The following is a 93,641-nucleotide window of genomic DNA, read 5'->3' as shown; positions in this document are numbered from 1 at the left end:
TGGTGGACAGGGTGGGGTTTGAACCCACGGCCTCCCGCGTGTGAGGCGGGCGTTCTCCCACTGAACTACCTGTCCACTCAAAGAACGAAGGCGAATTCTACCTAAAACGCGACCCCGAATCAAGCATTTTCAGCAGGGTTCCACCGTGAGGCGGCAGGTTTCGCCGTGAAGAGGCAGGTTTCGCAGTGAAGAGGAATGCCGGAAGAGAAGTAAAAACAACCAGGGGAGGTCTCCCGAGGCCGACTCCGGAGGCACGGAGAAGAACCATAACGAATGACAGCACCGTAAAAAGTCCTATTTTGCCCGCGAATCACGCGAATGAACGCGAATCATAATTCAATATACAATAAATATTATTCATGCTATAAATTCGCGTACATTCGTGTTATTCGCGGGAAATCCCCCTTTCGCGACTTTTTGCGGGGCCGTCAAGAATGTTTTGCCTATGAAATACAATTGCCTTTCTCCGTGCCTGTGCCTCTTGCGAGAGAAAAAGACTTTTTGCGGGGATTTCATCGTTTTGCGGGGTCGTCTGATTCGGGGGGACGGACCGCCTGCTTGCGCGCGCGGCTCTGTAAATTCAGGGGGGGGCGGGGCCGGGGACGGCGAGGCGGGAAGGGAAGCCTCACCTCGGCCGGCAGCGAAGGGTGGCGAAGACGCCCCGCCCGGGCATGGCCACGCCGGACAGTTCCTCGTAGACCGTGTCGGTGGCGTTGTCGATTCGGACCTCCAGTTCCCAGGGGCCCCGCGTGTACGCCAGGGCCGCCGAGAGAACGACGTAGCCCCCGCCCGTCAGGGCGCGGTGCTTGTAGCGCACGGTGACGCCGGGCCGCAGGGAGCGTTCCGGGAAGAAGTCCGCCCCCACGGTGAGAACGTGCCGGGCGAAGTCGGCGGCGTAACGGGTCTGGAGGGGGGACGGGGCGAGGTCGAAGTCGGTCCAGGCATACCCGGCCAGGGCCCGGACCCACGCGGCGGGCCGGACGTTGAGCTGGAGCGAGACCCCGTCCACCAGCGCCCGGCGGATGTTGGCGGCCACCCAGGGGTCCGTGTCCGACGCCCGGACGTAGTCGATCAGGTCCCGCTCCCAGCGGCGGAAGACCGTGGCGGAGAGGGTGCAGGTTTCGGAGGCGTACCAGTCCAGGCCGCCGTCCACGTTCCACGCGGACTCCGGGCGCAGCGCCGGGTTCCCCCGGAGAGTCGGGCTCCAGTAGTACAACTCGGTGAAGGAGGGGACCCGGAAGGCTTTCCCGGCGGAGGCGCGGAACTTGAGCCGCGGGACTGCAAAGACGGCCGCCCCGGCGCCGGGGGACCAGGCGGACCCGTAGGACGAGTAGGCGTCCCACCGCAGGCCCGCCTGAAGGGAAAGGCGGGGGGTGGGCCCCCAGTGGGAATCGACGGCCAGCGCGGCGCGCTGCCGGGCGTGGTCGCCCAGGCGGGAGGAGCGGATCCACTCCCCCGACACCTCGCCCAGGGCCGCCAGCGAGGCCCTGCGACCCTTCGCCAGGAAGGTGGAGAGCTTTCCCAGGAGCACGTCGGTGGCGTGGGTGTTCCGGTAGCGTTCCGGGTGGTCCCGGAAGAGGACGAAGTCGTCGTCGTGACGGCGCCAGGCCAGGTCCACCGTGGTCCGGTGCGCTCCGCACCACCCCCGCTTCAGGCGGGCGCCCAATGCCAGGGCGCCGGTCCGGGTGGCCTCGAAGGAGGGGTAGGGCCCGTAGAAGCCCGCGGCGCCGAAGCGATGGTCGAGCCAGCCCCCGGTGAGGCGGAGGTCCGCCGTGGCCGTGTCGAGGTCGGCCCGGCCCCAGAGGCGGCCGTACCGGTCGTCCCGATCGTCGGTGAAGCCGTCCGAACGGTTGAAGTCCGCGAAGACCTCCCCCGAGACCTCCCCCGATCGCCCCCCGGCAAGGCCCGACGCCCCCGCTGTCCCGAAGCTGCCGCCCACGGCCGCGGCGGCGATTTCCGTTCCCGCGGGCTTGCGGGTGACGAGGTTGACGACGCCGCCCACGGCCTCGGAGCCGAAGAAGACGGACTGGCTCCCCGTCAGGACCTCCACCCGCTCCACCCTCTCCCAGGGCACGGGGAGTTCCAGGTTGAAGTGGGCCGTCTGGGGGTCGCTCCAGCGGACGCCGTCCACGCAGACCAGCACCCCGGAGAAACTGGAGCCGCGGATGCGGATGTCGGCCTGGAGCCCGTTCGGGGTGCGCGGCTGGAGGTCCACCGGGGCCGCCAGGGCCAGGACGTCGCCCAGGGTGCGGACGGGCAGGCCCTTCAGCCGGTCCCCCTCCAGGACGACGCACTCCCGCGCCGTCTCCCCCAGCGCCTCGGGTGACACGCTGGCGCTCACGATCACCGAGCCGTGAACGGTCGGTTTCGCCGGTTCCTCCTCCGCCTGGGCGGGGGTGAGGAGAACGACGAGGACGGCCATCCCCGCCAGGAGTCGGGAAGCCGTGCCGGGAAGAGGGGAAAAGCGGGCGACCACGGGTCCCCGGGAACACGCGGGGGTGGCCGGGGGAAAGCGGTCGGGGCCACGCGAACCCGCTGAGGGGCCGGACCCGTCACCGGGAGCGTTGCCCCCCGTTCCCGGGGTCTCACCGGGGTTCGCGGCGGACAGGCCGCGATCCCGGCAGGGGAGGGGTGCGTCGGTTTTCATGATGCCTTCGTGTCCTTGCGCTGAACCATTTCTTCCGTCATCCTCGTGCGTCTCGCCGTCGTTCGAGCCCGTGGCCCCGCACGGCGGCCCCGGGGCCCCCGGGGAAGTCCCGCGACCGGTTTTCAGGGGGCGGGTGGCGTCACGGTGACGAGGACGCCGCGCCAGTCCTCCAGGAAAGCCCGGCGGGACAGGGTGCGCAACCCCCGGAGGGGGTCCCCCACCGTCACGGCGTCGGGCCCGACGGCCAGCACCACCACCCAGTGGTCGATCCGCCAGCTCAGGCGGACGGTGGCCAGGGCGGGCAGGGGGGTTTGGCGCAGTTCCTCCCACCCGGCCCGGACCAGGCCCACCCGCAGCCCTTTTCCGGCCAGCGCACGCCGGAGGCCGCGACAGACGAGGAAGAGGTCCGTCCCCGTCATGGCGTTGGTCTGGCACAGCTCGGCCATCCGCCGCTCGTCGCAGGGGACGCCGATCCGGTTGAGGAAGGTGGCCGCGGCCGCCGCCCCGCAACTGTAGGGGGAGGACTGCAGAACGACGCCGTCGGTCCCGGGGCGGCCGGTGAGGCGGGCGTGGTCCATCCGCAGCGTGACCACCACCAGGAGCCCCTCGAAAAGCGGGATGAACAGGGCCAGGGCGAGGGCCAGCAGGCGCACGGCCCGCGTCTGGACGAGGGGGATCGCCGTCCCCAGGAACAGCGAGGCCACCGGGAAGGCCAGGATCAGGCGGACGTCCGCGTACCAGTCGTAGGGGAGAAGGCGGTACTCGATGTCGGGAAAGAAGAGACAGAAGCCGCGGGCGAGAATCACCGCGACACACAGGCCGATGGAAACGCCAAGCGCCCGGCGGCCCCACCGCCTTGCGGCCAGGTAACCGCAAACCGTGGCCGCGACGATGACGAGCCAACTCCCGACAAACCAAAGCGCCTGCATCGCCCCTCCTTGCCCCGGCCGCGGCCGGACCGTGAGGATAGCGTTTCGACCCCGTTCTGTCAAGGGGAGGCGAACCCGCGACAGAAGCGCGACAGCGTGTTCTCCCGCGGATAACGCGAATTGGAATCCGATCAACCGGACGCTGAAACTACGGCTTCCAGGGGTTCAGCACGACAACACCCGCCCCCTCGAGATCCCCGACGTTTCGGGTAACCAGGGTCAGATCATGGACTTTGGCCGAAGCCGCGATCCAGCCGTCCTGAACGGGGATTCGGCGACCGTCCCGGGTCGCGCGGCCTTGCAGGGTCCCGAAAGCCCGGGCAACCTCCAGGTCGATGTCGAGGATCAACTGACGCCGGGTTCGAACCAGTTCTTCCAGCCAGTCCGACAGGCGGTCCCGCTTTACGCCCGGCTCCATCCGCTCGATGCCCTGGACGATTTCGGCCACGCTGACCACGCTGATGTACAGACGATCGTCGGCCTGCCCTCCCACCCATGCCTTGACGCGGGTGTCCGGCTCCTGCTTGACGAGTTCCGACAGGACACAGGCGTCAAGGAGGAAGGCGTTCACCAGGTGAACTCTCTCCCCTTGTCCCTGTCTCGTTCGATGACCAGGGTATCCCCGGCGCCGGCGAAACGGCGGCAGAGCCCGTACAGTCCCTCACCCGCGGCTTGAGACCGCTGGAATTCCTCCACGGACACCACCACGACCACTTCCTTCCCGTGGCGGGTGATGACCTGGGGACCTTCCGACCCCGCCCGGCTGATCAGCTCGCTCAGACGGGCCTTTGCTTCCTGAACCTGCCAAGCCTTCTTCATGTGTTTCTCCCCGAACCAACCTGGACAGTCTGACCAGAATGATCATAACGCAGGGAGTCCCCGGCTTCGATTTGCTTTTCGGATCTGAATTACTCCCGGGAAACTCTTTATCCCCCATGTTATAATTGCGTCCGGAGGCAGCGGAAAAATGCGTGTCGTCCTCTTCGATCCCCCGCCCAAGCTCGACTGGACGCCCGGGTGCGGCCTGACCAAGGCCGGGCGCCGCTGGCCCAGCTACAGCGTCACCGGGGAGCGCACCTTCAACTACTTCTACCTCTCGGCGGGGGCCGTCCTGCGGCAGGGCGGCCACGAGCCGGTCTACCTGGACTGCCAGGTGGCGGGCCTCGGCGTCGAGGCCGCCGTCGATCGCCTCGTAGCGCTCGCCCCCGACCTGGTGGTGTGGTACGTGGACCAGATCAACATCGACGTCGGGGCCGCCATCCTGGGGCGCGCCCGGGAGCGGACCCGCTTCCTCTGCGCGGGCTGCGGCCCCTTCGTGACGCCCCTGGACGAGGAGTTCCTGAAGGCCTGGCCGGTGACCGACCTGGTCATCCGCGGCGAGTTCGACCTCGGGGTGCGCGACCTGGCGGACGGCCTCGTCGTGCGGGCGGACTGGCGGGAGGTCCCGGGGGCCTCCTTCCTCCAGGGGGAAACGGTGTACCGCACGGGGCCGGTCCAGCACGTGGCCGACGTGGACGCGCTCCCCATCCCGGCCTACGACCTCATCAACCTCCACGACTACACCGAGAGCGTGAACACCAAGCTCCCCGTGGCCACCATGACCACCTCCCGGGGCTGCCCCTACCGCTGCGTCTACTGCTGGTGGCCGCAGACCCTCTACAGCCACAAGTGGCGCCCCATGAGCCCGGAGCGGGTGCTGGCCGAGGTGAAGCACCTGGTGCGCGAGCACGGGGTGCGGGAGATCGAGTTCGACGACGACATCTTCGAGTTCGACCGGGACCGCGTGGTGGCCATCTGCGAGGGCTTCCGGAAGGAGGGGATCAAGGTCTTCTGGTCGCCCCAGTGCCGCCCCGACAAGGTGGACCGCGACCTGCTGCGGCTAATGCGGAAGGTGGGCTGCAAGCGCATCCTCTACGGCTGCGAAAGCGGCGTCCAGGAGGTCCTGGACCGGATGAAGAAGGACTTCACCGTGGAGGACATCGCCCGGGCCACCCGGGAGACGAAGGCGGCGGGGATCGACGTCCTGAACTGCTTCATGCTGGGCTTCCCCTGGGACACCGAGGAGACCCTCGAGCGGACCGTGGACTTCGCCTGCCGCATCAACGCCCACTTCACCCAGTTCGGGATCCCGACGCCGCTTCCCGGCACCGAGTTCATGCGCTTCGTCCGGGAGGAGGGTTACCTCCTGACCGACGACTGGAGCCGGTTCTCGGGCTTTTCCCAAGCGGTGGTGAGCTACCCGCACCTCCCCCGCGAGCGCCTGGAGTTCTGGGAGAAGGAAGCCTACCGCCAATACTACCTCCGGGCCCGGTACATGGGGATGATGGCCGTTCGGTCCCTGCGGTCCTTCGACCATCTCCACCAGACCGTCAAGCTTTTCCGGGCCTTCCTGAAGCGCCGCCGGGCGGGGTGGATGTGATGGGCGGACATCAAGCGACGAGAGGAGAAAAACCATGAGTTCCCCGATGAAGGTCGTCGTCCTCTGCGGCGGGATCGGCACCCGCCTGCGCGAAGAAACGGAGTTCCGCCCCAAACCCATGGTCAACATTGGTTCCCGCCCGATCCTTTGGCACATCATGAAGTACTACGCGCAGTTCGGTTTCCGGGAGTTCGTCCTGGCCCTCGGGTACAAGGGCGAGATGATCAAGAACTATTTCTGCCATTACGAGGTGATGAACAACGACGTCACGGTGGAACTGGGGCGCCCCGAGAACCTCCGCATCGAGCAATTGCACGGCGAGGCCGGGTGGAAGATCACCCTGGCCGACACCGGGGAAAAAACCCTGAAGGGGGCCCGGCTGAAAAAACTCCAGAAGTACCTGGATGCGGACACGTTCATGCTGACCTACGGCGACGGCATCACGGACGTGGACCTCCACGCGCTGCTGGCGTTCCACCACGCCCACGGGAAAATCGCCACCGTCACGGGGATCAACCCGACCTCCCGCTTCGGCGAACTGAAGACGGACGGCGACCGGGTGGTGTCCTTCTGCGAGAAACCCCAGAACCGGGACGGCCTGATCAACGGCGGGTACTTCGTCTTCAACCGGGCGATTTTCAACCACCTGACGACCGACGAGTCCTGCGACCTCGAAACCGGCGCCCTGGAGCAGATCGCGATGGAAGGGCAGTTGATGGTCTATTACCACCAGGGCTTCTGGGCCTGCATGGACACGTACCGAGACATGGAGTATCTCAATCGGCTCTGGGACGAGGGCCAGGCCCGGTGGAAAATCTGGTAAGCGAGCGGCAACGTCTATGTTCGAAGAAATATACCGTAACCGAAAAGTGCTCGTCACGGGACACACCGGCTTCAAGGGGTCCTGGTTGGCCCTGTGGCTCCGCCGCCTGGGCGCGGAGGTTGTCGGCTACGCCCTTCCCCCGCCGACGGAGCCGAATCATTTCCGGTTGATCGCCCCGGACATCGACTCCATCGTCGGCGATGTCCGGGATCCGGCACACCTGGTCGAGGTTTTTCGGAAACACCAGCCGGAAATCGTCTTTCACCTGGCGGCCCAGGCCATCGTCCGGCAGTCGTACCGGGACCCGGCCGAAACCTTCGCCGTCAACGTCATGGGGACCGTCCACGTGCTCGAGGCCGTCCGCGCCTGCGGCACCGTCCGCGCCGTCGTCAACGTGACCAGCGACAAGTGCTACGAAAACAGGGAATGGCCCTGGGGGTACCGGGAAAATGACCCCGTGGGGGGCCGCGACCCTTACAGCGCCTCGAAGGGGTGCTCCGAACTGCTCACCCGCGGCTGGCGAAGCTCCTTCTTCAACAACGACGACTATGGCAAGACTCACCACACGCTCCTGGCCAGCGCCCGGGCGGGGAACGTCATCGGGGGCGGCGACTGGGCCGCCGATCGGCTGACCCCGGACATCGTGCGCGCAACGGCCATCAAGCAGAAAGCGCAGATCAGGAACCCGCGGGCCGTCCGCCCCTGGCAGCACGTCCTGGAACCCCTGAGCGGCTACCTCCTGTTGGGGCAGCGGTTGCTGGAGGGGCGGAAGGATTTCGCCGACGCGTGGAACTTCGGCCCGGGTGAAACCGGACACGCGACCGTGGAAACGATGGTCGGGCTCATGAAAGCGGCTTGGCCGGACATCGAGCCCGAGACCCCGTCAACCGCCGGAGAACCGCACGAGGCCGTCACCCTGAAGCTGGACTGCTCGAAAGCGCGGGAGCAGCTTCGGTGGGAACCGGTCTGGGATGCCCGTCAAGCCGTCGAGAGCACCGTCCGGTGGTACCGGGCTTATTACGCTTCCCGGGAGGTGAAGAGCCCCGAGGATCTCGACCAGTACCAGGAGGACGCTCGCTCCCGGAAAGCGGTCTGGACACAGTCATGATCTTCAACGCGACACCGCTTCCGGGCGCTTACGTCGTCGAGGTCGAACCCCTCCGGGACGCGAGGGGGTTTTTCGCCCGGACCTTCTGCCTGAGGGAATTCGCTTCGGTCGGCTTCCGGGGATCGATCGTGCAGGTCAACCATTCACGGACCCGGCGCAAGGGGACGATCCGGGGAATGCACTACCAGGCTCCCCCGGCGTGCGAGGCCAAGATCATCCGGTGCATCCGGGGGACGGTCTTCGACGTCATGCTCGATCTTCGTCGGGGATCGCCGACGTTCCTGCGGTGGCACGGCGTGGAACTGTCCGCGGCCAGCCTGCGCACGGTGTTTATCCCGGAAGGTTTCGCGCACGGTTTCCAGGCGCTGACCGCCGGCGCCGAGATGCTCTATCTCCACTCGGCTTATTACAGCCCCGACCACGAGCGCGGGCTGAGGTTCGACGACCCGGCGGCAGCCATCCGCTGGCCCCTGCCCCCGGGTCCGATTTCCCCCCGGGATCGCGGTTTCCCGCCGGTGGGACGGGATTTCGAGGGGGTGCAGCCGTGAAGTGCCGATTCTGCGGGGAACCCTTGGCCCACGTGTTCATCGACCTGCTTCACGCGCCCCCGTCCAACGCCTTCCTGACCCGGGAGCAGCTCGACGAGCCGGAGACCTACTACCCTCTGAAGCTGTACGTGTGCCACGCCTGCTTCCTGGTGCAGATCGAAGAGTACAAGAAGGCCGGGGAGATCTTCGACGCGGGTTATGTCTACCACTCCTCCTTCTCGAGCACCTGGCTGGATCATGCCCGGCGTTACGCGCTCATGATGATCGGAAGGTTCGGATACGGGCCCAACAGCCGGGTCGTGGAGATCGCCTCCAACGACGGCTACCTGTTGCAGTATTTCAAGGAGAAATGCATACCTGTCCTGGGCATCGAACCTTCGGCGGGTACGGCGGCCGAGGCCGAGAAGAAGGGCATCGAGACCCGGATCGACTTCTTCGGTCGAAGGCTGGCCCTCGAGTTGGCCCGACAGGGTTGGCAGGCGGACCTGCTGATCGGGAACAACGTCCTGGCCCATGTGCCCGACCTGAACGACTTTGTGGCCGGGCTCAAGATCGCCCTGAAGCCGGACGGGGTCATCACCCTGGAGTTCCCCCACCTGATGCAGTTGATCGACCATTGCCAGTTCGACTCCATCTACCACGAGCACTTCTCCTACCTGTCCTTCCTGACGGTCCGCGACGTTTTCAGGCGGCACGGCCTGGCGCTGTTCGACGTGGAGGAAATCCCGACCCACGGGGGATCCTTGAGGATCTTCGCCCACCACGCGGAGGACCGCGCCCGGGAGACGTCCGCACACGTCCAGGCGCTGGAGGAGAAGGAGCGCTCGAGAGGAATGCGAGACCCGGCGTTTTATCTGGGTTTTCAGCAGAATGCCGAGAGAGTCCGGTACCAACTCCTCCGTTTCCTCCTCCGCCAGAAGGCCGGCGCCAAGAAGGTCGCGGCCTACGGGGCAGCCGCGAAGGGCAACACCCTGTTCAACTTCTGCGGGGTCCGTACGGACCTCGTGGCTTTTGTCGTCGACGCCTCGCCCTTCAAGCAGGGGAAATTCCTCCCCGGCAGTCACATCCCCGTCGTGACGGAAGCCGAGTTGCGGGCGTACCGGCCGGACTACGTCCTGGTCCTCCCCTGGAATCTCCGGGACGAGATCATGGCCCAACTGGATTACATCCGGGCCTGGGGAGGCCGTTTCGTGATCCCCATCCCGCAGGTCGAAGTCTTGGCATGAGTCCGGCTCCACCGGCAAAGGCGGCGAAATGAACGGAAACAGCGCCCGGAAAGTCCTGGTGACGGGAGCGGGCGGGTTCATCGGCAGGCATTGTCTCCCGAAACTGGCGGCGGACGGTTTCACCGTTTTCGCCACCGACATCCGGTCAGCCGGCGGCCCCTCCCCGAAGTGGTCGTGGCAAGCGGCCGACCTGATGGATTTTCGGCAGACCCGGGACCTGCTGGCGTCAACCAGGCCCACTCACCTGTTGCACCTGGCATGGTGCACCCGGCCGAACGACTACCGGGACACGCCGGACAACCTCCGGTGGGTCTCGGCCAGCCTGAACCTGATCCACGAGTTTCGGGCGGGCGGCGGAGAGCGTGCCGTGTTGGCCGGGACCTGCGCGGAATACGACTGGTCGAACGGTTTTTGCGTGGAAGGGTTCACTCCCCTGTCTTCCGCCTCACTCTACGGCATCAGCAAGGACGCTCTCCGGCGGGTTCTGGAAGCGTTCTCCCGGGTTTCCGGGCTCAGCAGCGCATGGGGGAGGGTGTTCTTTCTGTACGGGCCCGGCGAGGACCCCGACCGCCTGATCCCCTCCGTGATCCTGAACCTGCTGCGGGACAAGGCGGCCCCCTGCTCCCACGGCGGCCAGGTTCGCGATTTCCTTTACGTGGAGGACGTCGCCTCGGCGTTTGTCTCCCTGTTGGGGAGCCCGGTCGAAGGCCCGGTGAACATCTCGTCCGGCTGCGGGGTGGCGCTGCGGGAACTGGTCCTGGCCGCTGCCGCTGCCCTGGGCAGGTGCGAAAACGTGAGGTTCGGCGCCTTGCAGGCCCCGCCGGGGGAGCCATCCCGGATCATCGGGGAAAACCGCCGCCTGGTCGAGGAGGTGGGTTGGAGACCGGCCTTCGACCTGACGACCGGAATCGCTCGGACCGTGCGGTACTGGAAGGAGAAGGTTCACCCATGAAGACAGCACCGCCCTGCCCGGTCTGCGGGAGTGAGAGGACCCGTTCGTTTTTACGGCGGACCTCGGTGCCGGTGCACCAGAACCTGGTGTGCCCGACCCGGCAGGACGCGCTCCAGGTCGCCCGGGGAGACCTCTCGATGAGGGCGTGTCACACCTGCGGTTTTGTCTTCAACGCCGCTTTCGAGGAAAGTCGCTTGTCCTATGGCGTGAGCTACGACAACACCCAGTCCCACTCCGCGTTTTTCAGGCAGCACCTGCTCGAACGGGCGACACACCTGGTCGGCTCACGCGATGTGACCGGCTGCCGCATCGTGGAGGTCGGGTGCGGCAAGGGGGAGTTCCTGCGGCTGCTGGTCGAGGACCCGGCTCACGGGAACACGGGGGTCGGATTCGACCCCAGCCACGACGGGCCCTTGTCCGACTGCGGAGGGCGCATGCGCTTCGAGCACCGCTTCTTCGACGAGACCTGCACCGGGCAGGCGGACGTCGTCATCTGCCGACACGTGATCGAACATGTTCCCCGGCCGGTGGGCCTTCTGTCGGCGGTCCGGCGGGCGGTCGGGGGCGGGGGCCCGACCAGGGTCTTCCTGGAGACGCCTTGCGTGGAGTGGATCCTGCGCCACCGGGTTTTCTGGGATTTCTTTTACGAGCATTGCTCCCTGTTCTCCGCCGGCTCGCTGAAGATAGCCTTCGAGCGTTCCGGGTTTTCCGTCCGCAGTGTCGGGCACGTCTTCGGCGGGCAATACCTGTGGATCGAGGCCACCCCCGCGGGCTCCCCGGAAGAGACCCCCCCGGATGCCCGGGACATCCCCCGACTGACCCGCGGATTCGCCGTCGCGGAAAGCTGTCTTCGAGCCGCGTGGTCATCGCGGATCGGGCAGTACGCGGACGCGGGGAAGGTCGCACTCTGGGGCGCGGGAGCGAAGGGATGCACCTTTGCCTGCCTGGTCGACCCGGAGAATCGGCTCATCGATTGCCTGGTCGATCTCAACCGCAACAAGCAGGGGAGATTCGTGCCGGGAACCGGGCACCCGATCCTCGGGGAGGAGCGGCTGCCCGATCGGGGCGTGCGGACCGCCATCCTGATGAACCCCAACTATCGCGAGGAGAACACGGCGATGCTCGAACGCATCGACCGGACAATCCGACTGGTGGAATGACAACCATGAGAATGATCCTGGACACCGACACCCAAACGCTGACCGAGGATGACGGCGGGGGGTCCCGTCAATTCGATCTCTACACCCGGGAGGCGTTCGAGTGCCTCTCCCGCCACTGGGTGCGCCTGGGCTGGAACCAGAAGTACCAGTACACCTTCTCCTGGATGGGGCGACCGGTCATTCAGCTACCCGAGGACATGATCCGCGCCCAGGAGGCGATCTACAGCGTTCGGCCGGACGTCATCGTAGAGACCGGCGTAGCGCACGGCGGCTCCCTGGTTTTCTACGCCAGCCTCTGCAAGGCCATCGGCAACGGGCGGGTGATCGGTGTGGACATCGAGATCCGCCCGCACAACCGGGCCGCCATCGAAGATCACGACCTGTTCCCTCACATCACGCTCCTGGAGGGGAGTTCCACGGATCCCCGGATCGTCGGGCAGGTCAGGGACCAGGTCCGGCCGGGAGAATCCGTCATGGTCTTCCTGGATTCGAATCACACCCGGAGCCATGTCCGAGCGGAACTGGACGCCTACGGTGAGCTTGTCACCCCGGGGTCCTACCTGGTCGCCACCGACGGGATCATGAAGGACCTCCACGACGTGCCCCGGGGCAACCCCTCCTGGGAGTGGGACAATCCCCAGGACGCCGTCCGTGAATTCCTCGAAAGCCACCCAGAGTTCGTCCCGGCAACCCCGACGTGGCCTTTCAACGAAAGTGCTCTGTGTAAAAACGTGACGCATTGGACCAACGCCTGGCTGAGACGGTTGTGAAACCGATGAGACGGAACATCGCCGCCAACATTATCGGCAGCGGATGGCAGGCCCTGATGGGGCTGGTCTTCGTCCCCTTCTACATCCTGTTCATGGGCGTGGAATCCTACGGGTTGGTCGGGATTTTTACCATCCTCCAGGCCCTGTCCGGTTTTCTGGACCTGGGGCTCAGCGCCACCCTGACCCGGGAGATCGCGCGCCTCTCCGTTCTCCCGGGAAAGGACCAGGAAATGCGTGACCTGGTCCGGTCGATGGAGATCATCTACTGGAGCCTGGCCGGTGTCATCGGGGTGATCATCGTGGGCTTGTCCCCCGTCATCGCCCACGACTGGGTTCAGACCGGCCGCCTTTCTTCCGGGTCCGTCGAGCAGGCAATCCGGATCATGGGCTGCTCCGTGGCCCTCCAGTGGCCGGCGGCCCTGTACTCCGGGGGACTCCAGGGGCTCCAGCGTCAGGTCTTGCTCAATGTCGTCGTCGTCGTCGTGAGCACCCTGCGCGGGGCCGGCTCCCTGTTGGTCCTCTGGGCGATCTCCCCCACCGTCCAGGCGTTCTTCTTGTGGCAGATCGTCGTCAGCCTGCTCAACTCCAGCCTGCTGGCTCACTTTCTGTGGGATCAACTCCCCCGGACCGAACGACACGCCGTTTTCAGAAAGAACCTCCTCCTGGGCGTTTGGCGATTCGCCGCCGGGATGAGCGGGATCTCGATCCTGGCCATCGCCCTGACCCAGATGGATAAGATCATCCTGAGTAAGATGTTGAGCCTGGAGGCCTTCGGCTATTACATGCTGGCCGGTGTCGTCGCCGCGTCGCTCGGCTTTCTGACCCTCCCGGTTTTCTCGGCCATTTACCCCAGGTTCACGCAACTGGTATCCATCGAGGACTGGCAAGGCCTGAAGCGTCTGTATCACCGAAGCTGCCAGTTCGTATCCATCCTCATCCTTCCGGTCACGGTGGTCATCGCCCTGTTCTCCTACGAGATCCTGCTGCTGTGGACGCAGAGCGAGGCCACCGCCGGGAAGGCCTCGACCCTCGTGAGCATCCTGATTTCGGGCACGTCCCTCAACGGCATCATGAGCATCCCCTTCGCCCTGCAACTGGCTTACGGGTGGACGCGATTGACCCTGACGACCAACCTGGCCGCGATCCTCCTGGTGATCCCCCTGATCATCCTCATGACCCGCGAGTATGGGGCATCGGGGGGTGCCTCCGTCTGGCTCATGCTCAACGTGGGTTACGTTCTCCTCACCGTCCATTGGATGCACCGCCGTCTCCTGCCGGGTGAGAAGTGGCGCTGGTACCGGCAGGACGTCGCCCTTCCCCTGCTGGCGAGCTTGGCGGTGGCGGGAACCGGGCGGCTCGTGGTCCACGCGGGACAGTCCCCCGCGATCCTGGCCGTCGGCCTGGCCGGGATCCTGTTCCTCTCGGCGGCGGCGGCATCCTTCGCAGCCCCCGCGTCCAGAGAATGGATTTCGAGCAGGGTGCCGGCCCTGGCCCGGCTCAAGGGTAGGCGGTGATGCCCTCCTCCCCCCGGATCACCTGTGTCGTACCGACATACCGGCGCCCCCGCATGCTGGCCAGGGCGATCCGCAGCGTGCTCAACCAGTCCGTCGAAGACCTTCGGGTGCTCGTTTCGGACAACGCCTCGGGAGACGGGACGGCCGAGGTCGTCCGTTCCCTTTGCGAGTCGGACTTCCGGGTGAGCTACCGCTGCCAACCGGCAAATGTCGGCATGCACGCCAACTTCCGCGATGCGATGTCCCGGGTCGACACCCCGTTCTACAGCCTTCTGAGCGATGACGATGTTCTCCTGCCCGACTTCTACCGCACCGCCCTCGACGCGTTCGAGACGTACCCCGGGGCCGTTCTGGTGGCCTTGGAGGTCCCCTGCGTAACCCAGGACGGGAGGGTCCACGACGAACCCCTGTCGGCCTGGGACCGCTCCGGCCTGTTCGCCCCCCCCGAGGGCGCCCACCGCGTGGCCGGCATCTCGCACCCCACCGTCACGGGGATTCTCTTCCGCTCGGAGTTCCTGGGCACTTCCTGTGCCCTGATGAAACCCGAGATCCACGCCGCGGATTACGAGATCATTCTGGAGGCCGCGCTGAACCACCCGATCGTGACCGTGAAGCGTCCTGGGGCGCTCTTCGTCTGGCACCGGGGGCCCAGGGCGTTACCCCCCGACCCCTTTCACCCGGTGGACTACTTCCTGGGGCATATCCACCGGGCAGAGGAGGACGAACGTTTTCCGGAGGAGGTCAGGGCGAACGTCCGGAAACGGTGGTCGCGATTCCTTTCCGGGTACCTGGGGGATCTGGCCATCCGCCTGAGCCTGCTCGGCAACCGTGCCGACGCGCAAAAGGCCCTGTCCCTGCTGGCCCGGGAGATCGGACGTCCCGGCAGGGCCCGGGCCCTCGGGGCCTTCCGCCGCTTCTCGCGATGCCTGCCCGCGCCGCCCCGCCGGCTTCTCCTGGCGGGGTACGACGCCCTGACCCGCTGGGTGTACTGGGGCAGTTTTCACGCACCCCGCGTGAACCGGGGCTACCGGGAAGCCCTCCGTTTGGATTGAACCGCTTCGGGAGAAAACCCCGGCACGGGTCGTGTTACAATCCACCCTCTGGAGGCGACGCGTGGACAACGAGCATACCCCGGCCGCACCGGCCCCCGCGCAACCCGGCCCCGCCCGCTCCCCGGGCGGCGGGCGGGGGGTGGTCGGCGAACGCCCGCGGCGGCCCCCGCGCCCCCGCAGGGAGGCGACCGGATGACCCCCCGCATCGTGGTGAACACGCGGGCGCTGTTGCGGCCCTTCCTGGGGGTCCAGCGGTACCTGACGGAACTGCTGGCCCGGATGGGCGACCGGGTGGACACGGTCTGCCCCCCGGGCCGGCCGGGGATGGTGGGGGGCTTCCTCTGGGAGCAGGTGCGCCTGCCCGCCCTCCTCCGGGGCCGGCTGCTGTGGAGCCCCAGCCAGGGCGGGCCGCTGGCCGTCCGTCACCAGGTGCTCACAGTCCACGACCTGCTGCACTTCGACTGCCCGGAAGGCTTCACCGCCCGGACCCTCCTCCTCACCCGCCTGACCCTCCCGCGGCTGGCACGCCGGGCCCGCCGGGTGATCTGCGACTCCGGGTTCACCCGGGGCCGCCTGATCGCCATCGCCCGGGTGCCGCCGGAGAAAGTGGAGGTGGTGTACCTGGGGGCGGACCCCCGCTTCCGGCCCTGCCCCCCGGACGCGGTGGAGCGGGCGCGGGCCGCCCTGGCCATCCCCACCCCGTCCTACGTGCTGAGCCTTTCCGCCCTGGAGCCCCGGAAGAACCTGCCCCGGCTGCTCGCGGCGTGGGGCTCGGCCCAGGCCTCCCTGCCGGAGGACGTCTGGCTGGTCCTCGCCGGGGAGAAGGGGGAGCGCCAGATCTTCCGCTCCGTGGCGTACGGCGGCGTCCCGCCCCGTGTCCACTGGACGGGCCGGGTGGACGACGCCCTCCTGCCGGCCCTCTACAGCGGGGCCCGGGCACTGGTCTACCCCTCCCTCTACGAGGGCTTCGGGCTCCCGCCGCTCGAGGCCATGGCCTGCGGGACACCCTGCGTCGTCTCCGGGGCGGCCTCGCTGCCGGAAGTGACCGGGGACGCGGGGATCCGGGTGGACCCGCTTCAAACCGGGGAAATCGCCGCGGCGATCCAGTCCGTCGTGCTGGACGCCGGTCTCCGGGAGCGCCTGTCGGAGGCCGGCCGGGCCCAGGCTTCCCGCTTCTCGTGGGACAGGGCGGCGGAGGAGACCCTGGGGATCCTGGCCCGGGAACTCCCGGGGGGTCAATCCTCCTCGTAGATCGGTTTCTCCAGGTCCAGCCGCCGGACCAGGCGCCGGGAGTGGAGGACCGCGATCATGACGGCCGCGGGGAGGACCCAGCCCAGCAGCACCGCGCCCGGCGACGCGGCGAAGGCCCGCTGGGGCGCGCCCTGCACCCCGCCGGCGGAAATCAGGAGGAAGTGGGCCAGGACGGTGACCGCCGCCGTCAGGACCATCTTCCGGGCCCGGACGTGGAAGGCGTAGGCCACCAGGAGTGCGGGGACCACCAGCAGGGAAAACCCGGCGGCGGCGGCCAGGGCCTCCGGGAAGACGTCCCCGGGGCCCGTTGCGCCGCCCGCGAGACGGACGGAGGGGAAGACCCCGGGGAAAATCAGCCAGTAGGAGACCGCACACGCGTAGTAGGCGAGGGTCCCCAGGAGGCCCAGGAACTGGGAACGCCCCCCGATCCGGCGGATGTAGCCCACCCGCGTCCGGGTCCGGGGCCGGCCGTCCTCCAGCACGGTCTCTGGCCGGGGTGGGTCCTCGATGACCGGGATTCCCGTGAAACGCTCGACAAAACCGGGTTCCCCCCCCTCCTCCGCGGCGGCGCCCGTTTCCGCTTCGCCCGGGAGGCGGTCCCGCCCGGCGTCCGGCCGCCCGGAAACGGTTGCGCCCGTCCGTCGGCGACCCCGGCGGTGCAGGACGTACATGACCGAGAGAAAGGCCAGGACGGCGACCAGCAGGGCCTGCATCCGGAACATCCCGGCCAGGATGGCCCGGACGCGCGGGGACGTGACCACCACGGGCAGGTGCAGGCTGGGGTCGAGGGGGTCGTAGGTGACCGTGACCGTCTGGCCGGGGACCGGCGTCGTCCCGAAATCCCTCACCGACATCCGGCCGCGGGCCGTGCTGATGCCGCCCGATGCCATGATCTGACCCGTCCGGAGGGTGCCGGACCCGTCGGTGAACGCGTATTCGTAGTGGGTCAGCTCATCCCGCTGCGTTTTCTCGACCCAGGACCGGGTGACGCGGCCGGTCACGGTCCGCCCCTCGTCCCGGAGCCGCCGGTAGTCCTCCCAGACCCGCAGGTGGAGCACCGTCACCGCCACCAGGAAAAACCCGATGACGGCGAAGAACAGGATGAAGCCGAAACGGGCCCCGGTGTCCCCCGACGGCCGGGTCGGCTTGAGGACGACGTCCCGGTGGCCCCCTTTTTCGAGAAACCGGAGGGCCTGTTCCTCGCCGGCGGCCTCCACGTGCCCCGACGCCCGGCGTCCGCCCGCATCGCGGGATCGATAACGGAAGATGCTCACGGTCCCCTCGCGACGAAAGTCGCCCTATTCTGCCGTGAACCGCCCCGTTTGCCAACCCTAAAATGCAGGCTCGTCAACGAAGGGTGCAGCGCGGGGCTCCGTCCCGCACCGGTGCAGCGCGGGGCTCCGTCCCGCGCCGGCGCAGCGCGGGGCCCCGTGAAAACTCGTTGCCAAATCGCGCTAGGTTTTGGGGACCCCCATCCGAGACGTCGGCGGGGAGCGGTTGGAGGGAGATCTCCCGATCGAGGGTCCTCTGCCCGGATTGCGTCTTCTCCGTGCCTTTGTGAGAGACATTCCGGGAACTTTCCCCCGGAGGCGGGGCGGCCCGGTAGAGGCAAACTTTCGTGCCCCATGGCCGCAACCCCGGCGATCCGTTTCCGTTGCTGTCTTTGCGCCTGCGAGATCAAGAACCGGATCGGCTCTCGCCAAGGCGCAAAGCTCGCGAAGGAAGACCACCCTGGCCGTAAAACCTTGCAAAGAAAATTCTTATCGCGGAGGGTGTCAATATCCCGAAGGGATATGGGATTTTAGCCGGCGGGTGTTCCCCATAGGGGGTGCTCCCGCCGGTTGCAGGCGGTTTCGTGACCGTGCGCCCCGGAGGCGGCGCCGGAAAACCGCGGGCCGCCGGGTCACGGTCGTCCCCGAAATCCTGCATGGTCTGACGACGATTTATTACGTTGCGTACTACTCGGTCACAGCAGCGGGATGTTGTGGGCGCGGCAGCGCCCCGCCATGTCGGGCGGCCAGAGCCCCACCTGGATCTCCCCGATGTGGGCCTTCCGCAGGAAGTACATGCACAGCCGCGACTGGCCGATCCCGCCGCCGATGGACAGGGGCAGCTCCCCGCCCAGCAGCCGCCGGTGAAAGAGGAGTTCCCGGCGGGACTCCGCCCCCGCCAGGGCCAGCTGCCGGACCAGCGCCGCGGTATCGACCCGGATCCCCATGGACGAGATCTCGAAGGCGCACCCCAGCACGGGATTCCAGAGGAGGATGTCGCCGTTGAGGCCCCGCCGGCCGCCCTCGGTCTCCGTGGACCAGTCGTCGTAGTCCGGCGCCCGCCCGTCGTGGGGCCGCCCGTCCGCGAGCGGGGCCCCGATCCCGATGATGAAGAGGGCCCCGCACTCCCGGGCGGCGCGGTCCTCCCGTGCCTTCGGCGCCAGGCCCGGGTAGAGGGCCCGCAGGTCCTCCGCGTGGACGAAGGCGATGTCTTCCGGCAGCTGGAGGGGGATCTCGGGGTAGTGGTCGTGCACGTAGAACTCCAGGCGCTTGATCACCGCGTAGATCTTCCGGACGATCTGCCGGAGGAAATCCAGGTTCCGGTCCCCCGCGGTGATCACCCGTTCCCAGTCCCACTGGTCCACGTAGAGGGAGTGGAGGTTGTCCAGTTCCTCGTCGGCACGGATGGCGTTCATGTCGGTGTAGATCCCGAAGCCCGGTTCGAAGCCGTAATCGGCGAGCGCCAGGCGCTTCCACTTCGCCAGGGAGTGCACGATCTCCGCCTCCATCTCCCCCAGGTCCTTCACCCGGAAGCAGACCGGCCGCTCCACGCCGTTGAGATCGTCGTTGATCCCCGTCCCCCGGGGGACGAAGAGCGGGGCCGTGACCCGGGTCAGGTTCAGCTCCGTGGCCAGGTTGACCTGGAAGAAATCCTTGATGGCCTTGATGGCCTTTTCCGTCTGCCACAGGCCCAGCGCCGGGCGGTAACCCTCCGGCAGGATCAGTCGTGCCATGTCTCACCTCCTGGATTCGCGACGCCCCGGGGCGCCCGTTGTCGAAAATCATACTTTTCCCAATATATTTTGTCAACACAATGATTTGTATTGACAGAACATAATTGTTTATGCAAAATATCCCCATAGATATTGTCGTTTTGTCATTTCAGAGCGAGGGGAGGACACCATGCACTGCGAAATCGACAATCTGGACCGGGAGATCCTTCGCCGGCTCCAGGCGGACGCCCGGAGGCCGTTTTTGGAAATCGCCCGGGAGCTGGACGTGGCGGGGGGCACCATCCACGCCCGGGTGAACCGGCTGAAGGCGGAGGGGGTGATCCGCGGGACGCGAATCGACCTCGACCACGCGAGGCTGGGTTATGCCGTTTCGGCGTTCATCGGGGTGAAGCTGGTGAAGGCGCGGGACTGCCGGGAAGTTCAGTCGCGGCTCCAGGCGATCCCGGAGGTGGTGGAGGTGCACTACACCACCGGCGCCTACAGCCTCTTCGTCAAGGTGGGGGTGCGGTCCATGGCCGAGCTGCACGCCCTCCTCTTCGACCACCTCCAGGCCATCGAGGAGATCCAGTCCACCGAGACTTTCGTCATCCTGGACTCCACGGTGGACCGGGAGCTGCCCGTCTGAAAACCCGGCCGGGCGTTCCCGCGGACGGCGGGCCCGCCCTACCTCGCGAGGGCGGCGAGGGCCTGGCGGAGTTCCTCCGCCTTGCGCAGCAGGACCTGCCCGGTCTTCTCCGCCTTCTGCCGCAGATCGGGGGTCGGGCAGCCGGGCAGGTCGATGGTCATCTCCGGTGTTTCCACGGACGGGATGTTGCCCAGGACCAGGCGCACCAGCTTCCCCTGGCGGAAGTAAGCCCGCATTTCCGAGGGCGGCGCCAGGTCGAAGGCGACGCCCCCGCAGAGGTCGGTCCCCGTGGTGTGGACGAAGGCCACCGACCCGTCCTCCGCGAAGTAGAAGCGCGCGACGGCGTCCCCCACGGCGGGAAGCACCTTGCGGAGGACCAACCGCCGCAGGTGGAAGGGCGCGGCGTAGGGGTCCTTCTCGAAATCCGCCTCGGTCCCCCCAAGGTAGTGGACGACGTACCCCGCGGGGTTCTGGCCGCCCCCCAGCTCGAACCGGGCCTCGCGGAAGGCGCCCTGGGCGACGCCGTCCTCGACGGCGCGGTAGAGGGCGCGGACGCCCTGGATGGCGTTCGTGTTCGCGGGGGCCGTCGTCCCGTCCGGTGGCGTCCCCGCCCGGAGCCCCGGCAGCGCCAGGGCGAGCAGGGCCGCCAGGGCGAGCACCCCTCCGGCACGTCCCGACGTCGCAGACCGGATCAGTGAATCCTTCATGACTGTTCCTCCCGTTCAAGATCCGCGCTTCCATTTTACCCGGCGGTCCCGGATTATTCACGACATTTTCACCGGGAACCGGCATTTCCCCTCCCACGCGACGGAAACCGGGGGAGACGTCCTGCTTCGGCCCCGGAAACCGACTTTCGCGGGGCCGCCTCTTCCCCGTCCGAGTTCCGTGGTTTCCGACCGGAGCTGCGTCTTCCTCACCAAGTTGCCAGTTCGTCCCTCTCACGAACGCAGAGCGGAGGTCGGGGGCCGCCCCCGTCGGCTTTGACTGTCCTTTTGGTCCTTTTGCCCCTTACAGCCCCTGGGTTTCAGGTTTCGGAGGATGCATGGGCCTTGTTGGGGCCGCGCCGCTCCGGCGGCCTGCGCGGCGCGGTCAAAGCGGCGCTCCGGCCGCCTTCGCGCCGCACTCCGCAAGGCAGGCGACGCCTTTGCCGAAGCCGAAGGCGATACTGGCAACGATAGCGATGCCGATGGCGATACCGATGGCGATATCGATAGCGATACCGATAGCGATACCGATAGCGATACCGATACCGATAGCGATGCCGATGCAGGCATGGATAACGGCAGGGATGGAGCCGGGCATACAGCCCTGCGGCCTTCTGCCATAAATCTCGAACCCGGGCCCCGGTTGAAACGTAAACAGGTTTTTTGCGGGAGGAAACCATGCGAAACACCCTCGGGACCTTTCTGTTGACCCTGGCCGGCATCCTCGCGGCGGCCGCGCCCTGCCCCGCCGCGGACGTGCGGGACACCGTCCTGCTGTCTCAGCCGGCGGTGAGCGTCCGGCACCTCGCCTTCGTCTACGCGGGCGACCTGTGGGTCGCCGACCGCGACGGCGGCAACGTCCGGCGCCTGACTTCGGGCCTCGGCGACGAGTCCCACCCCCGGTTCTCCCCCGACGGCGCCCTCCTCGCTTTCTCCGGGCGATACGAGGGGAACACCGACGTCTACACGGTCCCGGTGGAGGGCGGCGAACCCCGCCGGCTGACCTGGCACCCCGCCGAGGACATCGTCCAGGGCTTCTCGCCCGACGGGAAGGCCGTGCTCTTCACCTCGTCGCGGGACGTGTTCACCCGCCGGCACATGCACCTGCTGACGGTTTCCCTGGACGGCGGCATGCCGCAGCGTGTGCCCGTCCCCCACGCCTTCAAGGCCACCTTTTCCCCCGACGGGGGCCGCATCGCCTACCTCCCGCTCTACGAGGCCTTCCGCCAGTGGAAGAACTACCGGGGCGGGACTACCTCCCGCATCTGGCTCTACGACCTGAAGACCCGCGGCGTCGTCCAGGTGCCCCAACCCGAGGGGCGCTGCAACGACACGGACCCCATGTGGGCGGGCGACCGGGTCTACTTCCTCTCCGACCGGAACGGCGAGTTCAACCTCTTCGTCTACGACACCCGCTCGAAGAACGTCGAGCAGCTCACCGCCCACGCGGACTTCCCGGTCGTCTCGGCGTCGGCCGGGGGCGGCGTCATCCTCTACGAGCAGGCCGGTTACCTGCACCTTTATGACCCCGCCGCCCGCACGGCGCGGCGGCTGAAGGTCGGGGTGCCGGCGGACCTCCCCGAAACGCGGCCGCGCTGGGCGAAGGGGGCCAAGTGGGTCCGGGACTGGGACGTCTCCCCCTCGGGCGCACGGGCCGTCTTCGAGTTCCGGGGGGAGATCGTCACGGTCCCCGCCGAGAAGGGGGACCCGCGGAACCTGACCCAGACCCCCGGCGTGAACGAGCGCGGACCCGCCTGGTCGCCGGACGGGAACCGGATCGCCTGGTTTTCGGACGCCGGCGGGGAGTATGCCCTCCATGTCGCCCCCCAGGACGGGAAGGGCGGGACCGTGGTCTACAAACCCGGCGGCGCCGGGTTCTACGACAACCTGAAGTGGGCGCCGGACGGGCGAAAACTCGCCTGGACCGACAACGCGCTGTCCCTGTACTGGCTGGACCTGGACAAGGGCGCCGTCCGAAAGATCTCCTCCGAGGTCCTCTACGGGCCGGCCCCCACCCTCAGCTTCAACTGGTCGCCCGACTCCGCGTGGATCGCCTACACCCGCAACGCCGTCTCGAACTTCCAGCAGGTTTACCTCTACTCCCTGTCCGGGGACACGTCCACCCCGCTCACCGACAGCCTGGCGGACGTGGGCGAGCCGGTGTTCGACGCCTCGGGCAAGTACCTCTACATGCTGGCGTCCACCGACGCCGGGCCCATCCGCGACTGGTTCGCCCTGTCCAACACCGACACGCGGATGACCAACGCCGTCTACCTCGCGGTGCTGCCCCGGGATGTCCCCTCGCCCCTGGCCCGTCAGAGCGACGAGGAAAAAGGCAAGCCCGGGCCGGTCAAAAAAGACGAGGAGGCCCGAAAGGCGGATGCCCCCCCGGCGGACGGGGCCCCGGGCGGTCCCGACCGGCCCGCCGCCCCCGCCGACGCCGCGGCGGCCGGGAAGCCGAAGGGCGCGGAGAAGACCGCCGAGTCGCCGGCGGCCGTCACGGTGGATTTCGAGGGCCTCGACCAGCGCATCCTCCCGCTCCCCGTCCGGGGTGCGCTCTTCGCCCGCCCCACCGCCGGCGAACCCGGGAAGCTGTTTTACCTGAAGCAGGCGGAAGGGACCGGGCGGGGCGCCGGCCCGCGGGAGATGACCCTGTGCCGCTACGACCTGGACAAGCGGGAGGAGGAGACCCTCCTGGAACGGGTCATCGACTTCCGGGCCACGCCGGACGGCAAGAAGCTCCTGATCCGCCAGCCACAGGGCTGGATCGTCGCCGACGCCCGGGGCCGGATCGACCCCGGCAAGGGCGGGATGAGCCTCGACGGCGTGCAGGTCAAGGTGGAGCCCCGGGCCGAGTGGCGGCAGATTTTCGACGAGGCCTGGCGCATCAACCGGGACTACTTCTACGCTCCCAACTTCCACGGCGCCGACTGGCCGGCCATCCGGGAGAAGTACGCCCCCTTCCTCCCGCACCTGTCCACCCGGGAGGACCTCAACCGCGTCCTCCAGTGGATGTGCTCCGAGCTGGCCGTCGGCCACCACCGCGTCGGCGGCGGCGACATCCCCGGCAGTGTCGAGACCGTCCCCGGCGGGCTGCTCGGGGCGGATTACGAGGTCTCCGACGGGCGCTACCGTTTCCGGAAGGTCTACGGCGGCCTCAACTGGAACCCGGACCTTCGCTCCCCCCTCACCGAGCCGGGCGTGGACGTGAAGGCGGGCGAGTACCTCCTGGCCGTCAACGGGAAGGACCTCGTCCCCCCCGACAACCTCTTCGCCCGCTTCGAAAACACCGCCGGCAAGACCGTGGAGATCACCGTCGGCCCGGACCCCTCGGGCCAGGGCTCGCGAACGGTGAAGGTGGCGCCCGTCTCCACCGACGCCGCCCTCCGCAACCGTGACTGGGTGGAGGGGAACGTCCGCAAGGTGCACCAGGCCACCGACGGCCGGGTCGCCTACGTCTACGTCCCGGACACCTCCACCCTGGGACACACCTTCTTCAAGCGCTACTTCTTCCCCCAGGCCCAGAAGGAGGCCATCATCCTGGACGACCGGTTCAACGGGGGGGGGAGCTTCGCCGACTACTACATCGACCACCTCCGGCGCCCGCCCCTGGCCTGGTGGGCCATGCGGTACGGCGCCGACCTGCCGACCCCCCAGGCGGCCATCCAGGGGCCCAAGGCCATGATCATCGACGAGACGGCCGGCTCGGGGGGGGACTTCCTCCCCTGGATGTTCCACAAGCTCAAGATGGGCCCCCTGTTCGGCCGCCGCACCTGGGGCGGGTTGGTGGGCATCCTGGGCTTTCCCGTCCTCATGGACGGCGGCTACGTCACCGCCCCCAACCTGGCCATCTGGACACCCGAACAGGGCTGGGTGGTGGAGAACGAGGGCGTCCCGCCCGACATCGAGGTGGAGCAGCTTCCCGCGGCCGTCGAGCAGGGGCGCGATCCCCAGCTGGAGGCGGCCATCGAGTGGGTGAAGAAGCAGCTCCCGCCCGCCCCGCCCGCCCCGCCCAAGCGCCCGGCCTACCCGGTGAGGGTGAGGCGCTAGACGGGGCTGATGGGTCAGACGAGTCAGACCTGTCAGACAAGTCAGACCTGTCAGACGAGTCAGACGGGTCAGCGCTTTCCGATGCTTTGCGGTTCCGCCCGGTCTGTGCTACTCTTGGGCCCGGCTATTGTCGAACGACGGGCTGCCCCCCGGTCGCCGTTCCCCACTCTTACGTCTCCCCTGGAGGATCGTCATGCGAAACGTCCGCTGCATTCTTCGCCCGCTCATCCTTTCCCTGCTCCCGCTCGCCTTCCTGCCCGTCCTCCGGGCCGAGACGGCGGCCCTCGGGCCGGCCCCCTTCCTCTGGACCGTCGAGGCCGAGGGCCTCAAACCCTCCTGGGTTTTCGGGACGATCCACGTGACGGACGAGAAGGTGACCCGCCTCTGCCCCCAGGTCCAGGCGGCCCTCGACAAGGCGGACGCGGTCTACATCGAGATCCCCGCCGACGCCGACCTGCAGGCGAAAATCCTCGAGAAGAGCTTTCTGCCGGACGGGAAAACCCTCAAGGACCTGCTGCCGGCCGACCTCTACCAGAAAGTGGAGGGGATGTTCAATTCCAAGGGCGTTCCTTTCTCCGCCATGGGCCGCTTCAAGATCTGGGTGATCGCGACCCAGCTGGTGATGCTGGACCACCTCATGGATTTCGTCGCCAAGAAACCGCTGGACATGGTCCTCTTCGACCAGGCGGGCAAGGCCGGCAAGGAACGCGGCGGCATCGAGACCCTCGAGGAGCAGATCGGGATTTTCGAGTCCCTCTCCACGGAAGAGCAGATCGCCATGCTGCGAAGTTCGGCCGAGGTGACGGAAAAGTACTGGAAGGAGGGGAAATCCCCCCTGGACATCATCCTGGAAGCCTACCTCACCGGGGAGGAGGCCAAGCTCTTCGCGGTGCTCAACGAGTCCTACGACCTGAAGGACCCCCTCAACCGGAAGCTCTGGAAGCTGCTCATCGACGACCGCAACGAGCGGATGGCCGACCGGATCGCGAAGATGCTGAAGGACAAGCCGGGACAGTCGTTCTTCGTCGGGGTCGGGGGCGCGCACCTGCTCGGGGAGAAGGGCGTGGCCGAGCTGTTGCGCCGGAAAGGGTTCAAGGTGACGCGGGCGGCCGCGCCCGTTCAGCAGGAAACCGCGGCCAAACCCTGAAGGTCCGCCGCCCGCTGCCGGACGACGAGGCCCTTGCCGACAAGGGCCATCTGGCGCCGGCACGCGGTGAGCAGGTCCCGGGCTTCCGGGGGGAGCCCCTCCGGCGATTCCAGGAAAACCGTCAGGTGCTCACACCGGGTGACGGCGTGAAGGAGGACCCGGCGGAACTCCTCCAGGTCGTCCGGGATCACCGGGGCGGGGATGATCAGGGTCCCGCGGGTTGAAGTCTGTTCGAAGTCGAAGCTCAGCATCCTCCCTCCGGTCTTTGCAGCAGTTGCCCAGGTAATGCAATCGCGCTGCCACAAATCCGGGGGCCGATTCACCGGTAAACCCAGGTTTACGCGTGAGCGCCCGTTCCCGGGGCGAAGGGGGTCTCCCTTTTGTCGATCTCCGTTTTATTCACCCCTCGAGGCCGTACTTTTTCATCTTCCGCTTGAACCGGGGGTACTCGATGCCCAGCATCGCCGCCGCCTTCATCTGCCTCCCCCCGGTCTCGCGCAGGGCCTGCCGGATCGCCAGGTTCTCCAGTTCCGCGAGCCTGACCGTGGGAAGGTCCCCGGCCGCCCCCGCGGGCGCCCCGCCCGGGCGGAGGTGTTCCGGCTTCCCCCCCGCCGCCGGGGGGAGGTCGGCCTGATCGATCAGGGGGCCCCGGGCCGAAAGGACCGCGCGGCGCACCACGTTCCGGAGTTCCCGGATGTTGCCCGGCCACGTGTGGGCCGCCAGCCGGGCCATGGCCTCCGGGGTGAAGCCCGTCACCCCCAGGCCCAGCTCGTCCCCGGCCTCCGCCGCGAAGCGTTCGGCAAAGAACGGGATGTCCCCGGGCCGGTCCCGCAGGGCCGGGACGTGGATCTCGAACTCGCAGAGCCGGTAGTAGAGGTCCTCCCGCAGGCGGCCGGACGCCAGCTCGCCGCGGATGTCGCGGTTGGTGGCCGCCATGACCCGGACGTCGATCTCCACGGGCTTCTCGGCCCCCAGGGGCTGGATCCTCCGGTTCTCGACACAGGCGAGCAGCTTCCCCTGGACGGCGGGGGTCAGGTTCTCCAGCTCGTCGAGGAGCAGGGTCCCTCCCCGGGCCTGCTCGAAGAAGCCCGTGTGGTTCCGCTCCGCCCCGGTGAAAGCCCCGCGCCGGTGCCCGAAGAGTTCGCTCTCCACCAGCGTCTCGGGGATGCTCCCGAGGTCGACGCGGTGAAACGGGCCTCCCCGCCGGGGGCTGAGGTCGTGAAGGGTCCGGGCCAAGCGGGTCTTCCCGCTCCCCGTCTCCCCCGACAACACCACGGAGAAGTCGGTGGCCGCGACGCGCACCACGGCGTCGAGCATCTCGGCGGTGGCGGGAGAACTGCCGTAGGACTCCTGGAGGGAGGCCATCAGGTTCCGGTTGGCGGCCTGGAGTTCCTTCTGCCGGAGGAGCGGCCGCGCGCAGCGTTCCAGCGTCTCCTGGAACCGGCCGGAGTCCGGTGGTTTCGAGATGAAGCCGTCCACCCCGATGTCGATGGCCTCGATCAGGTAACGGGGCTCCGAGAAGGCGGTCATGATGATGATGGGCGTGTCCGGCGACTCCTTCTTCACCGCCCGAGACAGCGCCAGCCCGTCCATGCCGGGCATTCGGATGTCGGTGACCACGAGGTCCGGCCGGTGGTTTTGGAAGAGGGCGAAGGCGTCCCGACCGTTCGAGGCGGTCCAGACCGTGTCGAAGGTGAACCCCAGGAACTCGGCCGTGACGGTGCGGAGGTTCGGTTCGTCCTCAGCGTAGAGGACCGTCACGTCACGATAGGGGTTGCTCCCGGTTTTCCGGGTCATCGTATACCTCGCTTTCCCGCTGTGCGGGCAGGGTGATGGTGAAAACGGCCCCCTTTTCCCCGTTGACGGCCGTCAGGCTCCCGCCCAGGCCGATCTCCACGATGGTCCGGGCCAGGTACAGGCCGATGCCGGTCCCGCTGTGCTCGTCCTTGGTGGAAAAGTAGGGCTGGAACAGCCCCTCGAGGACCTCGGGCGTCATCCCGGTCCCCGTGTCCGTCACCGCGATGGATACCGACTCCGGGCCGCTGACGAGGGTCACGGCGATCGTTCCCTCGGCGTCGGGCCCTTCGACGACCCGCCGGAGGTTGACGGAATCCCGGGCGTTCATCAGCAGGGTGAGCAGGGCCTGCTTGAGCTCGTTGGGCTCTCCGAGGACCCGGGGGGGCCGCGTCTCGTCGACCGACACGACCACCCCGATGTGGTGCGCGCTCAGCTGGGGCTCCAGCATGGAGAGGGCATCCCGGGCGACGGCCGCGGCGTCGAAGACGCGCTTGTCCTTCGCCGGCTTGAGGAAATTCCGGAAGTCCTCGATGGTTCGCGACATGAAGTTGCACTGCGTCATGGCCTCGCTGACGGAGCGATCGACGAAGGCGTCGCTCAAGCGGCCTGTCTCGCTGGCCTTGCGGATGTTCTGCACGATCATCGCCAGGGTGGACAGGGGCTGGCGCCACTGGTGGGCAATGGCCCCGAGCATCTCCCCCATGGCGGCGAGCTTGGACTGCTTGAGCAGAATCCGTTCCTGCTGGGTCCGCCGGGAGATCTCCTCCTGGACCCGCTGCTCCAGGTACACGGTGAGTTCCTCCAGCTGGCGGGTCTTGTCGGCCAGGGCCGTTTCCGAGAGCCGGCGCTCGGTGATGTCGATCAGCGAACCGAGGACCGCCGGTTCGCCGTGGAAGACGATGCCCGCCATGTAGGCCTCGAAATAGCCCTGCCGGTCGAGGGCCCGTTTCGCCCCGAACTGGAAGTGCGCGGCGCGGAGTTCCCCGCTCGCCAGGCGGGCCAGTTTCTCCGTCAGCCGCTCCCGGTCCGCCGCATCGACGTTCTCCAGCAGGGGGTCGCGGCCCACCAGCTCCGCGCGGTCCCGGCCGATGATCTGGGCCATCTGGGTGTTCAGGTAGACGACCTTGCCCTTCTGGTGGATGAACACCCCCACCAGGGACTCCTCGGCCAGGCTGCGGAACATCGCCTCGCTTTCCCGAAGAGCGGCTTCCGCGGTCTTTCGCTCCTCCACCTCGCGCCGGAGGTCCGCCGTCCGGAGGTCCACCATGCGGGACAGGCCCCGGGCCCGCCGCCGGATGGCGAGGGTCCGCCAGCGGAATACCCCGAAGACGGCCAACGCCAGCACCACCACGGCCAGGACGATGAACCAGGGCGTCCGGTAGAAGTGGGGGGCGATGGAAACCCGCACCGAGACGCCGCCGGGGTTCCACACCCCGTCGCTGTTGCAGGCGGTCACCCGGAAGGTGTACTCCCCGGGCGGTATGCCGGTGTACTGGACGCTGCGATGAGGGTCGGGCCGCGACCAGCCGGTGTCGTACCCTTCCAGGCGATAACGGTAACGGACCTTGTCCCCCCCGACGAGGCAGACCGCGCCGAATTCGAAGGCGAGGTTGTGGGAACCGGCCCCCAGCTGGATCGGGGCGTTCGTCGGCACGGGACGGTCGTTCACCCGGACCTTCCGGATCCGGACCGCCGGGGGGTTCAGGTCGGGCTCGAAATCCCCCGGGTTGATTTCGGCGATCCCCCGGATGGTGGGGAACAGGAGCCGACCGTCAGGGAGCCGGAGGGCGGCCGGCTGGCTTCCGCCGTTGGTCTCCTCCGGGACGAGCCCCTCCTCGCGATCGATCCGGACCGCCCACAGTTCACGGCCGGGGTCGAGGGCGAACGCAAGCAGGTCCGGCTCCCGAACGGCGTAGATGCCCCGGTTGGTCCCCATCCAGAGCCACCCGCCGCCCGAGAGGAGCGAGGACACGATGTCGGTGGGGAAGCCCTCCCGGCTGGACAGGCGGACGGTCCGTCCGCCCGAGATCACGAAGAGGCCCCGGCCGTAGGTCCCCACCAGCAGGGTCCCGTCGGGGTACTCCCGGAACACGCGGACGTCGGCGCCCGCCAGGGCGGGGTGATCGCCTGCGGCCCGGATCCGGCCGTCTTTGATCCGGTAGGCCCCCCGGTCGATGGTGCCCACCCAGATCGTGCCGTCGCGTCCTTCCAGGAGGCTGATGACGGCGGTCCCCGGCAGGCCGTCGGCGGGGCCGAACGTCCGGGCGGCATCCCGGGGGTCGAAACGGGTCAGGGTCCCCGATTGGTCGCCCGCCCACACGTTCCCGGCCCGGTCCTCCATCAGGCAGCGGACCGTCAACGGGTGCCGGTCCGGCCCGCCCCGGAGCGAAATGAACCCCTCGCCCTCCTTCCGCCAGAGACCGTAGCGTTCCGTCCCCATCCACATCCGGCCCCGGCGGTCGCACAGGACGGCCCAGACGTACTGCAAGGGGATGGTACCGGGGGGGCGGGCCCCGTGCGCCCCCTCGACCGGTTCCCTTTCCCACGACGCCTGGGGGACCTCGGCCGTGATCCGGGCGAACCGCCCGTCTTGCCAGCGGACCGGGCCGCCGCCGTTGGTCCCCACGTAAACCCCGCCCTGGTGGTCGTCCGCCAGGGACAGGATGATCTCGCCGTCCCCGCCGAGCCCCGTGGCGTGCATCCGGACCAGGGGGCGCCCCACCCGCAGCAGCCCGACTCGCTCGAAACCGACCCAGAGGTTGTGGTCCGCGTCGGCCAGCAGCGAGAGGAACCGGCCGTCACCGCCGGTGGTGAGGATTTTCTCGGCCGCCCCCTCCGCCGTGACCCGGTAGAGTTCCGGGTCGCTTCCGACCCACACGACCCCGTCCGGGTCACAGGCCAGGGACCGGACGTTCTTCTTCTCGATGACGTGAACCGGCTTCTCCAGTCCTCGGGCGTCCAGCTTCCAGAGCCCGTCGGTCCAGCAGCCCAGCCACAGGTACCCCCGGGCGTCGGCCTGGACGATGCAGGCGTCGTAACCCGACAACTGGGCCGACGGCCCCCTCAGGACCCGTCCCTCCATGTCCACGGCCACGGGGTCCACCCCGTTCAGGAAGCTGACCCAGAGCCACCCGCGCGGGTCCGGGCTCAACCGGAGCACCTCCTGGCGGCCCCACGGGGCCGGGAGGGCGACAGGCCGGAAGCCGGCGGTCCCGCCCCGGGCCAGTCCGCGGTCGGTGGCGACCCAGAGGGTCCCCCGCGCGTCCTCGCAGAGGTCCCGGATACGGTTCCCGGGGAGCCCCGTCCGATGGTCGTACCGGGTCCACCGCCCCCCCCGGAGGTGCAGCAGCCCGGACGCCTCGCTCCCCGCCCAGAGATCGCCGTTGCGGCTCTCCACCACACTCAGGAGGCGGCTCGTGTTCATCCCGGGGGACGTGGTCTCGTTGAACACCTCGAACTCGCTGCCGTCGAACCGCGCCAGGCCCTCGAGGGTGGCGAGCCACAGAGACCCGTCCCGGGAGAGGCAGAGGTCGATGACGGAGTTGTTGGGCAGCCCCTGCTCGGTGGACCACAACCGGACCAGGGGGGAACCGGAGACGATGTCGATGCCGGGGATGTGTGCCGCGATGCCCCGGGGCAACACCCCCAGCGAGAACAGCATCACGAGCGTCCATCGAAAACGGCAGAGCATGCGTTGGTTCCATCCTCCTCGGAATTCCCGGGTCCTGACGACCATCATAGGAAGCTGCCGGTCAATTGGCAAGCGCTTTTTCGGCTGCCCCGCGGACTGCGGCGCGGCCCCGCGCAAACCACTCGGTTTCGGCATGCGGGAACACGGGGGTGCGAAGGGACGAAAGGACCAAAAGGACCAAAGGGACAGACGAAACCGGCGAGGCCGACGGGGCCTGCGCGGCCGACGAAGCCGAAGGGTCGAAGGGTGCGTGGGCCGACGGGGAGCTTGGGCCGATGGGGGCTTCGGCAGATGGGGTGCGTGGGCCGACGGGGGCTTGGGCCGACAGGGGCTTAGGCAGACGGGGTGCTTCGGCAGGCGGGGTGCTTCGGCAGGCGGGGTGCTTCGGCAACGGGGGCTTGGGGTGACGGGAAGCGCAAAGCCAGGCAGGTCTGCCTGCGACGCGCGGCGCCCCCCCCGCCGATGCTCCCTTTGTCCCCTGTTTGTCTCCGCCTTGTCTCCCCCGGCCGTCCCTTTGGTCCTTTTGGTCCTTCTGGTCCTTTCGTCCTTTCCGGCCACCGCCCGAGGGAGCCCCGGCGGGGGGAAAGCCGCCACCGGGCCTTCAACCCGCAGCCTTCCTCACCCAGCCCCCCGGTTTCCGCCAGGCCAGGGTAAGATAAAAAAACGCGGGGGTGGGAGCCCCCGCGTTGTCGTTGGAAAAAGTCCGGGCAGCCCTATTTTCCGGCCTGCATCCAGGTGAGGACGGGCTTGCGCGCCGCCTGGGTCTCGTCGAAACGGGTGTTGCGGACGTCCCGGGGGGCCGCGTGCAGGCCCTCGGGGTCCTCCTCCGCTTCCCGGGCGACGGCCTTCACGGCGGCGATGAAGGCGTCCAGTTCCTCCCGCGGCTCGGTCTCGGTGGGCTCCACCATGAACGCCCCGTGGACGATCAGGGGGAAGTAGACCGTGGGCGGGTGGAAACCTTTATCCAGCAGCCGCTTGGCGATGTCCATGGTGGTGACGCCCTTCGCCGACTGCTTCTGGTCGTTGAAGATCACCTCGTGGAGGGTCGGCTGGTCGTAAGGGAGGCTGAGCACGTCCCGGAGGCGGTGCCGGAGGTAGTTGGCGTTGAGCACCGCGTTCTCGGCCACGCCTCGGAGACCGTCCGAACCCAGGCGCAGGATGTAGGCCAGGGCCCGGATCAGCACGCCGTAGTTCCCGTAGAACGCGGACACCTTCCCGATGGTGTCGGGGCGCTGATAGTCGAGGAAGAGGCTTCCGTCGCCGTGAGCCGAGATCACGGGCACCGGCAGGAAGGGCACCAGCTCCCGGACCACCACCACGGGCCCGGCGCCCGGGCCGCCGCCGCCGTGGGGCGTGGAGAAGGTCTTGTGGAGGTTGATGTGCATCACGTCCACGCCCATGTCCCCCGGCCGGGCGACGCCCAGGAAGGCGTTGAAGTTGGCGCCGTCCATGTAGAGGAAGGACCCGTTGTCGTGGAGGAGCCGGGCGATCTCCCGGATGTTCTCTTCGAAAACCCCCAGGGTGTTGGGGTTGGTGACCATCAGGCAGGCGACGTCGGCGTCCAGGTGGGCCTTGAGTTCCTCGAGGTCCACGCACCCCTTGGCGTTGGACTTGAGGGTGACGGTCTCGTAGGCGCACAGCACCGCGCTGGCAGGGTTGGTGCCGTGGGCCGAGTCGGGGATCAGGACCTTCTTCCGGGGGTTGCCGCGGCGGGTCAGGGCGGCCCGGATGAGCATCATCCCCGTCAGTTCGCCGTGGGCGCCCGCGGACGGCTGCAGCGTCACGCCGTCCATGCCGGTGGCGGCCAGCAGGGCCTCCTCCAGCTCCTTCATGAGCTGCAGGCTCCCCTGGGTGTTCTCGTGAAGCTGGAGGGGGTGCGCCTCCGCCAGGCTGGCGATGCGGGCCACCTTCTCGTTCAGCTTCGGGTTGTACTTCATGGTGCAGGACCCCAGCGGGTAGAGGCCGAGGTCCACGTGGTAGTTCCAGGTGGAGAGGCGGGTGAAGTGACGGACCACGTCCACCTCGCCCAGTTCGGGGAAGTGGGGGATGTCGCCCCGGCGGAGGCCCTCCGGAACGGCGCTGGCCGGCGGAACGTCCAGGGCGGGAAGGCGGAGGCTGCTCTCGCGCGCGCCCGGCTTCTCGAACAGCAACGGTTCGTCGATGGAAATGGTTTTTCGTACGCGTTGGGTCATGGCCGCTTCCTCCCGCTACCGGCAGAATTCGGCGAGGGCCGACGCCAGCGCGTCGATCTCCTGCCGGGTGTTCATCTCGGTGACGCTCACCAGGATCTCCCGGGTCATCTCCGGGTAGAACCACTTCAGGGGCACGCCCGGGACGATCCTCCGCGTTTTGCAGTAGCGGGCGAAGGCCTGGGGGTCTCGCGGCAGCGTCAGGACGAACTCGTTGAAGAAGGGGCCGGTGAAACGTCGCTGCACGCCGGGCACGCGGGCGAGAACCTCCGACGCGTAGGCGGCCTTGGCGGCATTCTGTTCGGCCACGGCCTTCAGACCGGACCGGCCGGCATACGAGAGGTACACCGACGCCATGAGGGCGCAAAGCCCCTCGTTGGTGCAGATGTTGGAGGTGGCCTTCTCCCGCCGGATGTGCTGCTCGCGCGTGGAGAGGGTCAGCACGAAGCCGCGGCGCCCCTGGGTGTCGTTCGTCAGGCCCACCACGCGCCCCGGCATGCGCCGGACGTGGGCGTTGGTGGTGGAGAAGATCCCCAGGTAGGGCCCGCCGAACGAGAGCGGGATCCCGAAGGACTGCCCCTCGCCGGCTGCCACGTCGGCGCCGCACTCCCCCGGCGGCCGGAGGTAGGCCAGGGAGAGCGCCTCGGTGAAGGCGGCCACCAGGAGGGCCTTCTTCCCGTGCGCCGCGTCGGCGGCCGCCGGGAGGTCCTCCACCACGCCGAAGACGTTGGGCGACTGCACCACCACGGCGGCCACGTCATCCCCCAGCTTCGACTGGAGGGACGCCGCATCGAGGCGACCGTCGGGGCCCCAGGGCAGGGTCTCCAGCACGATCTCGAAGTTGCGGACGTAGGTGGACATCACCTCGCGGTAGAAGGGGTGGAGGCTGCCGGCCACCAGGACCCGCTTGCGGTTGTTGGCGCGGTTGGCCATGAGGACGGCCTCGGTTACGGCGGTGGCGCCGTCGTACATGGAGGCGTTGGTCACGTCGAGCCCGGTGAGCATCGAGACCATGCTCTGGTACTCGAAGACGGCCTGGAGCGTCCCCTGGCTGATCTCGGGCTGGTAGGGCGTGTAGGCCGTGAAGAACTCCGACCGTGAGATCAGGGCATCGATCACCGAGGGGACGAAATGCCGGTAGGCCCCCGCGCCCAGGAAGGTGGCGAACTCCAGGACGCCCGTGTTCAGGCGGCCCAGGTTCTGGAAGTGGCGGTCCACCTCGAGTTCCGATTTCCCTTCCGGCATGGGGAGCGGCCCCTCGAGCCGGACCGCCCCGGGGATGGACGCAAAGAGGGCGTTGACATCCGGCAGCCCCAGCTCCGCGAGCATGGCGGCCACCTCGCGCTGCGCATTGGGTATGTAGGCCATCAGGACTTCTCCACCTCCGCCAGGTACGTCTCGTACTCGTCGGCGGACATCAGGCCTTCCAGGTCCTTCCGGTCGGCCAGGCGAAGCTTGGCGATCCACCCTTCCCCGTGCGGGTCCTGGTTGACCAGCTCGGGCTTCTCGGTGAGGACGTCGTTCACCTGGAGCACTTCCCCGCCCACGGGCGAGTACACGTCGGACACGGCCTTCACGGACTCCACCGTGGCCAGTTTCTCGCCGACCTCCAGGGTTTTCCCGATGTCGGGCAGCTCGACGAAGACGATGTCCCCCAGCTCGTGCTGGGCGTGGTTGGTGATCCCCACCGTGGCGTCGCCGTTTTCAACCCGAACCCACTCGTGGTCCTTGGTGTAGAGAAAATCATCGGAATACATGGGGTTAACCTCCTCTAAAGTACGCCCGCCGAGCCGAGGCGGGCGGCATCTTTCCACCCGTACGCCCGCCGAGCCGAGGCGGGCGCTTTCGTTTTCAATCCGGGCGCGGCCCTCGGCTCGGGCCGCGTACTCAGTAGTTCCGTTTGTAGAACGGCGTGGGCACGACGACGGCGTCGTAGAGCCTGCCGCGGATCTCGACCTGGATGGGGGTCCCCGGCTGGGCGAGCGCCACGGGGAGGTACACCAGGCCGATGTTCTTCTCGAGATAGGGGGCGTACGACCCGCTGGTCACGTCCGACACCTTCACGCCGTCGGCGTAGACCGGGTAGTGGTCCCGGGCCGGGGCCTTGCCCGTCATCTCGAAGCCGGCGAGCTTGCGTTTGACCCCGGCGTCGGCCTGCTTCTGGAGCGCTTCCCGGCCGTTGAACTCGCCCTTCTTCAGCTTGCAGATCCAGCCGAGGTCGGCCTCGAGGACCGTGGTGGTGTCGTCGATGTCGTTGCCGTAGAGGGCCATCTTGGCCTCCAGGCGCAACGTGTTCCGGCAGGCCAGGCCGCAGGGGATGACCCCGAACGGCTTCCCGGTCTCCAGCAGCTTGCGCCAGATGCGGTCGGCGGGGCCCGGGGCGAAGTAGATCTCGAACCCGTCCTCGCCGGTGTAGCCGGTGCGGGCGATGATGGCCTCCTCGCCGTCCACCCTGCCCTCCCGGAACCAGTAGTACTTGATCGCGGAGAGGTCCACGTCCGTCAGCGGCTGGAGGGTCTCCAGCGCCTTCGGGCCCTGGATGGCGATCTGGGTGTAGGCATCGCTGCGATCCTCCACCCGGGCGTCGCCTTCCTTATGTTCCAGGATCCAGGCCACGTCCTTGCCCCGGTTGGAGGCGTTGACGCAGAGCATGAACTTGCGGTCGCTGAACCGGTGGACCAGGAGATCGTCCACGAAGGTCCCCTCCAGGGTCATGAGCCCGGAGTACTGGATCTGCCCGTCAGCCAGCTTCTCGGCGTTGTTGCAGGTGAGCTTCTGGACCAGCGCGAGGGCGTCCGGCCCCTCGATGAAGACCTCGCCCATGTGGGACACGTCGAAGAGACCGACGCGCTTGCGGACGGCCAGGTGCTCCTCCATGGTGGAGGAGAACTGCACGGGCATCTCGTACCCGGCGAAGGGAACCATCTTCCCGCCCAGGGAACGGTGCGTTTCCGTCAGGGGCGTTTTCTTGAGATTATCGATGTTCACGGGGACCTCCGGCTTGGGGATTCGAGTGTCGGGACAAGGGTGAAGCCTAGCACTCGGGGGTGTGCCTGTCAAGCGATTCGGCGGGGAAATCCGGGGGAGAAGCCGATGGGGGAGGTTGATAGGCTGTGGGCTGTAGTCCCTACGAAGTAAGATCTTTGGCAAAATGAGCAAGATTTGAGATCATCGGTGGGCTCCCACCGCTTTCAGAGCGGGGAAACCCGATGCGGGGACGGAGGAGGGAATCCCGGCAGCGTCGTCCGCATGCCACGGGGCTAAAATGCCCCACTGGTGCTGATCCGGTTCCGGAATCGACGTATCAGGTCTCTCGCAAAGACGCCAGGACGCAAAGCCTCGCAAAGGAATCCCCCTTTTCCGGTTCCGGTTTTGCGAGGCTTTGCGTCTTTGCGCCTTTGCGAGAGGTAAAGACCGCCTGTTATTTTTCTGGAGCGTCCGGATGATCCGTGTCCATCCGTGTTCATCCGTGGTTTCTTCCCGGTTTGTCCGGGTTGGGCTGCAGGTTCGGAGAGTGACCTATCGGCATCGGTATCGCTATCGGTATCGCGACGGGATCCGCGACGGTACAGGAAAAACTCCTGCCCGCCATGCGGCGTGCGACGCGCAGGCCCGGATCGCCGTTTTGACCGCGCCGCGCGGGCCGCCGGAGCGGCACGGCACTGACACGGCCTCGACGTCGAGCCTTGACAAAGGGCCCGCTTGCGGGTATGCTGGGGTCGTGTTCACGGCCACGGTTCCACCGCCCGCCGACCAGGGCGGGCACGGTTTTTCACGATGAGACCATGAGCGAAAAAGACCATCCGACCGATCCGGACGCCTCGGGCCCGGGGGGCAAACCCCGCCGGAGACCCCGTTCCGCGGCCGGGCCGGGCGAAACGCACCGCCACCCGCACACCGCCTGCCCCCTCTGCCGGGAGATCGCCGACCGATCATGGGCCCGGTGGAAGGCGGGGCAGATGCTGACCGACACCCTTCCCCGGAACCTCAAGTGCCTCCGGGTCCTGGGCGCCCCCTACTTCGACACCGACACCAGCCACCCCAACCACTGCCTGCTCGAGTGCCCCGACTGCGGGACCCTGTACGCGTGGCGTTTCGACTACGAGCACCGCGTCGACGGCTCCGAGGACGAGATCACCCTGACCCGCCTGAGCCGCCAGGAAGGCGCCCGGCGAACCGCCGTCGCCCTCAGCTACATCCGGAAGCTGGCGGCCGACTTCACCGAGAAGGCCCCCGCCCACCTCGAGGCCCTGCTCGACGCCCCCCGCCACCCGGTGAAGGTGGACCGCGCGGCCCGCTTCTTTGCGGAAAACCGGCGGAAGGGATGCGACATCACCCCGGCCATCCCGGCCCTGACCCAGGCGCTGGGGGTGATCAACCGGAACAGCGACGCCTTCGTCACCATCATGTCCACGCTCTCCGCCCTGGGCGCCCAAGACCGGCAACGGCTGGACGCGGTCCGGGAGGCCCTCGGGGCCCGGGGCCTCGACAAGGACCCCCACCTCCAGGCCATGCTGAGCGGCTGCGAGAACACCCTCCGGTCCAACTGCCCCGTCTGCCGGGCCCTCCCGGACTCCATCACCTTCCGGGCCCTCTCCGCCGAGTTCCCCGAGGCGGCCCGCCGGATCGAGGCCATCGGCCCGCACATGCGGCGCTGCCCACAGTGCTGGACCTACTTCTACATGGAGTGGGACGACGCCCCCTTCGTGGACGAGGCCAACAGCGACAAGATGCTCTTCCGGCTCCACCCGGAGCAGTCGGACATCGTGACCCCCTTCTTCGAGTCCCCTTCCCCGGAAGTCCTGGACGGCCTCGCGTTCTACCTCGAGCAGATGCAGCTCACGGGCGAGGACATCTCGGGCCGGGTCCAGGCCGTCCTGCTGGCCCTCCTGTGCACCTTCACCACCACGGTGGCCGACCTCCGGAAGCTCGCCTACCGTTCCCTGGAGCGGTTCGTCAAGGGCGGGCCCGAACGCGCCGGCCGCGTCCTCGACCTGCTCGACCGTTACGACGAGGTGACGTGGCGGGCGCGGATCGACAAGACCGCCCCGGAGATCCAGGGCCTGGTCTGGCGCTGCGAGGCGGTCCTGCAGCGTCGCACCGCCGCCGGGGGCGACAAGCGGAAATCCCGCGCGCCCCTCAAGGACAAAACCCCCGAAAAGTGCCTCTTCTGCGGGGCCCCCCTCAAGCCGGGGGACACCATCTGCCGCGCCTGCCTCCCCGAAACCCCCGACCGCTGACCCCTTCGTCTGTCCCAACCTGGACAAACCGGGGAAGGCACCACGAAATACACGGAATACACGAAGGGCTTCCGGGCCTTTGCGAGAGAGCTTCCGAAAGGCGGGGCGATCCGGTTTTCTTTGCGAGCTTTGCGCCTTTGCGAGATCAGGATCCGGGCCGGCGCTCACCCGGCGCAAAGCGTGCGAAGGGTCACCACGGGGATGTCAAGATTCATCGGGGATTACGGAAGCGGGCGGGGAGGAAACGGCGGGTTTCCGGGAAGCCGAAGACGACGGCCAGGGCGCCGAAGACAACCCCGAAAGCCGCCAGGGGGGCGAGGGACCCCGGCAGGGGGTGCCAGCCGGCGCACAGCGGCCGCAGCAGCCAGCCGGCGGCGGCCCCCGCGGCGGCGCAGGCCAGCAACTCGCCCAGGAACGCCCAGGGGACCGGCACACGGCCGATCTGTCTTCCCAGGGCGCGCTTCAAGCACAGGAACTCGACCCACCCCACGATTCCCGCCGCCGTGGTCAGGCCCGCCACGCCCCACCGGGGGTCCAGGCCCAGCCGGCCGGGCACCCAGAGGGCGAGGGGGACCCCGAGGGCGACGGACAGGCCGACGCGCAGGACCGAGAAGCGCAGCGGGGTCCGCGTGTTCTTGAAGGCGTAGAACACCGAGGCCAGGAGTCGCCCGAAGGTGGTGGCCGGGAGCCCCACGGCCGCACCTGCCAGGATGCCCCAGACGTAGACGGCGTCGGCGCGGGTGAAGCGGCCGGTCTGGTAGATGGCGCCCGAAACGAGGTCACCCAGGGCGAGCAGGGCCACCGAGGCCGGGACGATGAAGAATCCGATGCGCCGCAGGGCGGTGCCGATGCGCCGTCTCAGCGCCTCCCGGTCCAGGGAGTCCGCCCCCGCCTCCTCGGACAGGACCGGCAGTTCCGCCGCGGAGACCGACATCCCGAAGAGGCTGACGGGCAGGAGGTAGAGGGTCTGGGCGTAGGCCATGGCCGCCACCGCGCCCGTCGGGAGGAGGCTGGCGAGGAGGGAGTCCACGTAGGCGCTGATCTGGACGGCCCCCCGGCCCAGGAAGACCGGGACGAAGTTGCGGATCACCGTCCGCACGTCGGCGATCCGGGCGTTCAGCGTGACGCGGAGCCCCCTCAGGCAGCGCACCACCCCGGGGACCTGCACCAGGAACTGGAGGAGGCTCCCCGCCACCGAACCCCAGGCGACGAGAACGGCCAGCCGGTTCTGCGGGTTGCCGCCCCCCGCCACGAGCACGGCGATGATGGCCGCGTTCCAGATAACGGGGGCCGAGTAGGAGAGGAAGAATTTCCGGTGGCTGTTGAGGATCCCCAGGCACCAGGCCGACACCACGAAGAGGCCGGCCCCGGGGAAGAGGACCCGGACCAGGAGGATCGCCAGTTCCCGCTTCTCGCCGGTGAAGCCGGGCGCGATGGCATCGATGAGCCAGGGCGTCGCCAGGACCCCGACCGCCACCAGGAGCGCGGTGAGCAGCGAGAGCAGCCCGAGCACGGCCCCGGCCACCCGCTTCGCCTCTTCCCGCCTCCCCTGGCCGACGAGCCCCGCGTAGACCGGGATGAAGGACGCCGAGAGGACCCCTTCCCCGAAGAGGTTCTGCAGGAAGTTGGGGATCCGGAAGGCCGCCCGGAAGGCGTCGGCGGCATCGGAATTCCCGAAGTAGTGGGCGAAGACCCGGTCCCGGATCAACCCGGCCACCCGGCTGAGGAGAATGCCCGCGGCCACCCAGAACGCAAAACGGCCCGTCCCGCCCTGGGACGGGTTCCGCGGGGGGTCCGCCTTTTCCGGGTCCGCCGCCATCGGGGCCACCTCTCCTTGAATCTGACAATAAGCCCATAATATAGAAAGGCTTATATTGACACCGACGCCGGATTATACTATGATGGGATTTGCGTTTCCAGTTCTTTCACCCCCGAGGGCCACAATCGCTGGAAACCGTTCAACATTCGTCGTCAGGGAGGAGCATGGAATGAGACTGGGCGATATCGCCGCCGCCATCGACGGGACCCTGACCTCGGGGGCCGAGGTCGAGATTCGGGGGATGCGGAGCCTGGAGCGGGCCGGCGAGGGAGAGCTGGCGTTTTTGACGGACGACCGGCACCTGACCGAGGCCCACCGGTCCGGGGCCTCCGCCTTCATCGTCGGCCTGCGCACGGAGGAATGGGGGAAACCCCTCATCCGCTCGAAAAACCCCTACCTTGCCTTCGCCCGGTCCCTGGGCCTTTTCTACCGCCAACCGCTTCCCGAGGGGCCCTTCGTGCACCCCACCGCCGTGGTGGACGCGAGCGTGACCCTGGGGGACGGTTGCTACATCGGGGCCCACGTGGTGATCGACGCGGACGTCAGGCTGGGTTGTCGTGTCCGGGTCCTGCCCAACTCCACCGTGTACACGGGGGCGGTCCTCGGGGACGACGTCCTGGTACACTCCAACTGCGTGATCCGGGAACACTGCGTTCTCGGAAACCGCGTCGTCCTCCAGAACGGCTGCGTCATCGGGGGGGACGGTTTCGGCTTCGCCCCGGACGAGAAGGGCGTCTACCACAAGATCGTCCAGGCCGGGAAGGTCGTCCTGGGCGACGACGTGGAGGTCCAGGCCAACACCTGCGTGGACCGGGGGACCCTCGAGGACACGGTGATCGGGCCAGGCACCAAGCTGGACAACCTCATCCAGGTGGGCCACGGCTGCGAGGTCGGGCGGAACGTCGTGATGGCCTCGCAGTCCGGCCTGGCGGGGAGCACGATTCTGGGCGACCGCGTGATGGTCGGGGGGCAGTCGGGGGTGGCGGGCCACTGCCGGATCGGCAACGGCGTGATGATCTTCGCCGGGAGCGGTGTCGCCGGGGACGTGGAGGACGGGAAGAAGCTCTGGGGGTGGCTGGCCACCGATCAGAGGGTCTACCGTCGTGCCGTGCTCCTCTTCCCGAAACTCCCGGAGATCAACAACCGCCTCCGCCGCCTCGAGGCGAAACTGGATGGCCAGGAAGGTGACCATGAACAATGAGATCACGGGCAAGGACGTCCTCGAGACGCTGACCCTCGTCCACCAGGGAGGCCGGACGGGGCACCTGTCGGTTCCCGAGGGCAACGGCATGCTCTGCCTCGGCCTTCGCGAGGGGAAGTTCGTCTCCATCAGCGCCAAGTTCCTGGACGCCCTCCATCTCCCGGTCAACCCCGCCGGGGACGCCGGCAGCGCCCCGTGCGGCGACCCCCTCGCCCCGCTCTGCCCCAGCAAGTCCCTGGCCCCGATCCTCACCGACTTCCTGGGGAAGCTGGTGGGGGACCTGAGCCGGCTCGGGGTCAACCCCATGATCCGTTTCACCGAGGGCACGGTGGTCCTCCCGGCCGAGTGCTTCCCCATCCCCGTCTCCGCCATCCTTTCCCACGTGTTCGCCCGGACCATCCCCCTCGCCGAGGTGGAGCGGAAGATCGGCGACCAGAACAAGCGGGTCGGGCTGCTGCCCGACTACATGGGCCGGGCCTCGAAGATCATGCTCTCCTCCCAGCAGGCCTTCCTCCTCACCCGGCTCCAGGAGGGCCTGTCCTTCCGCGACCTCGTCCTCTCCTCCGGCCTTCCCGAGGAACAGGTGATCCGGGCCCTCCTCCTGTTCCTCTCCTTCGGGATCATCCGGGAACTGGCCCCCGCGCCCCGCGAGAAGACCGGCCCGCTCCGGGGCCCCGCCCCCGGCCCTCCCCCGTCGCCCGCGCCGGCGGCGCCTGCCCGTTCCCGGGAGACGGTCTCCACCGAGCCGCCCCGCCCGGCGCCCACGCTGTCAAGCCCGACGCCCGCCCACTCCCCGGTGGCGCCCTCCGCGGCCGCATCGACGACCGCCAAGTTCATCATCGTCCCCCCCGAACTGCTCGAGGAGATCGAGGACCTGTCCCTCTTCGCCGGCCAGTCGGATTATTATGCCCTCCTGGACGTTTCGCCCCACGCCGAGACCGGCGAGATCAAGAAACGCTTCGTGGAGCTGACCAAGAAATTCCACCCCGACGTTTTCCAGCGCTACGGCAACCCCGAACTGACGAAGAAGGTGGACACCATCTTCGCGGCCATCACCGAGGCCCACGAGACGCTGAAGGACACCTCAAAGCGCGCGTCCTACCACGAGCGCTTCCCCGAGTTCTGCAAGCCGGGCCGTGTGCGCTCGGCCGTGAAATCGCCGGCCCCGCCCGCCGCGCCCTCCGCAGCGGGCCCCGCCGCCGGGGCTTCTCCCGGGACTTCTCCCGGTTCTGCCGCCCCCCCCGGGGCCCCGCACAAGGAGAAGGCCTACGAGAGCCTCGAGCACAAGGCCCAGCAGCACTTCCTCCACGGGAAGGACGCCTTCAAGCGGAAGCAGTTCCACGAGGCCCTGGAGCATTTCCGGGAGGCGGTCCGCGTTTCGCCGGAGAAAGCGGAGATCCAGTACATGCTGGGCAAGACCCTCGCGATGAACCCCCAGAAACTCAAGGAAGCCGAGGAACGGCTCCTGAAGGCGGCCGAACTCAGCCCGAAACGCGCGGAGTTCCTCATCGAGATCGCCATGTTCTACGACAAGGTCAACCTGAAGAACCGCGCCCGGCGCTACTACGAGCTGACCCTGGAGGCCGACCCCAAGAACGCCATGGCCAAAAACGCCCTGGGTATCAAGGACAAGAAGCCCTTCGAACTCAAGAACCTGATGAAGATCGATCTGAAGAGCCTGTTCAAGAAGAAGTGAGCGGCGCGTAGAAAGCGAGCACCGAGTCGCCCTGCCGGACCTCCCGGACCCTCCCCAGGGGGCCGACCCGCTCCGGGAGCACTACCTTCTTGAAGTGGTTGGCCGCCAGCAGGCCGTCCGCCGCCAGCAGGCCGTGCGCCCCGACCAGGGCCAGCGCATGCTCGTAGATGCCGCGGAAATAGGGCGGGTCGAAGTAGACCAGGTCGAAGGGGACCTTCTCCAGCCCAAGTCGTGGAAGTTCGCGGAATAAATCCCCGGTGATCAGCCGGGCCCCTTCCGGGACCCCGCAGATTTGAAGGTTCCTGCGGATCAAGGCTTCCGCCTGCCGTCCCGAATCCAGGAATACCGCTTCCCGGGCGCCGCGGCTGAGGGCCTCGATCCCCATGGACCCGGTCCCGGCGCAGAGATCGAGAAAACGCGCCCCGGGGACCCGCTCCTGCACGATGTTGAAGTAACACTCCTTCAGGCGGGAGATGGTGGGTCGGATCTCCAGGTCGGCGGGGGCGTGGAGCCGGCGGCCCTTGAACCGGCCGCCGATCACCCTCACCGTTCGCTCCCGTCCGAGAGGTCCGTCTCGGCCGGGGTCGTCGGCTCCGTCTCCGTCGCCTCCGGAAGGCGGTCCGCGGGGAGCGGGGTGTCGGGCGGAGCGGGGTCGCTGAAGCCCTGCAGTTTTTCAAACCAGGTCTTCACGTCGGCGTACTGGGGCAGCGAACACGGCCGGTAGTCCCACTCCTGGAAGGTGAACGTGAAAAATCCGTTCCACCGCATGATCTCGGAGTAGCCGCTCCCCTTGCACCGCCAAGGGACGCTGACCTCGTTGGGCAGGGTGCGGAAGTCGAGTTCGCATTTGAACTCGAAAAGTTTCTTCAGTTTCGAGTCCAGGGCCTCGAAGTTGTGGAGCCGGGTCACGGTGAGGCGGACCGGACGGCCGGTGTCCGGCTCGACATGGAAAACACCTTCCACCAGCGGCTTTTTCTCGGCGCCGGGCAGGGGCAGAAGACGCAGCATCCGCGTTTCCCGGCCGCTCACGCTGGAGGCGCCGAGGTCCATGATCTCGTAACTGGACACCAGTTCGGGGTAGAGCGGGAAGAAAACCAGCTCCAGAAACCCGGGCGCGCCGAAGACGTTCCTGCTGCTGGGGCGGACTTCCTTGGGTTTCATGTTGCCGTCGGTGTCGTACACCAGGCGGGCGATGACCTCGCCCTTCGGGGTGGGGCTGACCAGGGCCACGGACAGGCGCCGGTAGAAGGGGACGTTCCCCGCGGCCTCGGCGCTGCGCCCCTTGAAGCGCTCCATGTAGAAGCGCTGGTAGTAGTCGGAACGGTCCCGGAACCAGCTTCCCCGGTGGAGACACTGGGACAGGTTCCGGACGAGGTCGCTCAGCGGGAGCGCCTCGGCGGCGTCCACCCAGGAAACCCCCGTCGCGACGGCGATCAGGAGGACGGCTTTTCTCAGAATTCCCTTTTGCATGTTGACCCTCGCAGCAAACGTAAAAGCGGCATTATAGCACCCGGCGCCGATTCTGCAACGCCTTTGCCGTAGATGGGCAGCCGCGATCGGATCTTCGCGCTCCCGTGTGCCGGCATCGCCACCTCCGCTGTTCCGTCACACTTGCGTTCTCTGCGTTCTTTGTAGTTGAATCGACTTTCTCGAAACCGCCCGCATGGCATCCTTGCGGGACGCTCGCCAGAAGGGTCACCCGCCCAATTCGCCTTTGCATTCGGCGTCCCGCGCAACGGCGCCTTCCGGCAGAAGGCGCGTACACCCGGAGGCGCTCAGGCCCGAGCCAGGACCCGGCGGGCCAGTTCCGGCATGGTCCGGCCGAAGGGGCCCTGGATGAAGATATCGGTCAGAGAGTGGGTAAGGGAGGTCTCCTCCAGGTTCATCTCGATGTTGTCGATGTTCTGCGTGACGACGGTTTGGAGCCTCCCGGCCTCCTCCAGCGCGGCCATGGCGCGGTGGCCCTCGTTGGGCGCCGCATCCCCGAAGGAAACGATCAGTTCCCTCACGAAGGTCCAGATCTTCTCGGGGTGACGGTGAAAGCCCCCGATGTGGGCGTAGACCGTCGGGTCGTAGCGGGTCCAGAGCCCGTCGGCGGAGCGGAAGTCGGGGAGCCCCGACTCCACCGAGACGCCGGCGCCCGTCAGGGCCGCCGTGTACGGGGAGGCGAGGAGCGCCTCCGCCGCCCGGTCCAGCGCGTCCGATCGCGTCGTGCTTGCAGCGGTGCTCATGGGCTCGCTCATCCTCCATGGGCGGGGCCGGCAAAAAAAAACCCCGCCGCGGGGCGGGGTTCGGAAGTATCACGTCCGCGTCAGCGGACGGGCACAGCGGACATGAAGACGGAGGCCACGTCGCCGAAGAGCATGAAGGAGTACACTTCGACGTCCGAGGTGATCTTCACGAAACCGCCGAACTGGGTCACGTTGAAGGTCGGGTCGATGGCCGACACCATGTTGATGAAGCGGTTGCCGGGGGCAATGTTCACCGTCGCCTGGCCGACCTCGGCGAAGGTGGTGGCGTTGTAGAGGGTCACGGTGACGTGGGCCGTCCGGTCCTTGCTGGGGTTGACCATGGCGATGCCGGTGTAGTAGGTGACGTTGTTGATGGTCCCCAGGGCGACGTGGTCGAAGTAGGTCTGCCGCTTGGCACTGGCAGTGGACATGAGCGGGAGGCTCGACAGGATCGTCCCGTTCTGGGCGTCGCCGAAGGTCACGTTGCCGACCAGGCCCTTGTCGCTCTCCACCTTGAGGTAGCCGGTGACGGCGTTGGTGGCGGTCAGGGGGTCGGGCAGGCCGAACAGGGTGTGGGCCTGGATCCGGAGCTGGGCGCCCGGCTGGATGGTCCGCGTGGCGGCGGTCACCTGCTCGGCGCCGGTGTTGTTGTAGAGGCGGAAGGTTACGTTGGCCGCCTCGGTGCCCGGGTTGACCACGTTGATGTCGGTGAACCAGCGGATGCCGAGGAGACCCGTCTCGATCTGGGGGGCGAACAGGATGTTGGACATCAGGTTCCCGTCCATGGCGGCCAGGACGGCCATGGCGTTGGTGTTGCCGAAGGTTTCCAGGCCGGTGGCCGCGCCGGAGGTCAGCGTCACGTCGAAGTAACCGTCACCGGCCAGGGTGTTGGCGGGGAAGGTCGCCTCGTACATGCCGTGGGCGGGGACGTTGATCGGGGTGGTGCTGAACACGGACGCGTCGGCGTTCATCACCTCGAGGGTCCCGGCGGCCGGCGTGGCGGACGGGTTGACCACCGTGACCTTGGTGTCACGGGTGGCTTCCTTCCAGAGCAGCGGGAAGATCAGGCGGGAGGTGGAGATGTGGCTGACGTCCACGCCGTCCATCTGGGTCACGGAGGCCCCGACGAGGTGGCCGAGGAGGAAGAAGCCGCTGATGTTGTGGACCGGCGACTCCACGTCGATCCAGCCCTGCTCGATGTTGAGGGCGGCGGAGGCGCCGAAGAGGTTCTCCGCCATTCGGACGTACTGGTTGTTGGCGGGCAGCGGGGTGGCCAGGGTGTTGGGGTTGACCATCCCGGCGGCGGTGATCAGCGCCCCGGTGGCGTCGTACGCCCGGAAGGTCATCGCCGCGGCCGCCGCGGACTCGTTGACGAGGGTCACGCCCTGGAAGTCCAACACCGAACCCGAGGACTTGGAGACGAACGCCGGGAAGATCAGGTGGTAGTTGTTGGTCCCCGCGCCCACGTTCAGGGTCGTGTTCTGGTCGTTGTAGGTGATCAGGGCGGGCCCGCCGCCGTGGCCCGGGTCGTAAGTGGACGCCAGGGAACCCTCGTGGTCCGTCCGGGCGGAGTTCACGTTGAACAGCATGCTCCCCGCCTCGGTCAGGCCGAAGGTGAGGGTGGCCACGTGGACGTTCCCCGTCGGCACCCCGGCGGAGGTCTGGGCGTTCACCACCGTGACGAACCCGCGGGCGTTGGCGCGCGGCAGGTCGGTGTAGGTGATGTTCCCGGTGAACTGGGAAGCGGCGCCCTTGACCACGGTTTTCAGCTGCATGCGCGTGTTGTCGAAGGCGACGGGGACGCAGAAACCGCCCAGGGCGGCCGCCGTGGAACCGGAATTGGTGACGCCGGTCAGGTTCACGTAAACCTCGACCGTGATGTCCTCCCCCATGGTCGGGGAACTCGGGGTGATGTTCAGGGTCACCGCGGCAGCGGGTGTGAACGGCCCCGATTGTGCGGGCACGAGGGCGGCACAGAACAGGAGCAGGAACAAAACGGCCAGGTTCTTTTTCATACGATCACCTCGCAAACGAGATAAAATTCATTATACAAAAAATCCGAACGAAGCAATATCGTTTTTTTACTCGGTGGGGAGTGCGCCCGCGAACGGGCCCCGGGGAACCCGCAGGCCGGTTTCTGAACCGCCGCTTCCGCCCACCACGGGGGGGAGCGGCTTCCGCCCGAAGGTTAAACCCGGCAGCCGTCAAACGGTTTCATCCCCTCCCGATCCTCCGATCACGTCTTCTTCACCTTGGCGGAGAACTTCACCTTGTTCTCCTTCCGGTCGATGACCGCCTGGAACTCCACGGCGGGACTCTTGTACTTTCCACACAATTCCGATGTTTTCACCTGCAGAAGGTCGAAAAATTTCTCGAAGTCCGTCTTGAAGGGTTGCCCGCTCACGGAGAGGTGGGCATCCTGGATGAACTTGAAGAACTCCCTGGCCTGGTCCCGGTGCCGGGCGGGGTCGTCGGTCACGAAGGTGAACTCGTCGCTGGGCTTGTCCGCCTCGGCGGCCTGGGTCAGGCCGCGGTCGATGAGCTGCTGAAGCTCCCTCTCGTCCCGGAGGATGCCCTTCTCCTCCTTCTCCGCCGTCTTCTTCCGCCAGAGTTCCCGGTAGGCGTTGTAACGCGCCACCAGGGTGTTGAAGCGGAACTTCTGGGCAAAGGTGTAATGCTGCTCCTCCAGCATGCGCTGGATGAGGGTCTCCAGGCTCTGCCGCAGGTTGAGGGGCGGCGTTTTCTTGCCCCCGACGAAAAACACGTCGTACTCGATCTTGAGGACCCGGATCCTCTTTTCGAAGTCGTTGAGCATTTCGTCGATGGTGGGCATGGTTTCCGCCGCCGCTGTTTGAATCCAGTCTAACCGAGCACCGCGATTGAAGTCAAGGCCGCACCCAGAGGGTATCAGAATTCCCTCCGGCCGACAATGCCGAAAAATCATCGATTCCATGGGACAAATCGCAGTTGCCGCCCGGTTCGCATCCCGTCCCCGTTTCCGTTCCTCAAACGATTGGACGGCCCGATCCATCTTTCTCCCCCCTCTTGCGGCCGGACCGTATCGCGCGATCAAATCGTGACGACCTCTCGCAGCTGAAGTGCAAGATCCACCGCATCGACGCGGCCGTCCATGTTCAGGTCCGCCTGGGTGGCGAATTCGGTGAGGAAGGCCGTGCTGCCGGACAGAAATGCGTTCAGGAGCATGACATCGGCGGCTTCGACGCAGCCGTTCCCATCCAGGTCCCCCGGGATCAGCGTAAGGGACAGAACACCTCCCCCGGAGGTCCCGGCGAGGAGTCGGGCCGGATTCGCGGGATCCATCCGGATCACATCCACCGAATGGTTGTTCAGACCCCGGTCAAAGACCGTCCACCGGCAGCCTCCGTCGACGCTTTTCCACATGCCCTTGTCGGTCCCGGCGTAAATCACGTTGGAACGGGACGGATCCACGAGCAGTGAATTCAAGAGGCCGTCGGAGGGGAAGTCGGCGCATACCTTCTGCCAGGGGCCATCGCCACTCCACCGGCAGAGGGCATTCTTCGTCCCGGCGTAGAGGATGCCATGGTCGGAGGGGTCGAGAGCGAGAGACAAGATGCCCTCCTGGGGCAGCCCGGCACTCATGGAAGTCCAGGTGTTTGCCCGATCCCGGCTCCGGTACACCCGGCTCTGATCGTAGGGGGGCAGTAAGCCGTTCCAGACGGCATAGACGATGGATGGATCAACGGGGTCGATCAGGATCGTGCCGACAATCCCAACACCCCAGTCCGGGCTGGCAGCAGACCATTGCCCGCCGCCATCCAGGCTTTTAAAAACCCCTTTGAATCCCCCCACGTAGAGAGTCCCGGGTGATGACGGGTCAAGGGCCAGGCAGGAAGGCAGCGCCCACTCCGGCAAACCGGTGCTCGCGGTGTTCCAGGATGCCCCGGCATCATTGCTCCGGAAGACACCCTGAATCGAAGCCGTGTAGATGAACGACGGGTTCGTGGGGTCAGCCACCACCGAGGCGAGGTTGAATTCCGTCAACCCCTGGCTGGAGGGAGCCCAGCTTTCGCCCCCGTCTACGCTCTTGAATATCCCTTCCCCCCATGTTGCGGCGTAGACCGTCGATGGGGATTTCGGGTCGAAGGCAAGGTCGAGGATCGTCGTGGCCGGAATGCCGGCATCGGAACTGCTCCAGTTGTCGCCCTCGTCCATCGACTGGAAGAGTCCCCCGTCGGTCCCGGCGAAGAGCCTGGCGGAATGGGTTGTGTCGATCACGTTGATCGACAGGGATCTGAGGCCGTTATTGGCCGAAACCCAATGATCGCCACCGTCCGTGCTCCGATACAAACCCAGCGTGCGTGTCCCCGCATAGAAAATCCCGGGCGATCCGGAGGGAACCGCCAGCGAATCGATAACCGTGAAAGGGATGCCGACGCCGGCGGGTGACCAATGGCCGCCTCCGTCGCTGGTCTGGAAGAGCCCCGAGGCCGTTCCCGCATACAGAACAGGCTGCAGGGACGTCGAGCCTCTGGTTGTGGACCTGTCCATGACCAGGGTCTTGATGTCCATGGACAACAGATTCGTGTTGACCGGCACCCAATTGGCGCCGCTGTCGAGGGTCTTCAAGACACCGTTGGAACGGGTGCCCGCGTAGAGCGTGGCCGGGTTGTCCGGATCGATCACCAGGGACGTGACCCGAAGCTCGGCAAACCCTTCCGAAATCAGATCCCAGGTCATGCCGCCGTCATGGCTCCGGTAGATTCCCGACATTGCCCCACTGCACGTCCCGAGATAGAGGGTGCCGGGTATGACAGGATCGAAAACCAGGGCTTCGATGGACATGTTCGCAAACCGGTCAGCCAGAACGCTCCAACTGGCGCCGGAATCGGTGCTCCAGAGGAGGCCGGCGTCGGGAACCGAGGCATATACGATGGCCGGGTTAAACGGGTTGAAGGCCAGGCACGTCACCTCCGGCTTGACATCACCGAGATCGACCGCGGCCCAGGAGTGCCCGCCGTCGTGGCTCCGAAACAAGCCCTCCGGAGAGGTCGAGGCGAACACTGTCTCCGGTGCGGCGGGCGAGACGGCCAGGTGCGTGATCACTCCCCCCCAAGGCCCGTTCCCGTTCCAGAAACTGTTGCCGGCCAGAAGATCCCCGCCAGGGACCGCAATGAAAATCCACAACCAGATCATGAATTTACCAAGTCTCATCAGCGTTCCTCCTTCCCTTGAACCCGATGCACCCATCCTTTGCGCAACCGCTGCCGCCGGGGAGCGGCGAGAGCGTCAACCGCCAGGCCTGTCCCGGTGGGGCCGCTTCAGGTGAAGCCCCTTGTCGATTAAAAACTAATCGATCCATCTCTGAAGCAAAAGTGGATTTTTTACCGAACAACTGGGAGAAATCACCGGTCTTCTCCTCACCTCATCCGCAAGCCGCGCGGGTGATCCCCTTCATGTCAAAGAAGCGGAAACGGATTCCGCCGCGTCACTCCTGCAGGCGGATCCCCCCGTTTGCGCCCGACGGCGCTCCCGGGATCGCCTCCCGCGTTCTCCCGGGGTGCCGGCGGCCTGAATCCGACTCGGACGTTGCACCCGGGAGGTTCTCACGCTATCATCGGGACGGCGGTCACCGTGACGCCCCAGTCGGCAAGCACCGGCGCTTCCCCGGTTGCAGGGCCGCCGATGGTGCGGGCCCTTCGAAGTAAGATCTTTGGTAAAATGAGCAAGATTTGAGATCGTCGGTGATCACCCACCGTTTTCGGAGCAGGGAAACCCGATGAAGGGACGGAGGGAATCCCGGCAGCGTCGTCCGTCAGGCCCCAAGGCTAGAACGCCCCGCTTGTGCCGATCCGGGTCCGGAATCGACGTCAAAGGTCTCTCGCAAAGACGCCAGGATGCAGAGCCTCGCAAAGGGATCCCCTTTTTCCGGTTCAGGCCTTGCGAGGCTTGGCGGCTTTACGTCTTGGCGAGAGATTGAGACCGCCTGTTTCTTTATTCTGGAGCGTCCGGATGATCCGTGTCCATCCGTGGTTTCTTTCCGGTTTGACGGGTTCGCAAAAAGTCGGAAAACGAGCGGGAAAGTGCCTGTAAGACTTTTGCTCGAGCCATCACCCGGAGGATGATGGTACTTTTTACGACCGCATCAAGGATTGAAGGGAGGATCAGGACGTGGAACTTCCCCGACGCGACCGCGGAGACGAACTGCTCAAGCCGGGGGAGATGACCCGGCTCCGGGAGCGGCTCCGCCGGGTCGCCCCCGCGCACGGACTGAGGTCGGTGGTCGCGTTCGCCTTCGACCCCCGGAGCCGGATGCTGCCCTACCTCTACGCCGACACGAAGATGGCCCCCGCGGGTGTCCGGGCCGTCGGCGCGGCGCTGCTGGACTCGGGCTTTGAGCGCACACGCATCGTCCTGGGGCAGTGGAACCCGCGGTTTCGGCCCGCGATGATGCGCCTGGACGGGGCCGTCCCCGACCTGTTCCTCGTCTCGGGCGCCCTGCTCCACGCCGCACGGCTGGAAGCGATGATCCGCGACGCCGGCCGCATCGAGGCCGGGCAGCGGCCCCTGGTCGTCGCCGGGGGCCCCCGGGTCATCTACGAACCGTGGAGCGTTTTCGGGGCAAACCCCGACGACCCGTGGGGGGCCGACGTCGCCGTCACCGGCGAGGAGTACGTCCTCCTGGAACTGCTGGAGGTCCTGCTGTCGTTCCGCGCCGGGGGCGAGCCCCTGCGTTCGGCCTTCCGTCGCGCCCGGGACGCCGGCGCCCTCGACGGGGTGCAGGGCCTGGTGTACGCCCGGACGGACGCGCACGGCCGGATCGGGGAACTGGTGGACACCGGCGTGCAGCGCCTCCTGGGCGACCTGGACGAACTGCCCGACGTCACCCTGGGGTACCGGGCCCTGGAGCCCCCGGGTTCCCGGCCCACCCTCGGCCCTGCCGCCCTCCCCGCCGGGGAGGTCAAACGCCACTCGCCCCTGGCCTCGCTGGTCCTGACCGCCGGCTGCCGGTTCCACTGCCCCTACTGCCCCATCCCCGCCTACAACCAGGGGAAGCTCCGCGGCAAGAGCGGGGAGCGGATCGCGGAGGACATCGGCCGGCTGTTCGACACCTACCACATCCGGCTGATCTTCGGGACGGACGACAACTTCTTCGCCGACCGCCGGAGGGCGCTGGAGATCGTGGAGACCCTGGCCCGCCGGGTCGGGTCCGGCTCCGTGGCGCACCGCAAGATCCGCTTCGGTACCGAGGCCTCCGTGCATGACGTGCTCGCGATGAAGGAACACCTCCCCCTCGTGCGCCGGGCGGGCGTCTGGGCACTCTGGCTGGGCGTCGAGGACATGAGCGGCTCCCTGGTGGACAAGGGGCAGTCCCCGGGCCGGACCGTGGAGGCCTTCCGCTTGCTGCGGGAGAACGGCATTTTCCCCGTCCCCATGCTGATGCACCACGACGACCAGCCGCTGTTCACCTTCCGCGGGGGGCGCGGGGTCCTCAACCAGGTGGGCCGGCTCCGGCGCGCCGGGGCGGTGTACCTGCAGGTCCTCGTGCTGACGCCCGCCCCGGGGTCGAAGTCCTACGAAGGGACCTACGAGTCGGGCATGGTCCTCGCTGGCGCGGGGGGCCGGGCCGTGGGGCCGCACCTCACCAGCGGGATGCACGTGATCGCCACCCGGCACGCCCGGCCCGGGGCCCGGCAGCTCAACCTGCTGGCCGCGTACGCGTACTTCTTCAACCCGCTCCGCTTTCTCTGGGCCCTCGTCGCCCCGAAGAGCTGGCGCCCGGTGGCCCGGTCGGGGGCGGGGCGCCCCGCGGCGGGCGACGCCCGGCGGCCCTGGCGCAAGCGCGCCGCCCGACGCCTCGCCCACGGGCTCCAGGCCTACCTCGCCGACGCGGCCGTCCAGGTATTCGGCATGGTGGGAATGGTCCCGACCCTGCGCCGCACGCTGGGGTGGACCTTCCGACTCCTCGCCGGGAGGGTCCGCCGGGCCGCCGCCCCGCCTCGCAGCCCCTTCCCGATGCGTTCCCCGCAAGGCGGCCCAGCCGCCCACGACCCCACGGGTTCGGAATCGGAATAGGCTGTAGGCGCTTTGCGGTTTTCCTTGGCGCGCTTTGCGCCTTGGCGAGAGCCGATCCGGTTCCTGATCTCGCCAAGGCGCAAAGATCGCCAAGAAAAACGGATCGCCCCCGGATGCGGCCAAGGGGCACGAAAGCTCGCCTTCACCGGACCACGCCGCCTCCTGGAGAAAGCTCCCGGACGTTCTCGCGAAGGCACGAAGGCACAGGGAAGCGGCGTCCCCGAGAAAAGTCAACCGGCCAAACATCCTCATCCTTTCCCCTGCCTCCGGACGACGGCCTCCTGACGGCTGTCTCCCCCTCCTGCCTCCTGAATTCAGAATTCTTCGTTCGTGTGGTTCGTGGTTCTTTTCCCGTTCGTGTATTCCGTGTATTTCGTGGTTTCTGTTCCGGTTCACCCGGTTTGGGCCACGCGTTTGCGCTTCGTGTCGCCCGTGGCCCAGGCCCTCCCAACTTTTCCCTTGACAACGGCGGAAGCGTTCTTTTATCGTGGGGGCGTTATGAGCGCGATATCGACCCCGACCCTTCACTGGTGGCACTGGCGGCGCGAGCCGAGTGGGCCGTAGTGTAAGGCGTCGGGAACCGATTCAGCCAAACCCTTGGGCCCACCGGACGGTGGGCCCGATTTTTTTCGGACGGAGCCAGCGATGGACCAGCCGTTGACGGTCAGTACCAGCGAGGGAGCGAGCTACCCGGTCTTCGTCGGGGCGCCGCCGGGCACGTTCTTCCGGGAAGTCTGGGAGAGCGGGTGGCGCACCGCGGCGGTGATCGGCGACGAGAACACCCTGGGTCGGTTCGGCGACGCGGTCGTCCGCGCCCTCGAACCCCTCGCCGCCCGGGTGCTCCGGCTGTCCTTCCCCCCGGGCGAAGCCCACAAGACGCGCGAGACCAAGGCCGCCCTGGAGGATGCCCTCCTGGACGCCGGGGCCGACCGCCAGGCCTGCGTGGTGGGCCTCGGGGGCGGGATCGCCCTGGACGTGGCCGGCTTCGTGGCCGCCACCTACCTGCGCGGCGTCGCCCACGTCGGCGTCGCCACGAGCCTCCTCGCCCAGGTGGACGCCTCGGTGGGCGGCAAGACGGGCGTCAACACCCGGCACGGCAAGAACCTCGTGGGCGCCTTCCACCAGCCCCGGGCCGTCCTGCTGGCCACGTCCTGGCTGGCGAGCCTCCCGCCGGCCGAACTGCGCAACGGCCTGGCCGAGGCCGCCAAGCACGCCGTGATCGCCGGCGGGGACCTCTTCGAAGCCCTGGAAACCCTGGTTCAAAGCGGGGGCCCGATCCCCCCCGACGCCGTGATCCGGCGCTGCGTGGAGGTGAAGGCCGGCGTGGTGGCCCGCGACACCCGCGAGGCGGGACTCCGCCGGGTGCTCAACTTCGGGCACACCGTCGGCCACGCCCTCGAGCGCGCGACGGACTACGCCGTACCCCACGGGGAGGCCGTCGCCCTGGGGATGGCGGTGGAGTCGGCCGTGGCCCGGCGCCGCTGCGCCTTCCCCCCGGCGGACCGGGCCCGGCTGCTTCGACTCCTCGCGGGGATGGGGTTCCCGTTGCGCCCGCCCTGCCCCTTCGAAGCGCTGGCCCCCCACCTGGCCGCGGACAAGAAGACCCGGGACGGGGTCGTCCACTGCGCCCTGCCGGCGGCCCTCGGCCGGATGGGCGGTGAGGACTCCGGCTGGGCCGTTCCCGTGACAACCCCCGAACTGGAAGCCGCCTATGAAACCCTGACGGAAGGAGGGAAGCCATGCTGTGCCTGACCGGCCGGGAAAACACGACGGCGGACCTGGCCCGGCGCCTCGAGCGGGGCTTCGAGCTGGCGCCGGGCTGTCTGCAGGAGGTCCGCCTCGACGCCCTGGAGACGCCCGACGCCGACCTCTTCGACCTGGTCACCCGGTGGGGCCGCCGGCTCGTGGTGTGCTGCCGCTCCCCCCGGCAGGGCGGGTTCCGCCAACTTCCGGAGGAGGAGCGGGTACGGCTCCTTTTTCAGGCCGCCGAGGCGGGGGCCGGGGTCCTCGATGCGGACTTCCCGGGCGACCTGGAGTTCTTCCGCACCGTCCGCCCGGGGGAGGAGTGCCGGCTGATGGCCTCCGTCCACGACTTCAACGGGGTCCCCGCGAACCTGGAGACCACCCTGGCCCGGATCCGGGAGTTCGAGCCCGACCTGGTGAAGGTCGCCGTCACCGTCGAGGACGCCGCGGACCTGCTCCGCCTGCGTCTCCTCGCGGAGCACGCGGGCCTTCCCGGCGTCTGGGTCGGGATGGGCTACGCCGGCCTCCTGAGCCGGGTCCGCTACACCCACTTCCACTCGGAGTGGACCTACGTCTGCGCCGACGAGGGGGGCTCCACCGCCCCCGGCCAACTCACCCTCGGGGAGGCGACGGAAATGGGCCTCCCGGACGGTTCCCGCGCACCCTTCCTGGCGCTGGTGGGCGGGCCTTCCGTGCGGTTCTCGCCGGGGCCGCGGGCTTACAACCGGCTCTTCCGGGCCCTCGGGGCCCCCTACGCCTACGTTCCCGTGCTGACCGACAAGGCGGCGGAAACCTTCGCCCTCCTGCAGGACCTGGGCGCCGTCGGCGCGAGCGTCACCATGCCCCACAAGCAGGAAGCCCTGGAGTGTGCCCGCCCCGACGAACTCGCCCTCCGGGTGGGGGCCGCCAACACGGTCCGGTTCTCCCCGGAGGGGATGTCGTGCACCAACACCGACCTGGAGGGGATCCTCCTGCCCCTCCGGTACTCCCTCGCCGCCACGCCGGGCACGCCCCCCACGGCGCTGGTCCTGGGTGCAGGCGGCGCGGCCCGGGCCGCCGGCGCGGTCTGCGAGGACCTCGGGTGGGACGTGGTCTTCGCGGCGCGGGACCTCGGCAAGGCCGCCCGGAAGCTCGGCCCCCGCACCCGCTGCGTCCCCTGGGGGGAGCGCGCGGAGGTCGAGGCCGCCGTGCTGATCAACGCGACGCCCTCCAGCGGCCCCGACAGCCCCTGGCCGGACAACACGCCCCTTCGGAAGCGGGTGGTGTTCGACCTCGCCCTCGGCCCGGAACCCTGCCGCCTGCTGCGGCAAGCCTGGACGGAGGGCGCCGTCGCCATCCCCGCCGTGGAGATGTGGCTCCACCAGGGCGCCGCCCAGGTGCGCTGGCTGACGGGCCTGGACCTGGACGCCGAAACCCTGCGGGAGTACCTGCCATGACCCTCGACGTCCCGGTCCCCGGAAGCAAGAGCATGACCCAGCGGGCCCTGGTGATGGCCGCCCTGGCCTCGCGTCCGCTGGAGATCCGCGGGGCGCTCCCCTGCGACGACTCCCGTCACCTCACGGCCCTTCTCGGCGCCCTGGGCGCGAGCGTCGCGTGGGACGCCGACACGGCGCGCGTCCGGCCGGGCCCGCTCAGGGGGACCGGGGAGCCCCTGTACTGCGGCAACGGCGGGACCACCCTCCGGTTCGGGAGCTGCCTCGCCCTGGTGACGGATGGCCCGCTGTGGCTGGACGGCGACGCCCGGATGCGCGAGCGCCCCGTCGGACCACTCGGCGACGCCCTGGAGAGGCTGGGCGTCCGGGTGGGGTATCCCGTCCGGCAGGGTTTCCCGCCCCTTCGCCTGGAACGGACCGGCCCCGCCCCGGCAGAGGTGACTGTGGACACCTCCCTCTCCAGCCAGTTCGCCAGCGGGCTGCTCCTGGCGGCCCCTGCCCTCGGCCGCCCGCTGACGGTCCGCCTGGCCGGAGACCTGGTCTCGGAGCCCTACCTGGAGATGACGGTCCGGATGATGGAGCGGGCGGGGATCCGGCTCGAACGCCCCGACACCCGGACCATCCGGGTCTTCCCGGGGGACTACGCCGCCGGGGCCGCGGGGGGCTTCACGGTGGAACCCGACTGGTCCTCGGCCTCCTTCGTCCTCGCCGCGGGCTTCGTCTCGGGCCGGCCCGTCCGCGTCCCGGGACTCCTTTCCCCCGGCGAGTCCCTGCAGGGGGACGCGGCCTTCGGCGGGATGCTGAAAGCCCTGTCGACCGAGGCCGACCCGGCGTTCGACCTGGCCCGCACGCCCGACCTCATCGCGCCCCTGGCGGCCTGCGCGCTCTACGCCCGGGGGCCGGTCCGGATCCGGGGGGCGAAGCACACCCGGATCAAGGAGTGCGACCGCATCGCCGTCCTGGCGGCGGCCTTCCGGCAGCTGGGCGCGAACATCACCGAACACGCGGACGGCCTCGACCTGCATCCCTTCGCGGCGCCCCCCGCCGTGGACGCGACCCTGGACGATGCCGGCGACCACCGCATGGCCATGGCGTACGGGGTCCTCTCGCTCCGGTCCCCCGGGGTCCGGGCCGCCAACCCGGGGTGCGTGTCCAAGTCCTTCCCGGGGTTCTGGGAGACCCTGGCGCGGATCCGGGCGGCGGGGCCGCTGCGGGGACCCGTGCTGATCGGCATGCGGGGGGCCGGGAAAACCGAGATCGGCCGCCGGCTGGCGTCGGCGACGGGCCTGCGCTTCGTCGACGCCGATGCCGAACTGGAGCGCCGGGCGGGCCTGGACATCCCCCGGGTCTTCGAACGGCACGGCGAGGCGGGCTTCCGGGAGCGGGAGCACGCCCTGCTGCTCGAATTGCTCGGCGAGCCGGGCACGGTGCTGGCCACCGGCGGCGGAGCGGTGTTGCACGCCAAAGTGCGGGAGGCCCTCCGGGAGCGTTTCACCGTCTGGCTGCACGCGGACCCGGCGATCCTGGCGCAGCGGGTCCGGGGCTCCGGGCGGCCCAGCCTGACGGGGGAGCCGCCCGAGGCGGAGCTGCCCAACGTTTTCGCGCTCCGGGAACCGCTCTACCGGGAGTGCGCCCGGATGAGGGTGGACACCAGCGTGGCCGGCCCCGGGGAGGCGGCGGAAAAGATCGGGAGGGCGTGGGGGAGAGAGGGGGATGACAGAGCGAGGGAAAGGAACCCAAAGGGCCAAGAGGGCTTCAAGGATGACTGAGGCCAAAGAGCTGAAAAGAAAGAGGGAAACACCGAAATCGCATCCGACTGGTCTGACTTGTCCGACTGGTCTGACTTGTCCGACCTGTTCGGTTCCCGGTTTGAATCTGAGTGGAGGGCAGGATGGCATCCAATTCGTTCGGTGAGATACTGAGGGTCACCACCTTCGGCGAGAGCCACGGGCCCGGGATCGGCGTGGTGGTGGACGGCTACCCCCCCGCCTTCCCGGTGGACCTCGCGGCGATCCAGCGCGAGATGGACCGGCGCCGGCCGGGGCAGTCCGGCATCGCCACCCCGCGGCAGGAGAAGGACCGCGTGGAGGTCCTCTCCGGCCTCTTCGAGGGCCGCACCACGGGGGCCCCCCTCACGCTGTGGGTCCGCAACGACGACGCCCGGCCGTCGGACTACGACGACCTGCGCGACCGCTTCCGGCCGGGGCACGCCGACTACACCTGGTGGCGCAAGTACGGCGTCCGCGACCACCGCGGCGGCGGCCGGACCTCGGGGCGGGAGACCGCGGCCCGGGTGGCGGCCGGGGCGCTGGTCCGCCAGCTGCTCGCCCCGCAGGGGATCTCGGTCACCGGCCACGTGGTGCGGGTCGGCCCGGTTTGGGCCGAGGCCTTCGACCCCACCGAGATCGAGCGCAACCCCGTTCGCTGCGCCGACGCGCAGGCCGCCCGGCGGATGGCCGACGTGATCGGCGAGGCCCGGGACGCGGGGGACTCCGTGGGCGGCATCGTGGAAGTCCGGGCCGACGGCGTGCCCGCCGGCCTCGGCGACCCGGTCTTCGGAAAGCTGGAGGCGCGCTTGGGCGCCGCCTTCCTTTCCATCGGCGCCGTGAAGGGCGTGGAGTTCGGCGACGGCTTCGCCCTGGCCGGCATGCGGGGATCGGAAGCCAACGACGCCCTCCGGCCGGGCGGCTTCGCCACCAACCACGCCGGCGGGACCCTGGGCGGGATCTCCACGGGGGCGACCGTCGTGGCCCGCCTGGCGGTGAAGCCCGCCTCCTCCATCGCCAGGCCCCAGGACACGGTGGACGTCGACGGGAACCCCGTGGTCCTCGAGGTCCGCGGCCGTCACGACCCCTGCATCTGCCCCCGCCTGGTCCCCGTCGCCGAGGCCATGGCCTGCCTGGTCCTGGGCGACGCCTGGCTCCGCCAGCGGCCCTACGCGGCGGGGCCCCCGCAAATCGAGGAAGGGAGGATTTCCCCATGATCGTCGTGTTGAAACCCGGCAGCGACAAGGCGGCCGCCCAGGAACTGCTCGACCGGATCGAGGCGATGGGCTGCAAACCCCTCTACATGCCCGGCACCGAGCGGGTCGTCCTCGGCGCCATCGGGGACGAGCGGGTGCTGGCGAAGCTGCACCTGGAGAGCTACCCCCAGGTGGAGAGCGTCACGCCCATCCTGGCCCCCTACAAACTGGTCAGCCGCGAGCTGCACCCCCACGACACGGTGGTGAACCTGGGCGAGGGCGTAGCGGTGGGGGCCGACCGGTTCGTGGTGATCGCCGGCCCCTGCGCCGTGGAGTCCGCGGAACTGATGGACCGCACCGCCCGGATCGTGAAGGAACACGGGGCCCGGGCTCTCCGGGGCGGCGCCTTCAAGCCCCGCACCAGCCCCTACAGCTTCCAGGGCCTGGGCGTGGAGGGCCTGGAGATCCTGGCCGCCGTGGGGAAAGCGACCGGCATGCCCGTGGTGACCGAGGCCATGGACATCGGCGACGTGGAGATGGTGGCCCGCCACGCCGACGTGATCCAGATCGGCGCCCGGAACATGCAGAACTTCCGACTGCTCCAGGTGGCGGGGCAGGCCCGCAAGCCGGTCCTGCTCAAGCGCGGCCTGGCCGCCAGCGTCAAGGACCTGCTCCTGGCCGCCGAGTACGTCTGCAGCGAGGGGAACCCGGACGTGATCCTCTGCGAGCGGGGGATCCGGACCTTCGAGACCGCCACCCGCAACACCCTGGACCTGAGCGCCGTCCCCTACGTCAAGCAGCGGAGCCATCTGCCCGTCGTCGTGGACCCTTCCCACGGCACGGGGGTTCGGGAGCTGGTGGGGCCCATGGCCTACGCCGCCGCCGCCTGCGGGGCGGACGGGATCATCGTGGAGGTCCACCCCGACCCCGCGCGGGCCCTCTCCGACGGCGAGCAGTCCCTCTACCCGGAGCAGTTCGCCGCCGTGATGCGACGGCTCAAACCCTTCGTCGAAGCGGCGGGGAGAACGTTATGAACACCCCCCTGCCCGCGACCGGCCAGTGCCTTCCCCTGGTGCGCGTCCTCGCCGACGCCCCCGAACCCCACGCCCTCTTCGCCGTCCTGACGGACCGCGGGACACGCCGCGACACCCTCCTGCTTGAATCCGGCGACCGCAGCACCCAGCAGGGGGAGAAGAGCCTTCTCGTAACGCGTGCCGCGGTCCGCCTGCGCTGTTTCGGCCGGGACGTCGAGGCGGCGGCTCTCAACCCCAACGGCACGGGGCTGGTGGCCTGGCTGAAGGAGCGCCTGGCCGGGACGGCCGCGGTGGTCGCCGACGAACCCGGGCGGCTCGTCCTTCGCTTCCCGCCGCCCCCGCCCGGCGAGGACGCCGCCCGGCTCCTCGCCCCGTCGCCCGCGGACGCACTGCGGGCGCTGGTCCGCGGCCAGTCGGTGGTGGGGGACCAGTCCTCCCTCGGGCCCATCCTGGCGGGGTCCTTCGCTTACGACTTCATCGACAGCTGCGAGGCCCTCCCGCCCGGCAAACCCGCCCTGCGGCCCTGGCCGGACTACGAGTTCCTCCTCCCCGACGAGATGGCCTGGGTCAACCACCGGACCCACACCACCACCGTCATCGCCCACGTGTTCGGCGGGCCCGGCGCCGAGGCCGCCTACCACGACGCCACGGCGTCCATCCGGAAGGTGGCGGCCGCCGTCGAGACGCTCCAGATCCACGGGGAGGCGCCCGAGGCTCCGGCAACGCCCGGGGAGACGGCCCGGCCGGCCCCCGTCGCCGACCTGTCCGATGCGGCGTACGCGGCGTGCGTCCGCAGGATGAAGGAACACATCGTCGCCGGGGACGTGATCCAGATCGTCCCCAGCCGGACCTTCTCCGTTCCCTGCCGGCAACCCTTCGCGGCCTACCGCCGGCTGCGGGCCCACAACCCCAGCCCCTACATGTTCTTCCTCAACGGGGAGCACGGCGTCCTCTTCGGCGCCTCCCCCGAGACCGCCGTGAAGGTGGAGGGGCGGCCGCCCCGCTTCGAGATCCGCCCCATCGCCGGGACCCGCCCGCGGGGGTTCACCGCCGAGGGGGAGATCGACCCCGACCTGGACAACCGGCTCGAGGCGGAACTTCGCCTGAGCGCCAAGGAGGTGGCCGAGCACATGATGCTCCTGGACCTCGCCCGCAACGACGTGGCCCGGGTGAGCCGCCCCGGCACCCGGCGGGTGGACCGGCTCCTGCAGGTGGACCGCTACTCCCACGTGATGCACCTCGTCTCCCGGGTGAGCGGCGAGCTGAACGAGGGGATGGACGGCCTCCACGCCTACGTGGCGGGGATGAACATGGGGACGCTGGTGGGCGCCCCGAAGATGAAGGCCGCCGAACTCCTCCGCCTCTACGAGGAAAGCCGCCGCGGCCCCTATGGCGGGGCCGTGGGCTACCTGGCCCACGACGGCTCCCTGGACACCTGCATCGTGATCCGCTCGGCGTGGGTCTGCGACGGGGTCGCCCACGTCCGGGCCGGCGCGGGCATCGTCTACGACTCCGACCCCGACGCGGAGGCCGCCGAGACCCGCCAAAAGGCGGAAGCGGTCCTGAAGGCGATCGAATAAGAATTCAGGGACACGACAATGGAACCACGAACCACGCGAACCACACGAACGGGGAGAATTGCAGAAGAAGTTTGGACCACGAAATACACGGAATACACGAAAAATGGACCCAGGAGTGACAACGTGATCTCTAATAAATTGAAAAAGATAATCTCCACCGTTCGGTCCAGCATCCGGCTCCCCGTCCGTGTATTTCGTGTATTTCGTGGTTTCAATCCGGTTTCCCGTTCGTGTGGTTCGTGGTTTCAATTCCCGATGGTTTTTCCGAGGTGATCGACATGAACATTCTTTTCATCGACAATTTCGACTCCTTCAGTTTCAACGTGGTCCACGACCTGCGGGTTCGCGGCGCCCGGGTCGATGTGTGGCGCAACGACATCCCGGCGGACCGGGCCCTCGAACTGGCGATGGCACTCCCGAAACCTGCCCTGGTCGTGGTGTCGCCCGGCCCCGGGGCGCCCCGCGACGCCGGATGTTGCGTGGAGTTGATCCGGCAAGCGGGTGGTCGAATTCCTCTCTTCGGCGTCTGTCTCGGCCACCAGGCCCTCGTGGAGGCCTTCGGCGGCGTGGTGGGGTTCGCCGGCGAGGTGGTCCACGGGAAATCCTCCTGGATCGAGCACACGGGCGACGGGATCTTCGAGGGTCTCCCCTCGCCGCTTATGGCGGGCCGTTATCACTCCCTGGCGGCGGAGACGGTCCCCGATTGCCTGCGGGTCACCGCCCGGACCGGCGCGGTGGTCATGGCGGTGGAGCACGGGACGCTCGCCCTGGCGGGCGTTCAGTTCCACCCCGAGTCGATCCTGACGCCCCTGGGCGGCAAGATCCTGGACAACGTCCTCCGGTGGGCCGGGGCCCGGCAGGCCGGCCGGGCGACGCCGGACGGCGCCGTCGCGGGAGGCGGCCGTGCGTGAGGTCCTGGAACAGCTCTGCGCCGGGCGATCTCTCGAGCGGGCCGCGGCGCGGGACCTCTTCCGGCAGGTGGTGGAGGGATCCGTCCCGGAGCCCGTGCTGGCCGCCGTCCTCACGGCCCTCAAGGTCAAGGGCGAGACGGCGGGCGAACTGGCCGGGGCGGCCGAGGCGCTGCGATCCTCGGCGCTGCCCCTGGGCGACCTCCCCTTCCCCGTGGCCGACAGCTGCGGCACCGGCGGCGACGGCACGGGCACGGTGAACGCCTCCACCGCCGCGGCCCTGGTCTGCGCGGCCTGCGGCGTCCGCGTGGCCAAGCACGGGAACCGCTCCGTCTCGTCCGCGTGCGGCTCCGCGGACGTGCTGGAGGCCTGCGGAGTGAGGGTCGACGGCGACCCGGCCTTCGTGCGCCGCGCCCTGGACGAGGTGGGGATCGGTTTTCTCTTCGCGCCCCGCTTCCACCCCGGCGTGCGGCACGCCATGCCGGTCCGCCGGGCCCTGGGGGTGCGGACCATCTTCAACCTCCTGGGCCCCCTCTGCAACCCCGCGGCGCCCCGGTACCAGCTCCTGGGCGTCTACGACGCGGCCCTTTGCCGGCCCGTCGCCGAGACGCTGGCGCTGCTGGGCTGCGAACGCGCCCTGGTGGTGCACGGGGACGGGCTGGACGAGATCGCCCTCCACGGGCCCACCACCGCCGTTCTCCTGGACGGCGGCCGGCTGGAAGCCTTCGTCCTGGACCCCTCGCACGCCGGCTTCGAACGGGCGCCCGTCGAGGCGCTCCGGGGCGGCGGCGCGGCGGAGAACGGGGCCTGGCTGCGGGGGATCCTCCGCGGAGAAGGGGACCCTGTCCACCAGCACTGGGTGGCCCTGAACGCCGGGGCGCTCCTGTGGGTCACCGGGGAAACCGCCAACCTCCGGGACGGCGCCCGCCGGGCCCTGGACACCCTCGCGCAGGGCCTCGCCGCCCCCCTCCTGGACCGCTGGGTCGCCCTCTCCCGCTCCCATCGGGAAACGGGGGGAGAATCATGAAACCCGGCGACAGCGGGAGATTTAACGTGACACAGCGACGCGGGGACGCAAGGAAGGCTCCCGCGGGTTCTCTTGGCATCAAGAAGGCGTCCTTCTCCTTGGGCCAATGCGCCTGCGTTGGCAACGGCCGGGTATTCGGGCTCGAGAAATACCAGCACGCCCTTTATGCTGCGTTGTTCTGCGTGTTCTGTGCTTCTTGCGGAATGAGATCATCGTTGGAGTCCAATGATCATGGTGCTTGAGGAGATCCTGGAGAGGAAGCGGCAGGATGTGCGGGAGCGGATGGCGCGACGGCCGCTGGCGGCGTTCTCCGCGGACCTTCGGCCGTCGGACCGAAGCCTGCGCGCCGCCTTCCGCCCCGGCCGGACCGCCTTCATCCTCGAGTGCAAGAAGGCGTCCCCTTCCCGAGGTTTGATCCGGGCCGACTTCGACCCCGTCCGGCTGGCGGAGGCTTTCGACCCCGTCGCCGACGCCATTTCCGTCCTGGCCGACGAACCCTTCTTCCAGGGGAGCCTGGCGGACGTCCGCCGGGTCCGGGAGCGGGTTTCGCTCCCCGTCCTCTGCAAGGACTTCGTGGTGGACCCCTACCAGGTGTACGAGGCCCGCCTGCACGGCGCCGACGCCGTCCTCCTCATGCTCTCCGTCCTGGACAACCCCACGGCGACGGCCTGCCTGGAGGCGGCCCGGTCCCTCGCCCAGGACACCCTCGTGGAGGTGCACGACGAGGCCGAGCTGAGGCGCGCCCTGGCGCTGGGCGCCGGCGTCGTGGGGATCAACAACCGCGATTTCAGGACCCTGCGCACCGACCTCGCCGTGACGGAACGGCTGGCGCCCCTCGTCCCGCCGGGGGTGGCCCTCGTCTGCGAGTCGGGCATCCGCGGACGGGCGGACGTGGCACGGCTTCGGCGCCTCGCCGGGGGGTTCCTGGTGGGCACCTCCCTCATGGAAACGCCCGACCCCGGGCGGGCCGCCCGCGAACTGGTCTTCGGGCGAGTGAAGGTCTGCGGCCTTACGTCCCCGGCGGACGCCGCCGCCGCCTGGCGGGCGGGCGCCGTCTACGGCGGGCTGATCTTCGCGGCCGAGTCGCCCCGGTGCGTGACGCCGGAGCAGGCCCGGCGGGTCCGGGACGCCGCCCCGCTCCGGTGGGCGGGCGTTTTCGTGAACGCCCCGATCGACCGGGTCCGCTGGGCGGTGGTTGACCTGGACCTGGCGGTCGTCCAGCTCCACGGCGAGGAGGATGCCGGGTACGTTCGCACCCTGAAGGCCGCGCTCCCGCCCACCGCGGAGGTCTGGAAGGCGCACCGCGTGGCAGGCCCGGTCCCGGCGCCGGCGGCCCGGGAGGCGCGGGGCATCATGATCCCGGCGCTGGCGGCGTCCGGCGCGGACCGGCTGCTGCTGGACACCCAACGGTCGGGCCGTCGCGGCGGCACCGGCGAGACCTTCGACTGGTCGGTCCTGCGGGATCACCCCGAACGGGACCGGCTGGTGGTCGCCGGCGGCATCCGCCCCGCGAACGCACGCGAGGCCGCCACTCTGGGCGCTTTCGCCCTCGACGTCAACTCCGGCGTGGAGTCGGCCCCGGGGGTCAAGGACGAGGGGCTGCTGCTGCGGCTGTTCGAGGAATTGAGAGGATAGGTGTCAGGTGTCGGGTGTCGGGTTCCAGGTTTCAGGTTTCAGGTTTCGGGTTTCAGGTTTCGGGTGTCGGGTTTCGGGTGTCGGGTTTCAGGAGCAAATAACTGTGATGCGGGCGTAAAGAGTCCGGATTTTAATCTCACAGAGGCGCAGAGGCACGGAGAAGAACCATAAAGCATGTTTTGTCTATGAAATACAAAGTGCGTTTCTCCGTGCCTCCGTGCCTCTGTGGCAGAGAAAACTGTTTAAGAGATGTCAACCATGGTCAACGCGATCCCATTTCTCCCATTTCTCCCATTTCTCCCATTTCTCCCATTTCTCCCATTTCTCCCATTTCTCCCATTTCTCCCATTTCTCCCATCTCTCCCATTTCTTCCATCTCTTCCATCTCTTCCATTTCTTCCATTTCTTCCATTATTCCCATCACTCTCCTCTTTCCCCTTGGCCTTTCGCACTTTTCGCACTTTTCGCACCCTTCGCACCCTTTGCGTTTTCCCTCCCTCCGCCCTTGCGGCGTTCTCGCCTCCCCTCCCTCCCCGGCTTTCAGTTCCTGACTTCTGTCTTCTGTCTCCTGTCTCCTTCAGCATCATCACCGAGGTAACACCACCATGCAACAATCCGGCAGATTCGGCGACTTCGGCGGGGCCTTCGTCCCGCAGATCCTCCTCCCCGCCCTGGAGGAACTGGAAGCCAACTTCCTCGCGGCCCGCCCCGACCCGGCCTTCCAGGCGGAACTGGGCGATCTCCTGACCCATTACGCCGGCCGCCCCACGCCCCTTTACGCCTGCCGCAACCTGGGACGGGGCACGAACGCCCGCCTCCTGCTCAAGCGGGAGGACCTGGTGCACGGCGGCGCCCACAAGACCAACCAGGTCCTCGCGCAGGCACTGCTGGCCCGGCGGTCCGGCAAGACCCGCCTCATCGCCGAGACCGGCGCGGGGCAGCACGGCGTCGCCACCGCCATGGCGGGGGCCCTCTTCGGGCTGAAGACGCGGGTCTACATGGGCGCGCGGGACGTGGAGCGCCAGCAGCCCAACGTCTTCCGCATGCGGCTCATGGGGGCGGAGGTGGTGAGCGTGGAGAGCGGCTCCCGCACCCTCAAGGACGCCGTCAACGAGGCCCTGCGCGACTGGGCCGCCTCCTTCGGGGACACCCACTACGTCCTGGGCACCGTGGCGGGGCCGCACCCCTACCCCCTCATGGTGCGCGAGTTCCAGCGGGTGATCGGCCGCGAGGCGAGGGCCCAGGTGCTCGCGGCGGAGGGGCGGCTCCCCGACGCGGTCGTGGCCTGCGTCGGCGGCGGTTCCAACGCCATGGGGATCTTCGCCGACTTCGTGGACGACACGGACGTCCGGCTGGTGGGCGTCGAAGCCGCCGGGCGCGGCCTGCACACCGGGAAGCACTGCATGAGCCTCCAGGCGGGACGGCCGGGGGTCCTGCACGGCGCTTTCAGCTACCTGCTGCAGGACGACGACGGCCAGGTTCTGGAGAGCCACTCCGTCGCCGCCGGGCTCGACTACCCCGGCGTCGGGCCGGAGCACGCCTGGCTGAAGGCCACGGGCCGGGCCGAGTACGTGGGCGTCACGGACGACGAGGCCCTGGAAGCCTTCGCCGCCCTCTCGGCGGCCGAGGGGATCATCCCGGCCCTGGAGTCGGCCCACGCCCTGGCCCACGCGCTGAAGATGACGGAATCGGCGGCCCCGGGAACGCTCCTGCTGGTCAACCTCAGCGGCCGGGGGGACAAGGACCTCGACCAGGTCCGCTCCCAGCCCCGGATGCGCGCCCTGATGTCCGATCCCCCTCCTCCCCCCCAAACCCTTAAGGAGCACTGATGTTCGGAGATCTCCCATCGGCATCGGTATCGCTATCGCTATCGGTATCGGTATCGGTATCGGTATCGCAATCGGTATCGCAATCGGTACCGCCCTCGCCCTCGCTCTCGCTCCCGCAGCCGGCAAGGAAGTCGCAATCCCCACCGGCATCGCCCGTTCCCTCGCCCCTGCGCCAGGTCACGGCCCGGGGGAACCGCCTGCGGCTGCGACCGGCCCTGGCGCAACGGGGGCGCCCGGGGCGCCCGTGTGAAGCCGTGGTCGGGCGGTGCCGCGGGCTTGCCCCCGAGGACAGCGGGCAGAAGGGCCTGGGGTGCGGTGCGATTGCGAGATCGACGGCGAGGGCGAGAGCGATTGCGATTGCGATGCCGATTGCGATTGCGATACCGATAGCGATACCGATTCCGATACCGATACCGATACCCATACCGATTCCGATACCGATACCGATACCCATACCGATTCCGATTGCGATACCGATACCGACCCCGATGGTTGGGGGCCTGGATTGAAAAGGAAGGAAGCATGACCCGATACGAAACCCTGTTTGCCCGCCTGGCCGCTTCCGGCGAGGGGGCCTTCGTCCCCTTCACGGTCCTGGGCGACCCGGACCCCGAACGGAGCCTGACCATCCTCCACACCCTCGCGGACGCCGGCGCCGACGCCCTGGAGCTGGGCATCCCCTTCTCCGACCCGGTGGCGGACGGCCCCACCATCCAGAAAGCCGACATCCGGGCCCTGGAGGCCGGCATGACACCGGGCGGCGCCCTCGACCTGGTCCGCCGGTTCCGGGAGCGGAACCGCGAGATTCCGGTCGGGCTTCTGGTCTACGCCAACCTCGTGGAGGCCCGGGGACGGGACGCCTTCTACCGGCGGTGCGCCGACGTCGGGATCGACTCGGTCCTGGTGGCGGACGCGCCGACACTGGAGGCGGGGCCTTACGCGGCCGGCGCCCGGGCGCACGGCATCGCGCCGGTCCTGATCGCCGCCCCCAACAGCCGGGACGAGGACCTTGCCGCGGTGGCCCGCCTCGCCGAGGGCTACACCTACGTCGTGACCCGCGGCGGCGTCACCGGCGCCGACGAGCACGCCCGCACCGACCACCGCGCCCTGGTCGCCCGGCTGCGGGACGCCGGCGCGCCCCCCGCGCTGCTGGGCTTCGGGATCTCGAAGCCGGAGCACGTCCGCGACGCCCTTCGCGCCGGCGCCGCGGGCGCCATCAGCGGCTCGGCCATGGTGGCCCTCGTCGAGCGCCACGCCGGCGATCCGGACGCCCTGCGCAGCGAACTGGCGGCCTTCGTAAGGGCCATGAAGGCGGCAACGAGAGGGTAAAGGCCAAGCGGTCGCAAGGCAGGAACATCGTATGAGAAAGGACAAAAGGACCAAAACGACCCAAAGGACATAAGGGACGGCAGGGGGCCGCAAAGAGGCGGCAGAGGGCTGCAGGGCGCGGCAGGCGCGGCGGGGGGCGGCAGGCGCGGCGGGGGCGGCAGGCGCGGCGGGGGCGGCAGCGCGGCGGGGCCCGGCAGGCGCGGCGGGGCCCGGCAGGCGCGGCAAGTGGGGCGGCAGGGGGCGACAGGGCGCGGCAGCGCGGCGGGGGGCGGCAGGCGCGGCGAGGCCCGGCAGCGCGGCGGGGGGCGGCAGGCGCGGCGGGGAGGGGGCCGTTGAGGGCTGTGGCTTCTTTGCCGTCCTTTTGGTCCCTTTGGTCGTTTTGGTCCTTCCGTCCCTTCTCTTCTCTACCTCCCGCTCTCCCGTTTCCTCACCTCCACCCTCACCCGCGTCATGCGTTCCCGCAGCCCCCCCCTCCTTCAAAAAATCCTGTTCCAGGCGCTTCAACTGGCGGTCGAGGAGGTAGCAGCTCAGCTTGATCAGCCCGATGACCACGTTGGCGCAGACCGCCGGGTCGCGGTGCTCGATGCCGGGGCGAAACGCTTCGTAGGAAACGCCGGGCTGACGGTTCAGTTCCCGCAGGCGCAGCGTGCCGGGGTGGTCCAGGGCCCACTCGCTTGATTGGCGCGTCCGCAAGAAGTCCCGGTAGTCAGCCAGGAGTTCCTCCAGGCTGGCGCGGGCCACGTTGGTCAGCTTGATTTCCATCTCCTTGGAGGTCCCCGACGCCAGGCTCGCTTCGGCGATGTTCTGCTTGCCCGAGCGGGCGGCCTGCACCATCTGGTCGATGGTGCGGTCGCCGCGTGCGTAAAATCGGCCGCAGAAGTAAACCGTGGCGTCGTAGACGATTTCCGCCTTCTGGTAGGAGAGGAGGTTTCGGTAACCGCCATGCGGGGGGATGAAGCGGTCGGGCATCGGACACCTCCATGCCGAGAGTTGCCGGAAAGGACGAAAGGACCAAAACGACCAAAAGGACATAAAGGACAGCCGTGAACCGCAAGGGACACCCGACGCGGCCGGGGGACACCCGACGCGGCCGGGGCACGCCCGACGCGGCCGGGGCACGCCCGACGCGGCCGGGGCACGCCCGACGCGGCCGGGGCACGCCCGACGCGGCCGGGGCACGCCCGACGCGGCCGGGGCACGCCCGATGAGGCCGGGGGGCGCCCGTCATGGCCGGGGCACGCCCGACGCGGCTGGAGAACCGAACGTGCCACCGAACGGCCTGGGTGGGGCATCGGGGGCGCCCGGGAGGCGCCCGGGGAGCGTCTGGGTTTGCCGGCAACTCCGAGGAAAGCCGGCCTTGTGCCCGCGCAGCTCCCGGGGCGCCCGATCGTCGAGGGTTGCAAACACTCCCGGGTGTAACGGTCGGCGGCGCCGGGGCACGGGCCGAACAGCCGTTTTTCGCCGGGCACTTCCGCACGGTGAGCCGTGACGGGCGCTCCACCTCGGCAGGCCACACCGGGCCCCTCCCCCTCGGCGGGCCACGCCGGGCACTTCCACTCGGCGGGCGGCGCCGGGCACTTCCTCGCGGCGGGCCGTGCCGGGCACTTCCTCGCGGCGGGCCGTGCCGGGCACTTCCTCGCGGCGGGCCGTGCCGGGCCCTCCCTCACAATGGGCCGCTGAGAGCCCAAGCTTACCATCCCTGCCGTCCTTTGGGTCCCTTTGGTCCTTTTGGTCCTTTCGTCCCTTCCCGCTCACTCTGTCAACGCAAAGCCAGCACCGCTTTCGGGATTTTTTTCAAAAACATCGAAAAATACCCCGCCGAAGCCCTCCAGCGCCTGGTTCTCGATGCGGGCTTTTCGTTTTTCAAGCAGACCGCTTCCCGGGAAGGCGCATCGCGATCGATCCCTCTTCCGGGGAAAGCACCCGGCAGCTTTACCGGGGGATTCCTGCTCCGGATTTTTTCCTACCATTCGGCGCGAGGATAAGGTATGACATTCATGAAAGGCGACCCTGCGCCGATCTTTCATGCTCGAGGAGGCACCATGCGCGTCAGAACCGTCTTATACCCTTTCCTGGCCATCCTGCTCCTGCCGGCCGGTTTTCTCCGCGCGGGGGACGACGTCCACACGCCCAAGCCGGGCAGCGAGGAGCGCAAGGCCGTGATGGACGCCGTCCGAAAGCCCGTGGAGGCGAAGCTCAAGGAGTCGGTGATGTTCCAGGCAGACGTGCTCAACGTCGGTCACGGCCACGCCTTCGCGATCCTCAAGCCCCTGAAGGCCGCCACCCGCGGGCCCATCGACTGGGCCTCCCGGCCGGAGTTCGCCGAGGAAGTGGCGGCGGAGGTCTTCAGCGGGCTGATCGTGGTGCTCCTCGAGCAGGGAAAGAACGGGGAGTGGCGAGTCCTCGAGTTGGTCTGGGGGCCGTCCGACGTCTGCTACGAGCCGTGGCCGGGAAAATACAAGCTCCCCGAAAAACTCTTCGGCATGGGGGAATAGGGGGTTTTCGGCGATCTGGCGAATACCCGCTGATGTGGGGCAGGACACGGTTTACGAACCGGCTGCGTCTCGCCGGAGGCTGCAGACTTGCCGGGGGGTGCGGGTATCACCGGGCGTAGAAGTCCGCCACGAGATCGAAGACGCCGCGGAAGGCCTCGTCCACGGGAGCGCGGAGGGGTTCGACCACGGGGAACGGATCTTCATGCCGGCAGGGGTAGGGAAAATCCAGGGTTTCCACACCGGCGGGAAGGTCTCGGTCGGAGCCTTGCAGGGTATTCCGCACCTCCCAGGGGGGGATCACCGTGTCCTGCTCCAGCGCCACCGCCAGCAGGCGCGGCCCCAGCCGGCGGAAATGCGCCTCCCGCTCTTTCCGCATCACGTTATAGCTGAGCATGGAACGGAAGTTGACCCCCTCGGGGTGGGCCTCGCCCAGGTGGTGGCGCAGCCGGGCATCGTCCCGCAGGTGGCTGTCCAGGTGTTCCACGAGGCAGGAGTAGAGAGCGACGTTGGCCTCACTGTCCAGGATGAACCGCGAGACGGGGGACATCCGGTTGAACACGGCCCCGCCGCAGAAGCAGCACAGGCGCGCGTCCGAGAGTATCCCTGCCGGGTCGGTCATCAGGAGGACCTGGGACAGCAGGCACCCGATGGAATAGCCGAAAAGGTCCACGACCGCGCCGGGTTCGACCAGAGGGTGCTCGCCCGCCCGGATGTCCTCCAGCAGCCGGACCGCGTCGTGATAGGTCTGGAGCCCCGACCAGCAGAACCGCTGGGGCTTCGCCTGCAGGCGGATACTGATGGCGGCGTTGGACAGAGAGGAGCCGATCACGGCCGGGAACTCATGCTTCCGCTGTTCGCTGGCCCGGTGCATCAACCGCCGGTCGATCCAGGCCAGCGGCGCCCGGTTCATGTGGAACGCGATGGGAAACAGGATCACCGTCCTGCCGGTGCGTTCCGCCAGCCGGTAGGCCCAGGGCAGGTACTTGTGCCAGTATTTCTCGTTGAAACCGTGAAAAAACAGGAGGGCGTCCCGGGCACGCCCGTCCCCGCGAGGGTGAAAAACGGGGTAACGGAACTCCCGGTTCTCCCGAACGCGGGAATCCCGCAGATCCAGGATCCCCTCGACCACCCCGCGCGGGTCGGCAAACTCGCCCGTCCCGAAGGTTTCCGCCCCGTGGACCGGGCAGGCATAGGTATCCTCCCCGGGCAGGATCCGGTCGTGCACCGATCGGAATTCCAGGTTGAACAACCGGACTCCGCCTCCGAGATCGATCGTGTCGACGTCGGTGGTCACCCGGTCCCGCAGGCAGTGGTAAAGGTCGAAATAATCCATGAATCCAACCCGGCAATGGAGGTCTCCGGCGAATCACCCGGAGCGGGAAGCATAGCCCCGCCTTTCGCCCCCGTCAAGAGAGGTTGAGGGAAAGGCGGACCCAGCCTTTCGGTCGAGGTGATGGACGAGGCCTCTGCGGAGAGAGGCGCTCTGTTGTCCACGGACGGCGAAGCCTCTCCGCCGGGGAGTCCCCCCCCGGATCGGGACGACCCGTGGGAACGGCGGTTGGCACGCGCCGTCCCGGCGCGGGTCGCCGCTCTCAGCATGGCCCACCCTTGATCGCCCGGGTCGGGACGACCCGTGGGAACACCCGTCCCTGGAAAAACATGCGGTGGAACGCTTGACTTCCGGGAGCAGGTTCTTTAAACTGTCAGCAAATTTCACGGCTTCAAGAGGGATACACCCATGGCCAAACGTCTGAAACACGACCTGTTGATTCTGGGATCGGGGCTGGCGGGACTCCGGGCCGCCGTGGAGGCCTCCATCGTCTCCGGCGGGGAGCTGAGCATCGGCCTCGTGTCCAAGGTCCAGCTGATGCGCTCCCACTCCGTGGCCGCCGAGGGCGGGACCGCCGCCGTCCTCCGGCCCGACGAGGGGGACACGCTGGATCTCCACGCGTGGGACACGGTGAAGGGTTCGGACTTTTTGGCGGACCAGGACGTGGTCTTCCGTTTCGCGGAGGCCATGCCTGCCGAGATCCTGCTGCTGGACAAGTGGGGGATCCCCTGGTCCCGCACCCCGGGCGGCCGCATCGACATGCGCCCCTTCGGGGGGCACTCCTTCCCCCGGGCGGTCTACGCGGCGGACAAGACCGGTTTCTTCGAGATGCAGGTCCTCTACGACACCCTGATGAAGTTCGCCAACGTGAAGCGCTACGACGAGGTCTTCGTCACCTCCGTCCAGGTGGAGAACGGCCACTTCGCCGGCCTGACGGCCCTCGACATGGCCACCGGCGAGTTCCTGGCCATGGCGGGCAAGGCCCTGGTGATCGCCACCGGCGGGACGGGCCGCATGTTCGGCTTCACCACCTACGCCCACACCGTGACGGGGGACGGCATGGCCCTGGCGTTCAAGGCGGGCCTTCCCCTCAAGGACATGGAGTTCCTCCAGTTCCACCCCACCGGTCTCATCCCCTCCGGCATCCTGATGACCGAGGCGTGCCGGGGTGAGGGCGGCTACCTGAAGAACAGCCTCGGCGAACGGTTCATGAGCAACTACGCCGCCGAGAAGATGGAACTCGCGCCCCGCGACCTGGTCTCCCGCTCGGAGATGAAGGAGATCGAGGCGGGGCGGGGCTTCAAGGGACCCCGCGGTCTCGATTACATCCACCTCGACCTGACCCACCTGGGGGATGCCAAGATCAAGGACCGGCTCCCTCTCATCCGCGAGATCTGCCTGAAGTTCATCGGGCTCGAGCCGGCGGAGCAGGCCATCCCCATCCGCCCGGTGGCCCATTATTCCATGGGCGGCATTCACACGGACATCGACGGGAAGACCCCCGTGGACGGGATCTGGTCCGCCGGGGAGGCCGCCTGCGTCAGCTTGCACGGCGCCAACCGTCTCGGGGCGAACTCGACGGGCGAGTGCCTGGTGTACGGCAAGATCACCGGGGCCGAGGCCGCCGCCCACTGCAAAGCGCTGAAGGCCGTCCCGGAGGCGAAGGACGCGGCCGTGGCCGACGAGGAGAAGCGCCTCTTCGAGGGCCTGCTGAAGCAGGAGGGAAAGGAGAGCCACTACGCCCTCCGGGGTGAGCTGGCCGTGACCATGGACATGAACATGGGCGTCTTCCGGACCGGTGAACAGATGCGGGAGGCGAAGGCGAAGGTGGCCGAGCTGCGGGAACGGGCGAAGAACATCCGGGTGCAGGACAAGGGCCGGGTTTACAACACCGACCTGATGATGGCCGTCGAGCTGGACTTCCTGCTGACGTGCGCCATGTGCTCCGTGGAGGGCGCACTGGTCCGGGAGGAGTCCCGCGGCGGTCACGCGCGCCGCGACTTCCCCGTGCGCAACGACGAGACATGGTGCAAGCACACCCTGGCCGTCCGTGACGGCGACGGGGTCAGGCTGGACTACCTGCCGGTAACCATCACCCACTGGAAACCGGTGGAACGGAAATACTGAGGATCAGGAGGCGCCAATGGCGAAACCAAACGACCTGGGGCTCCGGGGTTGGGTCTGGGCCGGCAAGTACGGTCTCCAGCGCCCCGCCTACACGTTGCAGAGGCTGACCGGCCTCGGCATCATCTTCTACCTGGTTCTGCACCTCTTCGTCACCGCCCAGAAGGTGGGCGGCGAAGCGAGCTGGAACAAGGTCATGGACACCGTGAAGCCGCTTCACGTGGGCGAGTACCTGCTCTTCCTGTGCATCCTCTTCCACGCCGTCAACGGGTTCCGCCTCTTCTGGGCGGAAATGGGGCTCAACCTGGGCAAGCCCTACAAGAACATCTACCCCTACTCGACGTGCCTGGACCGCAACCGGCTCCTGTTCTGGCTCTGCATCAGCCTCATCGCCGTCCTCGCGGTGATCGGGACGCTGGATTTCTTCGAGCTGTTCCACCTGATCGCCTAGCTGACCCCCATCGGGGTCGGAATCGGAATCGGGGTCGGGAGTCGGGGTCGGGAGTCGAAACAGGAAAGAACAAGATGACATTCGGCCACGAACATTTGGATGTCTATCGCACGGCCCTGGAGTATGTTGGACTGGCCTATTGAGAACAACGATGCCGTCAGGGCATTTTTTGGATCCGGAGGTTACCCATGAAAGAATCTAGACTCTGGTTCTGGCACATGATGGCGGGGATGATCCTCATCCTCCTGCTGGGTCTGCACACCCTGATCATGCATTTCGACACCGTCCTGGCCTTCTTCGGCTTCATCCCGAAGAGCGCCTGGACCGCCGCGGGGCCCTCCGGCGCGCTCAACTTCCAGGAGAGCGTGCTCCCCCGCATGCAGTCGATCTTCATGACGGCGGTCTACGTCCTGCTGGCGATTTTCGGGCTGTTCCACGGCCTTTACGGGGTCCGGTCCATCATCTGGGAACTGAAGATCCCCCTGGGCGCCAAGAAGGCGGCAGGTGTGCTGGTGGTCGTGGTCGGGTTGGCCCTCGCGGCCTACGGCGTCGTGACGGTCCTTCAGGGGCACCTCCGGGCGGACTCCCTGATGAACACCCCCCGGTAGGAGGACCCATGGAACACCATCAAGCCCCCGAGATCGACGACAGCAAAGTCATCGCCGAGATCACCTTCCGGGTCCGGCGCTTCGACGGGACGGACCCCGGCGCCCCTTCCCGGTTCCAGGACTACAAGGTCCCCGTCATGCAGGGCATGACCGTCCTGGAAGGCCTGATCCACCTCAAGGCGGAGGTCGACCCCACCCTCTCCTGGCGGGCGTCCTGCCGCATGGGCGTCTGCGGGTCGTGCGGCATGTTCATCAACGGCTTCCCCACCCTGGCCTGCCAGCAGCAGATCATGAAGCTTCACGCGAAGGTGGTGGTCCTGGAACCGCTGCCCAACTACCCTGTGGTGAAGGACCTCGTGACGGACTTCAGCCGGCTGTTCGAGGCCCATCGCCGGGTCAAGCCCTACATTGTCCGCAAGGGCACGCCCCCCGAAAAGATCGAGGGGGAGTTCGGCCAGACGCCGGACGAACTGGTCGCCTACCTGCAGTTCTCCTACTGCCTCAAGTGCGGGCTCTGCATGTCCGCCTGCCCCACGGTGGGAAGCCTCCCCGAGTTCCCGGGTCCCCAGCCCCTCGGCCAGGCGCTGCGGTACGTCTACGACACCCGGGACGAGGGTTTCCACGAACGCGCCGAGGTGGTGGACACCCCCTTCGGGATCTTCCGCTGCCACTTCGCGGGAGCCTGCTCGGAAGCCTGCCCCAAGGGGATCGACCCGGCCTTCGCCATCCAGCTCCTCAAGAAGGAGATCATCCGCCAGTCCGTCCTCCGCGGCTGCCCGAGGAAAACCGCGCCGGTCCTCTCCCTCGAGCGCGACGACGCGGTCCGGAAGGAGAACATCCCGCCGGCCCCCGCCCGCACCGTGGAGTGACGAGGGCCCCGGCAAGCCCCGATGGCCCGGTCCGATCAGCGCCGAAGCGTCGGGGCAAACCTCCCGGCCTCTCGCTGTCGACGGTTTTGCAAGCCGTGGGAGATTCCCGTGGGGAAAACGCCAATCGACAAGACGACCTGCCATTTCCGGGAGATGGCGCCGGAACCCGTCCCGGAGGGGTCGTCCTCCGCCGACGCGGCCACCGTCCGGACGCCCGTGCCCCCGGAGGACAACCTGGCCGCCTCCATCCGCGAGGTGGAGGAAAAGTTGCTCGGACCCTCGGGCGAGGCGGAGAAGGACCCGCTGGTGGGGACCACGGTGGGCCCCTACCGGGTGAACGCCTTCCTCGGGGTGGGCGGGATGGGGCGGGTCTACCGGGCCACCGACACCCGGCTCAAGCGCACGGTGGCCCTCAAGTTCCTCCGGGTGAACGACCCGGAGTCGGTGGCACGGCTGCTGAAGGAGGCGCAGGCCCTGGCGAAGCTCGACCACACCCACGTCTGCCGCGTCTACGACGTGGGGGAGATCGAAGGGAAGCCTTACATCGCCATGCAGTACATCGACGGGGTCTCCCTCTCGCAGCAGGCCGGGCACCTCTACCAGGAGCAGAAGCTGCGGCTGGTGAAGGCGGTGGCGGAGGGACTGGGGGAGGCGCACCGGCTGGGGCTGGTGCACCGGGACATCAAGCCGGGTAACGTCATGCTGGAGAAGGCGGCCAGCGGCGCCTGGAAACCCTTCGTCATGGACTTCGGCCTGGCGCGGGACACCGGGGAGAAAGGGGTCTCGGTCACGGGGGAGGTGGTGGGAACACCCCTGTACATGGCGCCGGAGCAGGCGTCGGGGAGGGTCCACGAAATCGGGCCCCGGACGGACGTCTACGCGCTGGGGGCGACCCTGTACGAACTCCTGGCGGGACAGCCCCTCTGGAGCGCAGACAACCCCATCGCCATCTTCGCCAGCATCGTGCTGGAGGAACCGCGCCCGTTGCGGTCCATCGACCGGCGGATCCCCGAGGACCTCGAGACTGTCGTGATGAAGTGCCTGGAGAAGGACCCGGCCAAGCGTTACGCCGACGCCGCGGAACTGGCGGCGGACCTGGGCCGCTACCTGGAGGGAGAGCCGATCACGGCGCGCCGGGCGTCCGTCGCCTACCGGGCCTGGAAGAAGGTCCGGAAACACAAGGCCGTCGCCATCCTCGCCCTGGTCTCGCTGGCCCTGCTGGCAACGCTTTCCGTGCTCTGGGCCCGCTCCGCCTACCTATCGGCGCGCAAAGTGGAGCTGGCGGCGCTCTTCGACCGGGAAGTGCGCTACGTGGAGAGCTTCATGGCCTGGGTGAAAAGCCGGCCCCTCCACGACACGCGGGAGGAGCTGGCGTTTCTCCGGGCCCGCCTGGACCGGATCCGGGCGCGGATGGAGCGGGAGGGGCCCGTGGCCCTCGGCCCCGGGCACTACGCCCTCGGCCGGGGGCTGCTGGCGCTGGGGGACCTGACCCCCGCCCGCGACCACCTCCGCAGAGCCGCGGAGGCGTACGACTTCCGGACCCCCGACGTCTGCTACTACCTCGGGTTGACCCTGATGAGCCTCTACCAGGTCGAGGACCGCCGAATCCAGGTCCTGGACCCGGCGGAGCGCCCGGCGGCCCTGGGAAAAGCCATCCGGGAGCTTCGAAACCCCGCCCTGGACTACCTCCGGGAAGGCCGGGCCGTGATGAGCGCTTCCCCCGAGTACGTGGAAGCCCTGCTGGCCTTTCGCGAGGGCAAGAGCGCCGCGGCGGAGGCGAAAGCGCGGGAAGGGCTGGCCCGCTTCCCCTGGCAGGCCGACATCCAGGGCCTTCTGACGAGCATCCTCATCGAACGCGCCCCCCAACCGGGCGCACCGGAAGCGCCGGGGAACGCCTCAACCCCGCTCGCGCAAGCCGCCGCCCTCGTGGACGACCTGGTCCGGCGCTACCCCAGCGACAGCGAACCCCGGAAACAACGGATGCACCTGCTGTACATCCACACGAAGGAACGCCTGCGAGCCGGGGACCTCGCCGGCGCCGAAAAACTCCTGGAACAGTCCCGGCAGGAACGACGGGCGTGCCTCGTCATCGACCCGGCGGCGGCAGCCGAGACGATCATGGTCCTCCACATCGAATTCATCCTGTCGGAACACCTGATCCAGAACGGGATCGACTCAGCCCCCCCGGTTTTCGACGAGGGGTTGCGGGAAGCCCGCAAACTGGTGGCAGCGTCACCGGCGCTCCCTGAGGGATACCTGTTCCTGGGTGCGTTCCTGCAGCTCAGGGCCAACGCGCTGCCGTCTTCCGACCACCCCCGGGCCGTAGCCCTCCTGGAGGAGGCCACGGCGGTCCTTCGCAAGGGGGAAGCCCTCGCCGGCGAGGGGGGCGCCAACTTCAGCGTCCAGCTCGGGAACACGCGCTTCGGGCAGAGCCGAATCCTCGCCGCCCAGGGAAAAGACCCCGGCCCGGCCCTGGACGAGGCGATCCAGGCCTACCGGCGGGCCCTTCGCGTGCTGAGCGAAGAGGCCTTGATGCACCAGAACCTGGGGGTCGCCCTCCTGACGAAAATCCGCTGGGAACTGAAAGCCGGGCGGGACCCAACCCCCCTCATTGCCGAGGCGAAGACTTCCCTCGGCAGGGCCCTTGCCCTCGACCCCGACCTGGAATTACCCGGCTTGGGGACCGCCATGCTGCTGCAGGCGGAAGTCGCGTGGGACCTCCTGGCGGGGAAGGACCCCCAGCGACCCCTCGACGCCCTGCGGGACCTGGCCGCGGCCCCGGGCCTGAAGGGCCCCGCCCGCAAGCAGATCTTCTTCATGCATTTCGACACCCTCGTCAACCTCGTATTTAACGACCTCTCGGGCGGGAAAGACCCCCGGGCGACCCTCGGGGAAGCGGTGGAGGCCCTGCGGAACTGGGAAACCGCGGCCCCGGCATCCGAACCGCACAATCTGACCCGCCTGCATTTCCACTACGTGGAAGCGCAGGCCAGGCTCGCGAAACAGGAATCACCGTTTGACGCCCTGTCCGCCGGAGAAACCATCCTCGAGACGATGATTTCCCGGCAGAACAAGCCAAACCTCTTTCTTTACCGGGCGCGTTTCCACCGCCTGCGGGGGGAGTACGCCCGGATGACGGGGAAGTCCCCCGACAAGGAATACCGCGCGGCAGAGGCTGCGCTCGGGCTCGTCTCCGGCGAGGTCAAACCGGAACTCTCCGCCTCCCTGACCGCGGAATCCGCAACCCTGCTCCTGGACCGCGCGCTCGAAGCCCCCGACCCCATCGCGCGGCGAACCCTGGCCGTCCGGGCCTCGGACACCTTCCGTGAGGCCCGGGCCCGCTACGCGCTGATCGCCCTGGAGTACGGCCCCCAGATCCAGCGGGCCCGGGAGATCGCCGGGAACCGGTAAACTCCGAACCAATTGATTTGACATTCGATGTCGCGCGGGTTATCGTAAGGGTGTATTCTCGAAGGGTGGAGCCCGGCATGTTGATGACCCTCCAGGAATCCGTCGCCGCCTTCGTCTCGAAGTACGGGATGGAACTTATCATCGCGGGGAGCGCCGTTTCCCTGGTCCTCATCGTCGTCATCGTCTGGACGATCTTCCGGAAACGGGGGGAGACCGAGGCCGCCGACGTGTCGAAGCCTGGTCCGCCGCCTGTTCACGCCGCCCACTACCCCACCCGGGAGCAGGTCCTCGACGCCCTGGTGGAATTCGACGCCTACCCCACCTTCGCCAAGATCCTGGCCGAGGTATTCAACCACTTCTCCATGGAGTACCTGAACAGCTACGGGGAACTGGGGGCTTCCTTCGCCCGCCTGGTCGACTTCCCCAAGGGCGCCAAGGGCCTTTCCCCCACGCAGAAGGCCGCGATGGTCACCATCGTCCGCGTACTCATGTCCAGCGACTTCATCCGGAACAAGTGCGGCGACACCGTGGAGGAGAACTTCGAGACCTTCATGCAGGAAGTGGCCGAATCCCCCTTGAATTGACCCCGTGCGCGCGCGCCCCAAGGTACGCGCGCCGAGCCGAGGCGCGCGGCAGCGCCGATGCCGGTTCCCTCGGGAGGGGCGGCCGGGATCGCGCCCTTGCCCCTTGTTTTCTCCGCAACCCCAACGCCGGCCTCGGCTCGGCCGGCGTACCGCCCCAACGCCGGCCTCGGCTCGGCCGGCGTACGGGAGACTTGATTTTGGGCCGGAAAGCGGGTATGGTGTCCCGTTTTCAGGGAGGGCCGCCTTGTTCCGCAACCCGGACGCCGCCATCACTACGCCTGTACCCGTCGCCGAAGGGCCGAAGGCCGATGCCCGCCCCTCCGCCGACGGGAAGGGTACGCACGCTCCCGCGGACATCACGCTCATCCTCCCCGTCTACAACGAAGCCGACATCCTGCCGGGCATCGTCCGCTCCGTCGCCGGCTTCGTCCGGGAGTTCCCCCGCTACCGTGCCGTCTTCGTGGACGACGGCTCCGACGACGGGACCCCGGCGCTGCTGGAGAAAGCGATCGCGGACCTCGGCCAGCCCCGGCTCGAGTGCTGCCTCCTCCCGCGGAACGGGGGCAAGGGCTTGGCCATCCACGCGGGCATCGACCGGGCCACGGGGTCGTACGTCCTCTTCACCGACGGGGACCTGGCCTACTCCTTCGACCATCTGCACCGGTTGGCGGACGCCCTCACCCGCCACGACGTCGTCATCGGGAGCCGGCGCCTCCTCCGCGAGCGCCAGGTGAACATCCGCCTGGTCCGGCGCTTCACCGGTGAAGTCTTCAACCGGCTGGTCCGGCTCCTGCTCCGCCTGCCTTACCGGGACACCCAGGCCGGCCTCAAGGGGTTCACCCTGGCCGCCGCCCGGGAGATCTTCCGGCGGCAGCGGACCTTCGACTTCACCTTCGACGTGGAACTGATCTACATCGCGCGGAAACTGGGATACTCGGTCGGCGAGATCGCGGCGCACGTTTCCGAAACCCACTCGTACAAGGTCTCGAAGGTCCGCATGGTCCGGGACCCGCTGAAGATGTTCCTGGCGCTGTTCCGGATCTGGTGGCACGGCACCGCCGGGCACTACGCCGCCCCGAAGCGCGCAGACAGCACCCCAAAGGGGGAGAAGGCCCGATAGCATTATTCTTTGTGTTCCTTGCGTTCTTTGTGGTAAGAAATTCCCTCGGCAAGCGCCCGCGGGCTGAAAACGGTCCGTATTCGTTTCTGGCAGATCGTGCGGAGGAAACGAGCCTTGAACGTGACGCATGAAGGCCGCCGTTTCAATCCTTCCGAAATCGGGCGCATTCACCGGAGCCTGTCGAAAGCCGTGGAATGCCTCGAGGCCTACTACCGTTTTTCCCCCCGGGAGTGGTTCCACTACGGCTTCGACCTGCGGACGGCGCGGGACCTGGGGCCCGGTGTCCCGCCCCGCCCCCCCCACGTCCTGGCGGAGGTGGCCCGGAGCGTGCCCCGGGGGGCGGCCGCCCAAGAGGCGAAACCCGCCGGCGGGCCCCCGTGCCAGGATGTCTACGCCATCGTCCTCTACGACGCCAACATCCTCCGGTTGACGTCCGGCCGGCCCGAGGCCGACTTCGACCGCCTCCTCCTGCTCATCCTGACCCACGAGTTGGTCCACATCGCCCGGTTTTTCCACCAGGCGGACTACGACGCCCCCGAAACGGAGCGCCTCCCCGAGGAAACCCGCGTGCACCGGCTGACCCGGCGCGTCCTCGAGCGCCTGGGGGACCCGGAACTCCTCGCGCTGGCCGACGCTCACACGTCCGGGGAATACTCCTTCTGAAGCAGTTCCCGCGCCCGCTTGACCACTTCCTCCATGGTCACCGCCTTCATGCACCGCCGGTCGATGGGGCACACCGTGGTGAAGCACGGCCCGCAGATGTTCTTCCTCAGGGAGACGGCCCGATTCGAGAAGGGGCCGCCGATAACGGGGTCCGTGGGGCCGAAGAGGGCCACCTGGGGCACGTCGAAGGCGGCGGCGAGGTGCATCATCCCGGAGTCCGTCCCGACGAAGAGCCGGCAGGTGGCGATGAGGGCCGCGGTCTCCACCAGGCCGAGGGTCCCGCACGCGTTGAAGAGGTTCGTCCCGTCGCACTCCTGGATGACCAGGTCGGCGATGGCCCGGTCACCCCTCGCCCCGAAGAGGATCACGTTGAAGGGGATGCGATGGCGCAGCTTCCGGAGGACGGCCGCGTAGCGCTCCGGCAGCCACCGCCCCGCCGAGGAGCCGGCGGACCCGGCGAAGAGCCCGATCAGGGGGTTCCGCGGGTCGACCCCGAGCTTGGCGAGCGCTTCGCGGGCGGTCTGGACGAGCGGCTCCGTCAGGCGGACCCGGAGGTCGGGCCGGAATTGGGGCTCCTTCAGGTAGTTGACGGGAGACAAGCCGGACTCGTGCAGAAGCTGGAGGTGAAGGTAGACCTGGTGGAAGCGGCGAAGCTCCTCGGGCAGCCGGACGCTTCGGGTCAGGAGCGGGGACCACAGCCCCGTCACGTGCCCGATCCGGTGCTTCGCCCCCGAGGCCAGGCCTGTCAGTCGGGTCTGAAGGTCCGTTCGGAAGCCCACGAACACGCCCGGTCGCTTCCGGCGAACCGCCTTCCACAGGCGGAACGTGCCCCGGATCTCGCGCCGCCGCAGGGCGTCGGTCTTCCACGTCACCGAATCGTCGGTCTCCCCCAGGGTGCGGAGCAGGTTGGCGATCGACGCGGGGGCCACCAGGAGCAACCGGACCCCCTCGTGGTGACGGCGGATCTCCCGCAGCGACGGGACCGCCATCAGGGCTTCCCCCAGGGTTTCAACCCCCCCGACGGCGACGGTCCGTCGCCGGGGGTCGATGCGGATGGGTTTCCGGGGGGCCACGGAGGCCTCACCTCGCGACGGGCGCCGGGACGGCCGAGCCCGGGTCGTGGGGAAGGGGCGGTTTCAGGCCGACCCGGCGGGGCGCCCGGGCTTCGCGGCCCCGGCCCGGCGGCAGCACCCCGGCCCGGCCCGCTTCGCCGGGCTCGAAACCGAGGATGGCCACCGGCAGCCTCATGGTGTCTCTCCGGTCAGTTCCGGCTGAAGATGGATTCGACGTAGTCGTCCACGTTGAACTCGATGAGGTCGTCCATCTTCTCCCCGATGCCGACGTAGCGGATGGGGAGGTTGAGTTCCCGGGAGATGGCCACCACGACGCCGCCCTTGGCCGTCCCGTCCAGCTTGGTGACGACGAGGCCGGTCACGCCCGTGGTCCGGAGGAACTCCCGGGCCTGGTTGAGGCCGTTCTGGCCGGTGGTGGCGTCGATGATCAGGTACACCTCGTGGGGGGCGCCGGGGACCCGCTTCCCCGCGATGTTGCGCATCTTCTCCAGCTCTTTCATCAGGTTGTGCTTGGTGTGAAGCCGGCCGGCGGTGTCCACGATCACCAGGTCGGCCCCGTCGGCCCGGGCCCGGTCGACGGACTCGTAAAGCACGGCGGACGGGTCCGCGCCGTGAGACTTCCGCACGATGACGGCGCCGGAGCGCTGGGCCCAGATCTCGAGCTGCTCGATGGCCGCCGCCCGGAAGGTGTCCGCGGCGCAGACCACGACTTTCCGGCCGCCCAGGATGTAGCGGTTGGCCAGCTTGCCGATGGTGGTGGTCTTGCCGACGCCGTTCACCCCCACCACGAAGACGACGCCCGGAGGCGCCGCCGCCAGGGCCTTGTCCTCGGCCGCCGGCCGCTCGAGGATCCCCCGGAGGGTGTCCTTGATGACGGCCACGAGCTGGTCCATGTCGTTGAGGGCGTTGCGGCCGATCTCCTTCCGGGCCCGCTCCAGGATCTCCATCGTGACCGGCACCCCGATGTCGGCGCCGATCAGGATCGCCTCCAGCTGGTCGAGGACCTCGGCGTCGATCTTCTTCTTCCCGAGGAACAGGTCCCCGATCTTCCCCGCCAGGTTGTCCGTGGTGGACTTGACGGCGGTCTTCAGCTTGTTGAACAGACTGGACAGCATTCGATTTATTCCTCCTCCAGGCCGCGCTTCCTCCACGAAAGGAAAGTTCCGCGGATACGCGCGTTATTAACCACGGATGAACCCTCGCCGGTTAATGATTCGCAGCCTCCTGACTGATCAGGCGGCCCATCTCGGTGATGAATTCGTCCAGGTCCTGTATCATCGCCTGGACTTCCGCTTCGCTGAAGACCACATAATCGGCGTAGTCCGCGAAAGAACGCTTGTCGTAAGCCCTGTGCAGAGCCTTTCCGAATCGTCCATCAACCCTGCCGGTTTTGACAAAACCCTGATTGAACCAACTGATCAGCGGTTGATGTTTGGAAGATGCGAACCCCTTTTTCAACGCGAAAGCGGAAAGAGCATAGAACATCCCGTAATAGACCCGGTTGACGGCCAGTGCATTCCGCTTGTTCTCCAGTAAAAATCGAGCGTCCCGCAGGGCTTCCGAAGCCCTTTGCATTTTGTGGCCGACCAGAACAAGCAACTCATCCGGCGTCAGGTTCATGCCGAGATACCCTCACTGAATGCCTTCAGGATGAACGGCTGTTTTCCTTTCCAGGTGTCCAGGTCCTCACGAGAGATCACCTTGACATCGGACAGGATGTCGTATTCGAGATCCAGCTCGAAGCAGGCATCGAGGATGGCATTCTCCACTCGCCAGTCGAAACGGGAATTGAGCACGACGAGGATATCGAAATCCGAGTCGGGCAAAGCTCGGGCACTTGCTCGCGAGCCAAAGAGGATCACGGGGCCGATGACATCCCCGAAGCGCTGTCGGAGCACGTCGGCGACCCGGTTGATCAGTTCACGGCCGTCCATTCTCTCCTCCGACATTATTAAACCACGGATGAACACGGATTGACACGGATTTTTATGGAATCACCTTCGTGGGCACCGGGGAAGAATCCGGCGTCGATGCCGCTTTCTGAGGGAATCCGCAAGAAGCCCCATTCGTCCTTCACCGTTCGTGTGGTCCGTGTGGTTCGTGGTGATCCTCCGGGCCCGCGGCCTCAGGCCCAGTCGACGATCTCCCCGCCGTGGACGAGGTGAACGGTCCCGTCCGGGGCGCGGAGCCGCAGGGCCCCGTCGGGGTCGAGGCCGTCGGTGACGCCGCGGAGGGCGCCCCCCGGCGTCCGGGCCTCCACCCGCCGCCCGCGGGCGTAGGTGGACCGACGCTCCCACTCCGCCAGGACCCCGCCGGCCCTCCCCTGGGCCAGCGCGGCCAGGGCGGCATCGAGGGCGTCCAGCACCCGGGCCAGGACGTCGCGCCGGGAAAAGCCGATGCCGGTGATCGTCCGCAGGGAAACCGCACGGTCCCGGATCGCGTCGGGAAAACGCTCCTGGCCGACATTGATGCCGATCCCCAGCACCACGAAGGCGATCCCGCCGTCGACCGCCTCGGACTCCGCCAGGATGCCGCAGACCTTCCGCCCGTTCCAGAGCACGTCGTTGGGCCACTTCAGGTCGAGGGCCCCCTCGGCGTCGGGGCCGATCAGTGCCGACAACGCCCGGTGAACGGCCACGCCCGCCGCCAGGGTGAGCCACCCGGGCTGGAAATCACGGCTTGCGCCGCCCGAAACGCCCCACGCGCCTTTCGGCTGGAAGTCGGCGGGGGCCAAGACCAGGGTGGCGTAGACCCCGGTGTCGGGCGCCGAGTGCCAGTCGTGACCCACCCGTCCCCGCCCGGCCGTCTGCTCGCCCGCCAGCAGCAGCGTCCCGGGCCCGGCCTCCCTCCGCCGGGCCATCTCCAGCGCCCGGGCGTTGGTGGAATCGGTGACGGACCACGAAACCACCCGCCGGACGAATCGCCAACCGTCCAGCATTGCGGGATCGGGTTCATAACCACAAACGTCTCTTGAAACCACGCTCCACCTCCTCGTTGTCCGAGCCGATCCGGCCATCAACCCCGAACCACACCAACCACGCGAACGGAATTTCAGACCCGTCCTCGAGGTCGGCCCTTCCGGGCTGAACCACTAAGAACACTAATCTCCACTAATGGTTATAAGGACATGGATGTCAGGCCCTGAAACCGGTTATTACGTCAACCGTCATCCTTCCGAGGCCGTCGCTTCCCCCTCCCTCTGATTTAGTGAGAATTAGTGAAATTAGTGGTTTTGACCCGGAACCCGCCGCGGATCCATCGGCGGTTGGCGACGACGGACGCGACGAGCGCCGCCCCGAAGCACGCCGCGGTGAGGGTGTCCACCAGGCCGGGGTCGAAGTCGAGGCCCGTCAACCGGTCCGCCAGGTACTTGACGTAGGAGACGGGCAACCCCCGGTGGCCGAGTTTCTCCAGGACCTGGAAGTGCCACTCGGTGAGGGGGCAGAACCCCACCCCGTACCAGAGGCCCAGGAGGAACCACGAGGCGCCCGTCAGCAGAAGGGTGACGAGGTTGGCCTTCCGGGTCGGCTTCCACGCCCACCCGAAGAGGTTGAAGACGATCAGCGCCGTGTGGAAGGCCAGAAAAAGAAAGTCAAGAATCGTGTATCCCCACATTCAGGAAAGCGCCTCCCGGAGACTGGACGGCGGTCCCGGCCTCTCGCAAAGCCGCGAAGGCGCCAAGCCTGCAAACATCGCATCCCTGGCGGGATGCGGAAGCCTGTTTTCCCTTACGATACGCATCGGGACGGGCAAAGAAATGTAAATTGCGTCCAAAAACCGCCAGAAATCATGGCTTTGCGAGGCTTTGCGCCTTGGCGACTTTGCGAGAGGCGAACTCCCGTCATCCCAGCAGGGCCAGGGCGGCGCGGAGGGTGGCGGCCTTCTCGTCGAGTTCCGCCTGCTTTTTCCGGTTCTTCGCCACCACGTCCGCCGGGGCCTTGGCGAGGAAGTCGGCGTTGGCGAGCTTGACCTCGATCTTGAGCAGTTCGTCCTCGAGCTTCCGGATCTCGCGGTGGAGCCGGTCGCGCTCGGCCCCGGGGTCGGCCGCCGGTTCCGCCAGGAGCTGGAAGCGCACCCCGGGGCAGGCCCCCTTGAGGGCCCCCGGGGCATCGGTGAGGGGGCTCGACCGGCGGAGGCCGTCCAGGACGCCCAGCTGCCGGATCTCCGCGTCGAAAAGGGCCAGGGAGGCCGCCGCCTCGTCCCCGCCCTCGAACTCCAGCGGCAGGCGCTTGCCCGGCGGGATGTTGTTCTCCGCCCGGATGGTCCGGACGGCCGTCACGAACTCCTTGAGGAACTCCACGTGCCGCACGGCGTCGGGGCACTCCATCCCGGACAGGGCCTCCGGGAAGCGGGCGACCATGACGGACTCCCCCTCCCGCGGCAGTTTCTGCCAGATCTCCTCGGTGATGAAGGGCATGAAGGGGTGAAGCAGCCGCAGGCTCCGGTCCAGGACATAGAGGAGCAGGTCGAGGGTCTCGGCCCGCCGGGGGGCGTCCTCGGCCAGCCGCGGCTTGGCGAACTCGATGTACCAGTCGCAGAACTCGTGCCAGAAGAAGTGGTAGATGGCGTCCGCCGCCTCGTGGCAGAGGAAGTCGTCCAGCGAGGCGTTCATGGTCGCGGTGGTTTCGTTCAGCCGGTGGAGGACCCACCGGTCCGTCTCGTCCAGCGTCCCGCCGGCCAGGAGTTCGCGGATCCGTGCCTCGTCCACCGGCGCCATGTCGTCGGGCATCTTCATGACCAGGAAACGCGCGGCGTTCCAGATCTTGTTGGCGAAGGCCCGGTAGCCCACCATGCGGTCCATGCTGAAGGGGAGGTCGCTGCCGGGCATGGCCATGATGGCCAGGGTGAAGCGGACGGCGTCGGTCCCGTACTTGGACATGATCTCGAGCGGGTCCAGGGCGTTCCCCTTCGACTTGCTCATCTTCTGGTTGTGCTCGTCCCGCACCAGCCCGTGGATGTAGACGGTCCGGAAAGGGGCGTCGTCCATGAACTTCATCCCCATCATGATCATCCGGGCGACCCAGAAGAAGATGATGTCGTACCCGGTGATGAGCAGGTCGGTGGGGTAGAAGCGCTCGAGGTCCCGGGTCCGCTCCGGCCAGCCCAGCGTGGAGAAGGGCCAGAGGGCGGAGGAGAACCAGGTGTCCAGCACGTCCTCCTCCTGGCGGATGGAGGGCGAACCGCAGTGTGCGCACGTGTCCGGGTCGGTCCGGGCGACGGTGTACCGCTCGCAGGCGGGGCAGAACCAGGCCGGGATGCGGTGCCCCCACCAGAGCTGGCGGGAGATGCACCAGTCGTGGATGTCCGCCATCCACGTGAAGAAGGTCTTCTCGTAGCGCGGGGGAACGAACCGGGTCAACCCCTTCTCGACGGCTTCCACGGCCCGGTCCGCCAGGGGCTTGACCTTGACGAACCACTGGCTGGAGACCAGCGGTTCCACCACCGTCGTGCAGCGCTGGCAGTGCCCGACGTTGTGGACGTGCTTCTCCACCTTCTCCAGCAGGCCCTCCGCCTCCAGTTTCTCCAGGACCGCCGCCCGGCAGGCGTAGCGCTCCAGGCCGGCAAAGGGCCCGGCGGCGGCCGTCATTCGGCCGTGCTCGTCGATGACCCGCACGAAGGGCAGGTGGTGCCGCTGCCCCGTGAGGAAGTCGTTGGGGTCGTGGGAGGGCGTCACCTTCACCATGCCCGTGCCGAAGTCCATGGCCACCATCTCGTCCTCGACGAGGGGGATCTCCCGGCCGAGGAGGGGGAGGATCACCGTGGCTCCCCGCAGGTGGGCGAAGCGCTCATCGGCCGGGTTCATGGCCACGCCGGTGTCCCCCAGCATGGTCTCGGGCCGGGTGGTGGCCACGGTGACGAACTCGCCGGGGCGCCCCTTCACCGGGTAGCGGATGTACCAGAGCTTGCCCTCGAGGGTCTCGTACTGGGTCTCGAGGTCGGAGATGGCCGTGCCGCAGCGGGGGCACCAGTTGACAATGTACTCGCCCTTGTAGATCAGGCCTTCCTCGTAGAGCCGCACGAAAACCTCGCGGACCGCCCGGGAGAGGCCGTGGTCCAGGGTGAAGCGCAGGCGTTCCCAGTCGCAGGAGGTCCCCAGCTTCCGGAGCTGCCCCAGGATCCGGCCGCCGTACTCCTCCTTCCACTGCCACACCCGCTTCTCGAAGGCCTCCCGGCCCAGGTCCTGGCGGGTCTTGCCCTCGCCCTGGCGGAGGGTCTTCTCCACCACGTTCTGGGTGGCGATGCCGGCGTGGTCGGTCCCCGGCAGCCAGAGGGTGTCGTAGCCGCGCATCCGTTTCCAGCGGACGATGACATCGTGCAGGGTGAAGCAGAAGGCGTGCCCGATGTGGAGGGTCCCCGTGACGTTGGGCGGGGGGATCACGATGGAGAAACGGTCCTTGCCGTTCCCTTCGGGGGTGGGCTTGAACAGGCCCTTCTTCTCCCAGTAGGTGTACCACTTTGTTTCCACTTCAACGGGCTCGTATGACTTCGGGAGCGTTTCTTTCATGGTTGTCATCCTCGGATTGAACTGGCGGGGCACAACCGCTTCGGCCCCGCAGAGGGAAAAACAATTGGCTATGCTACCTCATTTCGCGGCCGTTTTCCAGTTCGGCTTTCAATTAATCTGTCCTTGCCTCACACCAAGTCGCAAAGCCGCCAAGCCTCGCAAAGAAAGACCGGGTGGTTTCCGCTTGACCCGGGCTGGGGGTTTCCGCCGACGGTTGGTTGTTCTCCTTGCAGTTATACCAGGCTTAAGATATCATTAACCGCTGATCACGCGCAGGGGGCTCATCCATGGACATGATTGTAAATACGTTCGATCAGGTGCTGAAGAAGGGGAAGGAGATCGGGGCCTCCGACTGCCACCTCAGCGTGGGGTCCCCGTGGAAATACCGGATCCACGGGCACATCGTCCCCATCAAGAGCCTGCCCAACATGAAGATCGAGGAGGCGGAGGCCCTGGTACGGCACATCGTCCGCTCCGGGCACGTACACCTGCAGGGCGACTTCGATCAAGCCATCCAGGTACTGCAGGACCTCGATTGTTCCTACTCCCTCCCCGGGGTTTGCCGTTTCCGGGTCAACATCTGCCGCCAGCGGGGGACCTTCTCCATCGTCCTGCGCGTCATTCCCTTCGAGGCCCCCTCCATCGAGGCGCTGGGGCTGCCCCCCGTGATCCGGGACATCGCCATGGAGGAGCGCGGGCTGGTCCTCCTGACGGGGATCACGGGCAGCGGCAAATCCACCACGCTGGCGGCCATGGTCCGGGAGATCAACCTCGCCAAGCCCGCCAAGATCGTGACCATCGAGGATCCCCTGGAATACCTCCACCGGGAGGTCAAGGCCTCGGTGATTCAGCGCGAGGTGGGATCCGACACGGAGAGTTTCGCCCGGGCCCTGCGCGCCGCCCTCCGCCAGGACCCGGACGTGATCCTGGTGGGCGAGATGCGGGACCGGGAGACCATCGACACCGCCATCAAGGCCGCGGAAACCGGCCACCTGGTCTTTTCCACCCTCCACACCACCGACGCCCCCAAGTCCATCAGCCGCATTCTCAGCGTCTTCGACCTCTCCGAGCAGCAGGCCGTCCGCCTGCGCCTGTCGGAAACGATCCGGGCGGTGGTTTCCCAGCGCCTCATCCGCCGCTGCGACCAGCAGGGCCGGGTCGCCGTCCTGGAGATCATGCGCTCGACCCTCAGCATCCAGGACTGCATCGAAAACCCCGAGAAAACCGGCGCCATCAAGGATTTCGTGGCCCAGGGCGGCGACACTTACGGCATGCAGACCTTCGACCAGCACCTGATGCGGCTCTTCAACGAGGGCATCATCGACATGGAAACGGCGAAGGCGGCCGCCACCAGCGCCTACGACTTCGAACGCAACGTTCAGTTCAGCTGACGCCGGGCCTAACCCGGGCAGGCCGGGAACGAACCACGGATGGACACGGATAAACACGGATTCTGAAGGACAAGGACCGACAGACAAACCGTCTGGGATGGTCCCAAACTCGAATCACCTATCCGTCTTCGTCTTTGGTTTCCACTCTCTCACCCTCTGCTGGAGGGCCTTCAAATCGGCGGCGGTGAGGCTTTCGGCCAGACGTCCCACCGAGAGCTTTGCGACTTCATCCCCCCCGGATGCGGCGAGCGAGAACCAGAAATAGGCTTCCTTGGTATTCTTTTCGATGATGACCCCATTGTCGTACATCGCGCCCACGTGGAATTGAGCCTCGACCCAACCATGCTCCGCAGCCCGGATCCACAGCGATTTCGCTTTGGCCGGGTCGCGCGCCACCCCCCTGCCCATGGAGTACAGCTTCCCAAGGTAGAACATCGCCTTGGGATCACTCTCCTCCGCGGCCAATCGAATCAGTTGGTCCGCCGCCAAACGCAGCCATTTTTCGGATTCCGCCTGAGTCAAGTCAGTTCCGAAGAGACTGGTATCCGATAGACCAAGGTTGTATTGAGCCCAGACGTAGCCCTGCTCCGCCGACTTTTTCAGCCAGATCATCGCCTGTGATTCATCCACAGGAACGCCCAGGCCATCCTCATACAATAGGCTTAGATTGCATTGGGCTTTCGCGTTCCCCTGCTCCGCGGCGCTGCGGGTCCATCGGAAAGCCTCCGCCTCGTTTTTCTGAACACCTTCTCCGTACATATACATCCAGCCCAGTTTGCTCTGGGCCTCCGCATTACCTTGCCCGGCCGCCAAACGCAGCCATCTGGCTGCTTCCTCCTTGTTTTTGGAGACCCCTTCCCCTTCGAAATACATGACGCCCACCTTTAACCGGGCATCTGCATTTCCCTTTTTCGCCGCTTCGAGAAGGGCTCCGAATTCCGCATCCGGAATCACGAATGCGCAGTAAAAAAAAACAGAAAGAATCGCAAACAACAATCGTTTCATGTTTGACATCACCACCCCAAGGCTTCGCGCCGGGATTGTTTCTCTGGACATCAGTATCCCGGCGACAACAATAGTATACCAGAGATGGACATCCCTATTTCTGAGAATGAAGAAACACTCACGCTTGGAACTCCTGACAGGAAATTCTGCATTTTTCGTCCCTCTTGGCGAGCTTGGCGGCTTGACGAGACCCATCTCCGCCTAGCTCTCGCCAGGCGCCAGGCCGGGCGCGAGGATTGGCGGAGACGCCGGGGGCGGCACGGCTGTCGTCGCCGACCGAGTAGCCAAATTCGTAAACGGCATTTTCCCGGCAGGCAGCGAGAAAAGCCGGGAAACCCAGTTTCAAAAATGGCTTGCGCAGGGGGAAGCCCGAGCGAATTATTGTTTGCGGAGCGGCCCCGGATCCGGTATAATGCGGTTTCGAAATCCGAACCAAAAAACCCCATGGAGGTGAATCATGAGTCTTTCCCCTTGGGCCCGAAGGATCTTCGGGATTTTCCTGGCCCTGGCCCTGCCGGCGGTCCTCTTCGCCGCCCAGGTGCAGCTGCCGCAGAAGGCCGTGCTCTTCCCGAGCACGTCCGGGGTCATCAAGGACACCGCGGCGTTCTACAACGCGGCCACCAAGGAGGGCAACCTCCTGCTGCTGCGCGCGGCCATCTTCGACCCGCTCCGCGACGGGCGGCC

75 protein-coding genes, 1 tRNA gene and 1 pseudogene (1 of these 77 only partly in view) are annotated in these 93,641 nt (G+C 67.8%); 41 read left to right on the top strand and 36 right to left on the bottom strand.

What is annotated here, in order from left to right; genetic code table 11:
• The 5 genes from KA419_03765 to KA419_03745 form a co-directional block, all read right to left on the bottom strand.
• Positions 1 to 75: transfer RNA gene (locus tag KA419_03765), tRNA-Val, on the bottom strand.
• Positions 76 to 625: 550 nt separating this feature from the next.
• Entirely contained in the window at positions 626 to 2,647 is a 2,022-nt protein-coding gene (locus tag KA419_03760; protein MBP7865043.1) for a TonB-dependent receptor, read from the bottom strand.
• 122 nt (positions 2,648 to 2,769) lie between these two features.
• On the bottom strand, positions 2,770 to 3,576 hold the full coding sequence (locus KA419_03755; GenBank protein MBP7865042.1) for a hypothetical protein: 807 nt from the start codon (positions 3,574 to 3,576) through the stop codon (positions 2,770 to 2,772).
• A 148-nt stretch (positions 3,577 to 3,724) separates the two neighbouring features.
• Positions 3,725 to 4,147, bottom strand: a complete 423-nt coding sequence (locus KA419_03750) for a type II toxin-antitoxin system VapC family toxin (GenBank protein MBP7865041.1) — start codon at positions 4,145 to 4,147, stop codon at positions 3,725 to 3,727.
• On the bottom strand, positions 4,144 to 4,395 hold the full coding sequence (locus tag KA419_03745; GenBank protein MBP7865040.1) for a type II toxin-antitoxin system prevent-host-death family antitoxin: 252 nt from the start codon (positions 4,393 to 4,395) through the stop codon (positions 4,144 to 4,146). Before KA419_03745 ends, KA419_03750 begins: the two co-directional genes overlap by 4 nt.
• A gap of 148 nt (positions 4,396 to 4,543) precedes the next feature.
• On the opposite strand from KA419_03745, the gene KA419_03740 reads away from it, so the two are divergent.
• From KA419_03740 to KA419_03690, 11 genes are all read left to right on the top strand, one after another.
• On the top strand, positions 4,544 to 5,995 hold the full coding sequence (locus KA419_03740) for a radical SAM protein (protein ID MBP7865039.1): 1,452 nt from the start codon (positions 4,544 to 4,546) through the stop codon (positions 5,993 to 5,995).
• A gap of 46 nt (positions 5,996 to 6,041) precedes the next feature.
• A complete protein-coding gene (rfbF, locus tag KA419_03735; GenBank protein MBP7865038.1) occupies positions 6,042 to 6,818 on the top strand; it encodes a glucose-1-phosphate cytidylyltransferase in 777 nt (258 codons plus the stop codon).
• A gap of 16 nt (positions 6,819 to 6,834) precedes the next feature.
• Positions 6,835 to 7,926 carry a CDP-glucose 4,6-dehydratase gene (rfbG, locus tag KA419_03730; GenBank protein MBP7865037.1) on the top strand — a complete coding sequence of 364 codons (1,092 nt, stop codon included), beginning with the start codon at positions 6,835 to 6,837 and terminating at the stop codon, positions 7,924 to 7,926.
• A complete protein-coding gene (gene rfbC, locus KA419_03725; protein MBP7865036.1) occupies positions 7,923 to 8,474 on the top strand; it encodes a dTDP-4-dehydrorhamnose 3,5-epimerase in 552 nt (183 codons plus the stop codon). The genes rfbG and rfbC overlap by 4 nt, the downstream gene beginning before the upstream one ends.
• Complete coding sequence (locus KA419_03720; GenBank protein ID MBP7865035.1) at positions 8,471 to 9,700, top strand: methyltransferase domain-containing protein; 1,230 nt, start codon at positions 8,471 to 8,473, stop codon at positions 9,698 to 9,700. The genes rfbC and KA419_03720 overlap by 4 nt, the downstream gene beginning before the upstream one ends.
• A gap of 28 nt (positions 9,701 to 9,728) precedes the next feature.
• On the top strand, positions 9,729 to 10,652 hold the full coding sequence (locus tag KA419_03715; protein ID MBP7865034.1) for an NAD(P)-dependent oxidoreductase: 924 nt from the start codon (positions 9,729 to 9,731) through the stop codon (positions 10,650 to 10,652).
• Positions 10,649 to 11,812, top strand: coding sequence for a methyltransferase domain-containing protein (locus KA419_03710; protein ID MBP7865033.1), 1,164 nt, complete (start codon positions 10,649 to 10,651; stop codon positions 11,810 to 11,812). Before KA419_03715 ends, KA419_03710 begins: the two co-directional genes overlap by 4 nt.
• A 5-nt stretch (positions 11,813 to 11,817) precedes the next feature.
• Entirely contained in the window at positions 11,818 to 12,582 is a 765-nt protein-coding gene (locus KA419_03705) for a class I SAM-dependent methyltransferase (GenBank protein MBP7865032.1), read from the top strand.
• Positions 12,579 to 14,096, top strand: coding sequence for an oligosaccharide flippase family protein (locus tag KA419_03700; protein MBP7865031.1), 1,518 nt, complete (start codon positions 12,579 to 12,581; stop codon positions 14,094 to 14,096). The genes KA419_03705 and KA419_03700 overlap by 4 nt, the downstream gene beginning before the upstream one ends.
• Entirely contained in the window at positions 14,096 to 15,148 is a 1,053-nt protein-coding gene (locus KA419_03695; protein ID MBP7865030.1) for a glycosyltransferase family 2 protein, read from the top strand. Before KA419_03700 ends, KA419_03695 begins: the two co-directional genes overlap by 1 nt.
• 192 nt (positions 15,149 to 15,340) lie before the next feature.
• The gene (locus KA419_03690) at positions 15,341 to 16,399 is read left to right on the top strand and encodes a glycosyltransferase family 4 protein (GenBank protein ID MBP7865029.1); all 1,059 of its coding nucleotides are present in this window, start codon (positions 15,341 to 15,343) and stop codon (positions 16,397 to 16,399) included.
• Here the strand turns inward: KA419_03690 and KA419_03685 are convergent.
• Positions 16,384 to 17,673, bottom strand: coding sequence for a hypothetical protein (locus KA419_03685; GenBank protein MBP7865028.1), 1,290 nt, complete (start codon positions 17,671 to 17,673; stop codon positions 16,384 to 16,386). The two genes, KA419_03690 and KA419_03685, sit on opposite strands and share 16 nt — an antisense overlap.
• Positions 17,674 to 18,365: 692 nt before the next feature.
• Entirely contained in the window at positions 18,366 to 19,403 is a 1,038-nt protein-coding gene (locus KA419_03680; GenBank protein MBP7865027.1) for an aspartate--ammonia ligase, read from the bottom strand.
• Positions 19,404 to 19,572: 169 nt separating this feature from the next.
• Between KA419_03680 and KA419_03675 the strand changes: the two genes are divergently transcribed.
• Positions 19,573 to 20,028 (top strand): Lrp/AsnC ligand binding domain-containing protein, encoded by a 456-nt coding sequence (locus KA419_03675; protein MBP7865026.1) that lies wholly within the window; start codon positions 19,573 to 19,575, stop codon positions 20,026 to 20,028.
• Between the two features lie 38 nt (positions 20,029 to 20,066).
• Here the strand turns inward: KA419_03675 and KA419_03670 are convergent, their stop codons facing one another.
• Both KA419_03670 and KA419_03665 read right to left on the bottom strand, forming a co-directional pair.
• Positions 20,067 to 20,735: a hypothetical protein gene (locus tag KA419_03670; protein ID MBP7865025.1), complete on the bottom strand. Its 669-nt coding sequence runs from the start codon at positions 20,733 to 20,735 to the stop codon at positions 20,067 to 20,069.
• A gap of 382 nt (positions 20,736 to 21,117) precedes the next feature.
• Complete coding sequence (locus tag KA419_03665) at positions 21,118 to 21,330, bottom strand: hypothetical protein (protein ID MBP7865024.1); 213 nt, start codon at positions 21,328 to 21,330, stop codon at positions 21,118 to 21,120.
• A gap of 80 nt (positions 21,331 to 21,410) precedes the next feature.
• Here KA419_03665 and KA419_03660 point away from each other — a divergent pair, with 80 nt between their 5' ends.
• Positions 21,411 to 24,782, top strand: a complete 3,372-nt coding sequence (locus KA419_03660) for a PD40 domain-containing protein (GenBank protein ID MBP7865023.1) — start codon at positions 21,411 to 21,413, stop codon at positions 24,780 to 24,782.
• A 193-nt stretch (positions 24,783 to 24,975) separates the two neighbouring features.
• Positions 24,976 to 25,929: a TraB/GumN family protein gene (locus KA419_03655; GenBank protein ID MBP7865022.1), complete on the top strand. Its 954-nt coding sequence runs from the start codon at positions 24,976 to 24,978 to the stop codon at positions 25,927 to 25,929.
• On the opposite strand, the gene KA419_03650 is transcribed toward KA419_03655, so the two are convergent.
• From KA419_03650 to gcvT, 7 genes are all read right to left on the bottom strand, one after another.
• Positions 25,902 to 26,180, bottom strand: coding sequence for a hypothetical protein (locus KA419_03650; GenBank protein ID MBP7865021.1), 279 nt, complete (start codon positions 26,178 to 26,180; stop codon positions 25,902 to 25,904). The genes KA419_03655 and KA419_03650 overlap by 28 nt on opposite strands.
• Before the next feature lie 148 nt (positions 26,181 to 26,328).
• Positions 26,329 to 27,726, bottom strand: coding sequence for a sigma-54-dependent Fis family transcriptional regulator (locus KA419_03645; protein ID MBP7865020.1), 1,398 nt, complete (start codon positions 27,724 to 27,726; stop codon positions 26,329 to 26,331).
• Positions 27,692 to 31,417 (bottom strand): PAS domain S-box protein, encoded by a 3,726-nt coding sequence (locus tag KA419_03640; GenBank protein MBP7865019.1) that lies wholly within the window; start codon positions 31,415 to 31,417, stop codon positions 27,692 to 27,694. The genes KA419_03645 and KA419_03640 overlap by 35 nt, the downstream gene beginning before the upstream one ends.
• Positions 31,418 to 32,130: 713 nt before the next feature.
• Complete coding sequence (gene gcvPB / locus KA419_03635; GenBank protein ID MBP7865018.1) at positions 32,131 to 33,609, bottom strand: aminomethyl-transferring glycine dehydrogenase subunit GcvPB; 1,479 nt, start codon at positions 33,607 to 33,609, stop codon at positions 32,131 to 32,133.
• 15 nt (positions 33,610 to 33,624) lie between these two features.
• On the bottom strand, positions 33,625 to 34,974 hold the full coding sequence (gene gcvPA, locus KA419_03630) for an aminomethyl-transferring glycine dehydrogenase subunit GcvPA (GenBank protein ID MBP7865017.1): 1,350 nt from the start codon (positions 34,972 to 34,974) through the stop codon (positions 33,625 to 33,627).
• Positions 34,974 to 35,363: a glycine cleavage system protein GcvH gene (gene gcvH / locus KA419_03625; protein MBP7865016.1), complete on the bottom strand. Its 390-nt coding sequence runs from the start codon at positions 35,361 to 35,363 to the stop codon at positions 34,974 to 34,976. Before gcvH ends, gcvPA begins: the two co-directional genes overlap by 1 nt.
• Before the next feature lie 130 nt (positions 35,364 to 35,493).
• Positions 35,494 to 36,588, bottom strand: coding sequence for a glycine cleavage system aminomethyltransferase GcvT (gcvT, locus tag KA419_03620; protein MBP7865015.1), 1,095 nt, complete (start codon positions 36,586 to 36,588; stop codon positions 35,494 to 35,496).
• Between the two features lie 803 nt (positions 36,589 to 37,391).
• On the opposite strand from gcvT, the gene KA419_03615 reads away from it, so the two are divergent.
• Entirely contained in the window at positions 37,392 to 38,846 is a 1,455-nt protein-coding gene (locus tag KA419_03615) for a hypothetical protein (GenBank protein ID MBP7865014.1), read from the top strand.
• 211 nt (positions 38,847 to 39,057) lie between these two features.
• Here KA419_03615 and murJ read toward each other — a convergent pair whose 3' ends face one another.
• Entirely contained in the window at positions 39,058 to 40,665 is a 1,608-nt protein-coding gene (murJ, locus tag KA419_03610) for a murein biosynthesis integral membrane protein MurJ (protein MBP7865013.1), read from the bottom strand.
• A gap of 169 nt (positions 40,666 to 40,834) precedes the next feature.
• Here murJ and lpxD point away from each other — a divergent pair, with 169 nt between their 5' ends.
• A complete protein-coding gene (gene lpxD / locus KA419_03605) occupies positions 40,835 to 41,866 on the top strand; it encodes a UDP-3-O-(3-hydroxymyristoyl)glucosamine N-acyltransferase (protein ID MBP7865012.1) in 1,032 nt (343 codons plus the stop codon).
• Positions 41,856 to 43,562: a DnaJ domain-containing protein gene (locus tag KA419_03600; protein MBP7865011.1), complete on the top strand. Its 1,707-nt coding sequence runs from the start codon at positions 41,856 to 41,858 to the stop codon at positions 43,560 to 43,562. Before lpxD ends, KA419_03600 begins: the two co-directional genes overlap by 11 nt.
• Here KA419_03600 and rsmD read toward each other — a convergent pair.
• The 6 genes from rsmD to KA419_03570 all read right to left on the bottom strand — a co-directional run bounded on the left by rsmD (position 43,549) and on the right by KA419_03570 (position 50,986).
• Positions 43,549 to 44,109 carry a 16S rRNA (guanine(966)-N(2))-methyltransferase RsmD gene (gene rsmD, locus KA419_03595; protein ID MBP7865010.1) on the bottom strand — a complete coding sequence of 187 codons (561 nt, stop codon included), beginning with the start codon at positions 44,107 to 44,109 and terminating at the stop codon, positions 43,549 to 43,551. The genes KA419_03600 and rsmD overlap by 14 nt on opposite strands.
• Entirely contained in the window at positions 44,106 to 45,032 is a 927-nt protein-coding gene (locus KA419_03590; GenBank protein ID MBP7865009.1) for a hypothetical protein, read from the bottom strand. Before KA419_03590 ends, rsmD begins: the two co-directional genes overlap by 4 nt.
• Positions 45,033 to 45,337: 305 nt before the next feature.
• A complete protein-coding gene (locus KA419_03585) occupies positions 45,338 to 45,793 on the bottom strand; it encodes a hypothetical protein (GenBank protein MBP7865008.1) in 456 nt (151 codons plus the stop codon).
• 80 nt (positions 45,794 to 45,873) lie between these two features.
• Positions 45,874 to 47,808, bottom strand: coding sequence for a hypothetical protein (locus KA419_03580; protein MBP7865007.1), 1,935 nt, complete (start codon positions 47,806 to 47,808; stop codon positions 45,874 to 45,876).
• 221 nt (positions 47,809 to 48,029) lie between these two features.
• Entirely contained in the window at positions 48,030 to 48,626 is a 597-nt protein-coding gene (locus KA419_03575; GenBank protein MBP7865006.1) for a hypothetical protein, read from the bottom strand.
• Between the two features lie 236 nt (positions 48,627 to 48,862).
• Positions 48,863 to 50,986 carry a hypothetical protein gene (locus KA419_03570; GenBank protein ID MBP7865005.1) on the bottom strand — a complete coding sequence of 708 codons (2,124 nt, stop codon included), beginning with the start codon at positions 50,984 to 50,986 and terminating at the stop codon, positions 48,863 to 48,865.
• A 957-nt stretch (positions 50,987 to 51,943) separates the two neighbouring features.
• Between KA419_03570 and KA419_03565 the strand changes: the two genes are divergently transcribed.
• The 10 genes from KA419_03565 (at position 51,944) to trpCF (ending at position 66,170) form a co-directional block, all read left to right on the top strand.
• The gene (locus KA419_03565; GenBank protein ID MBP7865004.1) at positions 51,944 to 53,848 is read left to right on the top strand and encodes a radical SAM protein; all 1,905 of its coding nucleotides are present in this window, start codon (positions 51,944 to 51,946) and stop codon (positions 53,846 to 53,848) included.
• A 645-nt stretch (positions 53,849 to 54,493) separates the two neighbouring features.
• Entirely contained in the window at positions 54,494 to 55,600 is a 1,107-nt protein-coding gene (gene aroB, locus KA419_03560) for a 3-dehydroquinate synthase (GenBank protein ID MBP7865003.1), read from the top strand.
• Positions 55,588 to 57,027, top strand: a complete 1,440-nt coding sequence (locus tag KA419_03555; protein MBP7865002.1) for a type I 3-dehydroquinate dehydratase — start codon at positions 55,588 to 55,590, stop codon at positions 57,025 to 57,027. The genes aroB and KA419_03555 overlap by 13 nt, the downstream gene beginning before the upstream one ends.
• Positions 57,024 to 58,793 (top strand): 3-phosphoshikimate 1-carboxyvinyltransferase, encoded by a 1,770-nt coding sequence (aroA, locus tag KA419_03550; protein ID MBP7865001.1) that lies wholly within the window; start codon positions 57,024 to 57,026, stop codon positions 58,791 to 58,793. Before KA419_03555 ends, aroA begins: the two co-directional genes overlap by 4 nt.
• A gap of 122 nt (positions 58,794 to 58,915) precedes the next feature.
• Positions 58,916 to 60,007: a chorismate synthase gene (gene aroC, locus KA419_03545; GenBank protein ID MBP7865000.1), complete on the top strand. Its 1,092-nt coding sequence runs from the start codon at positions 58,916 to 58,918 to the stop codon at positions 60,005 to 60,007.
• Positions 60,004 to 61,020 (top strand): 3-deoxy-7-phosphoheptulonate synthase, encoded by a 1,017-nt coding sequence (gene aroF / locus KA419_03540; GenBank protein MBP7864999.1) that lies wholly within the window; start codon positions 60,004 to 60,006, stop codon positions 61,018 to 61,020. Before aroC ends, aroF begins: the two co-directional genes overlap by 4 nt.
• On the top strand, positions 61,017 to 62,600 hold the full coding sequence (locus KA419_03535) for an anthranilate synthase component 1 (GenBank protein ID MBP7864998.1): 1,584 nt from the start codon (positions 61,017 to 61,019) through the stop codon (positions 62,598 to 62,600). The genes aroF and KA419_03535 overlap by 4 nt, the downstream gene beginning before the upstream one ends.
• Before the next feature lie 278 nt (positions 62,601 to 62,878).
• Complete coding sequence (locus tag KA419_03530; GenBank protein MBP7864997.1) at positions 62,879 to 63,511, top strand: aminodeoxychorismate/anthranilate synthase component II; 633 nt, start codon at positions 62,879 to 62,881, stop codon at positions 63,509 to 63,511.
• Positions 63,504 to 64,535, top strand: coding sequence for an anthranilate phosphoribosyltransferase (gene trpD / locus KA419_03525; protein ID MBP7864996.1), 1,032 nt, complete (start codon positions 63,504 to 63,506; stop codon positions 64,533 to 64,535). Before KA419_03530 ends, trpD begins: the two co-directional genes overlap by 8 nt.
• Before the next feature lie 225 nt (positions 64,536 to 64,760).
• Entirely contained in the window at positions 64,761 to 66,170 is a 1,410-nt protein-coding gene (gene trpCF, locus KA419_03520; protein MBP7864995.1) for a bifunctional indole-3-glycerol-phosphate synthase TrpC/phosphoribosylanthranilate isomerase TrpF, read from the top strand.
• Between the two features lie 242 nt (positions 66,171 to 66,412).
• Here the strand turns inward: trpCF and KA419_03515 are convergent, their stop codons facing one another.
• Positions 66,413 to 66,757, bottom strand: coding sequence for a hypothetical protein (locus KA419_03515; GenBank protein ID MBP7864994.1), 345 nt, complete (start codon positions 66,755 to 66,757; stop codon positions 66,413 to 66,415).
• A gap of 18 nt (positions 66,758 to 66,775) precedes the next feature.
• Here KA419_03515 and trpB point away from each other — a divergent pair, with 18 nt between their 5' ends.
• From trpB to trpA, 3 genes are all read left to right on the top strand, one after another.
• Positions 66,776 to 67,999 (top strand): tryptophan synthase subunit beta, encoded by a 1,224-nt coding sequence (trpB, locus tag KA419_03510; protein MBP7864993.1) that lies wholly within the window; start codon positions 66,776 to 66,778, stop codon positions 67,997 to 67,999.
• A gap of 310 nt (positions 68,000 to 68,309) precedes the next feature.
• Positions 68,310 to 68,525 (top strand): hypothetical protein, encoded by a 216-nt coding sequence (locus tag KA419_03505; GenBank protein ID MBP7864992.1) that lies wholly within the window; start codon positions 68,310 to 68,312, stop codon positions 68,523 to 68,525.
• Complete coding sequence (gene trpA / locus KA419_03500; protein ID MBP7864991.1) at positions 68,522 to 69,328, top strand: tryptophan synthase subunit alpha; 807 nt, start codon at positions 68,522 to 68,524, stop codon at positions 69,326 to 69,328. Before KA419_03505 ends, trpA begins: the two co-directional genes overlap by 4 nt.
• 404 nt (positions 69,329 to 69,732) lie before the next feature.
• Here trpA and KA419_03495 read toward each other — a convergent pair.
• Together KA419_03495 and KA419_03490 are read right to left on the bottom strand one after the other, a co-directional pair.
• Positions 69,733 to 70,297 (bottom strand): annotated as a pseudogene (locus KA419_03495) (four helix bundle suffix domain-containing protein).
• Between the two features lie 782 nt (positions 70,298 to 71,079).
• A complete protein-coding gene (locus KA419_03490) occupies positions 71,080 to 71,355 on the bottom strand; it encodes a hypothetical protein (GenBank protein ID MBP7864990.1) in 276 nt (91 codons plus the stop codon).
• Positions 71,356 to 71,370: 15 nt separating this feature from the next.
• Between KA419_03490 and KA419_03485 the strand changes: the two genes are divergently transcribed.
• Entirely contained in the window at positions 71,371 to 71,823 is a 453-nt protein-coding gene (locus tag KA419_03485) for a hypothetical protein (protein ID MBP7864989.1), read from the top strand.
• Positions 71,824 to 71,929: 106 nt separating this feature from the next.
• Here the strand turns inward: KA419_03485 and KA419_03480 are convergent, their stop codons facing one another.
• Complete coding sequence (locus KA419_03480) at positions 71,930 to 73,156, bottom strand: hypothetical protein (protein MBP7864988.1); 1,227 nt, start codon at positions 73,154 to 73,156, stop codon at positions 71,930 to 71,932.
• Positions 73,157 to 73,561: 405 nt separating this feature from the next.
• Between KA419_03480 and KA419_03475 the strand changes: the two genes are divergently transcribed.
• The 8 genes from KA419_03475 (at position 73,562) to KA419_03440 (ending at position 82,983) form a co-directional block, all read left to right on the top strand.
• Complete coding sequence (locus tag KA419_03475; protein ID MBP7864987.1) at positions 73,562 to 75,280, top strand: succinate dehydrogenase/fumarate reductase flavoprotein subunit; 1,719 nt, start codon at positions 73,562 to 73,564, stop codon at positions 75,278 to 75,280.
• 16 nt (positions 75,281 to 75,296) lie between these two features.
• Entirely contained in the window at positions 75,297 to 75,728 is a 432-nt protein-coding gene (locus KA419_03470; GenBank protein MBP7864986.1) for a hypothetical protein, read from the top strand.
• 188 nt (positions 75,729 to 75,916) lie between these two features.
• Entirely contained in the window at positions 75,917 to 76,336 is a 420-nt protein-coding gene (locus KA419_03465; protein ID MBP7864985.1) for a hypothetical protein, read from the top strand.
• Between the two features lie 8 nt (positions 76,337 to 76,344).
• Positions 76,345 to 77,205, top strand: a complete 861-nt coding sequence (locus KA419_03460; protein ID MBP7864984.1) for a succinate dehydrogenase iron-sulfur subunit — start codon at positions 76,345 to 76,347, stop codon at positions 77,203 to 77,205.
• 108 nt (positions 77,206 to 77,313) lie between these two features.
• The gene (locus KA419_03455; GenBank protein ID MBP7864983.1) at positions 77,314 to 80,616 is read left to right on the top strand and encodes a serine/threonine protein kinase; all 3,303 of its coding nucleotides are present in this window, start codon (positions 77,314 to 77,316) and stop codon (positions 80,614 to 80,616) included.
• Between the two features lie 77 nt (positions 80,617 to 80,693).
• Positions 80,694 to 81,200 (top strand): hypothetical protein, encoded by a 507-nt coding sequence (locus tag KA419_03450; protein MBP7864982.1) that lies wholly within the window; start codon positions 80,694 to 80,696, stop codon positions 81,198 to 81,200.
• A 244-nt stretch (positions 81,201 to 81,444) separates the two neighbouring features.
• Positions 81,445 to 82,320 carry a glycosyltransferase gene (locus KA419_03445; protein MBP7864981.1) on the top strand — a complete coding sequence of 292 codons (876 nt, stop codon included), beginning with the start codon at positions 81,445 to 81,447 and terminating at the stop codon, positions 82,318 to 82,320.
• A 114-nt stretch (positions 82,321 to 82,434) separates the two neighbouring features.
• Entirely contained in the window at positions 82,435 to 82,983 is a 549-nt protein-coding gene (locus KA419_03440) for a hypothetical protein (GenBank protein MBP7864980.1), read from the top strand.
• On the opposite strand, the gene KA419_03435 is transcribed toward KA419_03440, so the two are convergent.
• The 8 genes from KA419_03435 to KA419_03400 form a co-directional block, all read right to left on the bottom strand.
• On the bottom strand, positions 82,956 to 84,056 hold the full coding sequence (locus KA419_03435; GenBank protein MBP7864979.1) for a glycosyltransferase family 9 protein: 1,101 nt from the start codon (positions 84,054 to 84,056) through the stop codon (positions 82,956 to 82,958). The two genes, KA419_03440 and KA419_03435, sit on opposite strands and share 28 nt — an antisense overlap.
• A gap of 7 nt (positions 84,057 to 84,063) precedes the next feature.
• Positions 84,064 to 84,231, bottom strand: a complete 168-nt coding sequence (locus tag KA419_03430) for a hypothetical protein (GenBank protein ID MBP7864978.1) — start codon at positions 84,229 to 84,231, stop codon at positions 84,064 to 84,066.
• Positions 84,232 to 84,244: 13 nt separating this feature from the next.
• Positions 84,245 to 85,171 (bottom strand): signal recognition particle-docking protein FtsY, encoded by a 927-nt coding sequence (gene ftsY, locus KA419_03425; protein MBP7864977.1) that lies wholly within the window; start codon positions 85,169 to 85,171, stop codon positions 84,245 to 84,247.
• Positions 85,172 to 85,262: 91 nt separating this feature from the next.
• Positions 85,263 to 85,676 carry a HEPN domain-containing protein gene (locus tag KA419_03420; GenBank protein MBP7864976.1) on the bottom strand — a complete coding sequence of 138 codons (414 nt, stop codon included), beginning with the start codon at positions 85,674 to 85,676 and terminating at the stop codon, positions 85,263 to 85,265.
• A complete protein-coding gene (locus KA419_03415; protein ID MBP7864975.1) occupies positions 85,673 to 85,990 on the bottom strand; it encodes a nucleotidyltransferase domain-containing protein in 318 nt (105 codons plus the stop codon). The genes KA419_03420 and KA419_03415 overlap by 4 nt, the downstream gene beginning before the upstream one ends.
• Before the next feature lie 191 nt (positions 85,991 to 86,181).
• Entirely contained in the window at positions 86,182 to 87,036 is an 855-nt protein-coding gene (locus tag KA419_03410) for a biotin--[acetyl-CoA-carboxylase] ligase (protein ID MBP7864974.1), read from the bottom strand.
• 224 nt (positions 87,037 to 87,260) lie between these two features.
• Entirely contained in the window at positions 87,261 to 87,671 is a 411-nt protein-coding gene (locus KA419_03405; GenBank protein MBP7864973.1) for a DUF2784 domain-containing protein, read from the bottom strand.
• 226 nt (positions 87,672 to 87,897) lie between these two features.
• Positions 87,898 to 90,561: a valine--tRNA ligase gene (locus tag KA419_03400; GenBank protein ID MBP7864972.1), complete on the bottom strand. Its 2,664-nt coding sequence runs from the start codon at positions 90,559 to 90,561 to the stop codon at positions 87,898 to 87,900.
• A gap of 293 nt (positions 90,562 to 90,854) precedes the next feature.
• On the opposite strand from KA419_03400, the gene KA419_03395 reads away from it, so the two are divergent.
• On the top strand, positions 90,855 to 91,952 hold the full coding sequence (locus KA419_03395) for a PilT/PilU family type 4a pilus ATPase (protein ID MBP7864971.1): 1,098 nt from the start codon (positions 90,855 to 90,857) through the stop codon (positions 91,950 to 91,952).
• A gap of 114 nt (positions 91,953 to 92,066) precedes the next feature.
• Here KA419_03395 and KA419_03390 read toward each other — a convergent pair whose 3' ends face one another.
• Positions 92,067 to 92,957, bottom strand: coding sequence for a sel1 repeat family protein (locus tag KA419_03390; GenBank protein ID MBP7864970.1), 891 nt, complete (start codon positions 92,955 to 92,957; stop codon positions 92,067 to 92,069).
• A 457-nt stretch (positions 92,958 to 93,414) separates the two neighbouring features.
• Between KA419_03390 and KA419_03385 the strand changes: the two genes are divergently transcribed.
• Positions 93,415 to 93,641: the beginning of a S8 family serine peptidase gene (locus KA419_03385; GenBank protein MBP7864969.1), read on the top strand. Its footprint extends 4,732 nt past the window's final position; 227 of the gene's 4,959 nt are visible here — the first part of the coding sequence; the start codon lies at positions 93,415 to 93,417; the stop codon falls past the right edge of the window.

It is taken from the genome of Acidobacteriota bacterium (genome assembly GCA_018001935.1).
In the GTDB taxonomy this organism is placed as follows: domain Bacteria; phylum Acidobacteriota; class JAAYUB01; order JAAYUB01; family JAAYUB01; genus JAGNHB01.
Note: the sequence above shows the minus strand (reverse complement) of the source record. Positions and strands in the feature narration are given on the sequence as shown.

Coding starts and splice junctions, on each gene's coding strand:
- KA419_03760 (MBP7865043.1), bottom strand. CDS start 2,647: ATGAAAACCGACGCACCCCTCCCCTGCCGGGATCGCGGCCTGTCCGCC.
- KA419_03755 (MBP7865042.1), bottom strand. CDS start 3,576: ATGCAGGCGCTTTGGTTTGTCGGGAGTTGGCTCGTCATCGTCGCGGCC.
- KA419_03745 (MBP7865040.1), bottom strand. CDS start 4,395: ATGAAGAAGGCTTGGCAGGTTCAGGAAGCAAAGGCCCGTCTGAGCGAG.
- KA419_03740 (MBP7865039.1), top strand. CDS start 4,544: ATGCGTGTCGTCCTCTTCGATCCCCCGCCCAAGCTCGACTGGACGCCC.
- rfbF (MBP7865038.1), top strand. CDS start 6,042: ATGAAGGTCGTCGTCCTCTGCGGCGGGATCGGCACCCGCCTGCGCGAA.
- rfbG (MBP7865037.1), top strand. CDS start 6,835: ATGTTCGAAGAAATATACCGTAACCGAAAAGTGCTCGTCACGGGACAC.
- rfbC (MBP7865036.1), top strand. CDS start 7,923: ATGATCTTCAACGCGACACCGCTTCCGGGCGCTTACGTCGTCGAGGTC.
- KA419_03715 (MBP7865034.1), top strand. CDS start 9,729: ATGAACGGAAACAGCGCCCGGAAAGTCCTGGTGACGGGAGCGGGCGGG.
- KA419_03710 (MBP7865033.1), top strand. CDS start 10,649: ATGAAGACAGCACCGCCCTGCCCGGTCTGCGGGAGTGAGAGGACCCGT.
- KA419_03705 (MBP7865032.1), top strand. CDS start 11,818: ATGAGAATGATCCTGGACACCGACACCCAAACGCTGACCGAGGATGAC.
- KA419_03695 (MBP7865030.1), top strand. CDS start 14,096: ATGCCCTCCTCCCCCCGGATCACCTGTGTCGTACCGACATACCGGCGC.
- KA419_03690 (MBP7865029.1), top strand. CDS start 15,341: ATGACCCCCCGCATCGTGGTGAACACGCGGGCGCTGTTGCGGCCCTTC.
- KA419_03680 (MBP7865027.1), bottom strand. CDS start 19,403: ATGGCACGACTGATCCTGCCGGAGGGTTACCGCCCGGCGCTGGGCCTG.
- KA419_03675 (MBP7865026.1), top strand. CDS start 19,573: ATGCACTGCGAAATCGACAATCTGGACCGGGAGATCCTTCGCCGGCTC.
- KA419_03670 (MBP7865025.1), bottom strand. CDS start 20,735: ATGAAGGATTCACTGATCCGGTCTGCGACGTCGGGACGTGCCGGAGGG.
- KA419_03665 (MBP7865024.1), bottom strand. CDS start 21,330: ATGCCCGGCTCCATCCCTGCCGTTATCCATGCCTGCATCGGCATCGCT.
- KA419_03660 (MBP7865023.1), top strand. CDS start 21,411: ATGCGAAACACCCTCGGGACCTTTCTGTTGACCCTGGCCGGCATCCTC.
- KA419_03655 (MBP7865022.1), top strand. CDS start 24,976: ATGCGAAACGTCCGCTGCATTCTTCGCCCGCTCATCCTTTCCCTGCTC.
- KA419_03650 (MBP7865021.1), bottom strand. CDS start 26,180: ATGCTGAGCTTCGACTTCGAACAGACTTCAACCCGCGGGACCCTGATC.
- KA419_03645 (MBP7865020.1), bottom strand. CDS start 27,726: ATGACCCGGAAAACCGGGAGCAACCCCTATCGTGACGTGACGGTCCTC.
- KA419_03640 (MBP7865019.1), bottom strand. CDS start 31,417: ATGCTCTGCCGTTTTCGATGGACGCTCGTGATGCTGTTCTCGCTGGGG.
- gcvPB (MBP7865018.1), bottom strand. CDS start 33,609: ATGACCCAACGCGTACGAAAAACCATTTCCATCGACGAACCGTTGCTG.
- gcvPA (MBP7865017.1), bottom strand. CDS start 34,974: ATGGCCTACATACCCAATGCGCAGCGCGAGGTGGCCGCCATGCTCGCG.
- gcvH (MBP7865016.1), bottom strand. CDS start 35,363: ATGTATTCCGATGATTTTCTCTACACCAAGGACCACGAGTGGGTTCGG.
- KA419_03615 (MBP7865014.1), top strand. CDS start 37,392: ATGAGCGAAAAAGACCATCCGACCGATCCGGACGCCTCGGGCCCGGGG.
- murJ (MBP7865013.1), bottom strand. CDS start 40,665: ATGGCGGCGGACCCGGAAAAGGCGGACCCCCCGCGGAACCCGTCCCAG.
- lpxD (MBP7865012.1), top strand. CDS start 40,835: ATGAGACTGGGCGATATCGCCGCCGCCATCGACGGGACCCTGACCTCG.
- KA419_03600 (MBP7865011.1), top strand. CDS start 41,856: ATGAACAATGAGATCACGGGCAAGGACGTCCTCGAGACGCTGACCCTC.
- KA419_03590 (MBP7865009.1), bottom strand. CDS start 45,032: ATGCAAAAGGGAATTCTGAGAAAAGCCGTCCTCCTGATCGCCGTCGCG.
- KA419_03585 (MBP7865008.1), bottom strand. CDS start 45,793: ATGAGCACCGCTGCAAGCACGACGCGATCGGACGCGCTGGACCGGGCG.
- KA419_03580 (MBP7865007.1), bottom strand. CDS start 47,808: ATGAAAAAGAACCTGGCCGTTTTGTTCCTGCTCCTGTTCTGTGCCGCC.
- KA419_03575 (MBP7865006.1), bottom strand. CDS start 48,626: ATGCCCACCATCGACGAAATGCTCAACGACTTCGAAAAGAGGATCCGG.
- KA419_03570 (MBP7865005.1), bottom strand. CDS start 50,986: ATGAGACTTGGTAAATTCATGATCTGGTTGTGGATTTTCATTGCGGTC.
- aroB (MBP7865003.1), top strand. CDS start 54,494: ATGGACCAGCCGTTGACGGTCAGTACCAGCGAGGGAGCGAGCTACCCG.
- KA419_03555 (MBP7865002.1), top strand. CDS start 55,588: ATGCTGTGCCTGACCGGCCGGGAAAACACGACGGCGGACCTGGCCCGG.
- aroA (MBP7865001.1), top strand. CDS start 57,024: ATGACCCTCGACGTCCCGGTCCCCGGAAGCAAGAGCATGACCCAGCGG.
- aroC (MBP7865000.1), top strand. CDS start 58,916: ATGGCATCCAATTCGTTCGGTGAGATACTGAGGGTCACCACCTTCGGC.
- aroF (MBP7864999.1), top strand. CDS start 60,004: ATGATCGTCGTGTTGAAACCCGGCAGCGACAAGGCGGCCGCCCAGGAA.
- KA419_03535 (MBP7864998.1), top strand. CDS start 61,017: ATGAACACCCCCCTGCCCGCGACCGGCCAGTGCCTTCCCCTGGTGCGC.
- KA419_03530 (MBP7864997.1), top strand. CDS start 62,879: ATGAACATTCTTTTCATCGACAATTTCGACTCCTTCAGTTTCAACGTG.
- trpCF (MBP7864995.1), top strand. CDS start 64,761: ATGATCATGGTGCTTGAGGAGATCCTGGAGAGGAAGCGGCAGGATGTG.
- KA419_03515 (MBP7864994.1), bottom strand. CDS start 66,757: ATGATGCTGAAGGAGACAGGAGACAGAAGACAGAAGTCAGGAACTGAA.
- trpB (MBP7864993.1), top strand. CDS start 66,776: ATGCAACAATCCGGCAGATTCGGCGACTTCGGCGGGGCCTTCGTCCCG.
- trpA (MBP7864991.1), top strand. CDS start 68,522: ATGACCCGATACGAAACCCTGTTTGCCCGCCTGGCCGCTTCCGGCGAG.
- KA419_03490 (MBP7864990.1), bottom strand. CDS start 71,355: ATGAAAGATCGGCGCAGGGTCGCCTTTCATGAATGTCATACCTTATCC.
- KA419_03485 (MBP7864989.1), top strand. CDS start 71,371: ATGCGCGTCAGAACCGTCTTATACCCTTTCCTGGCCATCCTGCTCCTG.
- KA419_03480 (MBP7864988.1), bottom strand. CDS start 73,156: ATGGATTATTTCGACCTTTACCACTGCCTGCGGGACCGGGTGACCACC.
- KA419_03475 (MBP7864987.1), top strand. CDS start 73,562: ATGGCCAAACGTCTGAAACACGACCTGTTGATTCTGGGATCGGGGCTG.
- KA419_03470 (MBP7864986.1), top strand. CDS start 75,297: ATGGCGAAACCAAACGACCTGGGGCTCCGGGGTTGGGTCTGGGCCGGC.
- KA419_03465 (MBP7864985.1), top strand. CDS start 75,917: ATGAAAGAATCTAGACTCTGGTTCTGGCACATGATGGCGGGGATGATC.
- KA419_03460 (MBP7864984.1), top strand. CDS start 76,345: ATGGAACACCATCAAGCCCCCGAGATCGACGACAGCAAAGTCATCGCC.
- KA419_03450 (MBP7864982.1), top strand. CDS start 80,694: ATGTTGATGACCCTCCAGGAATCCGTCGCCGCCTTCGTCTCGAAGTAC.
- KA419_03430 (MBP7864978.1), bottom strand. CDS start 84,231: ATGAGGCTGCCGGTGGCCATCCTCGGTTTCGAGCCCGGCGAAGCGGGC.
- ftsY (MBP7864977.1), bottom strand. CDS start 85,171: ATGCTGTCCAGTCTGTTCAACAAGCTGAAGACCGCCGTCAAGTCCACC.
- KA419_03420 (MBP7864976.1), bottom strand. CDS start 85,676: ATGAACCTGACGCCGGATGAGTTGCTTGTTCTGGTCGGCCACAAAATG.
- KA419_03415 (MBP7864975.1), bottom strand. CDS start 85,990: ATGGACGGCCGTGAACTGATCAACCGGGTCGCCGACGTGCTCCGACAG.
- KA419_03405 (MBP7864973.1), bottom strand. CDS start 87,671: ATGTGGGGATACACGATTCTTGACTTTCTTTTTCTGGCCTTCCACACG.
- KA419_03400 (MBP7864972.1), bottom strand. CDS start 90,561: ATGAAAGAAACGCTCCCGAAGTCATACGAGCCCGTTGAAGTGGAAACA.
- KA419_03395 (MBP7864971.1), top strand. CDS start 90,855: ATGATTGTAAATACGTTCGATCAGGTGCTGAAGAAGGGGAAGGAGATC.
- KA419_03390 (MBP7864970.1), bottom strand. CDS start 92,957: ATGAAACGATTGTTGTTTGCGATTCTTTCTGTTTTTTTTTACTGCGCA.